We start from the raw sequence: 100118 nt of genomic DNA on the forward strand, positions 1-100118 counted from the left end.
CCTGATCTCCGACGGCCGTATCGCCGGCGTCGCCCCGCGCGGCGAGGTGGCGGCCGACGTGACCGTGATCGACGCGCCGACGGGCACGGTGATGCCCGGCCTGATCGACATGCACACCCACCGCCAGATGCAGGGCTATGGCTATGGCGATCGGGAAGGGCGGCTATGGCTGTCGCTGGGGGTGACCACCACCCGCTCGCCCGGCGGCCCGGCCTATCACACGGTCGAGGACCAGGAGGCGATCGAGTCCGGCAAGCGGGTCGGTCCGCGCTACTACGCCACCGGCGAGGCGATCGACGGCTCGCGGATCTTCTACAACTTCATGCGGCCGGTCACCGAGCCGGGCCAGATGGCGCTGGAGATGAGGCGCGCCGAGGCGCTGTCCTACGACCTGATCAAGACCTATGTCCGGCTTTCGGGGGAGCGCCAGAAGGAGGTCATCGCCTGGGCCCACGCCAAGGGCCTGCCGCTGACCTCGCACTACCACTATCCGGCCCTGGGCCTGGGCATGGACGGCATGGAGCACCTGGGCGCGACCAGCCGCACCGGCTATTCGCGCACGGTCAGCGCGCTGGGGAACACCTACCAGGACGTCAACGCCGCCTTCGTGGCCAGCAAGGCGGCGCGCACCCCGACCCTGTTCACCTCGACGGCCTTGCTGGCCGACGACCGCTCGCTGGTCGACGATGCACGGATCAAGGCGCTGTATCCGCCGTGGGAGTACGCGCGGCTGCTGGAGCGCGCCAAGCAGATGGCGGCCATGGACCGCACCCCGATCCTGGCCTCGCTGGCCCGCAATGTCGCCGAGGTGGCGCGCACCGTCCGTGCGGGCGGCCGTATCACCACCGGCACGGACTCGCCGATCGACTTCAACGCCGTCAGCCTGCACATGAACCTTCGGGCCATGGTCCGCTACGGGATGACCCCCTACGAGGCCCTGGTCACCGCCACCAGCGCCTCGGCGGAGTATCTGGACGAGCCGCTGGGCTCGATCGCGACCGGCAACTACGCCGACCTCGTCGTGGTCGACGGCGACCCGCTGGCTCGAATCGAGGATGCGGCCAAGGTCACCAAGGTGATCAAGCACGGCGAGGTCTACACGATCGCCGACCTGGTCAGCCCGTTCGCGGACCACGCCCAGCACGCCGCCCTGGGTCTGGGCGGCGGCGGGCGGCGTTTCGCCTGCGAGGCCACGCCCGAATACTGGTGGCACGAGCCTAGCTTCCTGGCGCACGCCCGCGCCTCGTGTTGCGACGGCGCCTGCGGCTACGCGCCCGGCTTCAGCCTCCAGGTCTAGCGGCGGGAGCGGCCATGGGGACGTTCGCGCCGCCGCCCGGCCTAGCCCTAGGTCTTGGGCAGGAACGGCGCCCAGGCCTCGACCAGCACGCCGGGCTGGGCGCTGGTGAGCGAGATGTGGCCGCTGACGAACTCCAGCCGCAGGCGCATGCCGGCCAGGCCCACGCCTAGGGTCGGGGCGTCGCTCTCCGGAAGGCCGACGCCGTAGTCGCGGATCGACAGCAGCACCATCTCGCCGGCCTGTCGCAGGCCGATCGTGGCGCGGGGGCTGCCGGAGTGGCGGTGCACGTTGGCCAAGGCTTCCTGGGCGACACGATACAGCGCCACCTCCGTCGTCCGCTCCATCTTCGGGAAGTCGTCGGCGATGTCGATCTGCAGGCTCAGCCCGGTCCGGCGCGCGAAGCCCTCGGCCATCTGCCGGATGGCTGGGCCGAGACCCATCTCCTCCAGGGCGGGGGGGTGCAGCACGTAGGACAGGCTGCGGATCTCGTCCAGGGCGTGGGCCAGCAGGGCCTCGACCTCGACCCGGACCTTTTCGGCGCGGCCCTCGACCTTCATCGCGCCCAGCATCAGCTTGGCGCCGGTCAGGTATTGAGCCGTGCCGTCGTGAAGTTCGCGCGCGATGCGCCGGCGTTCGTCGTCCTCGGCGTGGAGGAGGGCCGCGGTGGCCCGGCCCAGGGCGGCCTGGGCGTGGCGTTGAACGGTGATGTCCTCGTTGGCCACGACGGTCAGCGTCCGGTCGTCGCGAGAGACGCGCGTCGCGGTCATTCGGACCCACAGCGGGCCGTTGATCAGCGGAACCTGGTATTCGAAACGGAAGGGGCCGGACTCACCGGCCAGCACCCCTCGTAGTCCCGCCGCCGCGGTCGACCCGTCGGGTTCGCCCATCTGTTCGCAGCACGAAACGTAGTTGAGGCCCAGTCCGTAGTTTTCGAGGGGAAGTTCGTTGAATTCGACGAACTGCATCCAAGAATCATTGACCGCGATGATTTCGCCCTGATCGTCCAGGATCGCAACATTCGCGGTGACAGTATCGAGTATGGATTCATGCAAACTGAACGCGGACCATTCGCTCATCTCGTGAGCTGTGTGCATTTCGGTATTTAGCCTTTTATTTTGATTGTTAGCGTCACGCAGGCCGCCGTACAGGATTCGCGCGCCCGGAGACGCGACGAGAACGCGCATGTTTTACTGCCGCACGCTTGAAGTTTCGACGTTATATTTCGAACGCGACTGAAGAGGCGTAACGAACGCCCGTCGTGAAATCCGAAGGAGGGATCTTTGTTCCTGAACGTCCGGGATCGGCCTCCCGCCGCGGTCGTCGTTCCGCATGGGCGCGAGACTAGGGCTCGAGGCCGTTATAGACCGTCGAGCCGGGACCGCCGGGTTGGCGCAGCACTTGGCGGCGCAGTCCGGGGTCGAAGCTGATGTGCACGCAGCGGCTCTTCTCGTAGATCAGTTGATCAAACTTCAGCACGCTGTCGCGGATGGCCTTGGCGGCCTCGAGATCGGTCATGCCGTCCACATGGAAGTCGGCGGCGTGGCCCACGGCGTGGGCCGAGGTGGCGTTGACCTGCGGATTGCGGTACGCGCTGGTGATCTCGATCGGTCGGTTGAACAGCGCCCGGACGGTCTCCATGCGCTCGGCCAGGCGTTTGAGATTCTCCAGATGCGGCGGCGTGGGGTCGTTCTTGACCCCCATCGACAGCGCCTTGCTTGAGATGGTGAATTCCTCGAGCGAGAAATGCGCGCTGAGTTTCATGGCCGCCCCTCCTGATGTCGCGGAAGGTTAGCGCTTAACCAGCACAATCCAAGCGCGAATTTCGAGGGCGGCGCTACTGAATGTGGCCGTAGTGGCGGACGATATAGACCGCGAAATAGATCAGGGCGCCCGCGGAGAACAGGATGTGGAAGCGCGGGTTGCGGATGAAGCATCCGGCGAGGCACAGGCTGATCATCAGGCCGATCCGGATCGGGTATTCGGGACCGAGGCCAAGGAAGTGCGGCGCGCCCTTCAGGAAGGTGTCCAGGATGTCCATCAGCAGGCTGACGATCAGCAGGCCGAAGAACCAGGCCCGCCGCGACATGAAGTAGTCGCCGTAGCCATCGTACTCGCTGATCTCGGTGGGGAAGATCACGCTGCACAGCAGGAAGATCATGGCCGCTTCCGAGATCAGGAAGATGTAGGTCTCGAAGGTGAGGACATGCAGTTCGCTCAGCAGGAACTGCCACCACCAGAACGAGGTGATCGTCACCATCATGTAGAGCACCCAGCACAGGTGCGGCCACCAGAGGTGCTCTTTCTTGGGATGCTGGATCAGGCCGGCCACGCCGTTCAGCAGTCGCGCCAGGCTGAGGCCCATGATGATGCTGATCATCGTGCGGGCGTGGACCAGGAGATCGTGGCTGGGAGGAGCGATCTGCATCCGTAGAGATGACCACTCGGCGCGGTTGTACGCTAGCCCCCTCCAGCGTCTTGGCGCCGGTTCCGGAATCCGGGCAGGGTGCGTGCGTGTCCGACCAGTTTTCCCTCTTCGACGCGCCGCCGATCACCGACCGGCTGTTCTTCGCGATCTTCCCCGATCCGGCCACGGCGGCCGAGATCGCCCGGCAGGCCGACACGCTGCGCGCCGCGCACCAGTTGGGCGGCCGGCCGCTGGCGCCCGAGCGGTTCCACATCACCCTGCATCACCTGGGCGATCATGCCGGCGTGCGGCGCGACATCGTGGCGATGGCGAGCGAGGCGGCCGAGGCGATGACCACCGCGCCGTTCGAGGTCGCGTTCGATCGCGCCGCCAGCTTCAACAACGGCGGCAACAATCCGTTCGTCCTGCACGGCGGCGAGGGTCTCGAAGCCTTGAAGGGTTTCCAGCGCGACCTGGGCCTGACCATGGCGCGAGCGGGTCTGGGCAAGCTGGTGGACAAGAGCTTCACGCCGCACGTGACGATGCTCTACGACAAGCGCCTGGTCCCTGATCAGGCCGTCGCGCCGATCAGATGGACCGTCAACGGCTTCACGCTGATCCACAGTCTGCTGGGGCGGACCGAGCACGTGATCTTGGGAAACTGGGCGCTGCGCTGAAGACGCGTACCTATTTTTCGATCAAGCTGAACCAATCGCCGCGTCGCGCATTGTCTAGCTGTATCCCCCCTTGATTTGAACTGGCCCCGGAGCCTCAGCTCCGGGGTTTTTGTCGTTTCAGACGACGACCGCCGGCCTCAGCAAGGCCGCGACATTGCCCAAGGCCTCGCGCAGCAGCGACGCCTTGGCCGGTCCGCCCAGCGAGATGCGCAATCCGCCGGGATGGTCGGGCGTCGCGGCGAAGGCGTCGGCCGTCACCAGGGCCAGACCGCGCGCGGCGGCCGAGGCGCGAAGTCCGCCCGCGTCGAGACCGGTCGGCAGGTCCAGCCAGACATGAAGACCCTCGGCGTCGCCGCGTGCGGCGGGCAGGATCTCGGCGGCGATGGCGCGGCGGGCGCGGGCTTCCAGCCGCACGCCGGCCAGGATCCGCTCGGCGGCGCCGTCGCGGATCCAGCGAACGGCGACGGCCGTGGTCAGGGGCGATCCCATCAGCGCCGTGGCGTGCAGGGCCTCGGCGATCCGCGCGGCCGTCGGTCCGGGCGGCGCGGCCAGGAAGGCGGTGCGCAGGCCGGGCGACAGGGTCTTGGACAGGGTGGCGATGTGAAAGGTCCGCTCCGGCGCCAGCGAGGCCAGGGCGGGCAGGGGGCTGTCGAACAGGCGGCTGTAGGGATCGTCCTCGATCAGCCAGGCGTCGCTCTCGGCGACGATGGCCGCGACCTCCCGACGGCGCGCCAGGCCCATGGTCGTGGCGACCGGGTTGCGGGTGGTCGGAACCAGGTAGACGGCGGCCGGTCGCTCCTCGGCGCAAAGTCGGGCCAAGGCCTCGGGCAGGAAGCCTTCGTCTTCGACCGGACAGGCGACCAGTCGCAGTCCCAGCCGCGCGGCCAGGGCGACGACCCCGGGATAGGTGAGGGGTTCGACCACGATGCAGGCGCCGGGTTTCGCGATCGTCGTCAGGACGGCGGTCAGGGCTGATTGAGCGCCCGGGCAGACCACGATTCGCTCCGGTCCGATCTCGCCCAGCACCGGCGCCAGCCAGGCCGCGCCGGCCGCCCGCTGGCCCGGCGTTCCAGGTCCGGCGTGATAGGCCATCAGGGTCGCCACGTCGGTGCGGTCCAGAATCGCGGCGGTCGTCTCCTTGAGGAGGGCCGCCAGCGACACGCCCTGGGGCGGAGGCGGCAGGTTCATGCTCAGGTCCACCAGGCCCGCCTCGTCGTCCACGGCGCGACGACGCACGAAGGTGCCGCGCCCCACCGTGCCCTCGACCAGGCCGCGGGCGCGCGCGGCGCCATAGGCGCGGGTGACCGTGGTGAAGTCGATGCCGAGCTGGTCGGCCACGGCGCGCTGGGGCGGCAACTGGTCGCCGGGTTGCAACTCGCCTTCGCGCACGGCCGTTTCCAGGGCTTCGACCAGAGCCAGATAGATGGGTTGGCCGCCGCCCGTGCGGACGTGCCTTAGCCAGCCGGAGGTCGGGCGGTCGCGGGTCATGGTTGCTTTTCCATGGCGTGGTACATACATTGCGTATGTAATGTATGCAACAAGGCTCGCATTGTATGGAACGGTCGCTCATCACCCATTTCAACAGCCCCACCAGCCTTCAGGCTGGGTTGCGGTGCCGTTGTCCGCGTTGCGGCGAGGGCAAGCTGTTCGGCGGCTTCCTGCGCCTGGCCAAGCGCTGTGACCGCTGCGGCCTGGACTACGGTTTCGCCGACCCGGCCGACGGCCCGGCCTTCTTTGTCATGACCGGCGTCGGCGTCCTGGTGATCGCGATCTGGGGCTGGGCGGTGATCGCCTGGAGCCCGCCGCTGTGGGTGCAGTTCGCGACGGTCTTTCCGGCCCTGCTGGTCGGCTGCCTCGGCACGCTGCGCCCCGTGAAGGCCTGGCTGGTCGCCGAGCAGTACATCCACAACGCCAGCGAGGGCGGCGCCTCCAGCGTTCAGAAGCGGTAGAAGAGGGGACGCCCACGACGGGGGCGGGGCGGACGTCCCCTCCGGCGCGCCGCTCGAAGGCGACGCGCGACCGTGTCACCAGTTGAACAGGGTGCCGTCCTCGAGGCGGTTCACCGGCAGGCTGGCGGGGCGATAGGGGAACTGGGCGGCCAGGTCCTCGTCGATGTCGACGCCATGGCCGGGCGCCTCGCCCGGATGCAGTTCGCCGTCCTTGAAGGTGTAGGCGTGCGGGAACACCCGGTCGGTGTCGGCTGTGTGGCGCATGTATTCCTGGATGCCGAAGTTGGGGACCCACAGGTCGAAGTGCAGGGCCGCGCCCATGCAGACCGGCGACAGGTCGGTGGCGCCATGGAAACCGGTGCGCACGTTGTTGATCTCTGCCAGGCCGGCGATGCGCCTCAGATGCGAGATCCCGCCGGCGTGGACGATGGTGGTGCGGATGTAGTCGATCAGCTGTTCGTCGATCAGCTGCTTGCAGTCCCAGATCGAACTAAACACCTCGCCCACGGCCAGGGGCGTGGTGGTGTGCTGGCGGATCAGGCGGAAGCTGGCCTGGTTCTCGGCGGGGGTGACGTCCTCCAGCCAGAACGGGCGATAGGGCTCCAGGTCCTTGCCCAGGCGGCCGGCCTCGATCGGCGTCAGGCGGTGATGGCTGTCGTGCAGCAGGTGCACCTCTTCGCCCAGCGCCTTGCGGGCGGCTTCGAACAGCTTGGGCACGGTGGGCAGGTACTTGCTGGTCGACCAGACGTTCTCGGTGGGGATCGCCGCGTCGGCGGGCTCGTAGAACAGCTTGTCCTTGGAGACGCCGTAGGTGCTGGGCAGGCCCGGCACGCCGGTCTGCAGGCGGATCGCCTTGTAGCCCATGGCCTGGTACTTCAGCGCCTCGTTGATCGTGTCGTCGATCGTCGCGCCGTTGGCGTGGCCGTAGACCATGACGCCGGTGCGGCTGGCGCCGCCGAGCAGTTGATAGAGCGGCAGGCCGGCGACCTTGGCCTTGATGTCCCACAACGCCACGTCGACGGCGGCGATCGCCGACATCGTCACCGGCCCCCGACGCCAGTAGGCGCCTTTGTAGAGGAACTGCCAGATGTCCTCGATCTGGTGGGCGTCGCGGCCGATCAGGCACGGAACGACATGCTCCTGCAGATAGGCCGCGACGGCCAGCTCGCGCCCATTCAGCGTGGCGTCGCCAATCCCGTAGGTCCCGTCCTCGGTGGTGATCTTCAGGGTGACGAAGTTGCGCCCCGGACAGGTGACGATGACCTTGGCGTCGGTGATTTTCAGCATTCGGCTCTTCCGTGGGTCCTGGTCGCGCGGCGGTCGATCGGCCGGCTGGCGCGCCCTCGCGCTCCCCTTGGGATTCGCGAATGGGTTCAAAAGTGGCCTGGCCAATTGCGTCGGTTCTCGCCCTGGTGTCAAGCGAGTCGCAGCCGACGCCTCTCGCTGTTGCCGACTCCTCGAACACTTACTGGGATGAATTCGCCATTTATAACGGTCGCATAGTCAGAAAACTCCATAATTTCGGAAACCGGTGTCATCGATTTTGAACGAGAGTCCAGGGGAATGTCTTGAAAGTGGCCAGGCCACTTGGTAGGGTTCGCACATCGACACGGCGACCAAGCCACCAACAAGTCGAAAGAAGAGGGGAAATCCATGAAGCGGCTGCTCTGCTGCGCGTCCACGCCCGCGCTCCTGCTGGCGATGTCCACCACCGCCTTCGCCCAGGCCGCGCCCGACGCCATCGCGCTGGACGAGGTGGTCGTCACCGCCCAGAAGCGCGCCGAGAACGTCCAGAACGTGCCCCTGGCGGTTTCGGTCGTCACCGCCCGGCAGCTGGAAAGCGCCGGCGTCAAGGAATTCACCGATGTCTCGCGGGTCGCGCCGTCCCTGACCATTCGCCAGGCCGACCAGCCCATCAACGCCTCGGTGGCGCTGCGCGGCATCGGCACCTTCGCCTACGGCATCGGCGTCGAGCCCAGCGTCGCGGTCCAGCTGGACGACGTGCCGGTCTCGTTCCAGGCCCGGGCCTTCTCCGACCTGACCGACGTCGAACGGATCGAAGTCCTGCGCGGTCCGCAGAGCACCCTCTACGGCAAGAGCGCCTCGGCCGGCCTGATCAACATCTACACCCGCGATCCCAGCGCCAAGTTCAGCGTCCTGGCCAATGTCCTGGCCACCGACGACCACGAATACCGCGGCGCGGTCAGCCTGTCGGGTCCAATCGGCGAGACCCTGGGCTACCGGATCAGCGCCAGCCGCAGCGAATATGACGGCAACGTCAAAAACCTCTACGACGGCAAGAAGATCAACGGCCGCGACGAGACCTCGATCCGAGGCAAGCTGCTGTGGCGGCCGATCGACGACCTGAAGGTGACGCTGGGCGCCAGCTATATCGACGGCGTGGCCACCTCGAACGCCACGATGCGCGTCTATACGCCGGGCGCGACCCTGCGCGGCACGCCGGGCCTGACCGCCAACGTCACCATGCCGGGCGTCGTGCCGGGCGAGGAGAACCTGACCGTCAGCAACGACACGCCGCCCTACGCCAAGAGCGAAGGTTTCGGCCAGTCGCTGAAGATCGAATACGAGCTGCCCAAGGACTTCAGCCTGGTCTCGATCACCTCGCACGACCAGTTCCGCCTTGACGACCAGCTGGACTCCGACCGGACCTCGTACACGGCGATCAAGAACGCTCAGGGCGGTTACTTCAAGGCCAAGGCCAACACCCAGGAAGTGCGCCTGCTGTCGCCCGGCGACGGACCGTTCCGCTACACCCTGGGCCTGTTCTACGGCGACAACGACCTGCGCCGCAGCTTCAAGCGCGGCCCGTTCTTCTCACAGGCGCAGTGGTACGCCCAGGCGACTTCCGAGAACAAGGCGGCGTTTGGTCAAGGCGAATGGACCTTCCTGCCCAAGACCACGGCGATCGTCGGCCTGCGCTACCAGAAGGAAGACATCGGCTACTATTTCAACGACATCTACAACGGCAACGCCAAGTTCTCGGGCAGCGCCTCGGACAGCTCGGCGACCTATCGCCTGGGTCTGCGCCAGCAGGTCACCGACGACGTGATGGTGTTCGGTTCGTTCGCCACCGGCCACAAGGGCCAGACCTACGATCTGACGACCGGCTTCAACCAGGCCCGCGCCAACGTCGGGCCGATCGCCCCCGAAGAGTCCAAGTCGTTCGAGGCGGGGATCAAGAGCCAGCTGCTCGATCACCGGATCCAGCTGAACGGCACCGTCTTCCATGTGAAGTACGACGACTACCAGGCCCAGGGCATCGACACGATCGGCGGGACGCAGAACTTCCGCCTGACCAATGTCGGCAAGGTGCTGACCAAGGGCGTGGAGATCGAGGCGACGGCGATCGCCACCAAGGAACTGCGGTTCAACGCCTCGGTGGCCTATGTCGACGCCAAGATCACCTCGTTCCCCAAGGCGGCCTGTTGGCCGGGCCAGACGGCGGCCCAGGGCTGCGTGGCCGGTTCGCCTTCGTTCCAGGACCTGAAGGGCGCGACCCTGCCGAACGCGCCCAAGTGGAAGCTGAACGCGGGCCTGGATTTCACCCAGCCGCTCGGCGACTACGAGATGCTGTTCTCGGCCGCCTACGCCTATCAGACCAAGGTCAACTTCTCGCTCAACACCGACCCGGGCACCGTCCAGAAGGCCTATGGCGTGGTCAACGTCTCGGGCGGCTTCCGCAAGCCGGGCGGCGGCTACCAGGTCGTGGCCTTCGTCAACAACGTGTTCGACAAGAGCTACGGCGTGAACGGGGCCAACCAGTTCGGCAACTTCGGCAGCCAGACGGTCACTGAACTGCAGCCGGCGCGCGACTTCCACCGCTATGCGGGCGTGCGCCTGTCGCTTTCCTACTAGGGCGTTCTCCCAGGGCCCCTGTGCGGCGGGCTTCAGGCCCGCCGCTTTCTTTCTGCTCCTGACGGCGGGATTCGCCGCTAGGCTTAAGTTCAAAAGACGTTTCCAATCAGGCGAGGGCGTAGACATGGCGGACAATTCGCGGAACGACGGCGAGACCCGGCGCGGTCTGGTCACTCGTAGAGGCGCGGTCGGCGCGGCGGGCGGCATGGCCCTGGCCGGTCTGGCGGCCGGCGCGAGCCAGGCCCAGGCGCGGGCGGCCAAGCCCGGTCCCGCCACGGGGGCGCCCAGCATCCTCTATCCGCATGAAAGTCCGACCCGCTCGACCAAGAGCCTGGCGGCGACCTGGCGTTTCCGGCCCGATCCCAAGGACGTGGGCGAGACCGAGGGCTGGCAGAAGGGGCTGAAGGATTTCCGCCTGATCCCGGTGCCGGCCAGCTGGAACGACATCTTCGACGACGTGCGCAACTATGTCGGCTCGGCCTGGTACGAGACCGACTTCCGCGTCGAAAAGGGCTGGGACGGCCAGCGCATCCACCTGCGCTTCGGCTCGGTGAACTACACCGCCAAGGTCTGGCTGAACGGCAAGCCGCTGGGCGGACATGTCGGCGGCCACCTGCCGTTCGCGTTCGACATCACCGACGCGGTGTCGCTGGACGGCGACAACGTGCTGACCGTGCTGGTCGAGAACAAGATCCAGCTGGACCGCGTCCCCTCCACGCCCGACCGAGCGCGTTGGCACATGCACACCGTCCACTTCCCGCAGACGGCCTACGACTTCTTCCCCTATGCCGGCATCCACCGCCCGGTGCTGCTGTTCACGACGCCCGATGTCCACCTGAAGGACGTGACGGTGAAGACCAGCCTGGACGGCAAGGTGTCGATCGCCCTTGAGGCCAGCGCGCCCTGGTCGGGCAAGGCCAGCGTGACGATCTCGGACGACAAGGGCGAGCAGAAGGGCTCCGTGACCCTGAGCGGCGGCAAGGGCTCGACCGTGGTGGCGCTGAAGGGCGCGCGGCCGTGGAGCCCCGAGGATCCGCACCTCTACACCCTGACCATCCGCCTGGAGAACGGCGCGACGCCCGACGAGTACGCCCTGAAGATCGGCGTGCGCACCATCGAGGCCAAGGGCGACAAGCTGCTGCTGAACGGCAAGCCGGTGTTCCTGCGCGGCTTCGGCAAGCACGAGGACTTCCCGATCCACGGCCGCGGCCTGGACGTGCCCTCGATCATCCGCGACTTCGAGCTGCTGAAATGGATCGGCGGCAACAGCTTCCGCACCTCGCACTACCCGTACAGCGAGGAAGCGATGATGCTGGCCGACGAGCACGGCCTGCTGGTCATCGACGAGACCCCGGCCGTCAGCCTGGTGTTCGCCGACCCGCCGGAAATCCAGGAAGCCCGCTCCAAGCAGCTGCGCCAGGACATCATCGACCTGGTCCGCCGCGACAAGAACCACGCCTGCGTGATCATGTGGTCGCTGGCCAATGAACCGCTGGTGAAGCCTTTCCACACCACCGATCCCGAGCCGGCAGGCGGCAACGAGACCGGCCTGAAGTTCTTCTCGCCGCTGTTCGACCTGACCCGTCAGCTGGACGACACCCGGCCGGTGACCATCGTCAGCGTCCAGGGCGGCTCGACAGACTGGCAGGCCCTGGGCGACGTGGTCTGCGTCAACTCCTACCAGGGCTGGTACTCGCTGTCGGGCCAACTGGACCTGGCCGAGGAGGCGCTGAAGGGCGACGTGGCCAAGCTGCGCGCGCGCCATCCGGACAAGCCGATCATGTTCACGGAGTTCGGGGCCGACGCCGTGGCCGGCATGCACGCCCATCCGCCGGAGATGTGGACCGAGGAATACCAGGCCGACATGGTCGAGATGTATATCCGGGTGCTGGGCGAGTACCCGTTCATCTTCGGCACCCATCCCTGGGCCTTCGCCGACTTCCGCACCTCGCAGAGCATCATGCGGATCGGGGCGCTGAACCACAAAGGCTTCTTCACCCGCGAACGGAAGCCCAAGCTGGTCGCCCATCGCACCCGCGCGCTGTGGAGCAAGCCCGCCAAGGTTTGATCCCGCCGTGACCGAGCCCGTCGCCGACTCGAGAAAGCTGCGCCAGCACATCGCCAACCTGATCGCGGCCTCGATCCGCGACGGGCGCTGGGCGACTGGCAAGCGCCTGCCTTCCGAGCGCGACCTGGCCGACGACTACAAGGTCAGCCGGCCGACCATCCGCGAGGCGATGATCGTCCTGGAGGCGCGCGGCCTGGTCGAGGCGCGGCATGGGGCGGGGGTCTATGTCGCCGACGCTCCGCGTCCCGAAGTGTCGGCGCCCCAGCTGGAGGTCAGCGCGTTCGAGCTGGTCGAGGCCCGGCGTCTGATCGAGGGCGACGCCTGCGCCCTGGCCGCGGCGGTGATGACAGACGAGCAGCTCGACGAGCTGACGGTCATCCTGCACGACATGGCCGAGGAGCATGACTTCGGGGCGCTGGCGGACCTGGCCGACCGGCGCTTCCACGTCGCCATCGCCAAGGCCAGTCGCAACGGCGTGCTGGTGGCCATGGTCGAGAACCTGTGGGACCTGCGCTACCAGCCGACTTGTCGCGACCTGCTTGAGCGGGCGGGGCGGGTGAGGGACAAGCCCCTCGTCAACGACCACCAGGAGATCCTGGACGCGCTGAAGGCCCGCGATCCCGCCGTCGCGCGCACGGCGATGCGCGAGCACCTGGGCCGGGTGATCGAGAACCTGATGGCCGTGGCCGAGGCCGACGCGCTGGAGGAGGCCAAGGCCAAGATCCAGGCCCGCCGCCGCGAGGTGGCGCGCCGGGCCGGCGTCTAGGAAGGCCCGCCCGAGCACAGCGGCGCGGCGACGATCTCGGCCAGCATCGTGCGGTCGTGGGCCAAGGCGCGCTGGCGGTAGTGCTCCAGGTGGTGCGGGATCAGGACGGCCAGGGCGGTGGCCGAGCCGCCGGCGACGATCGCCACCGGCCACGCGCCGAGAAGGGCCCGCAGGCCGCGCGCCGAGGCTCCGGTCAACAAGGCCAGCAGTCCCAGCGCGCAGCACAGCATGGCGGACGCCTAGGCCGGAACGGCTTGCGCGTGGCAGGCCTTGGCGGGGGCGGCGTCCTCGTATTCGTCGTGACGGCGCATCCAGTCGCCCATATTGCCGGTTTCGTTGCGGCCCAGGGGCGCGCGGTCGAGGATCATGTAGGTCCCGATCAGCTCCTCGCCGCCGCGACCGTAGCTGGAATAGGTATGGAAGATCTGGCCGGTCTCGTCCTTGTAGAACGAGCTCATGCCCGGTGATTCGCCGGCGTCCTCGCCGACGGGCTCGAAATTGTAGGTCGCGCCGGCCGCGACCATTTCCGGCGTGAACGACACGCCGAAGTCGTAGTTGAAATCGCTCTCGAACGACGAGACCCACGGGAATTTCCAGCCCATCCGGGCCTTGTAGGCGGCGATCTTGTCCAGCGGCGCGCGCGCGACGGCGATAAGGGTCACGTCGTGATGGTTCAGGTGGGGCAGGGTTCCGTCCAGGTGGTCGGCCAGGAACGAGCAGCCCGGGCAGCCGGCGTCCCATTCGGGCGGCAGCATGAAGTGGTAGACCACCAGCTGGCCGCGGCCGTCGAACAGCTCGGCCAGGGTCTTGCGGCCGGCGGCGGTGTCGAATGTGTAGGTCTTGTCGACCTTGACCCGGGGCAGGGCCAGCCGCTCGGCGGCGTTGCGATCGCGCAGCTGGGTTTCTTCCTTCTCATGGATCAGCAGCGCCTTGCGCGCTTGCAGCCATTCCTCACGCGACGCGACCTTGGGGTTCGCCATCGTCCTTCTCCCTGTTCGTGAGCCCGTCCAGCCGCTCGGCCTTGACAGATAACGTTGATATCAACATAAAAGGAGCGTGTCAAAGCCGCTGCAGGTCCCGTTCGCCGCCACCCTCCATGTGAAGGACACCTGCCTGTGCCTCCACGCCCAGCGCGCGGCGCGGGCCCTGGCGCGGCGGTTCGACGTGGCCCTGAAGCGGTTCGACATCACCAGCGGCCAGTTCTCGCTGCTGATGTCGCTGAACCGGCCCGAGCCGCCGACCATCGGTTCGGTGGCCGGCCTGCTGGCCATGGACCGCACGACCCTGACCGCCAATCTCAAGCCGCTGGAGCGGCGCGGCCTGCTGACGGTCAGCGTCGATCCCGGCGACCGCCGCAGCCGGCGCCTGGCTCTCACGCCGACCGGCATGGCGCTGCTGGCGCGGGCCCTGCCGGTCTGGACGCAGACCCACGCGGACGTCGAGGCCGGGCTGCCGGATGGCGGCGGCGTCGCCCTGCGAGCAGGCCTGCTGGCCCTGGCCTGACCTCGGGGCGTTTCCCCGGTCTTTTTCCGTTTTGCCCGATGGCGCACGATCTCTAGGCTGTCAGACTCGAGAATCTGACGCGCACGGAGCAATCAGGCGTGACGACCACGATCTACGGCATCAAGGCCTGCGACACGATGAAGAAGGCGCGGGACTGGCTCGACGGTCATGGGGTCGCCTACGCCTTCCACGACTACAAGACCGTGGGCATCGACCGGCCGCGCCTGGAGGCCTGGAGCAAGGCCGTGGGCTGGGAAGTCCTGCTCAACAAGGCCGGCACGACCTTCCGCAAGCTGCCGGACGCCGACAAGCAGGGGATCGACCAGGCCAAGGCCATCGACCTGATGCTGGCCAATCCCTCCATGATCAAGCGGCCGGTTCTCGCAACGGGCGATCAACTGCTGGTCGGATTCAAGCCTGACGTGTATGGTCGAGTCATGGGTTCGGGGGGCTGAATGGACGCCCAGATCGATCTGGTCATCTTCGACTTCGACGGTACGCTGGCCGACAGCACGGCCTGGGCCATCCGCGCCGTGCGGCCGCTCGCCGAACGCTTCAAGTTCAAGGCCGTGACCGAGGACGAGATCGCCATGCTGCGCGGTCGGTCCAGCCGCGAGATCATCGCCTATCTGGGACTGCCGCTGTGGAAGGTCCCGCTGGTCGCGGCCCACGGCAAGAAGATGATGGCCGCCGAGGCCCACGCGATCCCGCTGTTCGCCGGCACCAGCGACCTGCTGCGCGGCCTGTCGGCGGCGGGGCTGCGGCTGGCGATCGTCAGCTCCAATTCCGAGGCGACGATCCGCTCGATCCTGGGCGCCGAGCTGGCGGGCCTGGTCGACCACTACGGCTGCGGCGCGGCGATCTTCGGCAAGGCCTCCAAGTTCAAGGCCGTGGTCAAGGCCGCGCGCATCCCCAAGGACCGGGTGCTGTGCATCGGCGACGAGACCCGCGACATCGAGGCCGCGCGCGAGGCGGGGCTGGCCTGCGGGGCCGTCGAATGGGGCTACGCCACCCGCCGCGCTCTGGCCGACCACAGCCCGACCATGATGTTCGCGGCCATGGACGAAATTATTTCGCGGGTCGCCGCATCCAACCACGGGGTCGGCGCCGACTAGTCTTCAGAAACGGCGCGAAGGGTCGCGTCGATCTGGAGATGAGACCGATGGAAGAGCTGTTCCGCTCTTATTGGTGGCTGGTGTTCCCCCTGAGCTGGATGATGGTCGGCGCCTTCCAGACCTGGCTGGCCTATCGCGCCCGCCGCGACGCCCTGGACGTGCTGAAGTCCTATGCCGAGGCCGGCCGCGAACCGCCCGCGGCGCTCGTGGCGCGCCTGCGCGCCCACGACGCCTGCTGATCCGAAGCATCCTGGAGACCTGGACCATGGAAGAGATGTTTCGACAGTTCTGGTGGCTGATCTTTCCGCTGAGCTGGTTCGTGTTCGGCGCCTATCAGAGCTGGCTGTCCTACAGGGCCAACCGCGACACCCTGGACCTGATCAAGACCTACGCCCAGGCCGGGCGCGAGCCGCCGCCGGAACTGCTGGCCAAGCTCAGCAAGCGCTGGAACGACGGCGACGAGTTCGCGGAGGCGGACGAGGACGAACGTTCGCGTCGCCGCCATCGTCGACGCTATCGCCACCAGCACACCTGGTCGCGGGTCGCGCTGTTCGGATGCCTTTGCGCCGGCTTCACCTTCGCGTCGGTGACCGACCTCTATCAAGCCGGGCCCGCCTTCATCATCGTGGCCTTCGTGATGGGCGCGCTGACCGTGGCGTCGGCGGTGGCGATCCTGGTGGACCGAGGGCCGCGGGTCTGATGGACGGACCGCTCGTTCGAGCCGCGCGAAACGGATCTCAATCCGCCTTCGCCCGGCTCGTGGCGACGCACGAGCGGGCCCTGCGCGGGTTCCTGCGCAAGAGCGGCTTCGGCGACGCCGACGACATCGCCCAGGAGGCCTTCCTGGCGGCCTGGTCCAGCCTTGGCCGGCTGCGCGAGGACGAGGGTTTTCGCGCCTGGCTGTTCGGGATCGCCTGGCGCAAGGCCCTGGACCACGGCCGCGCCGCCCGGCGGGCCGCGCGTCGCGACCAGGCCTGGAGCGAAGACCAGGCCGAGGACGCCCCGCGCGACGTCGACCCGGCCGATCGCATGGCGCTGGAGGCGGCGCTGGCCGACCTGCCGCCGGATCAGCGGGCCTGCGTCACCCTCTGCCTCGGCCAAGGTTGGTCGCACGGCGAGGCGGCGCAGGTGCTGGACCTGCCTCTGGGCACCGTGAAGTCGCATGTGAACCGAGGACGTGAGAGATTGTTGGCCGTACTGGGAGACGCGTCATGACCCCCGAAGACCGCTTGGCCGCTTTTCTGTCCGCCGACGCCGCCCCCGCGCGGCCGGCCGTGGACGCGGCGTTCGTCGCCGAGGTGATGCAGGGCGTGGCGCGGCGCGAGCTGCGGATGAAGCTGGCCTCGGCCGCCGTGACCGCCGTCGCCGGCGGCGCGGTGCTATGGGCCTGCGCGCCGGTGCTGAACCTGGCGGTCCAGACCTTGGCGCCGGCCCTGCTGCCCGCCGCCGGAATCCTGACCCTGGCCGCGGCGGTCAGCCTGCTGGGCGGACAGATCCTGATGCGGCGCTAGGCGCTGGATTTCCCGGGGAATCGTTCGAATCCTTCGAGAGGCGTAGCCTTACGAAAGTTTCATCCGACCCGGCGCCTCCAAACGGCACGGCCCAGGCCTCTTACCTACAAGAACGGCAAGCAACACGCTCTTGTCGGGGAAAGCGAGAAATTGACATGGAAGAGATTCTGGTTCCGCTGGGCCTGTTCACGATGATCGCCGCCATCGTCATCGTTCCCAACTATCTGAGGATCCGCGAGCGACGCGAGATGCAGAAAACGGTGCGAGCGGCCATCGAAAAGGGACAGCCGCTGCCGCCCGAACTGATCGAGGCGATGACCAAGGATGTGAGGCCGCGAAGGGTGTCGTCGGCACACCGCGATCTGCGCATCGGTGTGATCCTGCTGGCGGCCTCCGGCGGCGTTGTTTTGACCGGCGTCGCGCTGGGCGGCATCAACGATAATGCGATGTTCGGCACCGTTAGCGGCGCCGCCATCCCCGGCATGATCGGCTTGGCCTTCGTCATCCTCAGCTTCTTCAACCCCAACAAGCGCGCGCCCGAGGCTTAAGCGCACCGCGGGGAAGAGGGGACGAATTCATGGGCACTGAACGCCCACCCACAGGCCACGACGTCGAACTGGCCGCCCTGGCGGCGACCGGCGACCGGCGGGCCTTCGGCGAGCTGGTGCGCCGCCACGGCTCGGCCGTGCGGGGACTGCTGCGCCGGCTGGGGGCCGATCCGGCCACGGCCGACGACATCGCCCAGGACGCGTTCCTGGTCGGCTACGAGCAGATCGTCGACTATCGCGGGGAGGGGAGCTTCGCGGGCTGGATCAAGAAGATCGCCGCGCGGCTCTATCTGCGGAAGGTCAAGCGGGAGGCGCGTTTCGTGCTGACCGAGGCCCCCGAGGACGAGGCTCCGGTCGCGTCGGACGGTTCCGCCGCGACGGCCGATCGTCTGGACCTGGACGAAGCGCTCAAGCATCTGTCGAAAGCCGAGCGGCTCTGCGTGTCGCTTTGCTACGGGGCCGACTGGTCGCACGCCGAGGCGGCCGAGGTCTTGAACATCCCCCTTGGGACGGTCAAATCCCATGTCAAACGTGGTCTGGATAAACTCAGAGCCCGGATGGCCCCGCCGTCCGAAAGCGCACCGAACGACTCCGCGAGGAGGGAAAACCGTGGCTGACCTGGATTTCGAAACCCAACTCACGCGCCTCTACGGTCAGGCTCCAGTGTTTCGCGACGCCGAGCTGTTCGCGCAGCAGGTGACCAACAAGCTTGATCGGGGCTGGGCGCTGCGCCGCGTGCTGATCGGCGCCACCGGCGTCGTGGCCGGGGTCGCCGCCGCCGCCCAGCTGGTCAGCGCCCGGTTCTCCAGCGAGTTCTCGGAGATGTCGCATGACAGTGCGCGTCAGCTGGACCTGGGTTTGGACAAGCTCACTCATCGCTACGACCAGCTGTTCACCCTGGGCGGCGCGGAGACCATCTGGCTGGCGGTCGGGCTGGCGGGCCTGGCCCTGGCCTTCGCCGTCACCCGGCTGATGGACGAGGTCTAGGCAAAGTTTTCAACGATCATGTTGCGGCGCCGAACGTTCTGGCGGAAAACGGCACGCGTTTTTCGCTGGAGTGCTCGCCCTGTCCGCCCATCGTGAAGAGAAGGTCCGCCGCCTGGCGGCTCCCGACATCGCCGCGCGCAAGGGCGGCGAGCCCATCGTCTGCCTGACGGCCTACACCGCGCCGATCGCCGCGGCGCTGGACCCCTCGTGCGACGTGCTGCTGGTCGGCGACTCGCTGGGCATGGTCGTCCACGGCCTGCCCAACACCGTGGGCGTGACCATGGAGATGATGATCCTGCACGGCCAGGCGGTGATGCGCGGCTCGCGCAAGGCCATGGTCGTGGTCGACATGCCGTTCGGCTCGTACGAGGGCGCGCCGGAAGACGCCTACGCCAACGCCGTGCGGATCATGAAGGAGACGGGCTGCCAGGCCGTGAAGGTCGAGAGCGGCTCCACCGTGCCGTCCACCATCGCCTATCTCGTGCAGCGCGGCATTCCGGTCATGGGCCACATCGGCCTGCGCCCCCAGGCGGTGCTGGTCGACGGCGGCTTCAAGGCCAAGGGCAAGGACGAGGCCGGCCGGCTGAAGGTGCTGGAGGAAGCCCGCGCCACCGCCGAGGCCGGGGCCTTCGCCGTGGTGGTCGAAGGCGTGGCCGAGGGCCTGGCGCGCGAAGTGACCGCGGCCATCTCGGTTCCGACCATCGGCATCGGCGCCTCGGCCGGCTGCGACGGCCAGGTGCTGGTGGTCGACGATATGCTGGGCCTGTTCGACTGGACCCCGAAGTTCGTGCGCCGCTACGCCGACCTGAAGGGCGAGATCGAGCGGGCCGCCGCCGACTACGCCCGCGACGTCAAGGCGCGCACCTTCCCGGGCGAGGCCGAGACGTACTACGCGAAGAAGGGCTAGCAGACCCAAAGACTGGGGCGCGCACCGGTTCCGCCCCGTTGCGGCTGGCCCAGACACGCTATAGGTTCGCCGCCTCGGTGGGTTCGCTCGCCATGGTTTTCATTTCGCGCGTCGATTCTGGAGTGATCCCGTATCGCCGCCTCAGGGCGCTGTTTCGCCCCTATCGGAGCCTCGTTCGTGGTCGATGTGTTTGACGAGGTCGAAGAGCAGCTGCGCTCCGACCGCTACAAGTCCCTCGCGCTGAAGTCGCTGCCCTGGGTGGGCGCGCTGGCCGCGGTGGCGATTCTGGGCGCGGGCGGCTGGATGGGCTGGACCAGCTACCAGCAGAATCAGACCGACAAGGCCGCCGAGGCCTACCAGGCGGCCCTGACCAGCGCCCAGAAAACGGGTCCGGTCACGGCCTTCCCGGCGTTCGAGGCGATCTCCAAGACCGGCACGCCCACCTACAAGGCCCTGGCCCTGATGCAGATGGGCGGCGTGCGTCTGGAACAGAACAAAACCGCCGAAGCGGTGGCTTATTTCGACCAAGCGGCCAAGCTTGCGACCAATCCGGTGCTCGCGGACGAAGCCGGCCTCAATTCCGCCTTGGCGCTCCTCGACACGGCTCCTTACAAGGAAGTCGAGGCGAGGCTTAATCCGTTGATGGGCGAGACGAGTCCCTATCGCGTGCAGGCGAAGGAAGCGCTGGCCTTCGCCAAGCTGCAGGCCGGTGACCTGGCCGGCGCGCGCGGCGACTTCCTCGTGCTGTCCAGCTCGCTCGACAACTCCTCCGACGAAATTCGCGAGCGCGCCCGCGCCGCCATGGCCATGATCGATTCAGGCTCCGCCAAGGACCTGCCGGCCGTGGTCAAGGCGGCGATGGCCCTGCCGCCTCCCTCCGCGCTGGCGCTTCCGCCCGGCGTGCAAGCCGACGTCGGCCCCGCTGCCGCCCCCAATACCGCCCAATGAGCCGCCGCCCCATGACGACTAAGCGCTATCTGCTTCTCACCGCGATGATGACCGCCGCGGTGTCGGTGGCCGGGTGTTCGACGATCTCGAAGATCAACCCCTTCGACAAGAAGGAGGCCAACAAGACCCTGGCCACCCAGGGTCAGCGGATCTCGGTCATCGCCTTCGACCAGAAGGTCGAGCAGGCCGAAGCGCTGAAGGGCGTCGACTTCTTCCTGCCCGAGCCCACCGTTCAGGCCGACTGGCCGCTGCCGGGCGGCAACGCCGAGCAATCGGTCGAGCATGTGGCCGCGGCCGCCAATTTCGACGTCGCCTGGCGCAAGGGCTTCGGCCAGAAGGCCAATCGCCGCTATCACGTCACCGCGCCGCCGGTGGCCGCCGACGGCAAGATCTTCGTCATGGACGGTGAAGCGACCGTCAGCGCCATCGACGCCCGCAGCGGCTCGACGATCTGGAAGAAGGACCTGCGTCCGGCCAAGGCTCCGGGCAAGAAGCACGGCTTCCTGGGCATCGGCGGCAGCACGGCCGACCGCACGGGCTTCGGCGGCGGCGTCGCCTACGCCAACGGCAAGCTGTACGTCGCGTCGGGCTTCCGTTTCGTCGCCCAGCTTGACGCCGCGACCGGCGCCGAGGCCTGGCGTCAGGAGACCAGCACGGCGATCCACGCCGCGCCGACCGTCGCCGACGGCCGGGTGTTCGCGATCTCCACCGACAACGAACTGCTGACCTTCAACGCCGCCGACGGCGCGCCGGGCTGGACCTATCAGGCCCTGATCGAGCCCGCCCGGATCCTGGGGGCCACCAGCCCCGCGGTCAGCGGCGACACGGTCGTGGCCGGCTTCGCCTCGGGCGAACTGGTCGCCCTGCGCGCCACCAACGGCAACGACCTGTGGAGCGAGGCCCTCAGCCGCGCCAGCCGCACCAACGCCCTGTCGGAAATCCGCGACATCGCCGGTCGCCCGGTGATCTTCAAGGGCGACGTCTTCGCCGTCAGCCATTCGGGCGTCTTCGCCGCGACCGACCTGCGCACGGGCCAGGCCCGCTGGAGCCTGCCGGTCACCGCCATCACCAGCCCCTGGGCGGCCGGCGACGTGGTCTTCGTGGTCGACAAGGCCGGCCAAGTCATCTGCGTGTCGCGTGAAGCCGGTCAGGTCTATTGGATCCGCGACCTCAACAACACCGACCAGCTGAGCAAGAAGCAGAAGAAGAAGCGCGCCAAGCACCCGCTGCTGTGGTCGACGCCGATCCTGGCCTCGGGCCGCCTGATCACCGTGTCGAGCGAAGGCCAAGCCGTCGCGCTGAACCCCAAGACCGGCGAGACGCTGAAGACCCTCAAGCTCGGCCAGCGTGTCCTGCTGGGGCCGATGGCCATGGGCGACACGGTCTATGTCGCCACCGACGAAGCCGATCTGATCGCCATCCGCTAGGCGTTCCCCGGGCTCGCCCGGACCCACAATCCAAGCGTCGCGAACCCGGGCTGGTCCTTACCAGTCCGGGTTTGTCGCTTTTGTCCCCGAAATCGACTAATCACAGCCCATGCCTTTGAAACTCGCCATCGTCGGCCGCCCCAATGTGGGCAAGTCGACCCTGTTCAACCGTCTGGCCGGCCGCAAGCTGGCCCTGGTCGACGACCAGCCCGGCGTCACCCGCGACCGCCGCTTCGCCCATGGTCGCCTGGGCGATCTGGACCTGGAGCTGATCGACACCGCCGGCTTCGAGGACGTCACCGACGAGAGCCTGGAAGCGCGGATGCGCGCCCAGACCGAGCTGGCGATCGAGGAGGCCGACGTCTCCCTGCTGGTGTTCGACGCCCGCGAAGGCCTGACGCCGCTGGACAAGATCTTCGCCGAGATCCTGCGCAAGCGGAACAAGCCGGTGCTGGTCGCCGCCAACAAGTCCGAGGGCAAGGCCGGCGACCACGGCGCGGCCGAGGCCAACGTCCTGGGCCTGGGCGAGCCGATCCAGATTTCCGGCGAGCACGGCGAAGGCATGGCCGAGCTCTATGCGGCCCTGATCGCCATCGCGCCGGAAGAGCTGCAGAGCGACCACGACGAGCTGGACGACGACAAGCCGATCAAGATCGCCATCGTCGGCCGTCCCAACGCCGGCAAGTCGACCCTGATCAACCGCCTGATCGGCGAGCAGCGCCTGTTGACCGGTCCCGAGGCCGGCATCACCCGCGACTCCATCTCGGTCGACTGGGACTGGGGCGGTCGCAAGGTGCGGCTGGTCGACACCGCCGGCCTGCGCAAGAAGGCCAAGGTCAACGAGAAGCTCGAGAAGCTCTCGACCGGTGACACCATCCGCTCGATCACCTTCGCCGAGGTGGTGCTGCTGGTGATGGACGCCACCCACCCCTTCGAGACCCAGGATCTGCAGATCGCCGACCTGGCCGAGCGGGAAGGGCGCTGCGTCGTCTTCGTGCTGGCCAAGTGGGACCTGGTCGAGGATCCGGGCGCGACCCTGAAGGGCTTCGTCGAGCACGCCGAGCGCATGCTGCCGCAGCTGCGCGGCACGCCGGTGGTGGCGCTGTCGGGCGAGACCGGCAAGGGCGTCGAGCGTCTGATGCCGGCCGTGCTCAAGAGCCACAAGGACTGGTCGACCAAGGTCAAGACCCGCGACCTGAACGACTGGCTGCAGATGGCCATGCAGCGCCACCCGCCGCCCAGCGTCGGCGGCAAGCGGATCAAGCCCAAGTACATGGCCCAGACCAAGGCCCGTCCGCCGACGTTCGTGCTATTCTCAAGCCGCGCCGACCAGATGCCCGAGCAGTATCGGCGCTACCTGATCAATAGCCTGCGTGAAAGCTTCGACCTGCCGGGCGTGCCGCTGCGCATCACCCTGAAGTCGGGCGCCAACCCCTATGCCGAGGGCGAGGCCAAGGGCCACTCGGGCAAGGGCAAGCGCGAGTTCGAGCGGCGTGAACGCGAAGCCGAACGCATTCGGGCATCGCGCAACACCGTCAAGAAGTCGGTGCGCGTGGCCGAAGCCGCCGCCGCGGCGGCCGCGGTGGCCGCCGGTCTGCCCGTGCCCGCCCCGAGCGGCGGCAAGCCTGTCTCGAAGGCGGCCAAGGCGTCCAAGGCCCCCAAGCCGACCGAGATCGCCGCGACGCCCGCCGCCGAGCCCGGCAAGGGCGCGGTCAAGTCGGTCAAGAAGCAAGGCCCCAGGGCGCAGAAGAAGTCGACCACGCCCAGCTACAAGGTCGGTTTCAAGGCGGCAGGCGGCAAGGCGGCGGGCTCCAAGACCGCGCCACGCCGTCCCGTGGCCGGCGCCCGCACCGTTCGCGGCAACAAGGCGCCGCCTAAGGGGCGCTAGACGCCCCTCAGTCGATTGTGCATCGCCGTCGCCGCGATCGCGGCCTCGCCCTGCGCCGTCGTGATCTGGTTGAGGCCGCGCACCATGTCGCCGGCCGCGTAGAGCCCAGAAATCGAGGTCTGCTGATGGTCGTCGACCACCAGCCGGCCCTGGTCATCGTGACGCGCCCCGGCCGTCAGGGCCAGACCCGTTCGCGGCGTCACGCCCAGGGCGCTGTAGAGCGCGTCGAACTCCATGCGTCCCGTCCCCGAGAAGCACAAGGCGCGCGGGCGGTCGGGTTGCAGTTCGACGCTTTCGATCGGCGTCTCGATCAGCGTCACGCCGGCCTCCGCCAGCAGGGCGCGCTCCTCGGCGGGCAGGGCGTCGGGCGCGGCGACGTGGATCAGGGTGAGCTGGTCGGCGTAGGTGCGCAGGAACAGGGCCTCGCGGGCGCCCAGCGGGCCATGGCCGATCACGCCGACCCGTTGGCCCGTGACCTCGAAGCCGTCGCAGATCGGGCAGATCCGCAGCAGGGTGCGGCGGACGGATTCGTCGACCTCGGGCAGGGCCGGGGCGTTGTCCTCGACTCCGCAGGCCAGCAGCACGGTCGCGGCCTGCAGGCGGTCGCCGTCGATCTCGAGGGTGAAGCCGTCGTCCCCGATGGAAAGCGCCTGAACCGTTCCCGCTTGGATCCGCGCCCCGTAACGCAGGGCGTGCTCCCTCTGCAGGTCAAGCAGCTTCGTCCCCGCCACCCCGTCCGGAAAGCCCGGATGGTTGTGGGTGGTCGGAATCCAGGCGGCGCGGCTGTCGCCGCCGTCGATGACCAGCACCCGCCGCCGGAAGCGTCCCATGTAGAGGGCGGCGGTCAGTCCAGCGGGACCCGCGCCGACAATGATCGCATCCAGGTGATCGGGGCTGATGGCAGGCGGGCTGGTCGTCATGGGGTCTCCGACGCCGATAGACGCGCCAGTCCGCCAAGGGTTGCACTGGAACGGGGAGGTCGGCGGGCCCATTTGCCGACCATGAGCCCACGACAAGCCAGTCTGTTCGACGATCCGGCGCCGGGACCGCCCGGTTTCGTCTATCGGCCCGACCTGATCGATCCGGACGAGGAGGCCGCGCTGGCGGAGGCGTTGGGCCGCCTGGATCTTCGCGCCTTCGAGATGCGGGGCTACAGCGCGCGTCGTCGGGTGGCCTATTTCGGCCGGCGCTATGACGGTCCGGCCGAGGAGATGCGGCACGGCCCGCCGATCCCCGATTTCCTACAGCCCTTGCGGCGCAAGGCCGCCGATCTGGCGGGCTTGGCGCCGGACGCCCTGGTCCACGCTCTGGTCAACGAATATCCGCCCGGCGCGCCGATCGGTTGGCATCGCGACAAGGCGGCGTTCGGAGAGGTGGTCGGCGTTTCGCTGCTGTCGCCGTGCGTCCTGCGGTTCCGGCGGCCGGACGGGGCCGGCTGGGAACGGCGGTCCCTGACGCTGGAGCCGCGCTCGGCCTATTGGCTGGCCGGCGAAGCCCGTTCGGCCTGGGAGCACAGCATCCCGCCGGTCGAGACGCTGCGCTACTCCGTGACCTTCCGCACCCTGGCCTAGAACTCTTCCCATTCGGTCGCGACGGCGGCGCTGGATCCCGGACGCATCTGGGGGACGGGGCGGGCCGACGGGCGGGGCGATTGCGCAGCATAGGGGCGGGCGGCGGGCGCCGCCGCGGGGCGACGGGCGGCGTCGCCCGTCTCGAAGCGCGACACCAGTCCGGCCAGGGCGGAGGATTCGGACTTGAGGTTGGTGGCGGCGGCCGTGGCCTGTTCGACCATGGCCGCGTTCTGCTGGGTCACCTGGTCCATCTGGTTGACGGCGGCGTTGACCTGGTTGAGGCCGGTGGCCTGTTCCTGCGAGGACTTGGCGATCTCGGAGATCAGGGTGTCGATCTCGGCGACCTTGCCGACGATGCCGTTCAGGGCCTGGCCGGTGTCGCCGACCAGCTGGACGCCGCGCGCCACCTGGGCGGTGCTGCTGGCGATCAGGGTCTTGATCTCCTTGGCCGCCTCGGCCGAGCGCTGGGCCAGGGCCCGGACTTCCTGGGCGACGACCGCGAAGCCTCGGCCGGCGTCGCCGGCCCGGGCCGCCTCGACCCCGGCGTTCAGGGCCAGAAGGTTGGTCTGGAAGGCGATCTCGTCGATGACGCCGATGATCTGGGTGATCTGGCCCGAGCTCTGCTCGATCTCGCCCATCGCGGCGACGGCGTCGCGTACGACCGTGCCGGAACGGGCGGCCTCTTCGCGCGCGCTGGAGGCGGCGGACGAGGCTTCCTTGGCGCCGGCGGCGCTGCGGCGGACCGTGGCGGTGATCTCGTCGAGGGCGGCGGCCGTTTCCTCGAGGCTGGCGGCCTGCTGCTCGGTGCGGCGCGACAGGTCGTCGGAGGCGGCGGCGATTTCATCGGAACTGGCGCGCAGGCCGTCGGTCGAGCCGGCGATCTGGCTCATGGCCGAACGCAGGCTGTCGACCGCGACGTTGTAGTCTTCCTTGATGGCAAGGAAGCGGCCTTCGAAGTTCTCGGTGATCCGGGCGGTCAGGTCGCCGCCGGCCAGGCGCTTCAGATAGCCGGCCAGCGAGCAGACCACGGCGCTCTGTTCTTCCTCGGCCTTGCGGCGGGCTTCGTTGGCGATCCGCTCGAGTTCGACCTGGGTGATGTCGACGGCGAACTTGATGACCTTGTGCGGCTTGCCGGCCGCGTCGAAGATCGGGTTGTAGTTGCCCTGGATCCAGACGTCCTTGCCGCCCTTGCCCACCCGCTGGAACTTGTCGGAGAAGAACTCGCCGCGCGCCAGGCTGGCCCAGAAGGCCTTGTATTCGGCGCTGCGGCCGTAGGCGGGGTCGACGAACATGCCGTGATGGCGGCCGACGATCTCGTCGAGCGAATAGCCCACGGTGCTGAGGAAGTTCTTGTTGGCGGTGATGATCGTGCCGTCGAGCTGGAACTCGATCATCGCCTGCGAACGGTCGATGGCGGCGACGGTGGCCTCCAGGTCCGCGAGGCGTTGAGCCGCCTTTTGATCAGGACGTTTTGGCGAGAAAAGCGACATCGATGAACTCCCCCGGTGGGGCCGCATCGAGGGCCGCACTGCACGAGTGAACGTGCGTCGGCGGGGTTGAGGAGGCGTTAACGTTGTCGCCCTGATCCACGCGCGACGATGCGGCAGTTTGGCGCAACTCAATCTAGGGGATATTTCGCGCCCTGACGATTCGACAGGCTTCCATGCCGTAAGGCTCTGTTTTTGCGAGATTTTGTCGGATTGTCGACTTTTGCCTCGGCGGGTGAGCCGTGAGACCCGCCGCGCGTCCGATAAGTTAACGGCGATCAGAAATCGCCGCCCTGGGGATCAGCCGACACTGGCCGATTCCTGGCCGCGGTCCTTGAACTTCACGACGCCCTTGGGGGGCACGCGGTCGGGGCGGGCCAGGTCGACGATCAGCGGGACGATGGTGTCGGGCGCGGGCACGGTCTGCGGGTCCTCGCCTGGGAAGGCGCCGGCCCGCATGCGGGTGCGCATGGCGCCCGGATCGACGCAGACGGCGCGCACCGTGGTGTTCTCCATCTCGTCGTCGTAGCAGGCCACGATGGCCTCCAGGCCGGCCTTGGAGGCCGCGTAGCCGCCCCAGAAGGCGCGATGGGTCTTGGCGACGCTGCTGGTCAGGAAGATGGCCCGACCGGCCTCGGCGCGGCGCAGCAGCGGGTCCATGGACCGGATCAGCCGCCAGTTGGCCGTCAGGTTGGTGGCCATGATCATGTCCCAGCCCTTGGGGTCCAGGTGGCCCACCGGAGTCAGGGCGCCCAGCACGCCGGCGGCGCCGACCAGGATGTCCAGCTTGCCGAACCGCTCGTACAGGGCCGCGCCCAGCTGATCCAGGCCGTCGGGCTCCAGCAGGTTCAGAGGGACCAGGGTGGCGTGCTCGTCGGTCGCGGCGAAGATCGCGTCGTCCAGAGCTTCCAGGGCGCCTTGCGTGCGGCCCAGGGCGATGACGTGGGCGCCGGCCCGGGCCAGGCCCAGGGCGATGGCCTCGCCGATGCCGCGGGTGGCGCCGGTGACGAGGGCGATGCGGCCGGCCAGCGGCTTTTCGGAGTCGGAAGTCATGGGCGGGTTCTAGTGGCTAAGCCGGACGATTGAAACCGGCGATCAGGCCTCGTCGGCGGGCCGCGCGCCGTAGCGCTGGGCGATCACCGAACAGGCCATCAGCTGGATCTGGTGGAACAGCATCAGCGGCAGGACGAGGATGCCGGCCGTCGCGCCGGGGAACAGGATGCCGGCCATCGGCACGCCGGTGGCCAGGCTCTTCTTGGAGCCGCAGAACACGATGGCCACCTCGTCGGGCTTGGAGAAGCCCAGGGCCCGCGCGCCGAACACCGTGGCGGCCATGACCACGGCCAGCAGCAGCATGCAGGCGACCAGCAGGACGCCCAGTTCCGGGATCGAGACGATCTTCCAGATGCCGCCGACCACGGCGGCGCTGAAGGCCGAATAGACCACCAGCAGGATCGAGCCGCGATCGACTTGGCCCACCAGGGCCTTGTGCTTCTCGATCCAGCCCTTGACCCAGGGGCGCACCAGCTGGCCGGCCACGAACGGCACCAGTAGCTGGATGACGATCGATTTGATCGAGTCCCAGCCGCCGACGTCGCCGTGGGCGTGCATCAGCAGGCCCACCAGCACCGGCGTCAGGAAGATGCCGAGCAGATTGGAGGCCGAGGCCGCGCAGACGGCGGCGGCGACATTGCCCCGGCCGATCGAGGTGAAGGCGATCGACGACTGGACGGTCGACGGCAGGCAGCACAGGAACAGCATGCCGCTGGACAGGGTGGGCGACAGCACGCCTGACTTGCTGATGCCCAGGCCCAGCAGCGGGAACAGCACGAAGGTGAAGGCCAGGATCGTCAGGTGCAGGCGCCAGTGGGTCAGGCCCGCGACCACGGCCTCGCGCGACAGCTTGGCGCCGTGCAGGAAGAACAGCAGGGCGATGGCGATCTTGACCACCCAGCCGACGATCGTCGCGGCCTCGCCGCGCACTGGCAGGATCGAGGCCAGCACGACCATGCCGAACAGGGCCAGGATGTAGCCGTCGATCTTCAGCTTGGCGAGGAGGGTGGAAACGGGATTGGCCACTAGCGCCTCTCAATACGTCATTCCCCGACATCTTCGGGGAACCCAAGCCGAGCCGCCTGGAAATCTGGATTAGCGCAGCTTTGGTCCCCCGAACAAGTCGGGGGACGATGCGGTTGTGAGGCGGAGCTAGGCGCTCAGCAGCGACAGCTGCTTCTCGGCCTGGTCGTTGCGGCCCTCGGCGATCTCGCGGTCGGTCAGACGCGTGGGATAGTCGCCGGTGAAGTAGTGGTCGGTGAACTGCGGGTGGGCCGGGTCGCGGGGACCGGCTTCCAGCGCCTGGTAGAGGCCGTCGACCGACAGGAAGCCCAGCGAGTCGACTTCCAGGAACTTGGCCATCTCTTCCAGCGACTTGTTGGCCGCCAGCAACTGGTCGCGCTCGGGCATGTCGATGCCGTAGAAGTCGGGCCACTTGATCGGCGGGCTGGCCGAGCGGAGGTGAACCTCCTTGGCGCCGGCCTCGCGGACCATGCGCACGATCTTCAGCGAGGTGGTGCCGCGCACGATCGAGTCGTCGATCAGGATCACGCGCTTGCCTTCCAGCACGGCGCGGTTGGGGCTGTGCTTCATGCGCACGCCCAGTTCGCGCACGCCCTGGGTCGGCTGGATGAAGGTGCGGCCCACATAGTGGTTGCGGATGATGCCCAGGTCGAAGGGCAGGCCGCTCTGCTGGGCGAAGCCGATGGCGGCGGGCACGCCGCTGTCGGGAACCGGCACCACGACGTCGGCCTCGACGCCCGTCTCGATGGCCAGGCGCTGGCCCATGCGCTTGCGCACGTCATAGACCGAGCGGCCGTTCACGACGCTGTCGGGGCGGGCGAAGTAGACGTATTCGAACACGCAGGGGCGGGCGGCGACGTTCTGGAACGGACGTAGCGATTTCACGCCGGTCTCGGAGATCACCACCATTTCGCCGTGCTCGACGTCGCGCACGAAGCGGGCGCCGATCATGTCCAGAGCGCAGGTCTCGGACGCCAGGATCGGCTGGCCGTCCAGGTCGCCCAGCACCAGCGGGCGGATGCCCAGCGGGTCGCGCAGGCCGATCATCTTCTTGTTGGTGATGGCCACGATCGCGTAGCCGCCCTCGATCTGGCCGACGGCGTCGATGAAGCGGTCGACGATGCGGGCCTTCCGCGAGCGGGCGATCAGGTGGAGGATCACCTCGCTGTCCGACGTCGACTGGAAGATCGCGCCCTCCTGGACCAGGCGCTCGCGCAGGGTCAGGAAGTTGGTCAGGTTGCCGTTGTGGGCAATGGCCACGCCGCCGGTCTCGAGATCGGCGAACATCGGCTGGACGTTGCGGATGCCGCTGCCGCCGGCCGTGGAGTAGCGGGTGTGGCCGATGGCCATGCCGCCGGGGAGGCGCTGGACCAGGTCGTTGCCGGTGAAGGCGTCGCCCACGTGGCCCATGTGGCGTTCGGTGTGGAAGCGCTGGCCGTCGAAGGCGGCGATGCCGCAGGCTTCCTGGCCGCGATGCTGCAGGGCGTGCAGGCCCAGGGCGGTGACGGCGGCGGCGTCGCGCACGCCGTAGACGCCGAAGACCCCGCATTCGAGGCGCAGGGTGTCGTCTTCCGGATCACGCCAAGGCTTGGACGAGAAGCGGTCGGTCGACTGGCCGAAGGACGTCATCGCGATTTCTCCACCAGCTCGTCGACGGAGCGACGCTGGTCCTTATCATAACCCGGATCGCCCGACTTGCGTTCGGACGGTTTGTCGCTGGCGCCGTCATGGACGGCGTCCTCAATGGCGGGGGCCAGCTTGCCGGCCAGGCCGGCGCCCTTGGGGGCGAACACCTTCAGCACGCGGCCGGCGGCGTTGGACAGCGGATACAGCGCCGACTTCGACATCCAGCCGGGGACGCGGTCGGGCGGGGTGGCCATGTGGAACACCAGGCTGAACACGCCCAGCACCACCAGGCCGCGCAGCACGCCGAACGCCAGACCCATCAGGCGGTCCAGCGTGCCCAGGGCGCCGTCGGCGTGCAGGGTCTTGGTGATCTGGGCGCCGACCAGGCGCAGCAGCACGAAGATGATGACGAAGGCGACCAGGATGGCGGCCGCCGTGGCCGCCCAGTCCGGATCCATCATGCCCCGGAACAGCGGGCCGGTGACCCGCAGGGCCAGCAGGGACAGCAGGGCGGCGACGATGAACGACAGGGCCGAGGTCAGTTCCCGCGAGGCGCCGCGCGCGAAGCCGACCAGGGCCGAGACCAGCAGGATCAGGCCGAAGATGATGTCGAAAGGCGTCACGTCAGCTGGCCCCAGATCTCGTCGCCGATGCGGCGCACCGCGTCGGCCAGTCGCGCCACGCCGGCGACAGGCAGGGCTCCGCCGCCTTCGGGAAGCCCCGACAACGGTCCCAGAGCTCGGCCAAAGCCGAGTTTCGCGGCCTCTTTCAAACGTGTCTCCATACGGCTCACGGGCCGCACTTCACCGGACAGGCTGACCTCGCCGAAGACGACGCAGTCCTGCGGCAGGGCGATGTCGAGGGCCGAGGAGGCCAGGGCCGCCGCCGCCGCCAAGTCCGCCGCCGGCTCGGTGATCCGCAGGCCGCCAGCGACGTTCAGATAGACGTCCTTGTTGCCAAAACCAAGGCCGCAACGCGATTCGAGCACAGCCAAGACCATGGCTAGGCGTCCGGAATCCCATCCGACCACGGCGCGTCTGGGCGTTCCGTACGCGGACGGAGCGACCAGAGCCTGGAATTCGACCAGGACGGGTCGCGAGCCCTCGATGCCGGCGAACACCGCCGCGCCCGCCGCCCGCTCGCCGCCCTCGTTGAGGAACAGGGCCGAGGGGTTCTTGACCTCGCGCAGGCCGGAATCGCCCATTTCGAACACCCCGATCTCATCGGTGGCCCCGAAACGGTTCTTGGCGCCGCGCAGGATGCGGAACGGATAGCCGCGCTCGCCCTCGAAGCTGAGCACCGCGTCGACCAGGTGCTCGACCACGCGCGGGCCGGCGATCTGGCCGTCCTTGGTGACGTGGCCGACCAGCAGGATGGCCACGCCCTTCTTCTTGGCCAGGCGCACCAGCTCCTGGGCGCAGGCCCGGACCTGGGTGACCGTGCCGGGCCCGGCCTCGTGGGCGTCGCTCCACATGGTCTGGATCGAATCGATGACCACCAGATCGAAGTTGTCGCGTTTCAGGCCGTCGAGGATGTCGCGCAGGCTGCTTTCGGCGGCCAGTTTCACCGGGGCCTGGGCGAAGCCCATGCGCTCGGCCCGGCCGCGGATCTGGGCCACGGCCTCTTCGCCCGAGATGTAGGCGCAGTTGACGCCCTTCAGGCTGGCCTTGGCGACCACCTCCAGCAGCAGGGTGGATTTGCCGACGCCCGGGTCGCCGCCGATCAGGATCGCCGAGCCGGGCACCACGCCGCCGCCGCAGACCCGGTCGAACTCGTCGACGCCGGTGATGATCCGGGGCGGGGCGGGGGTGTCGCTTTCCAGGCCGGTGAACTGCAGGCCGCGCGTTCGACTGGCCTTGGTGACCGACAGGGCGCCGGGCGCGCGGACGCCGGTCTCCTCGACCAAGCTGTTCCAGCTCTGGCAGGCCGAGCACTGACCCGACCACTTGGTCGTGACCGCGCCGCAGGACTGGCAGGCGTAGACGGCGCCGTCACGGGCCATGGGGGCTCCTGATTCGAAGATGACTGGAGACTACAGCTTGGCCGCCCGCTGCGCCAAAGCCGGACGCACCGTCTCTCAGCCGCCCTTGACCACGCGTCGGGCCCTTGGCGCGATGCGGGTCAGCAACTCGTAGGCCGTGGTGCCGGCCGCCGCCGCCGCGTCGTCCACCGGCAGGTCGGGGCCGATGATCTGCATCATCGCGCCCGGGCGGGCGGCGTCGCAGTCGGTGATGTCGACGGCGATCAGGTCCATCGACACCCGGCCCAGCATCGGCCGCAGGGCGCCGTCGAACCACACCGCGCCGCGCGGATGAGCGGCGCGTGGCACGCCGTCGGCATAGCCGGCCGCCAGGATGGCGACGCGGGTGGTGTCCAGCGCGGTGAAGGCCGCGCCGTAGCCGATGCTTTCGCCGCGCGGCACGACCCGGGCCTGGAGGATCGGCGCCTCAAGCGTCGCCACCGCCTTGATCCGGGCGTCGGGCACGTCGCGCGGACCGCCGCCATAGAGGCTGATGCCAGGCCGGCACTGATCGAAGCGGAAGGCCTCGCCCAGGAAGATGCCGCCCGAATTGGCGAGGCTGCGGCGAGCGTTGGGGAAGAGCGCGGCGGCTTCGGTGAAACGGGTAAGTTGGCGGGCGTTCAGCGGGTGATCGGGCTCGCTGGCGCAGGCCAGGTGGCTGATCACCAGGGTGATATTGAGGAACTTCAGCCGGTCCATCGCCCCGGTCAGGACCACGGCCTCTTCCGGGCGCAGGCCCAGCCGGTTCATGCCGGTGTCGATGTGCAGGGCGGCGTCCAGCACGCGGCCGCGCGCGTGGCTGTTCCAGGCCTCGATCTGCGGCAGGCTGTTGAGCACCGGCGTCAGCCTGGCCGCCTCGAGGGCGGGCGCCGAGCCCGGCGTGACGCCGTCCAGGACGTAGATCGTCGCCTTGCGCTCGCCCAAGGCCCGGCGCAGGGCCAGGCCTTCCGACAGCCGGGCCACGTAGAAGGCGCGTGCGCCATCGTCCCACAGGAAACCGGCGACGACGGCCGCGCCCAGGCCGTAGCCGTCGGCCTTCACGGCGGGCGCGATCTCGGCCCCGCCGGCGGCGGCCTTGAGCACGGCGTGGTTGGACGCCAGGGCGTCGAGGTCGAGGGTCAGGAGGCTGGCTTCGGTCACGAGGCGGGACGTAGCCGAGCGCGCCGCGCAAAGCCAGTGCGGATGGCGAGCTGTTTCAGTGCAGGGGGTGTCGCGCCAGGAAGTCGCCCGCCAGGCTCTCCAATCCGCTGGCCAGGATCTGCACCCCGATGCAGAGCAGCAGGAAGGCGACCAGACGCGACATGACCCGCGCGCCCGACACGCCCAGCAGGGCCATGACCCGGTCGGACGCGCGATAGAGGCCCCAGATCAGCAAGGCGACCACCAGGGCGGCCAGGCTGGCGCCGAGGAAGAACGGAACCACCGTGTGGCCGCCGGCCGGCCTCTGCGAGGACAGGGCGATGGCCACGGCGATCGAGCCGGGCCCGGTCGTGAACGGCATGGTCAGCGGAAAGAAGGCGATGTCGTCGGTGCGGCGCTCGGCGGGGGAGGCCGCGTCGCTCTTGCGGTCCTCGTGGGCCTCGGGCTGCATCAGCAGGCCCCAGGCGCGGATCGCCACCACCAGGCCGCCGGCCACGCGCAGGGCGCCCAGGCTGACGCCGAAGAAGTTGAGGATGTAGCCGCCCAGCAGCAGCGACCCCAGCAGGATGGCCAGGGCGTAGGTCGCGATCCGGAAGGCCAGCCGGTGGCGCTCGTGCGCCGTGCGGTCGGCCAGCACCTGATGGAAGATCAGCGAGGCCCCGACCGGATTGACGATCGAGAACAGCGCCGGGAAGGCCAGCAGAAACGCGCCGACGACCGTGGACGTCGGCAGGGGGTTGAAATCCATTCGCGGCCCTCGTTCAGCGAGTCTCGACACCGTGGCCGAGACCGGCCGTCCGCGTCAAACCCAAGACCGCTACTCGTCGTCGCCGCTGCGCATCTGGTGGAAGTAGTGGTCGCGGGCCAGGTTGCCGAAGCGGGTGGTGTCGCTGTTGAACGACAGGCGCACGGTGCCGATGGGACCGTGACGCTGCTTGGCGATGATCACCTCGGCCAGGCCCTGCAGGCGGTCCATGTCCTCCTGCCATTGCAGGTGCTCGGGCGTGCCTTCGCGCGGCTCCGAACGGCCGACATAGTAGCTTTCGCGATAGACGAACCAGACCATGTCGGCGTCCTGCTCGATCGAGCCGGATTCGCGAAGGTCGGACAGCTGAGGCCGCTTGTCCTCGCGCTGCTCGACCTGACGCGACAGCTGCGACAGGGCGATGACCGGGCAGGCCAGCTCCTTGGCCAAGGCCTTCAGGCCCATGGTGATCTGCGAGACTTCCTGCACGCGGTTGGCGTTGGAGCCGAGGTCCGAGCCGGTGACCAGCTGCAGGTAGTCGACGACGATCAGGTCCAGGCCGACCTGGCGCTTCAGGCGACGGGCCCGGGCGGTCAGCTTGGYGATCGAGATGCCGCCGGTGGCGTCGATATAGAGCGGGGCTTCCTGCAGCTCGATGGCCGCGTCGCGCACCCGGCCGAACTCGCTGGCGTCGATCTCGCCCTTGCGGAGCTTGTCGCCCGACACGCCCGAGGCGTCTGCCAGCATGCGCAGGGCCAGCTGCTCGGCGCTCATTTCCAGCGAGTAGAAGGCCACGACGCCGCCGCTGACGGTCTTCTTTGTGCCGTCCGGCTGGGGCTCCCAGGCGTACTTCTTTGCCACGTTGAAGGCGATGTTGGTGGCGAGCGCGGTCTTGCCCATCGACGGACGACCGGCCAGCACGATCAGGTCGGAGGGGTGCAGGCCGCCGATCTTTGTGTCCAGGTCGATCAGGTCGCTGGCCAGGCCCGACATGCCGCCGTCGCGGCTGTAGGCCTCGGCGGTCATCTCGACCGCGCCGCGCAGGGCGTCGCCGAAGCTGACGAAGCCGGAGCTGGCCACGCCGCTTTCGGCCAGGGTGTAGAGCTGCTGTTCGGCCTGCTCGATCTGGTCGCGGGCCGGCAGCTTGACGTCGTCCTTGCCGACCCCGCCGTGGGCGGTGGAGGCGATCTCGCCGCCGATGCGGATCAGGTCGCGGCGCAGGGCCAGGTCGAACACGGCGCGGGCGTAGTCGCCGACATTGGCGGCGGGCGGGGCGCGGTCGACCAGGTCGGCCAGGTAGCGCAGGCCGCCCAGTTCCTCGAACGCCGGATCGTGCTTGAACTCGTCGGCCAGCAGGATCGGCTCGGCCAGCTGGCCCTTGCGGATATGGGTCTCGATCGAGCTGAACAGGCGCGCGTGGAAGGGCTCGTAGAAGTGGCGGCCCTGCAGGCTGTCGGTCAGGCGCTCATAGGCCGAGTTGTCGTACAGCAGCACGCCCAGCAGCGCCTGTTCGGCCTCCAGATTGTGGGGCGCGACGGAGACGACAATGTCGCCCATCGAAGAGGGTGGGCGGAGGTCTAGTGCTGGTACGAGGGACATCGGCATAAGTTAACGCGAACCGGTCTCAGGAGCGACGGGTGAGGCTTCAGATGAACGGGGATGTTCTGTGTATATTCTGCCGCTCCGTCACGTCAGAAACGGACGCATGAAAACGGCGCGGGAGAATGTCCCGCGCCGTTGTGTCTTGACCCTAGGTCAGCCTACCAGCTGTAGCTGAGGCGGGTGTAGAGGAAGCGCCCGTTGAAGCCGAACGGCGAGTAGCTGGGGAAGGCGACCACCCCGGTCGTGTTGACCGGCGCCGGGGCCTGGTCGGGGTACTCGTCGAACAGGTTGTTCACGCCCAGCGCCCAGGTGACGTCCTTGAGGAAGGTATAGCGCGCCTCGGCGTCCCAGACCGTCTTGGCGCCCGACTTGTAGTCCAGGGCCGGGGTGGCGTTGGGGATCAGCACCGAGCCGTAGGCCGTGCCCCGCAGGGTCGCGCCCCACGGGCCGTTGCTCCAGTCGCCGGCCGCCACGAACTTGTGGTCGGGCGTGCCCTGCTCGTAGGTCAGGACGTTGACCCGGGCGAACAGGGGCGGGGGCACGGGCAGGCCGGACAGAGTGCTGGTGGTCGGCACCTTGTTGACGTCGGTCTGGTTGTAGTTGGCCGCCAGGGTCAGGTCGAAGCGGCCGGCCTCGTCGGCGTCGAGGCGGTAGCGCGCCACCACGTCCACGCCCTTGCTGGTGGTGTCCACGCCGTTGACGAAGAACCGCGCCGTGGTCACGCCAAACGGCTGCAGCAGGTTGTAGATCGCCTGCTGGGTCGGGGTGCCGCCGTTGACGCCCTGGATGTTCTCCGAAAGCACGATGCGGTTGTCGATGTCGATCTGGTAGGCGTCGACCGTCAGCTCGAACGGGCCCTTGTGATAGACCGCGCCCAGCGAATAGTTCTTCGACTTTTCCGGCTCCAGCGGTTTGGCGCCCAGGGCCGCGGCCGTGGCGCTGGTGGCCGGGAAGGTGCCGACGTCCACCGCCGCCCCGCCCGACACGATGTTTATCGAGGTGGTGGTGAAGTACTGCTGCTGCAGCGCCGGAGCCCGGAAGCCGGTCGAGAAGGCGCCGCGCAGGGCGAAGTTGTCGGTGAAGTCGTAGCGCGCGGCGATCTTGCCCGTCGTGGTCGAACCGAAGTCCGAATAGTCCTCGTAGCGGGCGGCCAGGTCGATATCGAGCTTGTCGGTGATCTGGTTGTCCAGGTCGACATAGAGGCTGGTGGCGTTGCGGCTGACGTCGACTTCGTTGGCTGGGCGGAAGCCGGGGAAGCCCTGGGCGCCGGCGCCCTTGCCGTTGCCGCCGTTGATCCACGAGGCGGTCTCGCCGGCCTCGATCTTGTAGGTCTCGTCGCGGTATTCGATCCCGAAGGCCAGGGTGCTGGGCTTGGCGAAGTTGAACAGCTCCAGCGGGCGGTTGACGTCGATCGCCGCCACCGTCTGGCCGTACTGCATCGACCCGTCCTTGAAGCGGGTCGGCGAGCTCGGGCCCAGCGAGGCGTTCAGCGAATTGATCGTGCCGTACTCGACCTTGTTGTTGCCGTAGGTGACGCTGGCGTCGACGTTGAAGCCGCCGATCACGCCCTTGGTCCCGAAGGCCAGGTTGTAGTCGTCGATCTTGGTGGTGATCCGCGGCACGTAGCCGGTCGGATAGACGCTGACATAGTTGTTGGCGTTGTCGGCCAGGCGCGGGAAGGCCGAGCTTTCACCCTTGCGGTTCTGGTAGCCGGCCAGGCCGTACAGGCTCCAGGCCTCGTTCAGCGGCAGGCCGAAGTTGGCGTAGATCGTCTTGGTCTCGACCTGGGGGTCGCCGTAGACGCCGGTCACCTTCTGGGGCGAGACGCGCGGGTCGCGGTCGGCGCGGTTGGTCGGGTTGCGGAACGAATATTCGCCGGTGACCGTCAGGAAGCCTTCGTTGGGCAGGGCGAAGCCTTGCCACAGCGAGGCGCTGTAGGTGGGGCCGTCGTGGGCCTTGCGACCGTCGCGGTCGCGGGCCGTCTTCACGTCGGTGTTGTAGATGCCGTAGGTGGCGCTGGCGCCGCCGCCGTGGCTGGCTTCGCGCAGACGCAGGTTGATCACCCCGGCGATGGCGTCCGACCCGTACTGGGCGGCCGCGCCTTCGCGCAGGATCTCGACGCGGTCCAGGGCGGCGGTCGGGATGGTGTTCAGGTCGAACGGCGCGGAGCCTCGGCCGATCGAGCCGTTGATGTTGACCAGGGCGGAGGTGTGGGCGCGGTGGCCGTTCAGCAGCACCAGGGTCTGGTCGGGCGACAGGCCGCGCAGGGTGGCCGGGCGCACCGAGTCGGTGCCGTCGGTCACCGCCGGACGCGGGAAGTCGATCGAGGGCGCCAGATTGGCCAGGGCCTGGGCCAGTTCCGGCGTGCCCTGCCGGGTCAGGGCCTTGTTGTCGACGACGTCGACCGGCGAGACGGTGTCCAGCCGCGAACGGGCGACACGGGTGCCGGTGATGACGACCTGATCGACCTCGGTCGAGTCGGTCGGCGCGGCGACGTCCTGAGCCTGGGCGACGCCGGAAACGGCCGCGATGGAGGCGGCGGCCAGAAGGAAGCTTTTGAAACGCATTGCGAAATCCCCTCGCATGGCTTCCAGAGGCTCAAGGCCTTTTGTTCCGGAAGCGGAGGAGCCCTTCTCCCCCTAGGGAAAGGATGGGGATGCGTGCATCCGCTCACAAGCTGAGCAATTCTGGTTAAACGCGCAGAAAAAAACGGCGCGGATTTCTCCGCGCCGTTCTTCAGTTTTTCTAGACGCTATTAAGCCGGCTTAGGCTTCGTAGTGGTCGCCTTCGAACGAACCGGCTCCGCCTTCCGCCATGTCTTGGGCGGCTTCGGCGTCAGCGGCGCGGTCTTCTTCGAACTGAGCGGCGACGACGTTTTCGCCGCGCGCTTGGCGTTCGGCTTCGTCTTGGCTGCGCGCGATGTTGAGGGTGACCGTGACGGTCACTTCAGCGTGCAGCTTCACCTTCACTTCGTGGACGCCCAGCGTCTTGATCGGCTTGTCGAGGACGATCATCGAGCGATCGACCTTGCCGCCTTCGGCCTTGATGGCGTCGGCGACATCGCGACCCGCGACCGAACCGTACAGCTGGCCGCTTTCGCCGGCTTGACGGATCATCACGTATTGCTTGCCTTCCAGGCCTTCGCCCGACTTGCCAGCGGTTTCGCGGTTCTTGACGTTGCGAGCTTCGATCTCAGCGCGCTGAGCTTCGAAGGTCTTCAGGTTGGTCGAGTTGGCGCGCAGGGCCTTGGCGCGGGGCAGCAGGAAGTTACGGGCGAAGCCGTCCTTCACGGTGACCACGTCGCCGAGGACGCCGGTGCCTTCGACGCGTTCGAGCAGAATGACTTTCATCGTGGTGTCTCCCTTACTTCACGACGTAGGGGAGCAGAGCCAGGAAGCGGGCGCGCTTGATGGCCTTGGCCAGTTCGCGTTGCTTCTTGGCCGACACCGCGGTGATGCGCGACGGCACGATCTTGCCGCGTTCGGAGACGTAACGCTGCAGCAGCTTCACGTCCTTGTAGTCGATCTTCGGCGCGTTGGCGCCCGAGAACGGGCAAACCTTGCGGCGACGGAAGAACGGGCGGCGGGCGCCGCCACCGGCGGCGGGAGCGCCGGCTTCGGGAGCAGTGGTATCGGTCATGATCTCTCTTCTCCCTTACGCGGCCGGCGCGAAGTCGTCGCGCGGGCGCTCGGTGCGCTCGCCACGTTCGCGGTCGCGACGGGCCAGAACCGGCGACAGTTCCAGGTCCAGCTCTTCGACGCGGATGGTCATGAAGCGCAGCACGTCTTCATTGATCAGCAGCTGACGTTCCATCTCCTTCACGGCCGCGGCCGGAGCGTCGATGGCGAGCAGGGAGTAGTGGCCCTTGCGGTTCTTCTTGATGCGATAGGTGAGGTTACGCAGGCCCCAGTATTCGATCTTGGCGATGTGACCGCCATTTTCTTCCAGGAGAGCCTTCAGTTGCTCGTTCAGAGCTTCGGCCTGTTGCGGCGAGATGTCCTGCCGCGCGATGACCACGTGTTCGTAGAACGCCATGTTTTCCTTCTTCCGGTTTGGATAGCGGCGCGGGCGACGGCGGAAGTCCGTCGACCACGATGGATCCTGCATGCCGAGCGGGAAATCCCGACCCAAAGGGCTGCGTGCAAGACCGCCATCCGTGAGAGGGCGCGCTAATACAGGAAAGGGCGCGGAAGTACAAGTCGCGCGGCGGGCTTGCATCCCTAGGTAGCCCTGGGGCAAGGAGGTGCAGCTTCACCGTCGGGGGATTTATCATGAAACGTCTCGCTGTTCTCGTCGCCGCGGCGGCCCTGTGCCTGGCCGGCAACGCGGCCCACGCCCGGCAGGCGTCGCCGCCGCCGCCCGCCGCCGCGTCCAAGGCTTCGCCCGAGACCCGCGCCCTGGCCGAGCGCTATTTCAAGGCGATCCACTACGACACGCTGCTGAACCAGATGATGGACCAGATGGTCCCGACCATGATCGAGACCATGCGCAAGCAGACTCCGTCGGTGACCGACGAACAGAGCCGCCTGATCAGCGAGACCGTCCTGGAAACCACGCACGAGATGACCGACAAGATGAAGGCGCCGATGCTCGACGCCGTGGCCGAGGTCTTCAGCGAGCAGGAGCTGCGCGACCTGGTGGCGTTCTACGAGGGACCGTCCGGCCAGGCCCTGATCGCCAAGACGCCCGAACTCACCCAGAAGATGATGACGCAGATGCCCGCGATCATGGCCGAGACGCAGACCAAGATGCTGCAGAAGCTGTGCGCCAAGCTCGGCTGCGACGCCGCCGGCGCGCCCGCCCGAAAGGCGGCCAAGTCCTGATCGCGCCCGGAAAACGGGCTGTCGAACAACTGTCATATAAATTGGGCGGCGACAGGCTTCAGCCTCTCGCCGCCTTGTGCTATCGGGCGTTCATGGGGTTCAGGACGACTTCCCTGATCGTGGCTTTGCTGACGGTCGTCGCCGCGCCGGCGACGGCGGGCGACGTCGTGCGCAAGCCCGACCTGTCGGTGTGGGGCGCTGACGGCCATTTCCAGGGCTATTCGGCCGCCCAGACCCTGGACCTGTCCAGCGACGCCGAGAAGGCGACCTTCACCGCCAAGGTCGCCGGGGCGATCGACGACCCGACCTATAATTTCGACCTCAACCTGAACCAGAAGCCCGATGAACACCTCGCCGCCAACCGCGCGGTCGGCGTCGGCGCGTCCTGGAACGCCCGCGAGGCGGCGATCCGCTCGTCGCTGGCCCGCTCGTTCGGCTTTGGCCTGCTGCCCAAGACCAACTATGTGCGCCTGTCGATGGACATGAACGCCAGCCAGCCGGTCTATCTGCGCGGCGCCACGCCGGTGACCCGGGCCAATGTGCGGTCCGAACTGACCCTGGACGGCCGGCCGGTCGCCTCGATCGCCGTCGGCGGCGGCACGATGGGCGAGGAGGGCGTCGATTTCAGCCTGACCCGGCCGTTCGACATCCCCGCCGAGTTCACCGTCAGCCTGCGCGCCGCCGACGAGCGGGTCCAGGACGGCCGGCTGATGGTCAAGCTGGTCCGCACCACCTGGTAGGGTTCAGGCGGCTTCGGCCGCCGCTTCCGCACCCTCGCGTCCCGCCAAGTCTTGCTTAGGGCGCCGCACGGCCTGGGCGAACCGCTCCAGATAGCGCGGGTTCTCGGTGCCCATCATCCGATCCCACCAGGTGAAATAGAGCCCGTAGTTCCAGCCGGCCTGGTCATGGTGCAGGTCGTGGTGGGTGACGGTCGTCAGCCAGGGCAGCAGCGGGCGGCCGTCGCGGCTCGCGGGGAACAGCTCGTAGCCGCTGTGGCCCAGGGTGTTGCGGATGATCTGGTGCAGCATGAACAGGCCCGCGACCGGCCACTGGGTGGGGACCAGCAGCATCCACAGCGGCACGAACAGCGCGTTGATCGCTGCCTCGCCCAGGTCGAAGCTGTAGGCGGTGAACGGCGAGGGGCTGTTGGACCGGTGATGGCGGCGGTGGAAGGTCCGGAACAGCCGCCGGTCGTGGATCAGCCTGTGCGTCCAGTAGAACCAGGCGTCGTGGGCGACGATCATCAACGCCAGGCTGGTCCAGAACCAGACGGGCCCCAGGCTTCGGGCGATGTAGGGGCCGGGCATCAGGCCGGCGTGGAACAGGCCGAAGCTGATCAGGCCGACGGTCGAGAAGATCATGATCGAGCGAATCGAGGTGGCGAACTCGATCAGCAACTGGCGGGCCGGCGGGCGCCCCTCGCGGATCTTGCGGCCGGCCAGCGGGACCGCCAGCACGACCCACAGGGCCAGCCAGACGCCGACCGCGAAGATCACGTAGCGGCTGACGTCGGTGAAGGTGGACTGCAGCCAGTTCTCGGCGAGCGGAAGAAGGAACGACATCGGGCTTTTCTCGGATGAGCGATGCCCGGAGGAAGGCGCTTCGACCGCCGCGCGTCGCGCCGATCGCGAAATCAGGCCGTCTTGTCGGATTTCGACGAAGGATCGCCGGTTTCGACCAGCCTCAGCCGGGGCGGAACCGGGGTGTTGGCGGCTCGCCATTCGGTCGGGGTGACGCCGGTCGCGGCCCGGAAGGCGCGGTTGAACGGGCCCAGCGAGGCGAAGCCCAGCTCGTAGGCGATGGTCGAGATCGACTTCAGGGCCAGGTCCGGGGCGGCGAGGGCGGTCTTGGCCGCTTCGATCCGGCGGCCGTTGACGTAGTCGGCGAAGTTGCGGTGGCCCAGCACGCCGTTGATCAGCCGGCGCAGGCGGTGCTCGGGCGCGCCGACCAGGGCGGCCAGGGCGCTGATCGACAGGTCCTCGCCGCGCCAGACCTCGTCCTGGTCCATCGCCGTCTCCAGCCGGGCCAGCACCAGGCGGTCGGCGGGAGTGAGGTCCATCAAGGGCGCGGGCGTCGGCGTGGCCGCCTCACCGGCCATGGGAACCACCACCACCAGCAGCGGTTCGGCGCGCAGCAGGGCGGCGGAGGCGGCCACGGCCAGGGCGGCCAGGGTCAGCGATTGCAGCAGGCCGGCGGCGGGCAGCCCCGGCAGGCCGCCGATCCAGGCCATGTCCCGAATGCTGAGCAGCAGGATGTAGCCGGCGGCGGCGATCATCACCGGCCCCCGGATGCGGCGGCGCTGGGCCACCAGATCGTCGCGCCAGCCGCGCCAGATCACCAGCAAGGCGTGCAGCACCAGTCCGGCCGAGGCCAGGTTGAAGACCAGCCAGAACGGCTTGCAGATCGTCGGCGGCATCGACCGGGCCAGGAACCACAGCGCCACCAGCCCCGCGGCCGGCCACAGGCGATGCGGGGAGAAGCGCCGCTCGTCGGCGAACAGGGCGTAGGCCAGGGCCCAGAACAGGCCGGTGGTCGCCACCGACAGCGCGCAGACGATCGGGGAGGCCACGGCCACGCCGCCCGGCCTGTAACCTTCGATCACATGGGCCATGGCGCAGGCGAAGAACAGCCCGCCGACCCAGCGCGCGGGCGTCGTGCGCCGATCCAGGACCAGGCCCAGTCCGGTGACCGCGAAACCGCCGATGGCGACGCCGCGGGCCAAGGTCTCGAAGAGGATCGTGTCGCCCATGGCCGGCACTCTAAACGAAACGCGCGCGGACCGATCCGGCCCTTGCTGCCGGCCTTGTAGGCCTTCACCGCGTCCATGGTGCTGGTCACGTGGCCCTGGAAGTTCAGGTCGCTGTAGGCCAGCAGGATCTTGCCGCTGGGGGCGATGACGTAGGACGTGCGGTTGGACAGGTTGTCCTTCATCGGCAGCACGACGTCGTACTTCTTGATCAGGTCGGCGTTCGCGGCCGCCACCGCGAATTTGTCGCGGCAGTGCTCCTTGGAGAAGTCCTTGATGCGGTCGACATTGCCGCCGGTGACGCCGATCACGGTGGCGCCCAGCTTCTCGAACTCGGGCGTCGCCTCGGCGAATTCGTGGGCCTCGGCCGTGCAGCCCGACGTGTAGGCGGCCGGGAAGAAGTACAGCACCACCGGGCCCTTCTTCAGCGCCTTGGCCAGGGTGAAGGAGAAGTCCTTGCCGGCCAGGGCGGCGGGGGCGGTGAAGTCGGGCGCCGTGTCGCCGACCTTGAGGGCGGCCAGGGCGGGGGAGGCGGCCAGAAGGGCGCCGCAAAGAGCGAGACCGGTAAGCAGGCGTTGCATGCGTAGGCTCCAGGGAAGGCGAGGGCGCAGCCAGCTGCGTCACGATTTCAATAACGCCATTCCTTCGCCTTCCAAACGTCAACCTGCGCCCGTAAGACCAAAGTAGGAAACGGGAGGCGGCCATGGCGCTCGGCGAGACGGAAATCCCCACCCTGGCGGCCTGGGCGGGCGGGCCCGAGCGGTTCAGGGCGCTGTTCGAGGCCTTCTACGCCGCCGTGCCTGACGATCCCGTGCTGGCCCCGGTGTTCGCCGGCATGAACCCGCGCCACGCCGAGCATGTGGCCGCCTTCGTCACCGAGGTGTTCGGCGGGCCCAAGGCCTACAGCGAGGCCGGCGGCGGGCACGCCTCGATGATCGGCCACCATCTGGGCCGGCATCTGACGGAAGAGCAGCGCCGGGCCTGGGTGTCGCTGATGCTGGACACCGCCGATGCTGTCGGACTGCCGGCCGATCCGGAATTCCGCGCCGCCTTCGTCGGCTATCTGGAATGGGGCACGCGGCTGGCGGTGATCAACTCCGCGCCGGGCGTCCAGGCGCCCGCCGACAACCCGCCGATGCCGGTCTGGGGCTGGGGACCGCCGGGCGGACCTTGGCTGGGCTGAGACGCGGTCGACTATCGCGCCCTTCCTCTCGCCATGGTAGAGAGGGGCGACAGGCGGAGGCGGCTCGAATGCGCGGCGCGATCCTTTCCATGGCGGTCCTGATGGCCGCGGCGACCGCTCTGGCCCAGGCCGAAACGCCGCCGATCCGAGCCTTCCGGGCCGTTCCGTCGTCCCGCGTCGCGGTTCCGGTGACGCCGCGTCCGCCGATGCCGGCTTCGGTCATGCCGCGGGTCCCGACCCGGACCTCGACGCCGCTCCGGACCCAGATCACGGGGCAGACGCCGCATTGCCCGCCCCAGCCGCCCAAGCCGCCGCTTTCGGTCAGCATTCCCAAGCCGGACCACAACAAGCGGACCATGGCCCTGATCCAGCAGAACATCGTCATGATGTCGATCCTGCGGGCCCAGGAGCAGCGGCGTCCCTGCGATCCGTCCTGGAGCGCCAAGAAGCTGGCGCGCAAGGGCTGTCCGCCGCCCTGGCCGACGCCACGGCCGGTTCTGGAGCTCGCCCCGCCGCCTCCGTCCTTGGCGTCGGAGACGGTCATCGCCGCCGCGCCGGAGGCGATCGAGGGGCAAAACTGATCCTTGCCCGTGACGCGGTGATCCCATAACCCTCCCGCCCTTGGATTTGTAACGACGGAGCGGGCCATGAGCATCGCCTTCATCTTCCCGGGGCAGGGCAGCCAGACGGTCGGCATGGGCGCCGATCTCGCCCAGGCCTTCGCCGCCGCCCGCGAGGTCTTCCAGGAGGTCGACGACGCCCTGGGCCAGAAGCTGTTCAAGCTGATGGTCGAAGGCCCGGAGACCGACCTGACCCTGACCGAGAACGCCCAGCCGGCCCTGATGGCGGTCAGCCTGGCGGTGTCCCGCGTGCTGGAAAAGGAATTCGGCGTCGGGATCGACAAGGCCGCCTTCGTGGCCGGCCACAGCCTGGGCGAATACAGCGCTCTGGCCGCCGCCGGCGCCATCACCCTGGCCGACACCGCCCGCCTGCTGAAGCTGCGCGGCCAGGCCATGCAGCGCGCCGTGCCGGTGGGCGAGGGCGCCATGGCCTCTCTCATTGGCCCCAAGACCGACCTGGCCCTGGCTGAAGCGGCCGCCGCCGCCGGCTCGGAGGTCGGCGTCTGCGTCGTGGCCAACGACAACAACAACGGCAACGTGGTGATCTCCGGCGCCAAGGCGGCCGTGGACAAGGCCATCGAGAAGGCCAAGGAGCTGGGCGCGCGGGCTATCCCGCTGAACGTCTCGGCCCCGTTCCACTGCCCGCTGATGCAGCCGGCCGCCGACGAGATGGCCGAGGCCCTGTCGAAGACCACGATCGTCTCGCCGCGCGCGCCGCTGGTGGCCAACGTCACCGCCGCGCCGGTCCACGATCCCGACGTCATCCGCAAGCTGCTGGTAGAGCAGGTCACCGGCCGCGTCCGCTGGCGCGAAAGCATGACCTGGCTGGCCAACGAGGGCGGTGTCACCCGCTTCGCCGAGGCCGGCGCGGGCAAGGTGCTGTCGGGCATGGCCAAGCGGATCGCTCCGGACGCCGAAGCCGTTCCCCTGAACAGCCCGGCCGACCTCGAAGCCTTCGCGAAATCGCTCTAACCCCATCCATTCCTTGGGGAGGAAACCCAAAATGTTCGATCTCACCGGCAAGACCGCCCTCGTCACCGGCGCCACGGGCGGCATCGGCGGGGCCATCGCCAAGGCCCTGCACGGCCAAGGCGCCCACGTCGTGCTCTCGGGCACCCGCGAATCGGCCCTGTCCGAGCTGGCCGCCCAGTTCGGCGAACGCGTCTCGTTCGTGGCCGCGAATCTCTCGGATGCCGCACAGGTCGACGGCCTGGTCGCCAAGGCCGAGGAAGCCGCCGGCGCGCCGCTGGACATCGTGATCGCCAACGCCGGCATCACCCGCGACGGCCTGATCGTCCGCATGAAGGACGAGGACTGGGACACCGTCATCAAGGTAAACTTGGAAGGCTATTTCCGCCTGTCGCGCGCCGCCGCCAAGGGCATGATGAAGCGCCGTTCGGGCCGGATCATCGGCATCACCTCGATCGTCGGCGTCACCGGCAATCCGGGCCAGACCAACTACGCCGCCTCCAAGGCCGGCATGATCGGCTTTTCCAAGGCCCTGGCCCAGGAGCTGGCCAGCCGTAACGTGACCGTGAACTGCGTGGCCCCGGGCTTCATCGCCAGCCCGATGACCGACGCCCTGAACGAGCAGCAGAAGGCCGGCATCCTGTCGACCATTCCGGCCGGCCGTCTGGGCGAGGGGAGCGATATCGCCGCTGCGTGCGTTTACCTCGCCAGTGACCAGGGCGGCTACGTCACGGGTCAGACCTTGCACGTCAACGGCGGCATGGCCATGATCTGACGGGTCGTCTTTTCCTGGGCTCCTCGCCTTTCTGCTTGGAAAGACGAAAGCCCACATTTCTATCCGGACGTGCCGCTAGTCACTCGAAAAAGAACGTGATAGGCGGTGGCCCGACAATTCCCGTGGGTGGTGAGGCTTGTCCGAGCCGTCCACGGAACTGCAAGATTCAAAACGAGGGACTAACAGAATGTCCGACATTCTCGAGCGCGTGCGTAAGATCGTCATCGAGCACCTGGACGCCGATCCGGAAAAGGTCACCGAAAAGGCCAGCTTCATCGACGACCTGGGCGCCGACAGCCTCGACAACGTCGAGCTGGTCATGGCGTTCGAAGAAGAATTCGACATCGAAATTCCGGATGACGCCGCCGAGCACATCCAGACCGTCGGTGACGCCGTGAAGTTCATCACGGAAAAGACCGGCGCCTAAGGCGTCGGGTTCGCGTATTTCTGCGAACAGGACTATCAACCGCCGCGTCGCACGGGCTCTTGCCATCGTGCGCGCGGCGGTTTTCGTATGTGGCCGAGATTCGCGGTGTCGGGGGGCGTGTCGGATTCGTCAGCACCCTCCCCATATGTCCGCGATGCGAAGGTTAGGAGTGATCCATGCGTAGAGTCGTCGTCACCGGGCTTGGCCTCCTGACCCCCTTGGGTCAGGGCGTCGATATCACCTGGAAGAACATCCTGGCCGGCAAGTCCGGCGCGAACAGGATCTCGGCCTTCGATCCGACCGAATACGCCTGTCAGGTGGCCTGCGAAGTGCCGCGCGTCGACGGTCGTGGCGGCGGCGGGCCCGACGTCGAGGGCGCGTTCAACCCCGACCTGACCATGAGCCCGCGCGACCAGAAGCGCGTCGACGACTTCATCCTGTACGGCATCGCCGCCGCGGACGAAGCCGTGAAGGATTCCGGCTGGGTCCCGGAAACCGAGGAAGACAAGTATCGGACCGGGGTGATTCTCGGCTCGGGCATCGGCGGCCTGTCGACGATCGCCGACACGGCGCTGGAGCTGGAAGCCAAGGGGCCGCGCCGGATCAGCCCGTTCTTCATCTCCTCGGCCCTGATCAACCTGATCTCGGGCCAGGTCTCGATCCGTTACGGCTTCAAGGGCCCCAACCACTCGGTGGTCACGGCCTGCGCCACCGGCGCCCACGCCATCGGCGACGCCACCCGGCTGATCAAGTACGGCGACGCCGACGTCATGGTGGCCGGCGGCGCCGAAGCCGCCGTCTGCAAGGTCGGCATGGCCGGCTTCATCGCCTGCCGCGCCGTCTCCACCGACTTCAACGACACGCCCGAGAAGGCCTCGCGCCCCTATGACAAGGACCGCGACGGCTTCGTGATGGGCGAGGGCGCCGGCGCCGTCGTTCTGGAAGAGTACGAGCACGCCAAGGCGCGCGGCGCCAAGATCTACGCCGAAGTGATCGGCTACGGCCTGTCGGGCGACGCCTATCACATCACCGCTCCGTCGGAAGACGGCGACGGCGGCTTCCGGGCCCTGTCGGCGGCCGTGAAGGACGCGGGCCTGCAGCCCTCGGATATCGACTACGTCAACGCCCACGGCACCTCGACCATGGCCGACGGCATCGAGGCCGGGGCCGTCGAGCGCTTTCTGGGCGATCACGCCAAGAACGTGGTGATGTCGTCGACCAAGTCGATGACCGGCCACCTGTTGGGCGCGGCCGGCGCGATCGAGGCGATCTTCTCGATCCTGGCGATCCGCGACCAGATCGCCCCGCCGACCATCAACCTGGACAATCCGGACGTGAACGTCGCCATGAACTTGGCGCCGAACAAGGCCGTGCCGCACAAGATCGACGTGGCGGTGTCCAACAGCTTCGGCTTCGGCGGCACCAACGCCTCGGTCGTGTTCCGCAAAGTCTCGTGAGCCGCAAGCCCTCGCCCCAGCGCCGGACGCCGCGTCCGACACCGAAGACGGGGGCTCCCCGCAAGGCCAACCCGCGCCGGCGCGAAACCGCGCCGGTCGGGCGCCGCATCGCCGCCATGGGCGCGGGCCTGCTGACCATGCTGGGCCTGGCCGCCATGGTGGTCGTGCTGGGCGCGATGTGGGTCTACCAGGGCCCCGGCCCCGCCGCCCGATCGGGCGAGGTCACCAGCGTCGTCCTGCGGCGTGGGGCCAGCCTGCCCGAGATCGCCTCGACCCTGGAGCAGGCGGGGGTGATCCGCTCTTCCTCGCTGTTCCTGACCGCCGCCCAGACCACCGGCGCGGCGCGCAAGCTCAAGGCCGGCGAGTACGAATTCGCCTCGCGGGCCTCGCTCAGCCAGGTGCTGGGCAAGATCCGCGACGGCAAGATCGTCCGCCACCAGGTGACCATCGCCGAGGGCCTCACCTCGGACATGGTGGTCGACATCCTGATGCGCGCGCCGGAACTGACCGGCACCGTCCCGACCCCGCCGGAGGGCTCGATCCTGCCCGAGACCTATCAGGTCCAGCGCGGCGAGGACCGTGCGGCGGTTCTGCAGCGGATGATGGACGACCGCGACGAACTGCTCGACCGGCTGTGGGCCGCGCGCCAGCCGGGCCTGCCGTTCGAGACCAAGGACCAGGCCGTGACCATGGCCTCGATCGTCGAGAAGGAAACGGGCCTGGCCAGCGAGCGCCCGCACGTGGCGGCGGTGTTCATCAACCGCCTGCGCCAGGGCATCCGCCTGGGCAGCGACCCGACGATCATCTACGGCCTGACCCGCGGACGGCCGCTGGGCCGGGGCATCCTGCAGTCCGAACTGCAGCGCCAGACGCCCTACAACACCTACCTGATCGACGGCCTGCCGCCGACCCCGATCGCCAATCCGGGCAAGGCCGCCCTGGAGGCGGTGCTCAATCCGATGAAGAGCGACGACCTGTACTTCGTCGCGGACGGCACGGGCGGTCACGTCTTCGCCTCGACCTACGAGGAGCACGAGCGCAATGTCGCCAAGTGGCGCCAGGTCGAACGCGCCAAGGCGGCCGGCCCCGTGACGGCCAAGACCCCGCTCGCCGGAGGCTAGGATGGCGCTGTCAGGCATGACCGGCTTCGCCCGCGTCGAGGGCTCGCACGGGGCCTGGACGTGGGCGGTGGAGGCGCGCAGCGTCAACGGCCGCAACCTCGAGACCCGCTTTCGCGGCCCGCCGGGCTTCGAGAGCCTGGACCGCGCGGCCCGCGACGGCGCCCAGGCCCGCTTCCAGCGCGGCCAGCTGACCGTCAACCTGCAGGCCAAGCGCGCCGAGGCGCAAGGCAACGTGCAGATCAATGTCGAGGCGATGGAACGCTACCTGAAGGCCGGCGCGCCCTACGTCGCCACCGGCATGGTCGCCAAGCCCACCCTGGACGGCCTGCTGGCCCTGCGCGGCGTGATCGACGCCCGCGAAGAGGACGACGCCGCCGAGGATCGCGCCGAGATCGAGGCCGCCATGGCCGCCTCGATCGCCCAGGCCCTGGACGGGTTGAAGGCGGCGCGGCTGGAGGAGGGCGCGGCCCTGGCCCCGATCCTGACCGGCGCGGTCGACCGGATCGAGGCGCTGACCGTCCTGGCCGCCCAGGAAGCCGCCGGCCAGCCGGCCGTGCTGAAGGAACGCTACGCCCGCAAGCTGGCCGAGCTGATCGGCGAGGCGGCCTCGGAAGAGCGCATCGTCCAGGAAGCCGCCGCCATGGCCGTGAAGGCCGACGTCCGCGAGGAGTTGGACCGCTTGTCCAGCCACGTCGTCGCCGCGCGCGGACTGCTGGCCGTCGACGCGGCCGCCGGGCGTCGCCTGGACTTCCTCAGCCAGGAGTTCATGCGCGAGGCCAACACCCTTTGCAGCAAGTCGGCGCTGACGGCGCTGACCACGCACGGCCTGGATCTGAAGGCCACGATCGAACAATTCCGAGAACAGGTTCAGAATGTCGAATAATCCGCATGGACGCACGCGCGGCCTGCTGCTGATGGTCGTGGCCCCGTCGGGCGTGGGCAAGACCTCGCTGACCCGCCGCCTGGTGGCCGACCACAACGACCTGCACCTGTCGATCAGCGCCACCACCCGCGACCCGCGTCCGGGCGAGCACGACGGCCGCGACTATCACTTCGTCACCCACGACAAGTTCAAGGTGATGATCCAGGACGACGCCTTCCTGGAATGGGCCGAGGTCTACGGCAACCACTACGGCAGCCCGCGCGACCCGATCGTCGAGGCGCTGGAGCGCGGCGAGAGCGTGCTGTTCGACATCGACTTCCAGGGCGCGATGAAGGTCCATAAGCAACTGCCCGAGGACTCGGTGCTGATCTACGTGCTGCCGCCGTCGCTGGCCGAGATGAGCCGCCGCCTGCACGCCCGCAGCCAGGACAGCGAAGAGGTCATCGCCAAGCGCCTGGCCCGCGCCAAGGACGAGGTCGCCGCTTGGGAGCGGTTCGACTACGTGATCCTCAACGACGACTTCGACCGCGCCTATTCGGACCTGGCCCACATCTACCACGCCGAACGCCAGAAGCGGGCCCGCAACCCGTGGATCGGCAACCTGGTGGGGGATCTGCTGGCGGAAGAGATCTAGGTATGACGAACGGCCAGCCTGAAGTCGCGGCGACCAAGAATTAGTCGTTCTCGTCTGTCCAAACGTCAAAGACCAGCGAGCAGCTCTCCTCGTCAGCGTCTTCCATAATCTCCTTCAGGCGGCTCTCGGAAGCCGCCAGCCTTACCACGGCGGGTCGATTGGCCTCGTCCGCCGAGCCTTGATAGAGCCCCAGATCGATGCGTGGGATTTCGAGCTCGCCCGAAATCTCGTAGGTCTCCACATTGCGGATAACCTCGCCCTGTGCCGCGACATGATCGGCGAAGGCGCGCAGTTGGCGCTGTCCGAAGATCCGCACGCTCCCATCGCGAGCGGCAACGAACAGAGCTGAAAGCAGGGCCTCCGACGTGTCGCCCTGCATGTCAGGCCATTACCGCCCGAGCCAAGGCCTGGAAGCCTTCGACCGGGATCGTCTCGGCCCGCGCGTCCGGATTGATCCCGGCCTTCTCACACAGCGCGCCGCCGCCCAGGCCCTTGAGGCTGGAGCGGAGCATCTTGCGGCGTTGGCCGAAGGCGGCGGCGGTGACCTTCTCCAGGGCCGCGACCATCGCCTTGTCGGGAGCCGGCTCCAGCGGGACCAGGCGCACCACCGCCGAGGCCACCTTAGGCGGCGGGGTGAAGGCGCGGGCCGGCAGGTCCATGACCACCTTGGCGCCGCAGACGGTCTGGGAGACCACGGCCAAGCGGCCATAGGCGTCGTCGTCGACATCCGCGGCGATGCGGTCGGCGACCTCCTTCTGGAACATCAGGGTCATCGACAGCGGCCGGAACGGGCCGGTCAGCCAGTTGATCAGCAGCGGCGTGCCGACATTGTAGGGCAGGTTGCTGACCATGTGGGCCGGACCGCCGGCGATCGCGGCCATGTCGACCTTCAAGGCGTCGCCCTGGACGATCTCCAGTCGACCCTCGGCGGCGACGGCCAGTTCTTCCAGCAACGGGATGAAGCGCTTGTCCATCTCGACGGCCACGACCCGCGCGCCGGTCTCCAGCAGGGCCCGGGTCAGGCCGCCGGGGCCGGGGCCGACCTCGATCACCACGTCGCCTTCGCCCACCTCGGACAGCCGGGCGATCTTGCGGGTGATGTTGAGGTCCAGCAGGAAGTGCTGGCCGAAGCTCTTGTTGGCCAGCAGGTCATGCTCGGCGAGAACCTCGCGGAGCGGCGGCAGGTCGGCGAGGGTGTGCGAAGTCATGTCAAAACGCTCTGGTTCGCAGGTCTTGGACCGCAATCCTCGTCCTTCGACAAGCTCAGGATGAGGATTTCTACCGAAACGGCCTTCGCCATAGCCCTCATCCTGAGCTTGTCGAAGGACGAGGGCGCTCCACTACCGTCAAAAGCTGGATCTGAATCGCTCAGGCAATGGCGCGGCGGTCGGCGATCTCGGCCGCCAGCCGGATCGCGGCGATCAGGCTGTCGGCCCGGGCCAGGCCCCGGCCGGCGATGTCGAAACCCGTACCATGGTCGGGCGAGGTGCGCACGATCGGCAGGCCCAGGGTGATGTTCACCCCGGCCCAGAAGTCGAGCATCTTGACCGGGATCAAGGCCTGGTCGTGATACATGCACAGCACCGCGTCGTAGGTGGCGCGGGCCTCGGCGTGGAACAGGCTGTCGGCGGGGGCGGGGCCCTTGACCTCGACACCCCAATCACTCAGGGCGGCGCGAAGCGCGCGGACGGCGGGCTCGATGATCGCCGCCTCCTCGCCGCCCAGGGCCCCGCCTTCGCCCGCGTGCGGATTCAGGGCCGCCACCGCCAGGCGCGGCACGGCGATGCCGAAGTCCTTGCGCAGGGCCTCGACGGTCACCAGGCCGGCGTTGACGATCGCCTCGATGGACAAGGCCGAGGGGACCGCTGAAAGCGGGGTGTGGATGGTCACCAGGGTGGCGCGCAGGTCGCGGGCCGCCAGCATCATGATCGGGCCGTGCGGCGGCTGGCGCTCGCCCACATGGGTCAGTTCGGCCAGGAACTCGGTATGGCCCGGAAAGGCGAAACCGGCGTCGTAGAGCGGGGCCTTGGCGATCGGAGCGGTGACCAGGCCGGCCACGGCGCCCGACAGGGCCAGGCCCGCGCCGGTCTCGATCCAGCGGATCACCTGGGCGGCGTGGGCGCTGGACGGCTGACCGGCCACCACGGGGGACTGCAGCGGGATGTCGAGGACCGGCAGGGCCTCGCCGAACACCTTGATCGCCTCGACCGGTCCGGTGACGGGGCGGACCTTCACCCCGCCGCCGGCCGAGGCCAGCAGCTGGGCGTCGCCCACCACCATGAACGTCGGGCCTTCGGCGCGCAGGACGGACCAGGCCTTGGCGATGATTTCCGGCCCGATGCCGGCTGGATCGCCTGCGCTCAGGGCGAGGGCCGCGGTCTTCACCGGGTTTCGATGGTCGCCGAGTTGCGCAGGTCTCGCAGATAACGTTTGGAGATCAGCGCAAGCTGTTGGCCGCGCAGGCGATTTTCAATCTGATCGTGGGTCGGGGCCTGGGCGCCCGACTGGCGCTTGCCGCAGACGGCGATCAAATGCAGGCCGGCGTCGGTGCGGATCGGATCGGAGACCTGACCGACCTTGAGGGTGTTGGCGGCTTCCTGGAAAGCCGGGGCCAGATCGGTGATCTCGGCCTCGCCCAGGTCGCCGGCCACCACGCCGTCGATCTTGCCGGCGGTGGCTTCGAGCGTCTCGCAGCTGGTGATCTTGGGCTTCAGGTCGACCAGCAGCTTGTTGGCGGCGTCGACCTGCGGCTGGGCGGCGTCGCGGGGCAGGGCCACGGCGACCTGCTTGAGGTCGACCAGGGCGGTCTTCGCGCCCGAACGCTTCTCGCGCAGATAGATGATGTAGACGCCGTCGCGTACGGTGATCGGAGCCGACAGCTGGCCGGGGCGCAACTGCTCGAGCGCCGCGTCGACCTCGGGCGGCATTTCGCCGGGGCTGATCCAGCCGGCGTCGCCGCCGTTGGCCGCGGTCGGCGAGGCCGAGAACTGGCGGGCCACGGCCGGGAAGGGCGCGCCCTGCTGCATCTGGGTAACCAGTTGCTTGGCGCCGTTTTCGGCCACTTCCATGCCGCCGACCCGCCCGGCGTCGATGAACACTTCGCTGACCTGGTACTGCGGCTTGGCGGAGGCTTCGGCCTGGCGGCGCTCGAAGGCCTTGATCTGGTCGTCGCCGATCCGCAGGCGCGAACCATAGCGGCCGCTGATCCAGGCTTGCCAGCTGCTGTCGGCGCGGATCTGCGCCTTCCAGGTGTCGATGCCCACGCCTTGCGCCTGCAGCGACTGGGTCAGCTGCTCGGGCGTCATGTTGTTGCCCTTGGCGATGTCCTGGATCTGCTCCTCGATCTCCTTGTCGGTGGAGATGATCGTGATCTTCTGAGATTTCTCGACCCGACGCAGTTCCTGCATCTGGACGTGCTCGTCGATCAGCGAGCGCATGGCTTCCTGCTCCAGCTGGGGCAGGTTCTCCTGGGTCGGCTGCATGCCCGACGTCACCATCAGCAGGCGCATGCGCTGCATCAGGTCGTAGCTGGAGATGATGTCGTCGTTGACGACCGCCGCGACGCTTTCCGACAGGGGATTGCGAGCCGCCGGCGCCGCGGCCGGGGCTTCCACGGCCGGGGCCGGGGGGGCTTCCTGAGCTTGGGCCGGCAAACCGAGGCTCGCCACGGTCAAGGCGAGGATGGAGGCGGCGCTGGCCGCCAGGGTTGTCACGCTACGCGCAGACCGCATCGGTATTGTCGTTCCTCTAGACGCGTCCAAAGGAAGGCGCGCGCTTAACCGCGCGTCCCCCGACGCGATGACATTCTAATCGGTGTACAGTGTGTCGCCCAATGTGGCGAGCGTTAGGCGCAGCACCACGGATTGATCGGCCCTCAACCTCAGGCCGCTGTCCGAGGTCTGGGTGTAGCGATCCTCGTTCTGGTAGATCACATCCACGCGGATGCAGTCGTCCTTGTAGTAGACGCCCAGGTCGCGACGAGTCCAGGACCACTCGCTCCTGTCGGCCGGCAGGCCGAAGGCGCGGGCGTCCTGATAGGACAGGCGGCCCAGGGCGGTCACGCCCCAATGTTCGCTGACCTTGTAGTCGCCCACGAAGTCCAGATTTTCCTGACGCAGGCCCGAGGTGTCCCTGTTGTCCTTCAGGTAGCGCAGGGACGCGAAGCCGCGGGCGACCGAGGCGTCGACGCCCGCTTCCAGGCGGTTGAGCTTGCTGGTGTCGTCGTCGAAGCGGGCGCGCGTGAAGGCGGTGACGCCGCGGATCGGCGTGACGGTGGCCGCCACGATCCAGTCGGAAGCCTTCTGATCCAGCCCGGCGCGGGTCGGCATCAGCGGATCGACCTTGGTGCGCAGGCTCCGGCCCAGCAACACGCTGCCGCCCCGGCCGTCGGCGAGCTTCACCGTGGCGCGACCGCCGACGTTCATGCGCGTGCCGCCTTCGTAGAGGTCGAAGCCGGGCGACTTGTTGACGTCGAAAAGGTTGGTTTCGTCGAGTTCGAAGTTGGTGCTGTCTTCGTTGAAGTAGATCGGATTGCCGGCCGCATCGCGGGCGACGACGATCGGCACCTGCGAGCTATCCGAACCGGTCGCGAGCTGGACCAGGGGTTCCAGGACAATGCTGCCGCCGCCCTTGAGCGGCTTGAACATCGGCAGGCTCAGATCGACCCCGGCGACGCCAAGACCGCGGGAATAGTTGATGCCGGTCTTGGTGTCGCCGGCGGCCAGGGCGCTGGGCGGCAGGAACACGTCGTCGACCCGATAGGCGTCGCCGCGCGCCTGGGCGAAGGGCTCCACGCGCAGGCCCGGACCCAGGATCATGCTGGCGCGCCAGTCGCCCTCGATCGTGCCGCGCGCCGAATCCACGCCCGGCTGCCCCTTGTAGGCGGCGTAGGCGTAGGGCGGTTCTCCGAACTGCGACTCCGAGCGCGTCAGCACCACGCCGGAGCCGTTGATGCGAAGACGGCCGCCCAGGATGTGCGATTCCGGCTCCCAGCGGCCCTCGACTAACGGCCCGATCAGCGGGAAGGCGCCGCTGTTCTCGAACTGGTTGGCCAGGCCCGTGCCGGGATCGACCTGCACGACGCGCAGGCCCTGCACCGAAATCATCGAAGCCGAGAAATAGGACCGGTCCGACTGGCGGGTCGCATAGATCTGCGACATCAGGCGATGGTCGTCGGCCGAGTACTGGCCGCGCTGGGCGTAGACGTCGCTGATGTCGTAGTCGTCGAAGATCAGCGCCTGCGAGGCCCGCTCGGCGGTGAAGCCCCACTTCCACTTCTCGTCGACGTCGAACAGGCCCTTGGCCAGGATGTAGCTCTTGGCCGTGGCCTCGCCGAACCGGTCGCCGTGGTTGTCGAAGTCCTTGTCGTAGGTGGCGCCGACCCGCGCCTCGACGTATCCCGAATAGAAGCGCTTGCGGTACTGCGCATTGAGGAACGGGTTAACTTTCGTGTTGATCTGGGGACTTACGACCAAATCCTGAGACGGCGAGATCACGAAAAGATAGGGCTGCTGGTAGACGAAGCCGCGCTTCTTGGAGACGCCGATCTTGGGCACCAGGAAGCCCGAGCGACGCTCGGTCTGAGGATCCGGATGCCAGAACACCGGCAGGTACATCAGCGGCGCGCCGAACATGCGGATCGTCGCGCCGTGGTAGTAGACCAGGTGCTTGTTCTTGTCCTGGACCACCTTGTCGGCCTGGATGCTCCAGGTCGGCTTGGGCTTTTCGGCGCACACCTCGCAGGGGGTGTAGATCGCCTTGTTCATCTCGGTGATCTTTTCATTGCGGCGCACGGCGCTGTCGGCCGCGATCTTGATGTTCTTGTCCAGGCGGGCCGAGAAGCCGCGGGCGAAGCCGGCCTTCAGGTCCTTGTCCATGGTCATGTCGTCGGCGAACTGGGCGGTGCCGTCGGCGTTGATCAGGGTCACATGGCCGTGGGCGGTGACCACCTCGGTCTTGGTGTCGTAGATCACCTCGTCGGCGCGCAGGGTCCGGCCCTGGTAGCGGGCCTCGACGTCGCCGCGGGCGATCATCTTCTGATTGGCGTCGTCGCGGATCAGGAGGTCGGACTCGAGATAGTAGCCGGTGTCGCCCAGGCCGTCGTCCACGGCCGTCGCCGGCGCGGGCGCGGCCGGGATCGTGGCGAGCGGCTGCTGCGCCTGGGCCGAGCCGGCCAGGGCGAGCCAGGCCGCTCCGGCCAGCAGGACCGCTCGGCCCTTTTCTCTCGCCCCCCAGCGAAGCTCCAACATCAACGACCTCGATCCCGACACAGACTCAACCATCCTCGGTATAGCAAAGCAGCGTCAGTCCCGCCAAAAGCGCCACGATAGGCGGGGTCCACGCGGCCATGGCCGGCGTCAGCACGTCGGCCTTGCCCAGTGCGCCACACAGCTCGTTAAAGAAGAAGAAACCAAAACCCAGCGTCACGCCGGCGCCGGCCAGCCCCGCGAGGCCCCCCAGCCGCATCAGCCGCAGCGAGAAAGCGGCCGCCAGCACCGACATCGCCGCGAACAGCAGCGGCGTGGCCAGCACCTGCTGCAGCCGCAGCCGGAAGGGGATCGACGAGAAGCCCGCGGCTTCGGTGCGCTTGATGGTCTCGGGCAGCAGCCAGACGGCGATGGCCTGGGGGTTGTTGAACCGCTCAGAGGCCGTCCGGTCGTCCAGGTTCGAGGGCATCGTCTGGGTCTCGGACCGGATCGCCCCGGCGCCGGGCATGGCCACGCGCACACCGGACAGGCGCCAGAAGCCGGGCTCCAGCCGGGCCTCGTCGGCCTCGATGCGCTGCGAGAACTGCAGGGTGCCGTTGGGCTGCACGGCGTAGACGAACAGCGACACGCCGCGTAGGCGGACCGCGCCGTCGATCTGGTCGCGGGCCCGGGCGCGGATGACCACCTGGGTCTTCTCGTCGCCCTGGCGCAGCCACAGCCCCTTGGGCGCGGACTTCAGGTAGCTTTCCATCAGCGCGTTGCGCGAGGTTTCGAACTGGGCGCTCATCGCCGAGGTCAGCGGGTTGAGCAGGGTCAGGGTCACCAGGCCCATCACGAAGGCGGCGACGGCCGCGGGCATGATGAAGCGCCAGGCCGAAACGCCCGCCGCCCGCATGGCGATCAGCTCGCTGCGGCGGTTCAGGCCGACGAACGCGCCCAGGGTCCCGAACAGGAAGATGAAGGGCGTCAGCACCAGGATGGTGGCCGGCGCCTGCAGCACGGTCAGGAACAGCAGCTCGGCGAAGCCGACCTCGGCCCGGGTGCCGACGTTCTTGGAGATGTCGACGAAGGCGATCAGCATGACCAGCACGCTGACGACGGCCAGGGCGGCGGCCAGACCGCCCAGGGTCTTTCTGAGCACATAGCGCTCGATCATGCCGACGCCTATCATCGAGCCCCCAGCGGCTGGAGCTCGTCGTGGGCGCCGATCGCGATGTAGCGCTTGACCTTCTGGCGGAAGATCTGGCTCAGACCCCACCAGATGGCCGCCAGCGGCACCATGTACTGCAGCGGGTTCAGCCAGATGTCGCTGTCGCAGGCGGCCTTCACGCCGAAGCCGAGGATCTGGATCGTCGCCGCGGCGGCGCCGACGACGGCGATCCGCTTGCCATAACCCATCCGGCTGAACGATCCGCCGATCACCGCCGCCACGGCCATGGACATCATGGCCAGGTTGTAGAGCGGGCTGGCCAGGCGCCAGTGACCTTCGGCCAGCAGCTTCTCGCGGTTCTGCTGCTCCCACTCCTGGGTCAGGTCGGGGAAGAACAGCTCGTGCGGATAGCGGTCGCCGATCTTGTAGTGCAGCAGCTCGTCGCTCTGGAACAGCGAGCTCAGATCGAAGGTGTATTCGTCCCACGACAGGTACTGCAGCACGCCCGAGCTGGAGAACTCCTGGTTGGAGCCCTTGCGCAGGATCAGCACCGGCAAGCCCTTGCGTTCGGCGATGACGCCTTCGCGGGCGGTGTAGGTGATGGCGCCGCCGTTGGCCTTTTCCTGGTGGATGAAAAGGTTGTGGATGATCTGATCACGATCGATCGTCTGGGCGTAGACGGTCAGGCCGGGGCCCGGCTCGGTGAACTCGCCCGGACGCACCAGGGTCGAGGCCAGGTCGGACTTGATGTCGAAGAAGGTCTCGCGAATCGCCCGCGAGCTCCACGGCGCGGCCCACAGGCTCATGACCAGCGACACCAGGGTCGCGAACACCGCCAGCCGCATGGCCGGCGAGATCACCCGCCAGCGGCTCATGCCGCCCGCGAAACAGACCACGATCTCCTGCTCGGTGTGCAGCCGGTTCAGCGCCACCAGGGTGGCCACGAACAGGGCGATCGGCAGAATCATGCTGAGCAGCTGGGGGAGCGCCAGGGCGATGATCTTCAGGAAGACCACGGCGCTCTGGCGCTGTTCGATCAGGACGTCGAACTCCGACAGGCTGCGCGCCAGCAGGGCAAGCGCCACCAGGGCCAGCGTCGCCAACAGCGTCGGGCCCAGGAACTGGCGGAAAAGATAGCGTTCGATCAGGCGCATCGACGTTGGGGCAGGGGACCGTCTGGCAAGGGAAGAGAGTGGGGCGGAAAGACAGGGAGTCGCGCGGCGCGCCCCAGAACGGGTCTCTTCTACACGGCGTGTTCGCGTGCGCACAACCGCTCAAGTCAGGCGAGAAAGCGGCGTTCATCCGCATTCGACGACCGCCGCCCCGACGACCCCGACGATTGGTGCTTTTCTTCGGTTCGGGTTTGCGTCAATCCAACGGGCTGAAGGTCCTGCTAGGGCTCCATCGGTTTTCAGGAGCGCGTCATGCGTATCGAGTTCGTCACCGCCGACACCCAGGCCGGCGCCAACGCCGCGCTGGCGGTTCTGGCCTATGAAGCCGCCGCCCTGTCGCCCGAAGCCAAGGCCGTCAACGACGCGACCGGCGGCGCCCTGGCGCGCGCCGTCGCCGGCGGCCGTTTCACCGGCGCCAAGGGCCAGACCTTGGACCTGATCGCCCCCGCCGGCCTGGAGGCCGCCCGCGTGCTGCTGGTCGGCGTCGACGGCGACGGCGCGTTCGAACCCGAGACCGTCGAAATCGCCGCCGGCCACGCCTTCCAGGCGCTGAAGGCCTCGGGCGTCACCGAGCTGGTGCTGAAGCTGGGCGGCGGCGACGCCGAGTCGGCGGCCCGCGCGGCGTTCGGCGTCAAGCTGGCGGCCTATCGCTTCGACAAGTACCGCACCACCGAAAAGGCCGAGAAGAAGCCGTCGGTCAGCGTGGTCAAGGTGGCGGCCGCCGATCCGGCCAAGGCGCGGAAGGCCTTCGCCGCGCTCGAACCGGTCGCCGACGCGATCCTGTTCAGCCGCGACCTGGTCGCCGAGCCGGCCAACATCCTGCATCCCGAGGAATTCGCCGCCCGCGTGAAGGGCCTGGAGACGCTGGGTCTCGAGGTCGAGATCCTGGGCGAGGCCGAGATGGCCAAGCTGGGCATGGGCAGCCTGCTGGGCGTGGGCCAGGGCAGCCGGCGCGAGAGCCAGTTGGTGGTGATCAAGTGGACCGGCGCGTCCGACAAGTCGGCCCAGCCCGTGGCCTTCGTCGGCAAGGGCGTCACCTTCGACACCGGCGGCATCAGCATCAAGCCGGCCGACGGCATGGAGGACATGAAGTGGGACATGGGCGGGGCGGCCGCCGTGACCGGCGTCATGCATGCCCTGGCCGGCCGCAAGGCCAAGGTCAACGCCATCGGCATCCTGGGCCTGGTGGAGAACATGCCCGACGGCAACGCCCAGCGTCCTGGCGACGTGGTCACCTCGATGTCGGGCCAGACCATCGAGGTCATCAACACCGACGCCGAGGGCCGCCTCGTGCTGGCCGACGCCCTCTGGTACTGCCAGGACCGCTTCAAGCCGAAGTTCATGGTCGACCTCGCCACCCTGACCGGGGCGATCATCATCTCGCTGGGTCACGACCTGGGCGGTCTGTTCAGCAATAACGACGGCTTGTCGGAAAAGCTTCTGGCCGCCGGCAAGGCCGAGCGCGAGCCGCTGTGGCGGATGCCGATGCCGGCCGCCTACGAAAAGCAGATCGAAAGCCCGATCGCCGACATGAAGAACATCGGCGGCCGTCCGGCCGGCTCGATCACCGCGGCCCTGTTCCTGCAGAAGTTCGTCAACGGCGTGCCGTGGGCCCACCTGGACATCGCCTCGGTGGCCTGGCGCAAGCCCTCGACCGATCCGACCGTCCCGGACGGCGCGGTCGGCTTCGGCGTGCGCCTGCTGAACCGCCTCGTGGCGGACGCCTACGAAGGCTGACCTTGACCGCCGCGCTCTGCGACATCTGGTTCTACCACCTCGAGCGCAGCCCCTTGGAAGAGGTGCTGCCCGGGCTGCTGGAAAAGACCCTGGGGCGCGGCTGGCGGGCCCTGGTGCGCGGCGGCGACCCCGCCCGGCTGCGCGCCCTGGACGCCCATCTGTGGACCTGGCGGGAAGACAGCTTCCTGCCGCACGGCCTTGACGACGAGCCGATGGCCGACCGCCAGCCGGTGCTGCTGACCGACAAGCTGGACAACCCGAACGGCGGTCAGGCGTTGTTCCTGCTCGACGGGGCCGAGCCGGGCGATCTTTCGGCGTTCGAACGCTGCATCGTGCTGTTCGACGGTCGCGACGAAGAGGCCCTGCGCCTGGCGCGGGGCCGATGGAAGGCCTTCAAGGGCGCGGGCCACCCCGTGTCCTACTGGCGTCAGGGCGCCGAACGCGGATGGGAGAAGCAGGCATGAAGCGGTTTCTGATGGCGGGCGTCGTCCTGGTTTTAGCCTCGTGCTCCAGCGCGCCCGAACCCGCGCCGATGCCGCCGCCGGCCACCCCGACCGCCCCGCCAGCCATCGCCCTGCCGTCCAAGCCCACCGAATCCGAGAAGGACCAGTGCGGCCTGAAGGACGCCCAGGCGTTCGTCGGCAAGAACCGCACCGACCTGCCGGCCCCGGTCGATCCCTCGCGCTGGCGGGTGGCGTGCACCACCTGCCCGGTGACCATGGACTACCGCCCCGACCGGCTGAACATCCTGTTCAACCCCGACACCGGCGTCGTTCAGCAGATCAAGTGCGGGTAGAGTTTTCACTGGCACGCAACGCATAGGCGTCAATCGGCGATAGTGGCAGCGTGGCCTTATGGGCTGCGTATCTGGTCACCGTTGGTGCGTTCTGCTGCTCGCCCTCGCCGGCGCGCCTTCGGCGATGGCCGAGACCGATCAGGACATCCTGAGCGTCCGCACCGAGATCCGTCCGCAGTGCCGGATCCAGGCCGGCGACCTGGACCTGGGCGTCTACACCGCGAACCGGGCCTCCCGCGCCACGTCCTCGATCGACCTGCAGTGCACGCCCGGCGTCGTCGCGCGCATCGGGCTGAACGGCGGCATGTCGGGCGATCCGATGAACCGCTTCATGCGGGCCAAGGGCCAGTTGCACTACCAGCTCTACAAGGACGAGGCGCGCACCCAGGTGTTCGCCGACCGCAACCTGTCCGAGATGCAGGTCCTGCGCACGACGGGGCTGCCGCAGCACGTCCTGGTGCATGGCGAGGCCCCGGCCGGCCAGCAGGAGCCCGAAGGATCCTATGTCGACGTGGTCGTGGTCACGGTCACCTACTGAAAGGGCAAATCATGAGATCCCTGATCCTCACGGCGTTCCTGGCGATGATCCTGAGCATGCTGGGCCTGCTGCTGGGGGCGCGACAGGCGATCGCCCAGACCGCCACCGACACCTTCCAGGTCCGGGCCCAGGTCCAGAAGACCTGCACGATCGTGGCCAATGACCTGGATTTCGGCGTCTACAATTCGTCCCAGCAGAGCCGGGCCTCGACCAATCTGTCCGTGCAGTGCACGCCGCTGACGCCGTTCGCGGTCGAAATCGGCCCCGGGGGCTCGGGCAGTCGCTTCGATCGCTGGATGAGCGGTCCCGGCACCCTGCGCTACCGCCTTTTCAAGGACGGCGGCTACACCCAGCCGACTGAGACCACGGGCTCCGACTTCACCGGCCAGAGCGATCCTCAAGGCACGGCGGTGACCTATCAACTCTACGGCCAGATCGCGGCCGCCCAGGTCGTTCCGTCGGGCAACTATCTCGACACCGTGACCGTGACCGTGACGTACTGAGGAGAACAGCGATGAAAGCCGTCTGGGTTCACGCCGTCGCGGCCGGGTTGACGGCCTTCTCCCTGGGCGCCGCGCCGCAGGCATTGGCCGGTTCGGTCGAGCTGTCGCCGATCACCCTGCAGATGGTCGGCAAGGAGCGCACCACCACCCTGAGGGTCCGCAACACCGAGGCGGCGCCGATCACGCTGCAACTGCGCGCCGTCGACTGGGCGCAGGCCAACGGCGAGGACATCTACACGCCGTCCAGGACCCTGGCGGTCAGTCCGCCGGTCTTCACCCTCAAGTCCGGCGAGACCCAGACGGTGCGCGTCGTCGTCGAGGGCGTGACCACGATCGCCACCGAGAAGGCGTTTCGTCTGATCCTGGACCAGATCCAGAAGGAGCCGCTCAAGGGCGAGGCCGGCGTCATCGTGCCGATCCGGGTGCTGCTGCCCGTGTTCCTGACCCCGTCCGTGGCTTCGCGCCCCAAGCTTTCCTGGAAGTTGAACGCCGCGCCGTCCGGCGGCGTGCTGACGGCCAGCAACACGGGCGACGCCCGCGAGCGCGTGGTCGGCCTGAAGGTGACCAGCGGCGCGACCGAGGTCGCGGGCGACTTGGGGCTCAGCGGGTACGTGCTAGCGGGGGCCAGCCACTCTTGGTCGCTAAGCGGCGCGGGGGCCGGGACGTCCAAGGTCTCGGTCAGCGGGACAGGCCTGTTCACGCCGATCAAGGCCGACGTCTCGCCCTAAGCCGCCGCCGTGACGTCGCGGCGGCGACCCGGCTTCTGGGCGATCTGCCCCTGGGCCGCGCTGTGGGCCGTCGCCGGACAAGCTCAGGTCCCGGACGGGCCGGCGATCCCCGAGGCGACCGTCGATCGCGCGGCGCCGGCGACCTACTATCTCGACGTGCGGATCAACGACTGGCCTTCGCGGCTGGTGGCCAGGTTCCGTGACGAGGGCGGCCGTCTCTCGCTTCCGGCGGACCAGTTCGAAGGCCTGGGCTTTCGTCTCGACGAGGCCTGGGTCAGCGGAGAGGGCGAGGCGAGGCGGGTCTATCTGGATCGCGTCCCGAACCTGAGCTGGCGGGTCGACCCGCAGGCCCAGACCATCGCCATCACCGCCCCGTTCGCGATCCTGGTCCCCAACCGCCTGGCCGTCTCCCCGGCGCCGGCGCACGTGGAGGCGCAATCGGGGCGCGGGATGCTTCTCAGCTATGACCTGTTCGGCGAATGGGCGGAGGATCCCGACGCGGGCAGCTATGGCCGAAGCGTGAGCACGACGCTGGAGGGGCGGCTGTTCTCCCGGCGCTTCACCATGGTGTCCACGGGCACGGCCGGGCTGTCCGAAGCGGGCAGCCGCGTCGTCCGCTACGAAACCTATTTCGCCTTCGACGACCAGGACAAGGCGCGCACCCTGCGGGTCGGCGACAGCACGACCGCCGCCCTGAGCTGGAGCCGCAACCTGCGCTTCGCCGGCGTCCAGTATCAGCGCAACTACACCCTGCGCCCCGACATCGTCACGACGCCGATGCCCGAGTTCCTGGATGGGGTCACGACCCCTTCGGTGCTGGATCTCTACATCAACGGCGTCAAACGCTACACGAACAACGTGCGGCCCGGCGCCTTCCAGCTGGGTCAGCTGCCGGTGCTGACCGGCGCCAACACCGTCATGATCGTCATCACCGACCTCGACGGTCGCGAGCGCACCGTGAACCTGCCGTTCTACATGACCACCCGGCTGCTGGGGCGGGGGATCAACGACTTCAGCGTCGAGGCCGGCGCCGTGCGCCAGGAGTTCGGAACGAAAAGCGGCGAGTACGGCGAACGTTTCGTCTCGGGCGTCTGGCGGCGCGGTCTGACCGACGCGCTGACGCTGGAGGCGCACGGCGAGGCGGCCAAGGGGCTGGCGATGGGAGGCCTGTCCGGCGCGGTGGCGGTGCGCGACCTGCTGGTGATCGGCGGGGCGGTGGCGGCGAGCAACGGGCCGGACGGGAGCAACGGGACGCTGTGGGCCGTCGGCTTCGACCGCACCACCCAGAGGTTCAGCCTGGCGGGACGGCACGAGGAATCCTCCGCCGGGTTCCGGGACGTCGCGGACCTGGAGGACGAGGCGCACGTCCGCGTGCGCGACAGCGCCTCCGTCGGCCTGAACATGGGGCGCGTCGGAACCCTGAACCTGGCCTATGTGTCCGAAACGCGCGCCGACGGCTCCAAAACCCCCGTCGCCACCGCCAGCTACGGCGTCGACCTGTTCAACCGCCGCGCACGTCTGGCGGCGACGGCCTACGACGTTCTGAACCAGAAGGACCAATGGGGCGTCGGCCTCACGATCTCGGTGCCCCTGGGCGAGAACGGACTGGTCACCGGCGGCGTCCAGCGGCGCAGGGAAGGGCAGTATTACGAGGCCGAGGTGCGCGGCTCCAGGCTGGACAACCGACTGATCTGGCAATTGCGGGACGTGGAGGGGCCCGTGCCGGCGCGCTCAGCCGAGCTGCGCTGGGACGGTTCGACCCTCGACGGCCGGGTCAGGCTGCTGAACGACGAGAAGACCTCGGCCGCGCAGATCGAGGCGGCCCAGTCGTTCGTGCTGTTCGACCGACGGCTGTACGTGGCCGACCGGGTCGACGAGGCCTTCGCCGTGGTCCAGGTGGGCCGGAACCCGGGCGTCGAGGTGTTCCGCGAGAACCAGTCGGTCGGGCGCACCGACGCCGGCGGGCGGTTGTTCGTCAACCACCTGCGCGCCTACGAGAGCAACGGCCTGTCGATCGATCCCGCGGCCTTGCCCCTGGACGCCGCCCTGGAGTCCACGTCCAGGACCGTCGCGCCGCGGCGGGGCGGCGGCGCGCCCGTGGTCTTCGATGTCGTCCAGGAGCGTTCGGCGCTTGTGACGCTGGTGACCAAGGATGGAAAGACGCCGCCGGCCGGCGCCGAGGTCCATCTCGGCGACCGGGTGTTCCCGCTGGGCTATGGCGGCGAGGTGTACTTGCGAGGCCTGGAAGTGGGGCGCAACGTGATCACGGTGGTCTGGCGCGAATTCACCTGCGACGTCGTCGTCACCCTGCCGGACGAGTTGGGCGCGATCCCCAAGCTGGGACCCTACACATGCACCTCCTGACATCCCGGACCCTGGCGAGCGCGGTTCTGCTCATGGCCCTGGCCCTGCCGGCGCCCAGCGACGCCCAGACACGCCGTCGCGGCTGCAGCCTGACGGTCTACGAGCTGGTGTTCGGCGAGTACGACGTCTTCAGCGCGAGCCCAACCGAGGCTGTCACCCGCATCCTGGTGGACTGCGGCCGCGAGGACAGCAGGATCAGGCCCAGGGTCGAGCTCAGCACCGGCTCGTCGCAGAGCTTCATCAGCCGCACCCAGCGCTCGGGCCCGCATGTCCTGACCTACAACATCTATGCCGATCGGGCCTTGACCCAGATCGTCGGGGACGGTTCGTCCGGCACGACGGCCGTATTCCTCGACGCGGTCGGGGGCGGTCTGGGGACGAAGAAAGTGGACCTGTACGGCGCGATCGATCCGCGTCAATTCGCTCCGCCCGGCTCCTATTTCGACACGGTATACGTGACACTGATCTTCTGAGGACCTGGAGGAGCGATGATCCCGACACTCATCTCCGCCCTGATCCTGGGCGCCGCGCAGCCTGCCGCACCGCCGAAGCCCCCGACGGCCTCGGGCCTGATCAGCACCAGCCAGTTCGCCGTCCGGGCCGTCGTCGTGGACAGTTGCACCGTGAGTTCGACCGGCGCGACCTGCCAAGGCGTCGTGCCGATCCGGCCGATGGCGCGGAACAGGGTGCTGCGCGGAGCCCGGGCCGACATCGTCTTCTGAATCTAGACAACGTTGTCATCGGCGACCTAAAGTGGCCTGACCAGTTCGCCCGCCAGAGGCGACGTCGGGAGGTTGCCCAGATGAAAGCCTTGTTCGCCGCCGCGGCGTCGCTCGCCTTGCTCTCCGCCACGCCGGCCTTGGCCGACGGCTGGCTGAAGACGAAGGACAAGCGGATCGTCGACGAGACGGGCCGGCCGGTGATCCTGCGCGGCATGGGCCTGGGCGGCTGGATGCTGCAGGAAGGCTACATGCTCAAGCTCGGAGAGCTGGGCCGGGGCCAGGAATACGTGATCCGCGCCGAGACCGCCAAGCTGGTCAGCGCCCAGCGCGAGGCCGCGATCCACCGGGCCTGGCTCGACAACCACACCACCAAGGCCGACATCGACGCCATGGCCGCCATGGGCTTCAACTCCGTGCGCCTGCCCATGCACTACGGCCTGCTGACCTTGGCCGCCGACCAGGAGCCGGTCCCCGGCCAGGACACCTGGAAGGAGGACGGCTTCAAGCGCATCGACGACCTGCTGGCCTGGACCAAGGCCAACGGCATGTACCTGATCCTGGACCTGCACGCGGCGCCGGGCGGGCAGGGCAACGACCTGCCGATCGCCGACCGCGACCCTTCCAAGCCCTCGCTGTGGCAGAGCCCCGAGAACCGCCGCAAGACGGTCGCCCTTTGGCGCAAGCTGGCCGCCCGCTATAAGGACGAGCCGGCGATCGGGGCCTACGACCTGATCAACGAGCCCAACTGGGACTTCGACGCTCCCGGTGGCGACCACGGCTGCAAGGACGAGAAGCAGACGGCGCTGTGGGACTGCTACAGAGAGCTGACGGCGGCGGTCCGCGAGATCGACAAGCGCCACATGATCATCCTCGAGGGCAACTGCTGGGGCAACAATTACAAGGGCATGCCCGCGACCTGGGACGACAACCTGGCCCTGTCGTTCCACAAGTACTGGAACCTCAACGACGAGGCCTCGATCGCCACGGTTCTGAAGCTGCGCGAGGAGACCGGCCTGCCGCTGTGGCTGGGCGAAAGCGGCGAGAACTCCAACGCCTGGTTCCGCGACGCCATCGCCCTGGTCGAGAAGCACGAGATCGGCTGGGCGTTCTGGCCGCTGAAGAAGATCGGCTTCAACCAGCCGCTCGAGGTGGCGCCCAATCCCGCCTACGCCAAGCTGGTCGACTACTGGACCAGGAAGGGCCCCCAGCCGACCGCCGACGAGGCCTATGCGGCGCTGATGACCCTGGCGTCCAAGGACGTCCGGTTCGAGAACAACCTCCAGCATCCGGACGTGGTCGACGCCATGATCCGCCAGCCGCATGACGACACGACCCGGCCGTTCAAGGATCACCGGATCGGAGCCAAGGGCGCGACCATCGCCGCCGTCGACTACGACCTGGGCGCGCCGGGCCAAGCCTACGCCGACAAGGACACGGCCAACTACCACGTCTCGACCGGCGGCCAGCGGACCCTGTGGAACAACGGCCGGACCTACCGCAACGACGGCGTCGACATCGCCCGGGAGGCGGACGGGAGCGCTTACATCGAGGACTTCAGCGACGGCGAGTGGGTGAAGTACACGGTCGTGACCGACACGGCGGGCGCCTACGACCTGACGGTGTCGGCGCGTGGCGCGGGCAAGCTGTCGGCGGCGGTGAACGGCGAGGCGGCCGGCGTGGTGGTCACGACGGCCGGGGTTGCGTGGACGGCGCTTCAGCTGCCGAAAGCGCGCCTGCTGGCGGGGCGGAACACCATCGTGTTGCGCTCGAACGGCGCGGCGGTTCAGGTGAAGAGCTTGGCGCTGAAGCCCTAGTCCGCTGCTAGCGCGTTCCCACGCCCGGGAACAGCGCCGGCTCGCCGTCGAACACGCCCAGATAGCCCAGCTCGCCCAGCAGCGGGGTCATGGTGTCGGCGTAGTCATCCGCATGCTTGAGCAGCGGGGCGGGGCGGCCGGTCTGGTCCTGCAGGCGATAGACGGTCCACATCTTGCCGCGCGGGGCCGGGGCGCCGGGCTGCAGATAGCGGTGCTCCCAGCCGACCAGCGGCGGCGTGCGGCCGATCTCGATGTCGAACGGGCGGTCGCGGAACGCCAGGTCCATGTCCAGGCGTATGGCGTCGGCCAGGCGCTGGTCCAGCCATTGGCCGAAAGCCGCCAGCACCGACTCGGCCGACAGGCCGTCCGGGTTGGCGACGATGTGATTTCGGGACGCGGTTCCTGAACTCATGCGAGCAGGATTACGCCGGCCGATCTCTCGGAATGGCTAAGAGACGTGGTTGAGACGCGTTTACCACAACCTGCCGTTGGACCTTGGCCTTAAGCCTGCGCCTCCGCCAGTTCCTCGGCCAGCGCCATCCAGGTCGCCTCGGCCTCGTCCAGCTTGGACTTGGCGTTGTCGCGGCGCTTGGTCAGTTCGGCGACCTTGGTCGGGTTCTTGTAGAGCTGCGGATCGGCCAACTGGGCGTCCAGCTCGGCCATCTGGCGGGTTTGTCGAGTAACCACCTGTTCGGCGGCCTCGATCTTGCGCTTCAGGGGTTCGATGGCGACGGTCTTCTTCGCCGCAGCGGCGGGTTCGGCCTTGGCGGGCTCGCGGTCGACCTGGGTCGGCTTCACGGCCTGCTTGGCGCGGTCCAGCACGAACTTGGCGTACTCGTCCATGTCGCCGTCGAACGGCTTGACGGTGCCGTCGGCGGCCAGCCACAGGCGGTCGGCGACCAGCTCCATCAGCGAGCGGTCGTGGGTGATCAGGATCACCGCGCCCTCGTAGTCGTTCAGGGCGTCCAGCAGGGCCCGGCGGCTGTCGATGTCCAGGTGGTTGGTCGGCTCGTCGAGGATCAGCATGTGGGGCGCGTCCATCGCCACCATGTTGAGCAGCAGGCGCGCGCGCTCGCCGCCCGACAGGTTGGCGACCGTGGTCTCCTGCTTCTCGAAGCCCAGGCCGAACTGGGCCAGTTTCGAACGGCGCGAGCTCTCCGAAGCGTCCGGCATGGCCCGGCGGATGATCTCCAGCGGGGTGTCGTCCGGATCCATCGCCTCGATCTGGTGCTGGTGGAACCAGCCGACCCGCATCTTGCGGTCGCGGTGGAACTCGCCCGACTGCACGCCCAGCGCGCCGGCGATCATCTTGGCGAAGGTCGACTTGCCCGCGCCGTTGACGCCCAGCAGGCCGATCCGGTCGTCCAGGTCCATGCGCAGGTTGAGGTTCTTGAGGATCGAGCGGCCTTCCTCGTAGCCCACATTGGCGCGCTCCAGCCGGATCAGCGGCGGCGGCAACGGGCGGGGCGGCGAGGGCAGGGTGAAGGGCGCGACGCGCTCCTCGATCGTGGTGGCCACCGGCTGCATCTTGGCCAGGCGCTTCATCCGGGACTGGGCCTGGGCGGCCTTGGAGGCCTTGGCCTTGAAGCGGTCGACGAAGGCCTGCAGGTGGGCGCGCTCGGCGTCCTGCTTGGCCTTGGCCGACAACTGGAGGCGCGCTTTTTCAGCGCGGCGTTCCTCGAAGTCGTCGTAGCCGCCGGTGTAGAGCTCCAGCTTGCCGCCGGCCAGGTGCAGCATGTGGGTGCAGCTGTTGTTGAGCAGTTCGCGGTCGTGGCTGACGATCAGGGCGGTGTGCGGGTACTTCTGGAGGCGGGCCTCCAGCCACAGGGCGCCTTCCAGGTCGAGATAGTTGGTCGGTTCGTCCAGCAGCAGCATGTCCGGCTCGGCGAACAGCGCAGCGGCCAGGGCCACGCGCATGCGCCAACCGCCGGAGAACTCGGCCATCGGCCGCGTCAGGTCTTCCTGGGTGAAGCCGAGGCCCACCAGGATTTCGGAGGCCTTGGCGGGCGCGGCGTCGGCGTCGATCTCGATCAGCCGGGCCCAGATCTCGCCCATTTCCTCGGGATCGGCCGTGTCCAGGCTGGTCAGCAGCCGGTGGCGCTCCTCGTCGGCCTCCAGCACGGTCTCCAGCAGGGTGAAGGGCGTGGCCGGGTGCTCCTGGTCCACCGACCCGATCCGCGCGCTCTTGGGCAGGCTGATCTCGTCGTCGCCGGCGTGCAGCTGGCCCAGGATCAGCTTGAACAGCGTGGACTTGCCGACGCCGTTGCGCCCGATCAGTCCGACCTTGGCGCCGGGCGGCAGGCTGACGCTGGCGCGGTCGAAAAACTTGCGACCCCAGGCGTTGAACGTCAGGTCTTTGATCTGGAGCATATGATTTAAGGTTACGCGGCGGGTTGGCGGGGAGGAGGCGCCCGGCTATAAGCCCGCAACCTCCCAATCGACAAACTTTCTCTGTGAGATTTTCGGATCATGACCGAACGCACCTTCTCGATCATCAAACCTGACGCCACGCGTCGCAACCTGACCGGCAAGATCAACGCCGTGATCGAGGAAGCCGGCCTGCGCATCGTGGCCCAGCGCCGCGTGAAGCTGAGCGACGCTCAAGCCAAGAAGTTCTACGAAGTCCACGCCGAGCGTCCGTTCTACGGCGAACTGGTCGCCCAGATGACCGCCGAGCCGGTGGTCGTCCAGGTGCTGGAAGGCGACAACGCCGTCCTGAAGTACCGCGAAGTGATGGGCGCCACGAACCCGGACAACGCCGACGAAGGCACGATCCGCAAGCTGTTCGCCCTGTCGATCGGCGAGAACTCGGTCCACGGTTCGGACAGCCTCGAGAACGCGGGCATCGAAATCGCCCAGTTCTTCAAGGACGAAGAGATCGTCGGCTAACGATTGCCGGACGGCCGCCCGCGGCCCCGGTTCGAGACCCGTCAAGCGGCGCGGCCCTAGGTCGCGCCGCTTTTCTTATACCTGCTCTTATACCTGCGGCAGCCGTCAGGCTATAAGGCCGACCTCGATATGTCAGTCCGCCCCCGGATCTGCGGCGGTAGGAGTATGGTGCGGTGACGGACAACAACGAGCCGATAGATAACCTGCTTGGCACGCCCGATCTGGCCGGAGTGTTGGAGAGCGACCAGTTCCGGCAGTTCCTGGACCAGGTTCCGATCGCCATCGCGGTATCGGACCTGCACCCCGAGGAGCGCATTGTCTACGCCAATGTCGAGTTCGAGCGCCTGAGCGGCCACGCCGCTGCCGACCTTGAAGGGGCGTCCTGGGCGGCGTTGTCGGGGCAGGCGGTCGAAGGCGGAGGCGCGCTCAATAGCGCGATCATCGGGGACAAGGACTATATCGGCGCCTTCACCTTCGCCCACGACGACGGCCAACAGGCGGTGGACGCCTGGTCGAACATCATCCAGGACAGCGCGGGGCAGCCGGTGTTCCGCATGCTGGCGCTTGTCGGCGCGGCGCAGCGTGACCCCGGTGTCAGCGAATTCGAGCAACGCATACTCGACAAGGACCTGCTGCTGCGCGAGCTGCAGCACCGGGTGGCCAACAATCTGCAAATGATCACGGCGCTGATCCGCATCGAGGCGCGCAACGTGCCCGAGAACACCACCGACGAGCGGTTCAGTCGGCTCGCCGGGCGGGTCGAGGCCTTGGGGCTGCTCTACCGTTCACTGTCGGACGAAGGTCAGGCCGAAACCGTCGACCTAGGCGTCTATCTGAGCCAGATCGCCTCGGCGGTGATGCTCGCCCACGCGCAGGAGGGGATCCATCTCAACCTCCAGGTCGATACCTGGCTGGTGTCGATCAATGTCGCCATGCCCGCCGGCCTGGTGGTCAATGAACTGCTGACCAACGCCCTCAAGCACGCCTTCAAAGGGCGCGAAGGCGGCACGATCCAGCTTCACAGCCTGGTCGACGAGACGGGCTGCCGGGTGATCGTCGCCGATGACGGCGTTGGCCTGGCGCCGGGCCATACTTGGCCAAGGCCTGGAAAGCTCAGCAACATGATCGTTCAGTCCTTGCGCCAGAACGCTCATGCCCGGGTCGAGGTCGAGTCTCAGCCCGGCGAAGGCATGCGGGTTACGGTGTTCTTCACCCGCGCCGACGCGGCCCCGCCGGAAAGCTAGGCCGGCGCCTTCGCCGCCTCGGCCGCGCGCAGCAGGCGCAGGACGTTGCCGCTCCAGATCTTCTCCAGGTCGGCCCGGGTGTAGCCTTCGGCCAGCAGGGCCTGGGAGATCTTCCAGTAGTCCGAGGCGTCGTTCAGGCCGGTGACCCCGCCGCCGCCGTCGAAGTCGATGCCGATGCCGACGTGGTCGACCCCGGCCACCTTCAGGGCGTGGTTGAGGTGGTTCATGAAGTCCTGGAAGGTCGCCTTGGTCACCGGCCACTTGGCGTCGATGGCGTTGCGCTCGGCCATGAAGGCGGCGCGCTGCTCCTCGGTCATCTTGTTGCGGGCCCCGACCTTGGCCATCAGGGCGGCCATGGCGGCCTCGCGGTCGGGATTCTTGGGCGTGTCGATCAGATAGCTGGAATAGGCGTCGACCTGGATCACCCCGCCGCTGTCGGCCAGGGCCTTGATGCGGGCGTCGTCGACGTTGCGCGGATGGTCGAACACCGCCTTGCAGCCCGAATGCGTCAGGATCACCGGGGTCTTGGACAGGGCGATCAGCTGGTCCAGCACCGCGTCGGACGAGTGCGAGCCGTCCAGCACCACGCCCAGCCGGTTGGCTTCGGCCACGAACTGTTTGCCCAGCGGCGACAGGCCGTTCCACTCGGGCTTGTCGGTGGCGCTGTCGGCCATGTCGTTGTTCTTGAAGTGCGCCAGGCCCGAGATGCGGACACCCAGGCCGTAGAAGCTGGACAGCAGGGTGACGTCGCCGTCCATCGGATAGCTGTTCTCGACGCTCATGAAGACCACGCGCTTGCCCTGGGCGGCGATTTTCGCGGCGTCGTCGGCCTTCAGCGCCAGGCCGAACTTGTCGCCGTGCTTGGCGACCATCTCGCGGATCTCGACGCCGCGGATCAGGGCCCCGTCGCGGGCGGCGCGGGTGGCCTCGGGCGTGCGCGGGCCCTGGGGCGTGTAGATGGCGAAGAAGCCGCCATCCAGCCCGCCCTCGACCATGCGCGGATAGTCGATCTGCGAACCGTCCTTGGCCGCGTCGTGGCGGTCCAGGATGTCCCAGCCCGGCCGGCCGAAATTGGCCGGGGTGTCCAGGTGGGTGTCGAGGGTCAGCAGGCCCTCGTGGATCTTGCGGACCGAGGCGGCGGTCTCGGCGGCCCAAGCCGGCGAGGAAAGCGAGGAAGAGGCGAGGAGGGCCAGGGCCGAGACGGCGGCCAACAGCGGAAGACGGGTCATGCGGGCACTCGAAAACTGTCCGGCCGGCCTCGCGAGAGACCGGCCGGATCGTGGACCTAGAAGTCGGCGGAGAGGGTGAACTGGATCGTCCGGTGCGAGCCGGGCCGGAAGGTGGCCGCGGTGTTCACCGTGGTGCCGATCGTGCCCAGGTAGTCCTTGTCGAAGATGTTATCGACATTGACCCGGGTCTTGATCTGCTTGAACGGGCCGGCTCCGAAGCCGTCGCCGAGATCCAGGTAGGCGTTGAAGATCGTGTACTCGCCCACCTCCTCGGAATTGTCGAAGTTGGTGTAGCGGTCGGTGATCCGGCGGCCCGAGAAGTTGAACACGAAGCCGTCGAAGGGCTCGACCGTCACCCCGGCCTGCATCACCCAGGTGGGGAAGTCGGGCACGATCTTGCCGTCCAGATACAGGGTGCGCGTTCCTGTCGCCGGCTGAACGGTGGCGAAGTAGTTGGGGATGTCGTCCTGGAACTTGGACTTGTTGTACGACAGGTTGGTGTTGAAATAGACCTTGCCGCCCAGCAGGTCCGGCTTCCACTGGCCGCTGAACTCGGCCCCGTAGGCCTTCACCGCGCCGACGTTCTGGAAGAAGGTCTCGGTCTGGCCGCCGCTGCCGGGCACCTCGGCCGCGAAGGACTGCAGGCGGTTCTCGAACTTGGTGCTGTAGACCACGAACGAGGCGTTGAACGTCGCGCGGTTGGCGCGATAGCCCAGTTCCAGGTTCTTGGCGGTTTCGGGATCGGGGCCGGCCACCAGCGGGCTGGCGGCCGAGAACACGTCGTCGGCGCCGCGGGGCAGGGCCATGTTCTCCGAATAGGACGAGAACACCTGGTCGCGGCCGTTGACGTTGTAGACCAGGCCGACCTGCGGCAGGAAGCCGTCCTTCCAGTTGTCCTTCAAGGTCGGCTGGCGCTTGTTGATGTAGTCGGCCGGATTGCGGTAGCCGCTGATCTCGTAGTCGATATCGGTGCCCTTGAAGCCCAGCTCGATCTTCAGCCGGTCGTCGATCAGGCTCAGGGTGTCCTTGACGAAGTACTGGGTGGTCTGGCGGGTCGAGGTGTAGTTGCGCTGCAGGTGCACCGGCTCGTTCAGCAGCGGCGCGCCGTCCGGATTGCCGTTCTGCACGTTGTAGCGCGCCTGGGTGCGGTGATAGTCGTCGTCCTCGAGCCACAGGCCGACTTCCAGCGTGTTGAAGCCCACTTCCCAGGCCAGTTTGCCGGTCACGCCCTTGCGCGTGCCGTCCACGCCTGACAGCCCGTACTGGATGCCCTTGGGCGCGGTCAGGCCCGGCACGATCAGGCGCTCGTTGTTGTAGCTGGTCAGCGAGGTGGCGTAGGCCTCGGGCGAGACGCCATAGCCGCCCTTGTCCTCGTAATAGCCGGTGGCGACCACGCTCAGCGTCTCGGTGATCGGGGTGTCGATCGTCAGGCCGTAGAGGTGGTCCTTCCGCTTGTTGACCGCGAACTTGTAGTACTGGGCGTAGTTGGCGTTGGAATAGGTCGGGCCCTCCACGCCGTTGATCAGGGTGCGCGGCAGGTTCGAGGACGACGCCGCGGTGCCCGGCGCGCCCGACGGCGGCACATAGCCGATATAGGCGAAGTCGCGGCCCGATCGCCCGAACACGTCGCCGGCCCGGCCGCCGTACTGCAGCTTGGTGATCGAGGGGCTGTCATAGTCGAAATAGTCGTTGTGGACGGTCTGGAAGGTGATGTCGCCGCCGGTCGGCAGCTCGTAGCGCAGCTTTCCCTCATAGTGCTTGCGGTCGATCGTGCCCGGGCCGCGCCACAGGTCGCCCTTGATCCATGAACCGCTGACATAGGCCGAAACCGGACCGATCTTGCCGGTCTCCAGGCGCAGGAAGCCCCGCTTGAGGGCGTCGCTGCCCAGGGTGCCGCTGGCCGCGCCGCCGAATTCGTCGGACGGCTTCTGGGTGAAGTAATCGACGATGGGGCCCAGCGACGCATAGCTGGGCAGCGAGACGTCGCCGGCCCCCGACGAGGCGGTCACGCGCAGCAGGTTCTCGTTGTCGACATAGCGGTAGATCGGGCTGCCGCCGAACTGGTCGCTGCGGCCCATCGGGATGTTGTCCAGCAGGAAGCCGATCTGCTGGAAGTTGAAGGCTCGCACCGAGACCGAATTGCCGAACTCGTACATGCCCAGGGCGTCGTTGGCCTGGACGTTGAAGCCGGGAAGGCTCTCCAGCATCTTCAGGCCGGTCACGCCGGCCGGGGCCGACAACAGGGCCTCGCGGGTGATCGAGACCGTGGCGGTGGCGTGGTCGGTGCCGATGGCGACGCTGGCCTCCGACACCCGGGCCCCGGTGACCACCAGTTCGTCGACGGTCGAGCTCTTGTCTGCCTCCTGGGCCAGGGCGGGCGTCGCGCCTCCGAGCACCGAGGCGGCCAGCAGCAAGGCCCGGAAATGGCGCGAGGCCGGTGAAAGACGCGTGTTCGTCATGATTATCCCCAATCTTTTGACTGAGGCCAAGCTCGATGGTCTGCCTATCGCAGTAAACTTAGAAAGGCTGCCCGAGTTGTGAATATAAATGCGCGGTCAAAATTGGCACATTCATGTATAAATTATGACCATCGATCATCTACTAGATTGTAGGCGCAAATAGTTGTGGCGCGATAGTCACGGAAACTATCACGCAAAACGTCTATACGTTCGAAATGGCGATATCCGATTTGAGGATCAGGTCATGAAGGTCCACGCGAGGGTCGTGGCGAACCGACGTGGCTCGCCTTCCGCACCCCCGCTGTCCTTGGCGCCTGAGAGATTCAGCGCCCCGTCCGATCGACGAGGGCGCCTTGCTCCTTCGGCGAGGGCGCACGCAGACGCGCCCTGCTTTCCAGCGTTTCGAGGCCGTCGCGGTCCTTCTGCTTGAGCGTTTCCGGGGCGGTTTCGCCTTCAGCGCCGGGCCGGGGCCCGATCTCTCCCGCGAGAGCACCGTCAGTCAGATCCGCAACAGACCGTGCGTCAATTTAGGGCGGCGTCGATTTGACGGCTTGTCGCGAGGCGCCGCCCAGGGACGCAGCCACAGCCGCTTTTCCCGGCGTCGCAACGCACCGAAGTTCGCCCTGGTGCAAGTCGAGGGCGTTTCGGTTCGCCGAGACCCCACGAGAAGGTTGGTCGCTGATTTTCCATGACAGGCCGCGTGGGGATCGGCGACGATCGGACGAAGGCCATCGAGGGGCGCCCATGAAGGACTATCGCCGACGCGAGGTGGTGCTGGCCGCCGGATTGTCGGCGATCGCCGGCTATGTCGACGCCATCGGCTTTCTCCAGCTCGGCGGCTTCTTCGTCTCGTTCATGAGCGGCAACTCCACCCGGCTGGGGGTCGGTCTGGCGATGGGGCATTGGACGACGGCGCGGACCGCCCTGGCGCTGATCGGCCTGTTCGTCGTCGGCGTCGTCCTGGGCGCGCTGGTCGCCCGACGGGTCGGCGAGGACAGGCGGTCAGCCATCCTGGCCCTGGAGGCGGCGCTGCTGACCGCGAGCGCCGGTCTCTTCGCGACGGGTTTCGACGTGGCCGGGGCGGCGGCCATGGTCCTGGCCATGGGCGCGGAGAACGCGGTGTTCCAGCGCAACGGCGACGTGGGGGTTGGCCTGACCTACATGACCGGGGCCCTGGTCAAGGCCGGGCAGCGCATCGCCGCGGCGTTGAGCGGCGGCGATCGTTGGGCCTGGGGGCCCTATGCCCTGCTGTGGGCGGGCCTCAGCCTCGGCGGCGCGCTGGGCGCGGCGGCCTATCTCAGGATGGGGACCTCGGCCCTATGGGCGCCGGCGGGCCTGCTGGCGGTCCTGGCGGCGAGCAGCGCTTGGGCCGAGCGGCGGGCTGGCGCCGCCTAGAGCCCGCGCACGAACTCCGCCAACGTCGCCGGATACAGCTTGTGCTCCTGCTCCAGCACGCGGTCGCTCAGCATGTGCTCGGTGTCGCCGGGCAGGATCGGCACGCGGGCCTGGCCCAGGACCGGGCCTTCGTCGACGCCGGCGGTGACCAGGTGGACGGTGCAGCCGGCCTCGACCTCGCCGGCGCTCAGGGCTCGGCCGTGGGTGTCCAGTCCCGGATAGGCGGGCAGCAGGGACGGATGGATGTTCAGCATCCGACCTTCCCAGGCCTCGACCAGGAACGGCGTCAGGATGCGCATGTATCCGGCCAGGGCCACGACCTGGATCCCGCGCTCGCGCAGGGCGGCGTCGATGGCCCGTTCATGGGCCTCGCGGTCCTTGCCGAAGGGCTTCTGGTCGACGGCCAGGGCCTCGATCCCGGCGGCCGCGGCGGTGACCAGGCCGCCGGCCTCGGGCTTGTTCGACAGCACCAGGGCGATCTCGAACGGGCAGGCGGGATCCTGGGCGGCCCGGACCAGGGCCTCCATGTTGGAGCCCCGGCCGGAGATCAGGACGGCGACCTTGGTGCGTTGGGTCATGATCAACTCTTCATGCGCTCTGCGTCCTTCGAGGCCCGCTGCGCGGGCGCCTCAGGATGAGGAATTCAGAAGCAACCCAGGTTCCTCATCCTGAGGTGTGAGGCGAAGCCGAGCCTCGAAGGACGCGGGGCCTAGGCCGCGACCAACTGCCCGCAGATGAAGGCGTCCTCGTCGGCGTTCAGCAGGGCGGCCAGCACCGGCTCGGCGTCCGATGCCGCGACCACCAGGATGAAGCCGACGCCGCAGTTGAACGTGCGGCGCAGCTCGTGGTCGGTGATGCCGCCTTCGCGCTGCAGCCAGTCGAAGACCGGGGGCAGGGGCCAGGCGTTCCAGTCGAACTCGGGGACCAGGCCCTGCGCGATGCAGCGCGGCGGGTTCTCGATCAGGCCGCCGCCGGTGATGTGGGCGCCGCCCTTGACCCGGCCCGACTGCAGCAGGGGCAGGATCGACTTCACATAGATGCGGGTCGGGGCCATCAGGGCCTCGGCCAGGGTCTTGCCCTCCTCGAACGGGCAGGGGGCGTCCCAGGCCAGGCCCGAGCGCTCGACCACGCGGCGCACCAGCGAATAGCCGTTGGAGTGCGGGCCCGACGAGCCGATGCCGATGATCACGTCGCCGGCCCGTTGCTTGTCCAGCTTGGGCAGCACGCCGTCGCGCTCGACCGCGCCGACCGAGAAGCCGGCCAGGTCGTATTCGCCGTCGCTGTACATGCCCGGCATTTCGGCCGTCTCGCCGCCCACCAGGGCCGCGCCGGCCAGCTTGCAGCCGTCGGCGATGCCGGCGACCACGCTCTTGGCGACCTCGAGGTCCAGCTTGCCGGTGGCGAAGTAGTCGAGGAACAGCAGCGGCTCGGCGCCTTGGGCCAGCAGGTCGTTGACGCACATGGCCACCAGGTCGATGCCGACCGTGGCGTGCATCTTGGCGTCGATGGCGATGCGCAGCTTGGTGCCGACGCCGTCGGTGGTGGAGACCAGCAGCGGGTCGTCGTAACCGGCCGCCTTCAGGTCGAACAGGGCGCCGAAGCCCCCCAGACCGCCGTCCGCGCCGGGGCGCCGGGTGGCCTTGGCCAGGGGCTTGATCGCCTCGACCAGGGCGTTGCCCGCATCGATATCGACGCCGGCCTGGGCGTAGGTAAGGCCGTTCTGGGGGTCGCTCATGCGTTCGCTCTGGCTCGAAGACGGCCCAACGGGCCGTTTTTGAAAGGAAACTTGCCGCACACCTCAAGCTTGTGCTTGCAGACTCGGGGGTGCGCGAGGCTATTAGCAGCCGATGACGACGATCACCACTACCGCTGAGCTGGCGGCGTTCTGTAATGAGTTGAAGGGACAGCCCTTCATCGCCGTGGACACCGAGTTCATGCGCGAAACCACCTACTGGCCCAAGCTGTGCTTGATCCAGGTGGCCTCGCCGGACACCGAAGCCTGTATCGACCCGCTGGCCGATGGCATCGACCTTGAGCCGCTGCTCGAGGTCCTGCGCGATCCCTCGATCCTGAAGGTGTTCCACGCCGCTCGCCAGGACGTCGAGATTTTCAACAATCTCAACGCCATGCCGACGCCCTTGTTCGACACCCAGGTGGCCGGCATGGCCGCCGGGTTCGGCGAGCAGATCGCCTACGACGCCCTGGTCCGCCAGATGCTGAAGATCGAACTGGACAAGTCCAGCCGCTTCACCGACTGGGCCCGTCGCCCGCTGAGCGACGCCCAACTGACCTACGCCGTCGCCGACGTCACCCACCTGGCGACCCTGTTCCCCATCCTGCGCGACCGCCTCGAAAAGGCCGGACGCCTGGCCTGGGTGGAAGAGGAGATGAAGGCGCTCAACGATCCGGCCGCCTACGACGTCGATCCGGAGAAGGCCTGGCGCCGCCTGCGTCCGCGCAAGACCGCCGCCAAGTACCTGGCGGTGTTCAAGGCCGTGGCCGCCTGGCGCGAGCGCACCGCCCAGACCCGCGACCAGCCGCGCGGCCGCATCCTGAAGGATGAGGCCATCGACGAGCTGGCCACCCAGGCCCCGACCTCGCTGGACGGGCTCAACACCCTGCGCAGCGTGCCCAAGGGCTTTGGCGGCTCCAAGTTCGGTCCCGACCTGCTGGCCGCGATCAAGGCCGCCCTGGCCGATCCCGAGGGCTACGCCCCGGTGCTCGAAAAGTCCGGCCCGCCGCCGCCCGCCTCGGCCGGCGCGGTCGTCGAACTGCTGAAGGTGCTGCTCAAGGCCCGCGCCGAGGAGGCCGGCGTGGCCTCCAAGCTGATCGCCACCGTCTCGGACCTGGAAAAGATCGCCGCCGACGACGAGGCCAACACGCCCGCCCTGCAAGGCTGGCGGCTGGAGGCGTTCGGTTCGGACGCCCTGAAGATCAAGCGCGGCGAACTGGCTCTAGTGCTGGACGGGACCCGTGTTCGTGTGGTGGAAGTGCGCCGCGCGCCCAAGCCGGACTAAGGGCGCGGGAGGATCGCGGTCCTCCAGCGTCCGGCGTCAGCTCGGTCGGGGGACTTTGGTGTGCGTGTGACATGGGACAGCTTGGCCGAAGCCTATAGGCCCGCGGCGGTTTCCCATCAGCGCCAGATTCCGCTGCGCGTTTTCATCATCGTCGTGCTCTGCGCGATGCTGGGGTGGCGGTCCACCTTCGCCTTCCTGATCCCCTGGGGCGTCGCCAGCTTGGTGGCCCAGCTCGTCGAATACGCCGCGCTCAGGGACTTCCTGAAACGGCCCGCGCCCGGTCGCGCCGTGGCGTACGCCATCGCCGCCGATGTCCTCCTGGCCGTCGTATTCGGTTGGGTGGTCGTACCGATGTGGGCGATCGGAACGCCCATTGCGTCCGCCGCCGCCGTGGTGCTGGCCACCGGTTCGGTGCTGACCGCCCTGATGGGCGCCGAGGGCTGCGTGGCGGCCTTCGTGGCGGCGGTGACGCCGCACATGGCCTACATGTTCGTCCTGCCGTTCGTCAGCGACACGGCGCAGGACCGGATGGCGCCGTACTATGTCGTCGGCGTGGGGCTGTTCACCCTGGTGCTGGGCCTGGTGTTCGCCTGGTCGCACCGCACCTTCGCGGCCGAACGCGCCGCGCGTAGGATCGCCGAGGCCCAGACGGCGGCCAAGTCGGCCTTTATCGCCATGGTCAGCCACGAACTGCGCACGCCGCTGGGCGCGATCCTCAGCGGGGCCGCTGATCTGGCGCGAGACAGCGCCGACGCCCGGACCCAGGACAAGGGCGCCCTGATCGCCGACGCCGGAGCCATGATGCGAAGCCTGCTCAACGACCTGCTCGACCATTCCAAGATCGAGGCCGGCCGCATGAGCGTCGAGGTCCTGGATTTCGATCCCAAGGCCCTGGTCAGCGACACCGTGCGGTTCTGGCGGGCGGGCGCCAAGGCCAAGGGCCTGTCGCTGAAGATGACGGGCGGCCGTGATCTGCCGGCCTGGCTGCGCGGCGATCCCGTCCGCATCCGCCAGATCCTCAACAACCTGCTGTCCAACGCCATCAAGTTCACCGCCGAGGGCCGGGTCGAGATCGCCGTCGAGGCCCGTCGCCAGGGCGAAGCCTGGCTGCTGAGCGTGGCGGTCAGCGACACGGGGCCGGGTCTTACCGCCGAGCAGCTGTCGCGCTTGTTCACCGCCTATGACCAGCTGGGCGCCGACACCGCGCGGACCTTTGGCGGCACGGGGCTGGGCCTGTCGATCAGTCGTGACCTGGCCCAGCTGATGGGCGGCGACCTGGTCGCCCAGGCTCCGGCCGGCGGCGGCGCGCGCTTCGTTCTGAGCCTGCCGGCCCCGGAAGGCGTCGCGCCGACCGAGCCCACGCCCCGGGCGAGCGTACCGCAGGTGTTCGCCGGCGCCCCGACGGCCCTGGTGGTCGACGACCACGAGGTCAATCGCCGGGTTCTCGACCAGATCCTGCGCGCGCTCGGGCTGCGGGTCGAAACCGCCGCCGATGGCGAGGCGGCCCTGACGATCGCCAGCGCGCGGCGGTTCGACGTGATCCTGATGGACGTCAACATGCCGGGTCTGGACGGGCTGGACGCCACGCGCCGTCTGCGCGCCCAGGGACCGAACACGGTCACGCCGGTGATCGCGGTCACCGGCGGCGTTTCGCCGGCCGAGCGTGAGGCGTGCGTGGCGGCGGGCATGACCGATTGCGTCGAGAAGCCGTTCGAGGTCGTCGGACTGCACGCGGCGCTGGCCCGAGCCCTGGAGGGGCAGGCGGTCTAGACCGCCTGGGCGGTCCCGCGTTCCATCGCCGCGGCGATCGCCTCGATCAGCTTGCCGGCGTCGACAGGCTTGGCGACCACGCCGTCCATGCCAGCCAGGGCGTATTCGGCCACCTGGTGGCTCATGACATTGGCCGACAGGGCCAGGATCGGGGTCGGCGAGAGGCGGTGTTCGGTCTCGCGCTCGCGGATCGCCCGGGTGGCCTCGATGCCGTTCATCACCGGCATCTGCACGTCCATCAGGATCAGGTCGAAGTCGTCGGCGTGGAAGGCGTCCACCGCCTCGCGGCCGTTGGCCACGGTGTGCAGGTCGACGCCGGCCGGCTCGAGCAGGGCGCGCAGGATGAACTGGTTGGTGGCGTTGTCCTCGGCCGCCAGGATGCGCAGGGACCGGATGTCGCCCTCGCCGGGCGCGGGGTCCAGGTAGTCGGCGGCGTCGGCCCGCGCGAACGGCAGGCGGAAGACGAAGGTCGAGCCCTTGCCCGGGGCGCTGTCCATCCGCAGGGTCCCGCCCATCCGCTCGACAAGCTCGCGCGAGATCGCCAGGCCCAGGCCCGTGCCGCCGAACCTGCGGGTGGTCGAGCTGTCGGCCTGGACGAACTTCTCGAACAGGCTGGCGATGTGTTCGGGGGCGATGCCGATGCCGGTGTCGGTCAGGGTGAAGGTCAGTCCCTCGGGCGTCGCCTCCACGCTCAGCCGGATCCGGCCGTCGGGGGTGAACTTCACGGCGTTGGACGCCAGGTTCGACAGCACCTGGCGCAGGCGCACGCTGTCGCCGCACCACGCCCCATGGGCGTCGGGCGCGATCTCGGTGACGAACTGGACGTCCTTCTGGTGGGCCAGCAGGGCGAAGGGCCGGCAGGCGGCGGCCACGGTCTGGGCCAGGTCGAACACGTGGTCGTCGAGCTCGAAACGGCCGGACTCGATCTTCGACAGGTCCAGCACGTCGTTGAGGATGGCCAGCAGGGTCTCGCCGCTGTCGCGGATGATCTTCAGGTGCTCGCGATGCGGCGAGCCCAGGCCGCTCTGCTCCATCACCTGGGCCATGCCCAGCACGCCGTTCAGGGGCGTGCGGATCTCGTGGCTCATATTGGCCAGGAACTGCGACTTGGCGAGGTTGGCGCTCTGGGCGCGATCGCGGGCATCGACCACCTCGACCAGGGCCGCCTTCTGGCCGGCCTCGGAGGCGTCCAGTTCGCGCAGCACCTGGCGGATGCGCAGCGCCAGGGCCAGGCCGGCGACAAGCAGCAGCAGGACGCCCGGCAGGACCAGCGGCGCGGCCTGGCGAACGGCGTCCAGGCCCGGCTGCTTGGGCGACCAGGCCAGCCAGCTCAGAATATTGCCATCCGCGCCGCGCAGGGCGACGGCCACGCCGTCGGCGGGCCGATCCGCCAGCAGGCGAGGCCCGCGAATGCGCATCTCGCTGGCCAGGGCGGGCAGCAGGTGGCGGTCAGCCAACTGCGCGCAGATCACGATCATCGCCGGACTCTCGCCGCGCGGCCTCGCGGCCTTTTCCGGCGTGATCGTCGAAAGGGCGACCAGATAGATCCGCCCGTCCACCCGGACAACGCCGTGAGCGGTTTCGGCGACCGTGGCGATGTTCGGATCGGTCGGTTTGGGAAGCCTGGCCGCCGCGATTTCCTGGCGGCGGACCTCGGCGATCAGGGGCGCGGCGGCGGCGACCATCTTCGCCTGGCTTTGCGGCGTCGCGCGGGCCTGGTCGACCCAGGCGTAGAAAGGGCGGTTGCCGGAATCCAGCACGACGGACAGATCGTCGCCGCGGTTGTTGGCGTAGTAGGAGCCCATCTCGCCGTCCATCCACGCCAGGTCGACGCCTGGACGGATGGTCTCGAAGGCCTGGTCCCAGACCGCCGCGGCAGCCACGTCGCTGTCGAGCCGGTCCAGGGATCGTTCCAGCGTCTGCTCGACGACGACGTGCTCTTCGCGCGCCTGCAGCCGGTCGACGGCCACGGCGGCGAAGGCCAGCAGGGCGCAGCCGCCCAGGATGGCGATCGTCGTGACGATCGCCCCCAGGATCAGCAGACTGCGCACCGCGCGGCGACCCGCCGGCATGCCGTTCAAGATGTCTATCCCCCTGCCCATGTCCCCAGATTGCATGCGCGCGTGTTGAAACGGTAAAGGTTGCGCGCCTGCGTAACGTCGTTCGACGACAGGGCGTTCCGCTGCCTTAGCGGGCGATGTGCGGGACCAGGTTGCCGGCCGCCAGGGCCAGGGAGCCCAGGATCACGGCGTGGAACACGCAGCCGACGATGACCGTGCGCTTGACCGACCAGCCGGCGTCGGCCGCGAAGGCGTGGGCCAGGTCGCTCTGCAGGCGGCGGGCCGGACCGACGACCGACACGTCGTTTTCGTTGGCGAGTCTCAGTTCAGGCCGCGAGCGGGACGCGGGAAAGGCGACGATGTGGTCTTCGACGTGTTCGACTTCGGCGATCCGCTGCTTCTGCATGGATGTGCTCCCCTTTGATGTGGTGGAGCTTGCGACGCCTGTGGATAACAAACCGTGCTCGTCGAGCAAGGTTCTGTGTGGCGGCATGTCGCGGGGCGCCGAAACGCCCAAAAGAAAGGGCCGGCTCCCTTCGGAACCGGCCCCGTCTCTTCGTCTGGATGCGGCGCCTAGTAGGTGAAGCGCACGCCGACCTTGAAGGTCCGGCCGATCAGGCCGGGATAGTGGAAGGTCGTCAGGTAGTTCGGGGCGCTGGCATAGGCGCCCGGCGCGACGGGCGCCTCCTTGTCGAAGACGTTGCCGATGTTGCCGTAGACCTGGACCGCGTCGGTGATCTGGGCCGTGCCGTTCACGTCGACGTTCACGAACTTCTTGATGTAGCAGAAGCGGTTGCCGATCTCCTGGTTCGCGGCCGACGTGCCCGGATAGTACTGATTGCCGGTGGCGCAGCTGACGTCGGCCCGCTGGTCCGCGGCGACCGACTTGATCTTGCCGACATAGTAGGCGGTGGCCGACAGGCTGTAGCGGCCCCACTCGACCGTGTTCTGCCAGTTGCCCCGCCAGTCCGGCGTACCGTTGCCCGAGGACAGTTGGTACGGGCCCAGGGTGCCGGCGTACTTCTGCACGCCCGTGGCGGTGTGCAGGTCGTATTTCAGCACGTGGGTGACTTCCAGGCGGCTGGTCAGCTTGGCGTCGTAGGGCAGGTCGGCCCTGGCCGTGGCCGAGAAGTCCACGCCCGAGGTCTTGGAGTAGTCGGCGTTGACGAACGGCGCGTTGATGATCAGCACGCGGGGCAGGGCCGTCGGGAACAGCGGGTCGATGCCGTCGACCAGGTTGCACGAATAGCCCGGGCCCACGGCCGCGACCGCGGCGCACGCGTCGGTGACATTGGTCTTGGTGTAGTAGGCGGTGCGCGCCGCGCCGAGCGCCGGACCGGCGACGATCAGGTCCGACTTCTTCACGTCGTAGTAGTCGACCGTCATGCTCAGCCACGGGGTGGGCTGAACGATCACGCCCGCCGTGAAGCTGCGCGAGGTTTCCGGCTTGAGGTCCGGATTGCCGACATAACCGCCGCCCAGCGAATAGGCCTGGGCGTACGGGTTGGTGTTGCCGCCCGCCACCGTGCCGCCGTGGGCGTTCTGGAAGGAGGTCGGCGGGGTGAAGGTCGAGAAGCCCGCGTACTGCGACCGGGCGCCGGATTCGGCGAAGGTCGGGGCGCGGAAGCCCTGGGAGTAGGTGCCGCGGAAGGCCAGTTGGCGCATCGGCGTGTACTTGACGCCGACCTTCGGGGAGAAGTGGCTGAAGCCTTCCGAATAGTGGTCGTACCGGCCCGAGGCGTTGATCTCGAGCTGGTCGAGCACCGGAGCCAGGATTTCGAAATATCCGGCCGAGACGGTGTGCTTGCCGAACGCCGACGAGGTGGTCAGCGTATAGGTGTCCAGCTTGGCGTTCTGGTTGTTGTTGACCAGCTCTTCCTTGCGGATCTGGGCGCCGACGGCCAGCTGCATGTCGCCGCCGGGCAGGGTCCAGAGCTTCTTGGTGATCGAGGCGTCCAGCGAATACATCGTCGAGTGCGACGGCGTGGTCACGGTGGGCGAGATGAAGTTGCGGACCTGGGCGCTGTTGTTGCCCGGGTTCACGAAGTCGTAGCTGCCGGTGTTGATCGCGTTCAGCAGGTTGGCGATGTTCAGGAAGCCGAACTGCTCGATTTCCAGCTCGTCCTTGGCGCCGACGGCTTCGACGCGCCAGTTCCAGTCGCCGTCGATGCTGCCCTTCAGGCCGGCCGTGCCGCGGAAGACCTCGTTGGTGCGGTCGCTGCCGGCCGGGATGTCGCCGAACAGGTAGTAGATCCGCGCGGCGCCTTGCGACGGGTTGCCGGCGAAGGCCGTGGCGTAGGGGTTGTTCGGGTTCAGGCGACGGCCGGCCGCGGCCGGGTCGGCGCAGTTGACGCCCGAGGTGCAGATCCAGACCGGCAGCACGATGCCGGGATTGGTCGAGGCCAGGCTCGCCGAACCGCCGAACGGCTGGGTGGCTCGCAGGGCGCGCGGCTGGTTCTTGATGCTGACCATGTCGTGCGAGAAGCTGCCCGTCAGGTAGCCCTCGACGTTCTCGTTGAACCGGAAGCTCAGGCGGCCATTGACCGAGTAGCGCTCCTGCTTCGGGGCGATCTGGTTGTAGAGGTCGACCAGATTGTACTTGCAGCCCGTGCCGCGGGCGCCGCCGCCGGTGACGGTGTAGGTCCCGGCCAGGCACGTGCCCAAACCTAGCGAGGAGTAGTTGCTGTACGGCTGGGTCGCCCCCGTGGAGTCGACATAGGTCCCGTCGGCGAACGGGGTCACGCCGCCCGTCAGCGGGTTGTTCAGGTCGCTCTGGGTGGTGCGCACGACGACGGCCGTGGGGGTGGCGGTCGTCAGGGTGCTGTCGGCGGTGTTGTTGTCCAGGCCGCCGATCGAGGTCAGGTCCTGGTTGTTGTAGGGGAAGCCGCGGCTGTGGTTGGTGACCCGCCCGTCCTTCTGGTACTCGCCGTTGATATAGACGTTCCAGCCCTTCTCGGCGTAGTCGCCGTAGCCCAGGGTCAGGTCGAACGCCTTGTGGCGCGCGTCGCGCTCCTGGCTCTGGCCGACTTCGGCGCTGCCGGAAACGCCTTCGAACTGCTGCCTGAGGATCAGGTTGACGACCCCGCCGATGGCGTCGGCGCCGTAGGTCGACGAGGCGCCGTCCTTCAGCACTTCGATGCGTTCGATCAGGCTGAACGGGATGCTGTTGAGGTCGACATAGGCGTTGTGGCCGTCGTCGTTGATCGGGAAGTTGGCCGAGCGCAGGCCGTCGATCAGGACCAGGGTCGAGGAGACGCCTAGGCCGCGCAGCGAAACGGCCGAGCCGCCGGCGCTGAAGCCGCTCTGGAAGCCGGTGCCGATCGAACCAGCGCCGTCGGCCGAAACCGAGCGGATGGCGTCGGTGGCCGTGGTCAGGCCGGCGCGCTGCAGTTTTCCGAGGTCATCACGGTGACCGGCGAGGGCGTTTCGGTGTCGGTGCGGCGGAACAGCGAGCCGGTGACGACAATCTCTTCGACCTGGGTGTCTTCGGGAGCCGGCGCGGCCGGGGGTGCGGTCTGGGCGACGGCCTGGCCAGCGCCGAGGACGGCGAAGGCGGCGCCGCAAATCATCGTCGACGCCATGAGGCGTGCGCGCATGGGTTTAGTTTGCAAGGTGGTAACCCCCAATGTTTCAGGCGCCTCTTGATGGCGCTATGACGGCCGGCGACTCAGGTTTTCTGAGTGCGGTTGCAGAAGGGCTACTGACCGATGGGACGTTCGGTCAACAATCATTGCATTAATGAAACGTAACGTTGTTTTTTGGACACATACCGGCACGGTCCGACCCTCAACGTCAGGGCGTGGAATTGCTCGTTATTCGATATGTGCAATTGCTCGGACGCGGGAATTTGGCGTCGCGGCGTCAGAACCGCAACCTCAGGGCGCTCCCGCCCCAAGATTTCACAGTGCTGTAATTTTGAGCTTCAAGCCTAAAATCGAGGCCAGGGCGCCTGCCCGCTTGGCGGTCTGCTCGCCCAGAAGCAGGTCGGCATAGCCCGGCTCGGCGGTCAGCAGCAGGTCGCCCTTGTCGATGATCAGGCGCGATCGGGCCAGAAGCGGGGCGCTGCGGCCCGACAGGTCGCAGCCCAGGCGGATGGCCGCGCCCACGGCCCGGGCGCGCCGGAGGCGGGCGGGCGAGAGCAGGCGCTCCAGCACGTCCATCTCCGGAGGATCGAAGGCCGTGGCGTGGCGGGCGAAGGCGGCGGCGGCCAGGAAGGCGCGTTCGGGATGGGTCTGACCGGCGATCGGCGCGCGCAGCACCTGCTCGAACACCAGATCGGCGCGATGGTCCGGGTGCAGGCGCGCGCCCAGGTCGGCCAGTCGGCAGGCGGCCGAGGCCAGGACGGCGTCGCGCTCGCCGAAACAGGGCGGCAACTGGGCGAAGGCCGGCGCCAGCCAGGTGTCGAGCGCCGCGCCCAGCTCGTCGGCCACGCCTTGCCTGGCGCCCAGCGAGGCGCAGCCCTCGATCAACGGGTCCAGCCGCCGCACGCCGGGCGGCATGGCCTCGAACAGCAGGCCCTCGCGCACGCCGTAGGCCGAGATCTCGATGCGTTTGAAGTCCAGGCTCTCGATCAGCTGCTCCAACACCACGGCGGCGTAGGGCAGGGTCTCCGAGCGCTTCTTGCTCATGCCCTCGATGCGCTCGAGCGAGCTTTTCGACTGGTGGGCGACCAGGCGGGCGGCGTCCAGGGCCTCGGCCCGGCTGATGCTGTACTGGTGGACGACGTGCAGCGGATAGCCGCTCAGCCGCATGTGCAGCAGGGCCAGGTTGCGCCAGGCGCCGCCGACCGCGTGGAAGACGTCGGTCTTGAAGGCCTCGGCCACGGGAGCCAGGCGCTGGGCGCACAGCCGTCGCACCTTCTCCAGGTCGAAGCCCTCCGACACGCCCAGGCTGAACGGGCCAAGCGGCAAGGTGACGCCCAGGCCCGCGCCGGTGGCCTCCAGCCGGATCAGCTCCAGGCTGGCGCCGCCCAGGTCGCCGACCACGCCGGTGGCGTCGGGGGCGCCCGCCAGCACGCCCAGGGCCGCGTAGCGCGCCTCTTCCTCGCCCGACAGCACACGGGTGGGAAACCCGGTCTCGACCTGGATCTGGCGGACGAAGTCGGCGCCGTCCTTGGCCTCGCGCACGGCGGCGGTGGCGGCGATGAAGGTCTCGGCCGGCTTGACGGCCTCCAGCACGGCGCGGAAGCGCTTGAGCGCCGCCAGGGTCTGGGCGACGCCCTCGGGGTTCAGCCTGCCGCCGGCGCCCAGGTCACGGCCCAGCCCCGCCAGGACCTTCTCGTTGAAGACGGTCCAGATGGCGCGGCCTTCCAGCCGGTACACCACCAGGCGGACCGAATTGGAGCCGATATCGATAACGGCCGCGTCGCGCGGCGCCGCAAAAGGCATGAGGGTGGTTTAGCGCATTGGGCGGGGAGGGGAAGGCGGGACGGGTAAAAAGCTTTCGCGGTCCACAGGTCAACGCTTCAGGCCGACCAAAGGCGCCGGATCGTTGAGCGTTCGCCGGCAGGCGCGCAGCCGCCAGCCCGCCGGGCCCTTCTCGTAGTAGCAGGAGCCGAAGCTGACGGGATGGCCGTTCGCCCGGCGCCCGCCCTTGGTCATGGCGTAGGCGCTGTCGGGGCTGACCAGCAGGTGCTCGATCGGCTTGGGCCGGACCCGGCAATGGCCCCACGAGCGTCCGTGACCCATCACCTGCCAGCCCGGACCGTAGATCACGCCCGACTTGAACAGCGCGCGTTCGTGGACCTTGGCCCAGGCCAGGTCGCCCGCGTCGCCGACATCGGTGTCGCCGGGAACGCCGGGCAGGGCGAAGATCGCGCAGATCTGCGCCTGCTCGGCCGGGCGCGGCCCGCAGGCGGTCAGGCCCAGCGCCGCGAGGACGACGAGGAGAGGCCGCATCCGCGCCTCTAGCCCCGCTTGCGCGGTCCGACGTGGTCGAACGCCTGCGGCAGGTCCTTCACCTTGTGGCCCCGGCCCGACAGGCTGGGATTGGTCATGAAATACTCGTGGGCCGAGAAGGCGCCCTTGCGGTCCCAGGCCGGGTCGCGGGCGTAGTGGCCCTCGGGGTCCAGGTTCCAGCTCTGGGCCTCGTCGTTGAGGTTGGCGACCATGATCTGGTTCAGAACCTGCTGATGCACGGTGGGGTTCTCGACCGGGACCAGGGTCTCGACCCGGCGGTCCAGGTTGCGCGGCATCCAGTCGGCCGAGCTGATGAAGACCCGGGTCTGGGCGCTGGGCATCGGACCGCCGCAGGCGAAGGCCACCACGCGGGCGTGCTCCAGGAACCGTCCGACGATGCTCTTGACCCGGATGTTCTCCGACAGGCCTGCAATCCCAGGTCTTAAACAACAAATGCCGCGCACGACCAGGTCGATCTGCACGCCGTCCTGGCTGGCGCTGTAGAGGGCGTCGATGATCTGCGGGTCGACCACGGCGTTCATCTTGGCCCAGATCGCCGCCGGCTTGCCCTCGCGGGCGTTGCGGGCCTCGGCCGCGATCAGGGTCAGCAGGTCCGGCTTCAGCGTCTCGGGCGAGAAGCTCAGCTTCTCCAGCCCGTGCGGCTGGGCGTAGCCGGTGATGAAGTTGAACAGCTTGCCCGCGTCGCGCCCCATGGCCGGGTCGCAGGTGAAGAGCGACAGATCGGTGTAAACCCGGGCTGTTTGAGGGTGATAATTCCCGGTGCCGAAGTGGCAGTAGGTGCGCAGGGCCTCGCCCTCGCGCCGCACCACCACCGACAGCTTGGCGTGGGTCTTCCAGTCGACGAAGCCGAACACCACGTGGACGCCGGCGCGCTCCAGGTCTCGAGCCCACTTCAGATTGTTTTCTTCGTCGAACCGCGCCTTGATCTCGATCAGGGCCGTGACGTTCTTGCCGTTGTCGGCCGCCTCGATCAGGGCCGCGACGATCGGGCTGTCCTTGGACGTCCGGTACAGGGTCTGCTTGATCGCCACCACGTTGGGGTCGCGAGCCGCCTGGCGGATGAACTGCACCACCACGTCGAAGCTCTCGAACGGGTGGTGGACCAGGATGTCCTTCTCGCGGATCGCCGCGAAGCAGTCGCCGCCGTGGTCGCGCACGCGCTCCGGGAAGCGGGCGTTGTAGGGCTTGAACTTCAGGTCCGGACGGTCCGGCGGGATCAACTCGGCCATCTGGGCCAGGCCCAGCTTGCCGTCGACCAGGATCACGTCCTCGGGCTGGGCGCGCAGGCCCTCGATGATGAAGTTACGCAGGTCCTCGGGCATGGTGGTCTGGATCTTGACCCGCACCACGCGGCCCAGCCGGCGCTTCTTCAGCCGCGCCTCGAACTCGCGCACCAGGTCCTCGGCCTCTTCCTCGATCTCCAGGTCGCTGTCGCGGATCAGGCGGAACAGGCCGCGGCCCTCGACCTCGTAGCCGGGGAACAGGTGGTCGAGGAACAGGATGATGAAGCTTTCCAGCGCCACGATCCGCCGCTCGCGCTTGCGCGTGCTCTTGGCCGGAGCCTGGGAAAGCTCCCAGAACCGCTGCACCTGGCTGGGCACCGGCACCAGGGCGTAGAGGTGCTTGTCGTCGGCGATCCGCCGCAGCTTCAGCGCCAGGCAGAAGCCCAGGTTCGGGATGAACGGGAACGGGTGGGCCGGATCGATCGCCAGCGGCGTCAGCACCGGGAACATCCGGGTCAGGAACAGTTCCTCGGCCCGCTCCCGGTCGGGGCCGACGATGTCCTTGGCGTCCAGCAGCTTGAGGCCCTCGCCCCACAGCTCGGCCCGCACGCCGCTCCAGATCCGCTGCTGCTCGGCCATCAGCTCGGCGGCCGAGGCGTTGATCCGCGCCAGCTGTTCGCCCGGCGTCAGCCCGTCCTGGCTGACCACCCGCACGCCCTCGCGCACCTGGCCCTTCAGGCCGGCCACGCGGACCATGTAGAATTCGTCGAGGTTGTTGGCCGAGATCGACAGGAACCGCAGCCGCTCCAGCAGCGGGTGGCGCGGATTGGCGCTCTCTTCCAGCACCCGCACATTGAAGGCCAGCCACGAGGTCTCGCGGTTGAAGAACCGCTCGGGCGAGCCCGCCAGCTCCTCGTCCAGCCGCAGGCCCGCCAGGTCCGGCGCGGCCGGCGAGGGCGCGGCGGGCAGGTCGAGGGCGGTGGCGTCGTCGGGCATCGGGAACTCCATTTACCGTGTCCAGAGTGAACGACGGTGGTGACAGGAGCAAGACAAAGGGGTCTTGGCGCCCGCCCACGCCACGGCGTCGCAAGCTTTGCCTGAGAGAAGTTCCCAAAGGTTTGCCGTCAACTCATCCGGCAAATGGGCTTGTCATCCCGGACGAGCGCGCAGCGTGAAGATCCGGGACCGACGCCTGAACGCAGGCGCTTCCGGCGGTCCCGGATCGGCGGCCCGTTGGGCCTTGTCCGGGATGACAACGGTAGGGTGATCGGGGCGAAACCCTCGTCCTTCGACAAGCTCGGGATGAGGGTTTTCCAGCGCCGCGCCTCACAGATGGTCCTCATCCTGAGCCTGTCGAAGGACGAGGACCACGCACCGAGCTGGGATCAGCCCTCGTCATCCTGGTCGTCAGACCCGAAATCCAGCACCGCCAGGGCCAGCGCCTTGTTCACTTCGCGCCCCTGCTCGATGGACGCCTCGTCCAGGGCCGCCACCGCGGCCAGGGCCGCCGGCGCCGACCGAGGCAGCCGCGCCATCAGATAGGGATAGAGGTCGACCGCCGGGCGGATGCCCGCGGCCTCGAAGCCGCGCCGCAGCACCGCCTGCAGCACCACGTCGTCGGGCTCGTCGATGCGGGCCACGGTCAGGGCGTTGAGCCGCGAGCGCAGGTCGGGCACCGCCGCCTCCCAGGCCACGGGGGCCAGGCGGCCGGTCAGCAGCAGGCTGCCGCCGTCGACCCCGGCCATGTTGATCAGGTGGAACAGGGTCTCGTCGTCGACCAGGTCGCCTTCAGCGCGGCGGTCGGCGTCCTCGACCAGCAGCGGCCGGCCGCGCAGCGAGGCAAGGTCCAGGGATGCATTACCTTTGGAAGCCGCCTCGATCGTCACGGCTCCAGTTCGCGCGGCCCAATCACGCACCAAGTGCGTCTTGCCCGTGCCCGCCGGCCCGACCAGGGCCAGCCGGCCGTCGGGCCAGGCCGGCCAGGCGTCCAGACTCTCCAGCGCCTCGAGATTGGTCGGCGACGACGCGAACGACTCCCGGTCCCAGCAGGGCGGAGCGGTCAGCGGCAGTCGGAACTGACGGGGCAAGGCGGCGTCCGGACGTGGTTACTCGGTATCCGGAGATATAGGGCGCGTCGCGGGGGAGGGCGAGGTGGCAGGGCGGTTTGGCTGGGGATGAGGGGCGGGGAGGTGTGGATTGGCTAGAACGCGAAACCCGACATGCCGACGAAATATTGAAGGTTATGTCCTTGATCTTGAATATTTTCTCCAGCAGGTCCAGCCTTGTTAGACTTTATGTGGGGGACATTCTTCTTTGGGTTGTAGAACGATATCCCTTTAGATAAAAGGACAGAAAAGTGTTGGTGATCATTAACATAATTTGGGTCAACCGCTTGAAGCCAACCTTTTAGTTTTGCTTCGTAAGCCAAAAGCCACATCGACGAATTCAATCCTTCAGTCGTTAGTGAAGCTTCCCAGGTCGATGTGTCAATCTGACCTCCTATTAGGCCTCTAGATTTAATGTCAAGAGTCAGAAGTGCGCACGCTGAGCTTTCCATTTTAACTATATAGTCAAAACAATTGTGATTAAGTTCGATCCTAAGAGCTTTAGCCAGGAATAATGCCCACGCGACCTCGGCGTGCCTGCCTGTAGGTCCGCACTGATCAATCAAATCCTTTGATAATTTTCCAACGCGATCTTTATCTATATCCGCACCGGAAGCATTGTAGTTTGTGAGTATTTGTACGATTGTAGGAATCGTGGTGTGGTTGGCGCGAGCAATTCTAAGTAAATATGTTTCGTATTCTCGCCAATTGGCAGAATTTATCAATGATGAGCTTGTTACCTTGACGGCATAATTCAGGACATTGTCGTCTGGATACTGTTTTGCAAAATCAAATGCCAGCGTAAAGAAATGCTGAATGTCTTTAAGTTGCTTCTTTTGGAATGCGGAGAATCTAATTTGATTTAACGCTGTTGGCCAAGGCAATTCATTGAACCATGGCATTTCGCGAGCCGTAGTCTTGTCTGGATGCGCCTCAAGTTGATACTCTCGACAACAATTTGCTACAACTGCGATCGCATCCTCTGCCTTTCCCAGCGTATCAAAGCCGACGAACCAGTCATCAACATTTCGAAGCGCCCTTATCGGAGAGACGCCAAGGCGATCAGAAAGTGTTCTATCTATGCAAACCGCAACTATTTCCGAAACGATTCGAGACGTGTCAGGGCCAACAGGGATCCCCAAGGTCTGATTGTCGTTCCCTTTTCGGACCGCAGTGTCCAATCGAGCACCTAAAGATGCGTGATAGGGCGCTGTATTTAGGTTTGCTTTGCACCAAGGCTTCGTTTCGAGAGCCCACGCGACGGCATGCGTATATAGCGTGCTATAGAAACGCGATATATCCGCCGCCAACGCATAATTATAGCACGCTGAAATCTCCGACTTCCGCCTTGCCACAAGGGCGAAATCGGGTGATGGAACAGCCCTAGAGCCGTCGGCATCTATAATAATCTTATCAACACTCAAGCTGCCACCTTGAATGTGGTCACGTATTCTGACCCATTCGTCGGAAATTATCTTTGAAAGATAATACTGCGCGACGGGATTGACTATTGACAGATCGCGGCGGCGCGCACGAGTGCGAGGAACATTATAAATTTCTGGAGATGATTTTGGGTAGTTTTGGAGTTGCGCCCAGGCATCGCCAATTGACGCACGAAACTTAGCAAAATCCTTCGTCGTAAACGGAGGGGGTAATTCTTCCGGAAAATAGCCGTTATCGAGTAGCGCCTTGAGTCGGTCGGATTTATTCATTAATTGCCGCTCCGGTCGTATCTTAGAGCTACACAATGTAGAGCTTTGGCTCAAGCTCGCTTGTTCTGCGGAGGTTGACTGCATGGTGGATAGCGAAACGCCTTGAGCTACCCTTTGGTCATGGCCACCCAGACACTCACCCAAGACCTCGCCGCCTGGCGCGCCCGCATCACCAAGCCCGCCGGGGCGCTGGGCAAGGCCTCGCGCGCCGTCCAGCGGAAGATCAACACGATCATTCCCGAGAAGGTCCACGCCGCGATCACCGCCGCCATGGAGGGCATGACCCGGGCGATCCTGACCGGGGCGGACTTCGCCACGGCCTCGCCGCTCCAGAACGCCAGCCTGGAGCAGCGCGAGGCCAAGGTCGCCACCGCCATCCAGGGCTGGAAGACCGCCGCCGGGGCTGAGGGCGGGGTGGCCGGGGCGGGCGGGTTCCTGCTGGCGGCGGCCGACTTCCCGCTGCTGATGAGCTTCAAGCTGAAGCTGCTGTTCGAGATCGCCGCCCTCTACGGCCATGACGGGAGCGTGCTGAGCGAGCGGCTCTACATCCTGCACATCTTCGAGCTGGCCTTCTCGGACGTCGAGCACCGCATCAAGGTGCTGGAGGCCATGGACGACTGGGATGCGCGGCCGCATCCCGCCGACCTGAAGGCCTTCGACTGGCGCTCGTTCCAGCAGCAGTATCGCGACCACATCGACCTGGCCAAGCTGGCCCAGCTGCTGCCCGTGGTCGGCGCGCCGGTCGGGGCCGTGGTCAACTGGCGGCTGACGGCCCACCTGGGGAAGACGGCGATGATGGCGTACCGGATGCGGTGGGTGGCGGCGCAGGAGCAGGGCGCGCTCTCGCCCATAACCCCCTAACACCGTCATCCCGGGCCTTGTGCCCGGGACCCCTCTATCCGCCGCAAGGGCGAAGGTGTGGCGCGCCAGCGTGCCAAGGCATCTCACCGTCAGCTGAACCAGGGGGCCCGGGCACAAGGTCCGGGATGACGGTGCTTGTGTTGGGCGTGTAGGTTACGCCCCATGCCCGCACCGACCACCCAAGCCAGCCGCCTGATCCCCGCCGCCCCCGACGCCGTCTGGGACGCCCTGATGGACCCCAAGATCCTGGTCCAATGGCTGCCGCCCGGCGACATGACGGGCGAGATGCACGCCTTCGACGGCCGGGTGGGCGGCGGGTTCGAGATGTCGCTCTACTATCCGGAGGGCGAGACCGAAGCCGTCGGCAAGACCGCCGAGCGCGAGGACCGCACCCGCGTGCGCTTCGCGGCCATCAAGCCGGGCCGCCAGGTGGTCTGGGCGGTGCTGTTCGACACCGACGATCCGGCCCTGAAGGGCGAGATGACCATCACCGTGTCGCTGGAGCCCGCGCCGGGCGGCACGCGGGTGACCTTCCTGTCGGAGAACCTGCCGCCCGGATTGAAGCCGGCCGACAACGCGGAAGGCTCGAAGGAAAGCCTGAAGAAGCTGGCGGCGTGGCTGGGGGAATAGGCGACGCTTTCGGGCGATGTCCCCAACAGCGTTATCGCTGATAACGTCGGGAACCTTATCGATCCAGCTCAGCTTTGTTGTGGCGTCCGAGAGCCTCATGCCCGAGATGTGTCGCCACGCAGGGGCAATGGGCGGTCTGAAAGGTGAGTTTTTGAAGCAGAGCGACACCATGGCGACCGCCAACCCGGCCGGCGCGGGCGAGGAAGTCATGCGCGCGCCGTGGCTGGATGCGCCGAGCGACGCCGAGGCTCTGAGCCAGAGCAGGGCCCAACTGCAGGTGCTCACCGACGCCATGCCGCAGATGGTGTGGTCGACGCGGGCCGACGGTTTCCACGACTATTACAACGCCCGTTGGTACGAGTTCACCGGCGTTCCCGACGGCTCGACCGACGGCGAAGGCTGGAACGGCATGTTCCACCCGGACGACCAGGATCGCGCCTGGGCGCGGTGGCGCCGCAGCCTGGAGACCGGCGAGCCCTACGAGATCGAGTATCGGCTGCGCCATCGGTCGGGCGAATACCGCTGGACGCTGGGCCGCGCCCTGCCGGTCTACGACGACAACGGCGCCATTTCGCGCTGGATCGGCACCTGCACCGACATCCACGACGCCAAGCAGGCCGCCGAACAGAACGAGCTGCTCAGCCGCGAACTCAGCCACCGGATCAAGAACATCTTCGCGGTCGTTTCCGGTCTGATCGGCCTGTCGAGCCGCCAGGATCCCTCGGTGCGGACCTTCGCCAAGGGCCTTCAGGAGCGGATCGCCGCCCTGGGTCGCGCCCACGAATTCGCTCGACCCCATAGCGAAGAGTCCCGGCCCGCCTTGGGCGGGTCGACGCTGAAGGGCCTGCTGCGCGAGATCTGCAGTCCCTATCCCGCCTTCACCGAGGGTCGCATCGCGATCAGCGGCGACGATGTCGATGTCGACGACCGGGGCGCGACCCCGATCGCCCTGGTATTCCACGAACTGGCGACCAACGCGGCCAAGTACGGCGCCTTGTTGACGGCCGACGGGCGGATCGAGATCGAGATCACGCGTCAGGACCCCGAAATCCGCATCGCCTGGCGCGAGAGCGGCGGGCCCGCCATCGACGGTCCGCCGGGCCGGATCGGCTTCGGCACGCGACTGGCCGAGATGAGCGTGGAGCAGCAGTTGGGCGGGGTGATCCAACGCGACTGGAGCCGCGACGGGCTGCGCCTGGAGATCAAGGTGCTGATAAAGCGCCTCAGCCGCGACCTGGAGCATTTCCCGACCTGATTGCATCAGGTCGAGGCTCGAGCCGGTGTCCGCTTCGCCTGAAAAGGCTCTAGAGCGGGGTGGCGCCCTCGAGAAGGGTCAGGCCGACGGGAGGCGAGGGCAGGGGCGCGCCCTTGACGGCGCCCAGGGCATAGGCCGCTGCGGCCGCGACGACCTCTTCGTGGCAGGGCTTGTTCAACACGCCGATGAGGCCAGGCGCCGTGGCCGCCAGCGCCATGCGCGGATTGGCCGTCACGAACAGCACCGCGATGCCGTAATCGCGCGCCAGGCGCTCGGCGATCAGCGGGCCGGTCTGACCGTCGCGCAGGTGGATGTCGACCAGGGCCAAGTCAGGCTTCTCCGCAGCCAGACGCAGCGCCGCATCCAGGTCCGGCGCGATGCCCACCGATGTATAGCCACGCTCTTCCAGCGCCGCCTCGAGATCAGCGGCGACCAAGTATTCGTCTTCGACGATAAGGATTCTTGCCCGCGACATGGGGGGATGTACGGGCGACGCCGCAAACCGTTCCCGTCCTGCGGCGCTTTCCGGCGCTTTTGTCGGGTATGCGACGCAAAGAGCACAGGTGAGCGGGGGCCCCGCCTGCGTATACGCTCGGCGCTCAGCGATCAGAGTTCAGCAATTTCAACGCCCTGAACTTTCTCGACCCGAGTTTATCCTCATCCTCCAAACCGCCCGTATCCTGATCCCACCTCGTTGCATGGAAAGGGCGCATGGCCAGCGACCGATGCGGCGGCGGGGGGCGATCGAGCGGGACTGGGCTGGAGGGGGTTACTTCAGCGTGTCCGGGGAGCCTGGCGTTGCAGGCCCCGCCCGCCGTCGGCGTCGAACGGGGACAAAGCGCGTG

At 67.9% G+C, this 100118-nt stretch carries 95 protein-coding genes, 4 pseudogenes and 1 riboswitch (1 of these 100 running past the window's edge); of the genes and pseudogenes, 51 read left to right on the forward strand and 48 right to left on the reverse strand.

Annotation, left to right across the window (positions count from 1 at the left end; translation table 11 throughout):
- Positions 1-1297: the 3' end of an amidohydrolase family protein gene (locus AC1DYP_RS14690; protein WP_477046948.1), read on the forward strand. The gene continues 1739 nt to the left of window position 1, outside the view; the window shows 1297 of its 3036 coding nt (coding positions 1740-3036); the start codon falls outside the window, past its left edge; its stop codon occupies positions 1295-1297.
- Between the two features lie 47 nt (positions 1298-1344).
- Here the strand turns inward: AC1DYP_RS14690 and AC1DYP_RS14695 are convergent, their stop codons facing one another.
- The 3 genes from AC1DYP_RS14695 to AC1DYP_RS14705 form a co-directional block, all read right to left on the reverse strand.
- Positions 1345-2262, reverse strand: a complete 918-nt coding sequence (locus AC1DYP_RS14695) for a sensor histidine kinase (RefSeq protein WP_477046949.1) — start codon at positions 2260-2262, stop codon at positions 1345-1347.
- A 376-nt stretch (positions 2263-2638) separates the two neighbouring features.
- Entirely contained in the window at positions 2639-3058 is a 420-nt protein-coding gene (locus AC1DYP_RS14700; RefSeq protein ID WP_477046950.1) for a D-Ala-D-Ala carboxypeptidase family metallohydrolase, read from the reverse strand.
- Between the two features lie 73 nt (positions 3059-3131).
- A complete protein-coding gene (locus AC1DYP_RS14705) occupies positions 3132-3722 on the reverse strand; it encodes a hypothetical protein (protein ID WP_477046951.1) in 591 nt (196 codons plus the stop codon).
- A gap of 86 nt (positions 3723-3808) precedes the next feature.
- On the opposite strand from AC1DYP_RS14705, the gene AC1DYP_RS14710 reads away from it, so the two are divergent.
- A complete protein-coding gene (locus AC1DYP_RS14710) occupies positions 3809-4378 on the forward strand; it encodes a 2'-5' RNA ligase family protein (protein ID WP_477046952.1) in 570 nt (189 codons plus the stop codon).
- A 117-nt stretch (positions 4379-4495) separates the two neighbouring features.
- Here the strand turns inward: AC1DYP_RS14710 and AC1DYP_RS14715 are convergent, their stop codons facing one another.
- On the reverse strand, positions 4496-5866 hold the full coding sequence (locus AC1DYP_RS14715; protein ID WP_477046953.1) for an aminotransferase-like domain-containing protein: 1371 nt from the start codon (positions 5864-5866) through the stop codon (positions 4496-4498).
- Between the two features lie 65 nt (positions 5867-5931).
- On the opposite strand from AC1DYP_RS14715, the gene AC1DYP_RS14720 reads away from it, so the two are divergent.
- The gene (locus AC1DYP_RS14720) at positions 5932-6327 is read left to right on the forward strand and encodes a DUF983 domain-containing protein (protein ID WP_477046954.1); all 396 of its coding nucleotides are present in this window, start codon (positions 5932-5934) and stop codon (positions 6325-6327) included.
- A gap of 75 nt (positions 6328-6402) precedes the next feature.
- On the opposite strand, the gene manD is transcribed toward AC1DYP_RS14720, so the two are convergent.
- Positions 6403-7614, reverse strand: coding sequence for a D-mannonate dehydratase ManD (manD, locus tag AC1DYP_RS14725; RefSeq protein ID WP_477046955.1), 1212 nt, complete (start codon positions 7612-7614; stop codon positions 6403-6405).
- 366 nt (positions 7615-7980) lie between these two features.
- Between manD and AC1DYP_RS14730 the strand changes: the two genes are divergently transcribed.
- From AC1DYP_RS14730 to AC1DYP_RS14740, 3 genes are all read left to right on the forward strand, one after another.
- Complete coding sequence (locus tag AC1DYP_RS14730) at positions 7981-10203, forward strand: TonB-dependent receptor (RefSeq protein ID WP_477046956.1); 2223 nt, start codon at positions 7981-7983, stop codon at positions 10201-10203.
- A 124-nt stretch (positions 10204-10327) separates the two neighbouring features.
- Positions 10328-12271 (forward strand): beta-glucuronidase, encoded by a 1944-nt coding sequence (uidA, locus tag AC1DYP_RS14735; RefSeq protein ID WP_477046957.1) that lies wholly within the window; start codon positions 10328-10330, stop codon positions 12269-12271.
- A 7-nt stretch (positions 12272-12278) separates the two neighbouring features.
- Entirely contained in the window at positions 12279-13037 is a 759-nt protein-coding gene (locus AC1DYP_RS14740) for a FadR/GntR family transcriptional regulator (RefSeq protein ID WP_477046958.1), read from the forward strand.
- Here the strand turns inward: AC1DYP_RS14740 and AC1DYP_RS14745 are convergent.
- Both AC1DYP_RS14745 and AC1DYP_RS14750 read right to left on the reverse strand, forming a co-directional pair.
- Positions 13034-13267, reverse strand: a complete 234-nt coding sequence (locus AC1DYP_RS14745) for a hypothetical protein (protein ID WP_477046959.1) — start codon at positions 13265-13267, stop codon at positions 13034-13036. The genes AC1DYP_RS14740 and AC1DYP_RS14745 overlap by 4 nt on opposite strands.
- 9 nt (positions 13268-13276) lie before the next feature.
- Positions 13277-14017 (reverse strand): DUF899 domain-containing protein, encoded by a 741-nt coding sequence (locus AC1DYP_RS14750; RefSeq protein ID WP_477046960.1) that lies wholly within the window; start codon positions 14015-14017, stop codon positions 13277-13279.
- A gap of 76 nt (positions 14018-14093) precedes the next feature.
- Here AC1DYP_RS14750 and AC1DYP_RS14755 point away from each other — a divergent pair, with 76 nt between their 5' ends.
- The 14 genes from AC1DYP_RS14755 to der all read left to right on the forward strand — a co-directional run bounded on the left by AC1DYP_RS14755 (position 14094) and on the right by der (position 23871).
- Positions 14094-14540, forward strand: coding sequence for a MarR family winged helix-turn-helix transcriptional regulator (locus AC1DYP_RS14755; protein ID WP_477046961.1), 447 nt, complete (start codon positions 14094-14096; stop codon positions 14538-14540).
- A 98-nt stretch (positions 14541-14638) separates the two neighbouring features.
- Positions 14639-14995 carry an ArsC family reductase gene (locus tag AC1DYP_RS14760; protein ID WP_477032990.1) on the forward strand — a complete coding sequence of 119 codons (357 nt, stop codon included), beginning with the start codon at positions 14639-14641 and terminating at the stop codon, positions 14993-14995.
- Entirely contained in the window at positions 14996-15655 is a 660-nt protein-coding gene (locus AC1DYP_RS14765) for an HAD-IA family hydrolase (protein ID WP_477046962.1), read from the forward strand. It begins immediately after the preceding gene.
- A gap of 47 nt (positions 15656-15702) precedes the next feature.
- A complete protein-coding gene (locus AC1DYP_RS14770; protein WP_477032988.1) occupies positions 15703-15894 on the forward strand; it encodes a hypothetical protein in 192 nt (63 codons plus the stop codon).
- A gap of 26 nt (positions 15895-15920) precedes the next feature.
- Positions 15921-16355, forward strand: a complete 435-nt coding sequence (locus AC1DYP_RS14775; protein ID WP_477046963.1) for a hypothetical protein — start codon at positions 15921-15923, stop codon at positions 16353-16355.
- A complete protein-coding gene (locus tag AC1DYP_RS14780; protein ID WP_477032986.1) occupies positions 16355-16870 on the forward strand; it encodes an RNA polymerase sigma factor in 516 nt (171 codons plus the stop codon). The genes AC1DYP_RS14775 and AC1DYP_RS14780 overlap by 1 nt, the downstream gene beginning before the upstream one ends.
- Positions 16867-17166 carry a hypothetical protein gene (locus AC1DYP_RS14785; protein ID WP_477046964.1) on the forward strand — a complete coding sequence of 100 codons (300 nt, stop codon included), beginning with the start codon at positions 16867-16869 and terminating at the stop codon, positions 17164-17166. Before AC1DYP_RS14780 ends, AC1DYP_RS14785 begins: the two co-directional genes overlap by 4 nt.
- Before the next feature lie 155 nt (positions 17167-17321).
- Positions 17322-17714 (forward strand): DUF6249 domain-containing protein, encoded by a 393-nt coding sequence (locus tag AC1DYP_RS14790; RefSeq protein WP_477032984.1) that lies wholly within the window; start codon positions 17322-17324, stop codon positions 17712-17714.
- Positions 17715-17743: 29 nt separating this feature from the next.
- Positions 17744-18331: an RNA polymerase sigma factor gene (locus AC1DYP_RS14795; protein ID WP_477032983.1), complete on the forward strand. Its 588-nt coding sequence runs from the start codon at positions 17744-17746 to the stop codon at positions 18329-18331.
- Positions 18324-18701 carry a hypothetical protein gene (locus AC1DYP_RS14800; RefSeq protein ID WP_477032982.1) on the forward strand — a complete coding sequence of 126 codons (378 nt, stop codon included), beginning with the start codon at positions 18324-18326 and terminating at the stop codon, positions 18699-18701. Before AC1DYP_RS14795 ends, AC1DYP_RS14800 begins: the two co-directional genes overlap by 8 nt.
- Positions 18702-18780: 79 nt before the next feature.
- The gene (panB, locus tag AC1DYP_RS14805; RefSeq protein ID WP_477047021.1) at positions 18781-19608 is read left to right on the forward strand and encodes a 3-methyl-2-oxobutanoate hydroxymethyltransferase; all 828 of its coding nucleotides are present in this window, start codon (positions 18781-18783) and stop codon (positions 19606-19608) included.
- A gap of 177 nt (positions 19609-19785) precedes the next feature.
- Positions 19786-20556, forward strand: coding sequence for a tetratricopeptide repeat protein (locus AC1DYP_RS14810; protein ID WP_477032981.1), 771 nt, complete (start codon positions 19786-19788; stop codon positions 20554-20556).
- A gap of 11 nt (positions 20557-20567) precedes the next feature.
- A complete protein-coding gene (locus AC1DYP_RS14815; protein WP_477032980.1) occupies positions 20568-21983 on the forward strand; it encodes a PQQ-like beta-propeller repeat protein in 1416 nt (471 codons plus the stop codon).
- Between the two features lie 109 nt (positions 21984-22092).
- On the forward strand, positions 22093-23871 hold the full coding sequence (gene der / locus AC1DYP_RS14820; RefSeq protein WP_477046965.1) for a ribosome biogenesis GTPase Der: 1779 nt from the start codon (positions 22093-22095) through the stop codon (positions 23869-23871).
- On the opposite strand, the gene AC1DYP_RS14825 is transcribed toward der, so the two are convergent.
- Positions 23868-24791 (reverse strand): NAD(P)/FAD-dependent oxidoreductase, encoded by a 924-nt coding sequence (locus AC1DYP_RS14825; RefSeq protein WP_477046966.1) that lies wholly within the window; start codon positions 24789-24791, stop codon positions 23868-23870. The two genes, der and AC1DYP_RS14825, sit on opposite strands and share 4 nt — an antisense overlap.
- 81 nt (positions 24792-24872) lie before the next feature.
- Between AC1DYP_RS14825 and AC1DYP_RS14830 the strand changes: the two genes are divergently transcribed.
- On the forward strand, positions 24873-25442 hold the full coding sequence (locus tag AC1DYP_RS14830) for an alpha-ketoglutarate-dependent dioxygenase AlkB (protein WP_477046967.1): 570 nt from the start codon (positions 24873-24875) through the stop codon (positions 25440-25442).
- Here the strand turns inward: AC1DYP_RS14830 and AC1DYP_RS14835 are convergent.
- The 13 genes from AC1DYP_RS14835 to rpsF all read right to left on the reverse strand — a co-directional run bounded on the left by AC1DYP_RS14835 (position 25439) and on the right by rpsF (position 40173).
- Positions 25439-26932, reverse strand: a complete 1494-nt coding sequence (locus tag AC1DYP_RS14835) for a methyl-accepting chemotaxis protein (protein WP_477046968.1) — start codon at positions 26930-26932, stop codon at positions 25439-25441. The genes AC1DYP_RS14830 and AC1DYP_RS14835 overlap by 4 nt on opposite strands.
- Positions 26933-27229: 297 nt before the next feature.
- The gene (locus tag AC1DYP_RS14840) at positions 27230-27982 is read right to left on the reverse strand and encodes an SDR family NAD(P)-dependent oxidoreductase (protein ID WP_477046969.1); all 753 of its coding nucleotides are present in this window, start codon (positions 27980-27982) and stop codon (positions 27230-27232) included.
- A gap of 42 nt (positions 27983-28024) precedes the next feature.
- Positions 28025-29008, reverse strand: coding sequence for a bile acid:sodium symporter family protein (locus AC1DYP_RS14845; protein WP_477032973.1), 984 nt, complete (start codon positions 29006-29008; stop codon positions 28025-28027).
- 126 nt (positions 29009-29134) lie between these two features.
- Entirely contained in the window at positions 29135-30634 is a 1500-nt protein-coding gene (gene purF / locus AC1DYP_RS14850) for an amidophosphoribosyltransferase (protein ID WP_477032972.1), read from the reverse strand.
- Positions 30631-31254, reverse strand: coding sequence for a CvpA family protein (locus tag AC1DYP_RS14855; protein ID WP_477046970.1), 624 nt, complete (start codon positions 31252-31254; stop codon positions 30631-30633). The genes purF and AC1DYP_RS14855 overlap by 4 nt, the downstream gene beginning before the upstream one ends.
- Positions 31251-32633 carry a DNA repair protein RadA gene (gene radA, locus AC1DYP_RS14860; RefSeq protein WP_422182696.1) on the reverse strand — a complete coding sequence of 461 codons (1383 nt, stop codon included), beginning with the start codon at positions 32631-32633 and terminating at the stop codon, positions 31251-31253. The genes AC1DYP_RS14855 and radA overlap by 4 nt, the downstream gene beginning before the upstream one ends.
- Before the next feature lie 75 nt (positions 32634-32708).
- On the reverse strand, positions 32709-33791 hold the full coding sequence (alr, locus tag AC1DYP_RS14865; protein ID WP_477046971.1) for an alanine racemase: 1083 nt from the start codon (positions 33789-33791) through the stop codon (positions 32709-32711).
- A gap of 55 nt (positions 33792-33846) precedes the next feature.
- Positions 33847-34539 (reverse strand): MarC family protein, encoded by a 693-nt coding sequence (locus AC1DYP_RS14870; RefSeq protein ID WP_477046972.1) that lies wholly within the window; start codon positions 34537-34539, stop codon positions 33847-33849.
- Between the two features lie 69 nt (positions 34540-34608).
- Positions 34609-36141: a replicative DNA helicase gene (locus tag AC1DYP_RS14875; protein WP_477046973.1), complete on the reverse strand. Its 1533-nt coding sequence runs from the start codon at positions 36139-36141 to the stop codon at positions 34609-34611.
- Between the two features lie 155 nt (positions 36142-36296).
- Positions 36297-38705: a TonB-dependent receptor plug domain-containing protein gene (locus AC1DYP_RS14880; protein ID WP_477046974.1), complete on the reverse strand. Its 2409-nt coding sequence runs from the start codon at positions 38703-38705 to the stop codon at positions 36297-36299.
- Positions 38706-38903: 198 nt separating this feature from the next.
- Complete coding sequence (rplI, locus tag AC1DYP_RS14885; RefSeq protein WP_477046975.1) at positions 38904-39488, reverse strand: 50S ribosomal protein L9; 585 nt, start codon at positions 39486-39488, stop codon at positions 38904-38906.
- Between the two features lie 13 nt (positions 39489-39501).
- Positions 39502-39777 (reverse strand): 30S ribosomal protein S18, encoded by a 276-nt coding sequence (gene rpsR, locus AC1DYP_RS14890; protein WP_029914647.1) that lies wholly within the window; start codon positions 39775-39777, stop codon positions 39502-39504.
- A gap of 15 nt (positions 39778-39792) precedes the next feature.
- Positions 39793-40173: a 30S ribosomal protein S6 gene (gene rpsF / locus AC1DYP_RS14895; RefSeq protein WP_028038546.1), complete on the reverse strand. Its 381-nt coding sequence runs from the start codon at positions 40171-40173 to the stop codon at positions 39793-39795.
- Positions 40174-40409: 236 nt separating this feature from the next.
- Here rpsF and AC1DYP_RS14900 point away from each other — a divergent pair, with 236 nt between their 5' ends.
- Together AC1DYP_RS14900 and AC1DYP_RS14905 are read left to right on the forward strand one after the other, a co-directional pair.
- Positions 40410-40961, forward strand: coding sequence for a DUF2059 domain-containing protein (locus AC1DYP_RS14900; RefSeq protein ID WP_477046976.1), 552 nt, complete (start codon positions 40410-40412; stop codon positions 40959-40961).
- Positions 40962-41053: 92 nt separating this feature from the next.
- A complete protein-coding gene (locus AC1DYP_RS14905) occupies positions 41054-41701 on the forward strand; it encodes a hypothetical protein (protein WP_477046977.1) in 648 nt (215 codons plus the stop codon).
- Positions 41702-41704: 3 nt separating this feature from the next.
- Here AC1DYP_RS14905 and AC1DYP_RS14910 read toward each other — a convergent pair whose 3' ends face one another.
- From AC1DYP_RS14910 to AC1DYP_RS14920, 3 genes and pseudogenes are all read right to left on the reverse strand, one after another.
- Complete coding sequence (locus AC1DYP_RS14910; RefSeq protein ID WP_477046978.1) at positions 41705-42523, reverse strand: sterol desaturase family protein; 819 nt, start codon at positions 42521-42523, stop codon at positions 41705-41707.
- 71 nt (positions 42524-42594) lie between these two features.
- Positions 42595-43710: a helix-turn-helix domain-containing protein gene (locus AC1DYP_RS14915; RefSeq protein ID WP_477046979.1), complete on the reverse strand. Its 1116-nt coding sequence runs from the start codon at positions 43708-43710 to the stop codon at positions 42595-42597.
- A 50-nt stretch (positions 43711-43760) separates the two neighbouring features.
- Positions 43761-44288, reverse strand: a pseudogene (locus AC1DYP_RS14920) (peroxiredoxin); the annotation flags it as partial.
- A gap of 122 nt (positions 44289-44410) precedes the next feature.
- On the opposite strand from AC1DYP_RS14920, the gene AC1DYP_RS14925 reads away from it, so the two are divergent.
- The 9 genes from AC1DYP_RS14925 (at position 44411) to gmk (ending at position 51776) form a co-directional block, all read left to right on the forward strand.
- Complete coding sequence (locus AC1DYP_RS14925) at positions 44411-44890, forward strand: group II truncated hemoglobin (RefSeq protein WP_477046980.1); 480 nt, start codon at positions 44411-44413, stop codon at positions 44888-44890.
- Positions 44891-44958: 68 nt separating this feature from the next.
- The gene (locus AC1DYP_RS14930; RefSeq protein ID WP_477046981.1) at positions 44959-45471 is read left to right on the forward strand and encodes a hypothetical protein; all 513 of its coding nucleotides are present in this window, start codon (positions 44959-44961) and stop codon (positions 45469-45471) included.
- Between the two features lie 66 nt (positions 45472-45537).
- Positions 45538-46482, forward strand: a complete 945-nt coding sequence (fabD, locus tag AC1DYP_RS14935; protein ID WP_477032957.1) for an ACP S-malonyltransferase — start codon at positions 45538-45540, stop codon at positions 46480-46482.
- 31 nt (positions 46483-46513) lie between these two features.
- Positions 46514-47254, forward strand: a complete 741-nt coding sequence (gene fabG, locus AC1DYP_RS14940) for a 3-oxoacyl-[acyl-carrier-protein] reductase (protein WP_477046982.1) — start codon at positions 46514-46516, stop codon at positions 47252-47254.
- A gap of 187 nt (positions 47255-47441) precedes the next feature.
- The gene (locus tag AC1DYP_RS14945) at positions 47442-47681 is read left to right on the forward strand and encodes an acyl carrier protein (protein WP_007672577.1); all 240 of its coding nucleotides are present in this window, start codon (positions 47442-47444) and stop codon (positions 47679-47681) included.
- Positions 47682-47857: 176 nt separating this feature from the next.
- Complete coding sequence (fabF, locus tag AC1DYP_RS14950) at positions 47858-49138, forward strand: beta-ketoacyl-ACP synthase II (protein WP_477046983.1); 1281 nt, start codon at positions 47858-47860, stop codon at positions 49136-49138.
- Complete coding sequence (gene mltG / locus AC1DYP_RS14955) at positions 49135-50259, forward strand: endolytic transglycosylase MltG (protein ID WP_477046984.1); 1125 nt, start codon at positions 49135-49137, stop codon at positions 50257-50259. The genes fabF and mltG overlap by 4 nt, the downstream gene beginning before the upstream one ends.
- A gap of 1 nt (position 50260) precedes the next feature.
- The gene (locus tag AC1DYP_RS14960) at positions 50261-51142 is read left to right on the forward strand and encodes a YicC/YloC family endoribonuclease (RefSeq protein WP_477046985.1); all 882 of its coding nucleotides are present in this window, start codon (positions 50261-50263) and stop codon (positions 51140-51142) included.
- Complete coding sequence (gene gmk, locus AC1DYP_RS14965; RefSeq protein ID WP_477046986.1) at positions 51132-51776, forward strand: guanylate kinase; 645 nt, start codon at positions 51132-51134, stop codon at positions 51774-51776. Before AC1DYP_RS14960 ends, gmk begins: the two co-directional genes overlap by 11 nt.
- Before the next feature lie 40 nt (positions 51777-51816).
- Here gmk and AC1DYP_RS14970 read toward each other — a convergent pair whose 3' ends face one another.
- Together AC1DYP_RS14970 and rsmA are read right to left on the reverse strand one after the other, a co-directional pair.
- On the reverse strand, positions 51817-52155 hold the full coding sequence (locus AC1DYP_RS14970) for a hypothetical protein (protein ID WP_477046987.1): 339 nt from the start codon (positions 52153-52155) through the stop codon (positions 51817-51819).
- Position 52156: 1 nt separating this feature from the next.
- Positions 52157-52984: a 16S rRNA (adenine(1518)-N(6)/adenine(1519)-N(6))-dimethyltransferase RsmA gene (gene rsmA / locus AC1DYP_RS14975; protein WP_477046988.1), complete on the reverse strand. Its 828-nt coding sequence runs from the start codon at positions 52982-52984 to the stop codon at positions 52157-52159.
- 11 nt (positions 52985-52995) lie between these two features.
- Here rsmA and AC1DYP_RS14980 point away from each other — a divergent pair.
- A pseudogene (locus AC1DYP_RS14980) lies at positions 52996-53112 on the forward strand (hypothetical protein); the annotation flags it as partial.
- Between the two features lie 32 nt (positions 53113-53144).
- Here AC1DYP_RS14980 and pdxA read toward each other — a convergent pair.
- The 5 genes from pdxA to lptF all read right to left on the reverse strand — a co-directional run bounded on the left by pdxA (position 53145) and on the right by lptF (position 60286).
- Complete coding sequence (gene pdxA / locus AC1DYP_RS14985) at positions 53145-54161, reverse strand: 4-hydroxythreonine-4-phosphate dehydrogenase PdxA (protein ID WP_477046989.1); 1017 nt, start codon at positions 54159-54161, stop codon at positions 53145-53147.
- Entirely contained in the window at positions 54158-55489 is a 1332-nt protein-coding gene (locus tag AC1DYP_RS14990) for a peptidylprolyl isomerase (RefSeq protein WP_477046990.1), read from the reverse strand. The genes pdxA and AC1DYP_RS14990 overlap by 4 nt, the downstream gene beginning before the upstream one ends.
- 93 nt (positions 55490-55582) lie before the next feature.
- Entirely contained in the window at positions 55583-58024 is a 2442-nt protein-coding gene (locus tag AC1DYP_RS14995; protein WP_477046991.1) for an LPS-assembly protein LptD, read from the reverse strand.
- Between the two features lie 25 nt (positions 58025-58049).
- Positions 58050-59153, reverse strand: coding sequence for an LptF/LptG family permease (locus AC1DYP_RS15000; protein ID WP_477046992.1), 1104 nt, complete (start codon positions 59151-59153; stop codon positions 58050-58052).
- Complete coding sequence (gene lptF / locus AC1DYP_RS15005) at positions 59150-60286, reverse strand: LPS export ABC transporter permease LptF (protein ID WP_477046993.1); 1137 nt, start codon at positions 60284-60286, stop codon at positions 59150-59152. The genes AC1DYP_RS15000 and lptF overlap by 4 nt, the downstream gene beginning before the upstream one ends.
- 270 nt (positions 60287-60556) lie before the next feature.
- On the opposite strand from lptF, the gene AC1DYP_RS15010 reads away from it, so the two are divergent.
- The 10 genes from AC1DYP_RS15010 (at position 60557) to AC1DYP_RS15055 (ending at position 69506) form a co-directional block, all read left to right on the forward strand.
- Positions 60557-62041 (forward strand): leucyl aminopeptidase, encoded by a 1485-nt coding sequence (locus AC1DYP_RS15010; RefSeq protein ID WP_477046994.1) that lies wholly within the window; start codon positions 60557-60559, stop codon positions 62039-62041.
- A gap of 2 nt (positions 62042-62043) precedes the next feature.
- A complete protein-coding gene (locus tag AC1DYP_RS15015; RefSeq protein ID WP_477046995.1) occupies positions 62044-62505 on the forward strand; it encodes a DNA polymerase III subunit chi in 462 nt (153 codons plus the stop codon).
- On the forward strand, positions 62502-62837 hold the full coding sequence (locus AC1DYP_RS15020; RefSeq protein WP_477046996.1) for a peptidase inhibitor I78: 336 nt from the start codon (positions 62502-62504) through the stop codon (positions 62835-62837). Before AC1DYP_RS15015 ends, AC1DYP_RS15020 begins: the two co-directional genes overlap by 4 nt.
- Before the next feature lie 124 nt (positions 62838-62961).
- The gene (locus AC1DYP_RS15025; protein WP_477032941.1) at positions 62962-63375 is read left to right on the forward strand and encodes a spore coat protein U domain-containing protein; all 414 of its coding nucleotides are present in this window, start codon (positions 62962-62964) and stop codon (positions 63373-63375) included.
- Positions 63376-63386: 11 nt separating this feature from the next.
- The gene (locus tag AC1DYP_RS15030) at positions 63387-63878 is read left to right on the forward strand and encodes a Csu type fimbrial protein (RefSeq protein WP_477032940.1); all 492 of its coding nucleotides are present in this window, start codon (positions 63387-63389) and stop codon (positions 63876-63878) included.
- Positions 63879-63889: 11 nt separating this feature from the next.
- Positions 63890-64606, forward strand: coding sequence for a fimbrial biogenesis chaperone (locus AC1DYP_RS15035; RefSeq protein WP_477046997.1), 717 nt, complete (start codon positions 63890-63892; stop codon positions 64604-64606).
- A gap of 9 nt (positions 64607-64615) precedes the next feature.
- Entirely contained in the window at positions 64616-66970 is a 2355-nt protein-coding gene (locus tag AC1DYP_RS15040) for a fimbria/pilus outer membrane usher protein (RefSeq protein ID WP_477046998.1), read from the forward strand.
- Positions 66958-67443, forward strand: a complete 486-nt coding sequence (locus AC1DYP_RS15045; protein ID WP_477046999.1) for a spore coat protein U domain-containing protein — start codon at positions 66958-66960, stop codon at positions 67441-67443. The genes AC1DYP_RS15040 and AC1DYP_RS15045 overlap by 13 nt, the downstream gene beginning before the upstream one ends.
- Before the next feature lie 15 nt (positions 67444-67458).
- Entirely contained in the window at positions 67459-67692 is a 234-nt protein-coding gene (locus AC1DYP_RS15050) for a hypothetical protein (protein ID WP_477047000.1), read from the forward strand.
- Positions 67693-67772: 80 nt separating this feature from the next.
- Positions 67773-69506, forward strand: coding sequence for a cellulase family glycosylhydrolase (locus AC1DYP_RS15055; protein WP_477047001.1), 1734 nt, complete (start codon positions 67773-67775; stop codon positions 69504-69506).
- Between the two features lie 7 nt (positions 69507-69513).
- Here the strand turns inward: AC1DYP_RS15055 and AC1DYP_RS15060 are convergent, their stop codons facing one another.
- Both AC1DYP_RS15060 and AC1DYP_RS15065 read right to left on the reverse strand, forming a co-directional pair.
- Positions 69514-69918 carry a hypothetical protein gene (locus AC1DYP_RS15060; RefSeq protein WP_477047002.1) on the reverse strand — a complete coding sequence of 135 codons (405 nt, stop codon included), beginning with the start codon at positions 69916-69918 and terminating at the stop codon, positions 69514-69516.
- 89 nt (positions 69919-70007) lie between these two features.
- The gene (locus AC1DYP_RS15065) at positions 70008-71876 is read right to left on the reverse strand and encodes an ABC-F family ATP-binding cassette domain-containing protein (protein WP_477047003.1); all 1869 of its coding nucleotides are present in this window, start codon (positions 71874-71876) and stop codon (positions 70008-70010) included.
- Between the two features lie 99 nt (positions 71877-71975).
- On the opposite strand from AC1DYP_RS15065, the gene ndk reads away from it, so the two are divergent.
- Positions 71976-72395: a nucleoside-diphosphate kinase gene (ndk, locus tag AC1DYP_RS15070; protein WP_165187376.1), complete on the forward strand. Its 420-nt coding sequence runs from the start codon at positions 71976-71978 to the stop codon at positions 72393-72395.
- A gap of 173 nt (positions 72396-72568) precedes the next feature.
- A complete protein-coding gene (locus tag AC1DYP_RS15075; RefSeq protein ID WP_477047004.1) occupies positions 72569-73639 on the forward strand; it encodes a sensor histidine kinase in 1071 nt (356 codons plus the stop codon).
- Here the strand turns inward: AC1DYP_RS15075 and AC1DYP_RS15080 are convergent.
- The gene (locus AC1DYP_RS15080; protein WP_477047005.1) at positions 73636-74868 is read right to left on the reverse strand and encodes a dipeptidase; all 1233 of its coding nucleotides are present in this window, start codon (positions 74866-74868) and stop codon (positions 73636-73638) included. The two genes, AC1DYP_RS15075 and AC1DYP_RS15080, sit on opposite strands and share 4 nt — an antisense overlap.
- Positions 74869-74924: 56 nt before the next feature.
- A complete protein-coding gene (locus AC1DYP_RS15085) occupies positions 74925-77339 on the reverse strand; it encodes a TonB-dependent receptor (protein ID WP_477047006.1) in 2415 nt (804 codons plus the stop codon).
- Between the two features lie 392 nt (positions 77340-77731).
- Positions 77732-77821, reverse strand: a riboswitch (glycine riboswitch).
- Between the two features lie 250 nt (positions 77822-78071).
- Between AC1DYP_RS15085 and AC1DYP_RS15090 the strand changes: the two genes are divergently transcribed.
- Entirely contained in the window at positions 78072-78722 is a 651-nt protein-coding gene (locus AC1DYP_RS15090) for a YoaK family protein (protein ID WP_477047007.1), read from the forward strand.
- On the opposite strand, the gene purN is transcribed toward AC1DYP_RS15090, so the two are convergent.
- The 3 genes and pseudogenes from purN to purM form a co-directional block, all read right to left on the reverse strand.
- Positions 78719-79300 carry a phosphoribosylglycinamide formyltransferase gene (gene purN / locus AC1DYP_RS15095; RefSeq protein WP_477047008.1) on the reverse strand — a complete coding sequence of 194 codons (582 nt, stop codon included), beginning with the start codon at positions 79298-79300 and terminating at the stop codon, positions 78719-78721. The two genes, AC1DYP_RS15090 and purN, sit on opposite strands and share 4 nt — an antisense overlap.
- A gap of 2 nt (positions 79301-79302) precedes the next feature.
- A pseudogene (locus tag AC1DYP_RS15100) lies at positions 79303-79456 on the reverse strand (hypothetical protein).
- Positions 79432-80457 carry a phosphoribosylformylglycinamidine cyclo-ligase gene (purM, locus tag AC1DYP_RS15105; protein ID WP_477047009.1) on the reverse strand — a complete coding sequence of 342 codons (1026 nt, stop codon included), beginning with the start codon at positions 80455-80457 and terminating at the stop codon, positions 79432-79434. The pseudogene AC1DYP_RS15100 and the gene purM overlap by 25 nt, the downstream one beginning before the upstream one ends.
- Positions 80458-80569: 112 nt before the next feature.
- Here purM and rnd point away from each other — a divergent pair, with 112 nt between their 5' ends.
- Both rnd and AC1DYP_RS15115 read left to right on the forward strand, forming a co-directional pair.
- Complete coding sequence (gene rnd / locus AC1DYP_RS15110) at positions 80570-81739, forward strand: ribonuclease D (protein WP_477047010.1); 1170 nt, start codon at positions 80570-80572, stop codon at positions 81737-81739.
- An 81-nt stretch (positions 81740-81820) separates the two neighbouring features.
- Positions 81821-83509, forward strand: a complete 1689-nt coding sequence (locus tag AC1DYP_RS15115; protein WP_477047011.1) for a response regulator — start codon at positions 81821-81823, stop codon at positions 83507-83509.
- Here the strand turns inward: AC1DYP_RS15115 and AC1DYP_RS15120 are convergent.
- The 8 genes from AC1DYP_RS15120 to AC1DYP_RS15155 form a co-directional block, all read right to left on the reverse strand.
- Entirely contained in the window at positions 83506-85581 is a 2076-nt protein-coding gene (locus AC1DYP_RS15120; RefSeq protein ID WP_477047022.1) for an ATP-binding protein, read from the reverse strand. The genes AC1DYP_RS15115 and AC1DYP_RS15120 overlap by 4 nt on opposite strands.
- Before the next feature lie 115 nt (positions 85582-85696).
- On the reverse strand, positions 85697-85975 hold the full coding sequence (locus AC1DYP_RS15125) for a hypothetical protein (RefSeq protein ID WP_477047012.1): 279 nt from the start codon (positions 85973-85975) through the stop codon (positions 85697-85699).
- Positions 85976-86142: 167 nt separating this feature from the next.
- Positions 86143-89133 carry a TonB-dependent receptor domain-containing protein gene (locus AC1DYP_RS15130; RefSeq protein ID WP_477047013.1) on the reverse strand — a complete coding sequence of 997 codons (2991 nt, stop codon included), beginning with the start codon at positions 89131-89133 and terminating at the stop codon, positions 86143-86145.
- Positions 89134-89468: 335 nt separating this feature from the next.
- Entirely contained in the window at positions 89469-90956 is a 1488-nt protein-coding gene (locus AC1DYP_RS15135) for a Ppx/GppA phosphatase family protein (RefSeq protein WP_477047014.1), read from the reverse strand.
- A gap of 69 nt (positions 90957-91025) precedes the next feature.
- Entirely contained in the window at positions 91026-91466 is a 441-nt protein-coding gene (locus AC1DYP_RS15140) for a hypothetical protein (protein WP_477047015.1), read from the reverse strand.
- Between the two features lie 8 nt (positions 91467-91474).
- Positions 91475-93706 carry an RNA degradosome polyphosphate kinase gene (locus AC1DYP_RS15145; protein ID WP_477047016.1) on the reverse strand — a complete coding sequence of 744 codons (2232 nt, stop codon included), beginning with the start codon at positions 93704-93706 and terminating at the stop codon, positions 91475-91477.
- Positions 93707-94095: 389 nt separating this feature from the next.
- Positions 94096-94797: a DnaA regulatory inactivator HdaA gene (gene hdaA, locus AC1DYP_RS15150; protein ID WP_477047017.1), complete on the reverse strand. Its 702-nt coding sequence runs from the start codon at positions 94795-94797 to the stop codon at positions 94096-94098.
- Positions 94798-94910: 113 nt separating this feature from the next.
- Positions 94911-96527 carry an RNA-directed DNA polymerase gene (locus AC1DYP_RS15155; RefSeq protein WP_477047018.1) on the reverse strand — a complete coding sequence of 539 codons (1617 nt, stop codon included), beginning with the start codon at positions 96525-96527 and terminating at the stop codon, positions 94911-94913.
- A 120-nt stretch (positions 96528-96647) separates the two neighbouring features.
- Between AC1DYP_RS15155 and AC1DYP_RS15160 the strand changes: the two genes are divergently transcribed.
- The 3 genes from AC1DYP_RS15160 (at position 96648) to AC1DYP_RS15170 (ending at position 99273) form a co-directional block, all read left to right on the forward strand.
- Positions 96648-97388 carry an EcsC family protein gene (locus AC1DYP_RS15160; RefSeq protein WP_477047023.1) on the forward strand — a complete coding sequence of 247 codons (741 nt, stop codon included), beginning with the start codon at positions 96648-96650 and terminating at the stop codon, positions 97386-97388.
- 162 nt (positions 97389-97550) lie between these two features.
- Positions 97551-98018 carry an SRPBCC domain-containing protein gene (locus AC1DYP_RS15165; protein WP_477047019.1) on the forward strand — a complete coding sequence of 156 codons (468 nt, stop codon included), beginning with the start codon at positions 97551-97553 and terminating at the stop codon, positions 98016-98018.
- Positions 98019-98187: 169 nt separating this feature from the next.
- Positions 98188-99273: a PAS domain-containing protein gene (locus AC1DYP_RS15170; RefSeq protein WP_477047020.1), complete on the forward strand. Its 1086-nt coding sequence runs from the start codon at positions 98188-98190 to the stop codon at positions 99271-99273.
- Between the two features lie 49 nt (positions 99274-99322).
- Here the strand turns inward: AC1DYP_RS15170 and AC1DYP_RS15175 are convergent, their stop codons facing one another.
- Together AC1DYP_RS15175 and AC1DYP_RS15180 are read right to left on the reverse strand one after the other, a co-directional pair.
- Positions 99323-99748, reverse strand: a complete 426-nt coding sequence (locus AC1DYP_RS15175) for a response regulator (RefSeq protein WP_477032911.1) — start codon at positions 99746-99748, stop codon at positions 99323-99325.
- Positions 99749-99958: 210 nt separating this feature from the next.
- A pseudogene (locus tag AC1DYP_RS15180) lies at positions 99959-100047 on the reverse strand (hypothetical protein); the annotation flags it as partial.
- Positions 100048-100118 lie beyond the last annotated feature (71 nt).

The sequence above is a fragment of the Caulobacter sp. P1_D6 genome (assembly GCF_056406095.1).

Excerpts from the sequence above, each read along its gene's own strand:
- AC1DYP_RS14695 (WP_477046949.1), bottom strand. The coding sequence starts at position 2,262 with ATGCAGTTCGTCGAATTCAACGAACTTCCCCTCGAAAACTACGGACTG.
- AC1DYP_RS14700 (WP_477046950.1), bottom strand. The coding sequence starts at position 3,058 with ATGAAACTCAGCGCGCATTTCTCGCTCGAGGAATTCACCATCTCAAGC.
- AC1DYP_RS14705 (WP_477046951.1), bottom strand. The coding sequence starts at position 3,722 with ATGCAGATCGCTCCTCCCAGCCACGATCTCCTGGTCCACGCCCGCACG.
- AC1DYP_RS14715 (WP_477046953.1), bottom strand. The coding sequence starts at position 5,866 with ATGACCCGCGACCGCCCGACCTCCGGCTGGCTAAGGCACGTCCGCACG.
- AC1DYP_RS14720 (WP_477046954.1), top strand. The coding sequence starts at position 5,932 with ATGGAACGGTCGCTCATCACCCATTTCAACAGCCCCACCAGCCTTCAG.
- manD (WP_477046955.1), bottom strand. The coding sequence starts at position 7,614 with ATGCTGAAAATCACCGACGCCAAGGTCATCGTCACCTGTCCGGGGCGC.
- AC1DYP_RS14730 (WP_477046956.1), top strand. The coding sequence starts at position 7,981 with ATGAAGCGGCTGCTCTGCTGCGCGTCCACGCCCGCGCTCCTGCTGGCG.
- uidA (WP_477046957.1), top strand. The coding sequence starts at position 10,328 with ATGGCGGACAATTCGCGGAACGACGGCGAGACCCGGCGCGGTCTGGTC.
- AC1DYP_RS14745 (WP_477046959.1), bottom strand. The coding sequence starts at position 13,267 with ATGCTGTGCTGCGCGCTGGGACTGCTGGCCTTGTTGACCGGAGCCTCG.
- AC1DYP_RS14750 (WP_477046960.1), bottom strand. The coding sequence starts at position 14,017 with ATGGCGAACCCCAAGGTCGCGTCGCGTGAGGAATGGCTGCAAGCGCGC.
- AC1DYP_RS14765 (WP_477046962.1), top strand. The coding sequence starts at position 14,996 with ATGGACGCCCAGATCGATCTGGTCATCTTCGACTTCGACGGTACGCTG.
- AC1DYP_RS14770 (WP_477032988.1), top strand. The coding sequence starts at position 15,703 with ATGGAAGAGCTGTTCCGCTCTTATTGGTGGCTGGTGTTCCCCCTGAGC.
- AC1DYP_RS14775 (WP_477046963.1), top strand. The coding sequence starts at position 15,921 with ATGGAAGAGATGTTTCGACAGTTCTGGTGGCTGATCTTTCCGCTGAGC.
- AC1DYP_RS14780 (WP_477032986.1), top strand. The coding sequence starts at position 16,355 with ATGGACGGACCGCTCGTTCGAGCCGCGCGAAACGGATCTCAATCCGCC.
- AC1DYP_RS14785 (WP_477046964.1), top strand. The coding sequence starts at position 16,867 with ATGACCCCCGAAGACCGCTTGGCCGCTTTTCTGTCCGCCGACGCCGCC.
- AC1DYP_RS14790 (WP_477032984.1), top strand. The coding sequence starts at position 17,322 with ATGGAAGAGATTCTGGTTCCGCTGGGCCTGTTCACGATGATCGCCGCC.
- AC1DYP_RS14795 (WP_477032983.1), top strand. The coding sequence starts at position 17,744 with ATGGGCACTGAACGCCCACCCACAGGCCACGACGTCGAACTGGCCGCC.
- AC1DYP_RS14815 (WP_477032980.1), top strand. The coding sequence starts at position 20,568 with ATGACGACTAAGCGCTATCTGCTTCTCACCGCGATGATGACCGCCGCG.
- der (WP_477046965.1), top strand. The coding sequence starts at position 22,093 with ATGCCTTTGAAACTCGCCATCGTCGGCCGCCCCAATGTGGGCAAGTCG.
- AC1DYP_RS14825 (WP_477046966.1), bottom strand. The coding sequence starts at position 24,791 with ATGACGACCAGCCCGCCTGCCATCAGCCCCGATCACCTGGATGCGATC.
- AC1DYP_RS14830 (WP_477046967.1), top strand. The coding sequence starts at position 24,873 with ATGAGCCCACGACAAGCCAGTCTGTTCGACGATCCGGCGCCGGGACCG.
- AC1DYP_RS14835 (WP_477046968.1), bottom strand. The coding sequence starts at position 26,932 with ATGTCGCTTTTCTCGCCAAAACGTCCTGATCAAAAGGCGGCTCAACGC.
- AC1DYP_RS14840 (WP_477046969.1), bottom strand. The coding sequence starts at position 27,982 with ATGACTTCCGACTCCGAAAAGCCGCTGGCCGGCCGCATCGCCCTCGTC.
- purF (WP_477032972.1), bottom strand. The coding sequence starts at position 30,634 with ATGACGTCCTTCGGCCAGTCGACCGACCGCTTCTCGTCCAAGCCTTGG.
- radA (WP_422182696.1), bottom strand. The coding sequence starts at position 32,633 with ATGGCCCGTGACGGCGCCGTCTACGCCTGCCAGTCCTGCGGCGCGGTC.
- AC1DYP_RS14870 (WP_477046972.1), bottom strand. The coding sequence starts at position 34,539 with ATGGATTTCAACCCCCTGCCGACGTCCACGGTCGTCGGCGCGTTTCTG.
- AC1DYP_RS14880 (WP_477046974.1), bottom strand. The coding sequence starts at position 38,705 with ATGCGTTTCAAAAGCTTCCTTCTGGCCGCCGCCTCCATCGCGGCCGTT.
- rplI (WP_477046975.1), bottom strand. The coding sequence starts at position 39,488 with ATGAAAGTCATTCTGCTCGAACGCGTCGAAGGCACCGGCGTCCTCGGC.
- rpsR (WP_029914647.1), bottom strand. The coding sequence starts at position 39,777 with ATGACCGATACCACTGCTCCCGAAGCCGGCGCTCCCGCCGCCGGTGGC.
- rpsF (WP_028038546.1), bottom strand. The coding sequence starts at position 40,173 with ATGGCGTTCTACGAACACGTGGTCATCGCGCGGCAGGACATCTCGCCG.
- AC1DYP_RS14900 (WP_477046976.1), top strand. The coding sequence starts at position 40,410 with ATGAAACGTCTCGCTGTTCTCGTCGCCGCGGCGGCCCTGTGCCTGGCC.
- AC1DYP_RS14905 (WP_477046977.1), top strand. The coding sequence starts at position 41,054 with ATGGGGTTCAGGACGACTTCCCTGATCGTGGCTTTGCTGACGGTCGTC.
- AC1DYP_RS14910 (WP_477046978.1), bottom strand. The coding sequence starts at position 42,523 with ATGTCGTTCCTTCTTCCGCTCGCCGAGAACTGGCTGCAGTCCACCTTC.
- AC1DYP_RS14915 (WP_477046979.1), bottom strand. The coding sequence starts at position 43,710 with ATGGGCGACACGATCCTCTTCGAGACCTTGGCCCGCGGCGTCGCCATC.
- AC1DYP_RS14925 (WP_477046980.1), top strand. The coding sequence starts at position 44,411 with ATGGCGCTCGGCGAGACGGAAATCCCCACCCTGGCGGCCTGGGCGGGC.
- AC1DYP_RS14930 (WP_477046981.1), top strand. The coding sequence starts at position 44,959 with ATGCGCGGCGCGATCCTTTCCATGGCGGTCCTGATGGCCGCGGCGACC.
- fabD (WP_477032957.1), top strand. The coding sequence starts at position 45,538 with ATGAGCATCGCCTTCATCTTCCCGGGGCAGGGCAGCCAGACGGTCGGC.
- fabG (WP_477046982.1), top strand. The coding sequence starts at position 46,514 with ATGTTCGATCTCACCGGCAAGACCGCCCTCGTCACCGGCGCCACGGGC.
- AC1DYP_RS14945 (WP_007672577.1), top strand. The coding sequence starts at position 47,442 with ATGTCCGACATTCTCGAGCGCGTGCGTAAGATCGTCATCGAGCACCTG.
- fabF (WP_477046983.1), top strand. The coding sequence starts at position 47,858 with ATGCGTAGAGTCGTCGTCACCGGGCTTGGCCTCCTGACCCCCTTGGGT.
- AC1DYP_RS14960 (WP_477046985.1), top strand. The coding sequence starts at position 50,261 with ATGGCGCTGTCAGGCATGACCGGCTTCGCCCGCGTCGAGGGCTCGCAC.
- gmk (WP_477046986.1), top strand. The coding sequence starts at position 51,132 with ATGTCGAATAATCCGCATGGACGCACGCGCGGCCTGCTGCTGATGGTC.
- AC1DYP_RS14970 (WP_477046987.1), bottom strand. The coding sequence starts at position 52,155 with ATGCAGGGCGACACGTCGGAGGCCCTGCTTTCAGCTCTGTTCGTTGCC.
- rsmA (WP_477046988.1), bottom strand. The coding sequence starts at position 52,984 with ATGACTTCGCACACCCTCGCCGACCTGCCGCCGCTCCGCGAGGTTCTC.
- AC1DYP_RS14995 (WP_477046991.1), bottom strand. The coding sequence starts at position 58,024 with ATGTTGGAGCTTCGCTGGGGGGCGAGAGAAAAGGGCCGAGCGGTCCTG.
- AC1DYP_RS15000 (WP_477046992.1), bottom strand. The coding sequence starts at position 59,153 with ATGATAGGCGTCGGCATGATCGAGCGCTATGTGCTCAGAAAGACCCTG.
- lptF (WP_477046993.1), bottom strand. The coding sequence starts at position 60,286 with ATGCGCCTGATCGAACGCTATCTTTTCCGCCAGTTCCTGGGCCCGACG.
- AC1DYP_RS15010 (WP_477046994.1), top strand. The coding sequence starts at position 60,557 with ATGCGTATCGAGTTCGTCACCGCCGACACCCAGGCCGGCGCCAACGCC.
- AC1DYP_RS15020 (WP_477046996.1), top strand. The coding sequence starts at position 62,502 with ATGAAGCGGTTTCTGATGGCGGGCGTCGTCCTGGTTTTAGCCTCGTGC.
- AC1DYP_RS15025 (WP_477032941.1), top strand. The coding sequence starts at position 62,962 with ATGGCCGAGACCGATCAGGACATCCTGAGCGTCCGCACCGAGATCCGT.
- AC1DYP_RS15030 (WP_477032940.1), top strand. The coding sequence starts at position 63,387 with ATGAGATCCCTGATCCTCACGGCGTTCCTGGCGATGATCCTGAGCATG.
- AC1DYP_RS15035 (WP_477046997.1), top strand. The coding sequence starts at position 63,890 with ATGAAAGCCGTCTGGGTTCACGCCGTCGCGGCCGGGTTGACGGCCTTC.
- AC1DYP_RS15045 (WP_477046999.1), top strand. The coding sequence starts at position 66,958 with ATGCACCTCCTGACATCCCGGACCCTGGCGAGCGCGGTTCTGCTCATG.
- AC1DYP_RS15050 (WP_477047000.1), top strand. The coding sequence starts at position 67,459 with ATGATCCCGACACTCATCTCCGCCCTGATCCTGGGCGCCGCGCAGCCT.
- AC1DYP_RS15055 (WP_477047001.1), top strand. The coding sequence starts at position 67,773 with ATGAAAGCCTTGTTCGCCGCCGCGGCGTCGCTCGCCTTGCTCTCCGCC.
- AC1DYP_RS15060 (WP_477047002.1), bottom strand. The coding sequence starts at position 69,918 with ATGAGTTCAGGAACCGCGTCCCGAAATCACATCGTCGCCAACCCGGAC.
- AC1DYP_RS15065 (WP_477047003.1), bottom strand. The coding sequence starts at position 71,876 with ATGCTCCAGATCAAAGACCTGACGTTCAACGCCTGGGGTCGCAAGTTT.
- ndk (WP_165187376.1), top strand. The coding sequence starts at position 71,976 with ATGACCGAACGCACCTTCTCGATCATCAAACCTGACGCCACGCGTCGC.
- AC1DYP_RS15080 (WP_477047005.1), bottom strand. The coding sequence starts at position 74,868 with ATGACCCGTCTTCCGCTGTTGGCCGCCGTCTCGGCCCTGGCCCTCCTC.
- AC1DYP_RS15090 (WP_477047007.1), top strand. The coding sequence starts at position 78,072 with ATGAAGGACTATCGCCGACGCGAGGTGGTGCTGGCCGCCGGATTGTCG.
- purN (WP_477047008.1), bottom strand. The coding sequence starts at position 79,300 with ATGACCCAACGCACCAAGGTCGCCGTCCTGATCTCCGGCCGGGGCTCC.
- purM (WP_477047009.1), bottom strand. The coding sequence starts at position 80,457 with ATGAGCGACCCCCAGAACGGCCTTACCTACGCCCAGGCCGGCGTCGAT.
- rnd (WP_477047010.1), top strand. The coding sequence starts at position 80,570 with ATGACGACGATCACCACTACCGCTGAGCTGGCGGCGTTCTGTAATGAG.
- AC1DYP_RS15120 (WP_477047022.1), bottom strand. The coding sequence starts at position 85,581 with ATGCCGGCGGGTCGCCGCGCGGTGCGCAGTCTGCTGATCCTGGGGGCG.
- AC1DYP_RS15125 (WP_477047012.1), bottom strand. The coding sequence starts at position 85,975 with ATGCAGAAGCAGCGGATCGCCGAAGTCGAACACGTCGAAGACCACATC.
- AC1DYP_RS15135 (WP_477047014.1), bottom strand. The coding sequence starts at position 90,956 with ATGCCTTTTGCGGCGCCGCGCGACGCGGCCGTTATCGATATCGGCTCC.
- AC1DYP_RS15140 (WP_477047015.1), bottom strand. The coding sequence starts at position 91,466 with ATGCGGCCTCTCCTCGTCGTCCTCGCGGCGCTGGGCCTGACCGCCTGC.
- AC1DYP_RS15145 (WP_477047016.1), bottom strand. The coding sequence starts at position 93,706 with ATGCCCGACGACGCCACCGCCCTCGACCTGCCCGCCGCGCCCTCGCCG.
- AC1DYP_RS15155 (WP_477047018.1), bottom strand. The coding sequence starts at position 96,527 with ATGAATAAATCCGACCGACTCAAGGCGCTACTCGATAACGGCTATTTT.
- AC1DYP_RS15160 (WP_477047023.1), top strand. The coding sequence starts at position 96,648 with ATGGCCACCCAGACACTCACCCAAGACCTCGCCGCCTGGCGCGCCCGC.
- AC1DYP_RS15165 (WP_477047019.1), top strand. The coding sequence starts at position 97,551 with ATGCCCGCACCGACCACCCAAGCCAGCCGCCTGATCCCCGCCGCCCCC.
- AC1DYP_RS15170 (WP_477047020.1), top strand. The coding sequence starts at position 98,188 with ATGGCGACCGCCAACCCGGCCGGCGCGGGCGAGGAAGTCATGCGCGCG.
- AC1DYP_RS15175 (WP_477032911.1), bottom strand. The coding sequence starts at position 99,748 with ATGTCGCGGGCAAGAATCCTTATCGTCGAAGACGAATACTTGGTCGCC.